The following is a 115343-nucleotide window of genomic DNA, read 5'->3' on the forward strand; positions in this document are numbered from 1 at the left end:
GGTCGTCCTCGCTTGCGGCGGGCTCGACCGGGCCTGCGCCGGACAGTTCGATACGCTCCTCGGCATCCGGACCAACCCGTCGGCCAGCGACGCCACGGCGCCGCTGACCACGCCGCTCGAGTACCGCAGCCAGAACGGCGAGTTGAACGTCACCCTGGAAGCGCGCGAGACGCCGGTCAGACTCGGCAAGGACCTGATCCACGGGGCCACCTACAACGGCGTCTATGGCGGACCGGTGCTGCGGCTGAACCCGGGCGACGTGCTGCACCTGCGGCTGATCAACCACCTGCCGCAGGCCACCAACATGCATTTCCATGGCCTGGCCGTCTCGCCGCAAGGTCATGGCGACAACGCCATGCACATGGTGGGGCCCGGCGAGACCTGGGACTACGTCATCCCGATCCCGAAAGACCACCCGCCGGGGGTCTACTGGTTCCACACCCATGCCCACAGCTTCGCCGAGCGTCAGCTGATGGGCGGGCTGAGCGGCACGCTGGTGATCGAGGGCTTCCAGGACGAGGTGCCGGCGACCAAGCCGCTGAAGGAGCGGCTGTTCGCCCTCAAGGAGTTCTCGCCCAACCCCAAGGGCGACCTCAATCGGGTCCCCAAGCCCTTCAACCGCGACATCAAGACCATCAACGGCCAGCTGATGCCGCGGGTCGACATCCAGCCCGGCGAGACCCAGCTCTGGCGGTTCAGCGACCAGACTGCGAACACCTACTTCCGCCTGCGGCTGGAGGGACACGACTTCACCGTCGTCGGCCGCGACTCGCAACCCGTCGTGCAGCCCGAGCGCGTCCAGGAGCTGATGATCGGTCCCAGCCAGCGCGCCGACGTGCTGGTCACGGCGGGCCCGGCCGGGCCTTACAAGCTGATTTCGGAGACGACCTCGACGGGTCCGGTGGGCGACATCTTCCCGGCCCAGAACATGGCCCTGATGGTCTCCGCCCGCGATCCGGCGCGGCCGCCGCCGGCGCCGCTGGGTCCGATCGAGGTTTCACAGACCGCGACGAAGCCCATTCCCGGCGACCGGATCGACGCGCAGCGCACGATCATCTTTTCCGAAGACCCGGTGACCGGCCTGTTCTTCATCAACCACGCGACCTTCGATCACACGCGGGTGGACCTCAAGGTGCCCCTGGGCTCGATCGAGGAATGGACGGTCCGCAACGCCTCCGAGGAGCTGCACACCTTCCACATCCACCAGGTCAAGTTCCAGGTGATCAGCCTCAACGGCAAGCCGGTTCCGTTCGACGGACTGGTCGACACCGTGAACGTGCCGATCCACGGCGAGCTGAAGATCCGGCTGGCCTTCACCGATCCGAAGATCGTCGGCCGCTTCATGTATCACTGCCACATCCTCGAGCATGAGGACAAAGGCATGATGGCGCAGATCGAGGTCTACGATCCGAAGGTCGGGCCGATGCCGGACGGGGACATGGACATGAGCATGCCCGGGATGGACCACCGGGGCGCCGGCGCGGATCGCGCCTCACCGGTGGCAGCTGCCGACATGCCGGCCTCGGCGACCGACAGGGAGAACGCCCATGCCTCGCAGCACTGAGCGGCGACCGCATTTGCGCGGGCTCCTGGCCGCGGTGGCGCTGGCCTTCCTGGCGGCGGCTCCGGCCGCCATGGCGCAGTCGGCGGCCATCATCCAGCAGGCCCGCGCCACCGGGCAGACCGCGTCCGGACCGCCAGGCGCCGACGAGGGGATGGGCGCCTGGCCCAAGATCCAGTTCGAGACCATCGCCACGCTCGAATATGGGTCGGTCCAGCCCGACAGCGGTCCCAACCGCGGCCCGGACGCCCGGCTATGGTTCGACTCCACCTTCCTGGCCCAGATCAGCGACGAGCTTTCCGTCGACGGCCTCTTTCAGTTCAAGCCCCGCCAGCCGCTTTCCGCCAGCGACCCGAACGGCAACCTGTTCATCAACCAGGCTCCGGCCCGCCGCGAGGGCGGCAAGATGAAGGAGCTCTACGTCCGCTACGGCGACTACCGGGTCGGCAAGTTCGTGCAGGACTTCGGACGCGCCTACGCCCTGCTGCCGGGCTTCCAGGCGCAGGACCTGGTCGCCGAGTCCGAGCAGGGATACGAGCCCACGGAGATGATCGGCGTCGAGCGGATCCACGTCTTCAAAGACGAGGACGGCGGTTGGCGGCAGCTTTCGGTCTCGGCCTTCATGGTCGACCGGACCTTCCTGCACGAGAGCTTCCCGTACAACGAGGGCATCATCCACTACAAAGACGGCGGGGTCGGCAACACGCGCTGGCCCGAGAACGTGATGGTGACCTGGGACGTCCTGAACAAGCCCGTCGGGCACTGGGCGCACATGAACTACCAGGCCAGCGTCATCCGATGGGGCAAGACCTACGGCGGACAGCGGGGCGAGGTCTGGACCACGCTGGGCGCGGACCTCAGCATGCCGGTCCACGGCTCGGTCGACGACACCTTGCGCGGGCGCTACAGCCAGGTTCGCCTGTATGTCGAGGCGGCCCGCCGCGACAACTTCGAGGGGATGCCCGGCCGGGCGCGGGACTTCCTCAGCGCCTCGGCGCAATACATGGACGGACCCTGGATCCTCGACCTGACGACCACTCAGCGCTGGACCACCGACCGCATCGATCCCCTGCAGAAGGACGAGCTGTACGCGGCCAGTATCGGCTACACCCTGCCCTCGCGAACCGTCGTCAGTCTTAGCGCGGCCCAGGAGACGGTGGCCGGCCGCTCGGGCGCCTACCTGGGCCTGGTGCTGACCCAGACGCTCACCACCTGCAGCACGTGTTTGGCCCGGGCGTCCTACTATTGATCACAGGGCGACGCCGGCGTTTCGTTGTCGTTATCGCCGCGGTGCGGCGTCGGAAGACCGGAGAGGCAGGCGCCGCCAGCGCTCGCCTCACAGGAAATTAAGGTCGCATCACGCTCGCCGACAACTCGATCGTAGAGCGTGGCGCCGTTGGCGGCCTCGATCTGGCGCCGAGGAGAGGACATGGCCGAGAGCCGTCACGCAATACAGCCGTCGCACCTGCTGCACCCCCGCCTGGTCGCGCCCGGCGCCGCCCTCCTGATCGCGGCCTTCGCCACCGACGTCATCTACTGGCGGACGCTGCTCTTCCAGTGGAACAACTTCTCCATCTGGCTGCTCGCGACAGGCCTGGTCCTGGCGGCCCTCGCCGGCCTGGCCCTCCTGCTGGACGTCGCGCGGCGACGCATCGACGCGATGGCCTGGGGCCGCTTCGCCGGCTTCACCGTCGTGGCCCTGCTTTCGCTGCTGAACGCCTTCGTCCACAGCCGCGACGCCTACACGGCCGTGGTGCCGGAAGGGCTCGAGCTTTCGGCGCTGGTCACCGTGATCCTCCTCGTCCTCGGCTGGCGCGGCTGGAGCCTCGGCTCCGTCCGCCACGCCCATCCCTCCCAGCCTGGGGAAGCCGCCTGATGAGCTCGATCTCCCTTCGCGCGGGCTGCGCGCTCGCAGCACTCCTGACGTTGCAGGCCTGCGGCCAGAAAATCGCGGACCCGAGCACGCAATATGGCGCGCATCCTCAACTGCCCGCGCCGCACCAATACCTCATGCCGCCGATGCGGGTCCCGCCGGGGTCGGGTTGGAGCAAGGGCCAGACGCCGGTCGTGCCGGCCGGGTTGCAGATCAGGGCGTTCGCGACCGGCTTCAAGCATCCGCGGTCCGTCTACAGCCTGCCGAACGGCGACGTCCTGGTCGTCGAGTCCAACGGCCCGAAATCGCCGATCTACCGGCCGAAGGACTATGTGGAGGGCAAGGTGAAGGCCCTGGCGGGCTCCGCGGCCCCCGCCGGCAACCGCATCATCCTCCTGCGGGACACCAACGGCGATGGGGTCGCGGACCTGCGCACCGTCTTCATCGACCACCTGAACTCGCCGTTCGGCCTCGTGCTGGTGGGCAGCGACCTCTACGTCGCCGCCACCGACGCGATCCTGAAATTCCCCTACGCGCCAGGCGAGACGCACATCACTGCGCCGGGGGTGAAGATCACCGACCTTCCGGCCGGGCCGATCAACCACCACTGGACCAAGAGCCTGACGGCCAGCCCGGACGGATCGAAGCTCTATGTGGGCGTCGGCTCCAACAGCAACATCACCGAGAACGGGCTGGCCGTGGAACTGGGCCGCGCCGCGATCTGGGAGGTCGACCGCGCCACGGGGCTGAAGCGCATCTTCGCCTCGGGCACACGCAATCCCACCGGCGTGGCCTTCGAGCCGCAGACCGGCAAGCTCTGGGCGATCGTCAACGAGCGCGACGAGATCGGCCCGAACCTCGTCCCGGATTATCTGACGTCGGTAAAGGAGAACGGCTTCTACGGCTGGCCCTACAGCTATTTCGGCCCGCACGTGGACGTACGCGTGCAGCCGGGGCGGCCGGACCTGGTCGCCAAAGCCATCGCGCCGGACTACGCGTTGAGCTCCCACGTCGCCCCGCTCGGCATGGTCTTCACCGCGGCCTCCAGCCTGCCGGCCTATCGCAGCGGCGTCTTCGTGGGCGAGCATGGCAGCTGGGACCGCAGCCCCCTGAACGGCTACAAGGTGGTCTATGTGCCGTTCCGCGACGGCCGCCCGAGCGGGCCGCCGCAGGACGTGGTGACGGGCTTCCTCAGCGCCGACGGCGCACACTCCAGGGGCCGGCCGGTGGGCGTCACGCTGGACCACACCGGGGCGCTGCTGATCGCCGACGATGTCGGCAACGTGGTGTGGCGCGTCAGCCCGGCGGGGGCCTGACCCAGCCGGGGTCTCGTGCGCGCCTCATTCCCACTTGATCGGCCCGCCTCCAGGCCGAACTGAGCCTGGAGACGGGCGGCTTCAACAACTATCGGCAGATCTGGACCTGGCGATATTGGACGTCGCCGTAGCCATCCTCATAGGCCTGGTTTTGCCAGCCGCACCGCTGTTGTGAGTAGGCAGGCGCGTAGGCGTAGGGTTGCGAGTAGCCGTACGACTGGCTGTAGCCCTGCGACTGTGACCCGGAGAGCGCCGAGCCTAGCAGCAGGCCGGCGAGGCCCGCCACCACGACGGCGCCGCTGTCGTCACGGTAGGTGTCGCGGCCGTAGCCGCTGCGGCCGCGATCGTAGCCACGGCCATAGTCAGTGCGGCCCTGGCCGCGATCATAGCTGCGCTCTTGCGAATCGCGGCCATTCCAACCGCCTGCCCGGCCATGGCCGTACGATTGCGCGGAAGCGACGACGGGGCTGACGACGACCGCGAGGCTCGCAACGGCCAGCAAAATCTTCTTCACAACCATTCTCCTTCACGGGCGCCAGCAATGTCCGGCGGACAGGCTGGAGGGCCGATTGCGAGGGCCAGGGGACCTGGCCGCTCGTCATGCAGGAGGTTGCGCTATCGCCGATGAACGGGGTCGGGGCGGCGCGTTGGCGGCCATTCATTAGCGCAAGACCGGGGCGACAAACGCCGTCCGAGGGCTCCGCGCGGCGAGCGATTTCAACGAACAAGGTTCGAACGGCCGACGCAAAAAAAATGCGCGCAAAGGGAACGGTCTCCGGAAACCTCTGATTTGGCGGCGTCGGACGGGGAATGGTCCATGGCCGCACGAGCTCAGGTGAACGCGCCAGCCCTTATGCAGGCGGCGAGCGGATTCAGGCGCAGCCTGCATAGCGCCGCTCTACGGCTGCCGCGCGACCCCGCCTGCGCGGAACTCATATCTGCGGTGATGCGCGCGGGGCGTCATGCGACCCGGCAGGGTTGGCGTGTTCACGAGCACGGCGCGGTGTTCGAGACCGGCGATGCGGCGCCGGACAGACGAATCCTTCTGGCGGCCGACGGGGCGCAGGACAGCGGTCACGATCTCGAGGAAATGGACGCCCTCACGCTCGACGCCCTGCTGGTCGTGCTCGACCTGCTGGCTCGCTCGCCCGACGGCGCGGTGGTCAACGCGCGCACGGTCCTCGAGGCGAAAAACTACCGGCGCTGCGGCCGCGAGCGCCAGGCCTTCGAACGCAAGATCCTGGAGCACCTGCGCCGGTTGGCGCGCTTGAATCTGGAACTGGCGGGCGGGGTTCAGCCATTCTTCGACTTCGCGCCGCGCAACGTCGCGCGCACCGACTTCATCGTCCGGCCCGGAACCGCCCTGGCGACCGGCCTGGCGCTGGAAACGACGACGGAACTGCCACGCTCGGTGCTGCACATAGACCATCGCCGAAACCGGCGCGCCGAGCCGCTCGCCAAGAAGCTCGCTGTGCTCTTCGCCCTGTCGGGCCCAATCCCCAACGCCTCGATCGCCGCCCTGCTCGTCCGCGTGGGCGAACCGATCGGCGCAGGCGGGGAGCCGCGACAGGGCCGGGTCGTGCTGCGCTTCGACGCCGCCATCGCCCTTCTGGTGACGCTCGGTCAGTTGGAGATCCGCAACGCCCCCGCGATCACGCGACGCAAGGGCTGGATCCAGCGCTGGCTCTCAAGCCAGGTGGCGATAGAGCCCTCGGGCGCGGCCTTCGCGGCAAGCGGCGGCGCGCGCCATCCGACCCTGCTCAACGGCGAGACCCTGCACTCTCCACGTCCGACGATCGCTCCTGAATGGGCGCCGTTCGAGCCGTCCCGCGGACGTGGCCGCCCGCGGTTCACACCGAGCGAACAGCAGCGGCAGCTGGTCGAGACGATGTATGGGCGTGGCCGCACGCGAGAGACTATCGCCGACACCATCGGGGTCAGCTTGCCGACCCTGCGCCGCTACTTCGCCGCCGAGCTCGCCCGATCGCCCTCGGAGCCCTTGCGGTTGAGCTGTGACGAGCACCCGGTCATCAGGCGGCGTGGAAACAGCTTCAGCTCCGATGACTGAGGGGCCCTCCATCGATCATCGCGCCTCGAGATTGAGCCGGGCGGAGACCGCGAAGCCAACGCGGTCCTGCACCACCAAGGGCGGTAAGCAGGCGTAGGCCTTCAGGGTCGGATAGAGCGCGTTCGCCGCCGTATCGATGCCCTCGTCCCAGTAGTCCATGCCCTGGACGAAATGGATGCCGCGATGGCGCAGGGGAAGACATTCCCCCAACAGCGCGCGGGCTCCCTTGGGCGAGATGGAATAGCCGACCATGCCGAAGGCGTTGACCAGCCGCACCAGCCTCGGCTCGCCCGCCGCGGCCTGGAAGGTTTCGTGATCGCTCAGGTCCGAGCCGAAGAACTCGATCGCCGCCTTCGATGTCCCGTAGTCGACCCACAGCCGCAGGCGATCGACGAGGTAGCCCCACAGAACCAGGTCCCAGTCGTCGGGCAGCTCACGCATCAGGGCCGCGGAGCGCTCGTCGAACCCCAGGTCTACAGAGACATCATCCTCGAAGACGGTGAGCGGGCGCTCGGCCTCCACCGCCTTGCGCCAGAGAGCGATGTGGGACAGCGCGCAACCAAGCGTTCCGGCAGAATAGGTGCAGTCGGGCCGGATGAGTCCTGAACTGACCAGCTCGTCGCGATCCAGGAGCGCGCCCTCGACCGCCGGGAACCGCTGGACGCGCGCGAGGTGGTCATTGCGGGCCATGAAGCTGGTCCATCGGTCGCGGCTGCGATCGAGGTTGATGACGTGCATCTCGGGCCCCGGCTTCGCGCCGGCCGTCGGTTTGGCGCACTCGGACAGGCGCGCTTTGTCGCGCCCGGGCGCGGACGCGACCTCATCGCGCTGCGGATCGAACCGGAGCGTCCGGGGATTCAGGCTCGGGAAGATCAGTTCGGCCTGGAACTTCGGGAGCTCGTACTGCGGAAAGCACCGCGAACTGCTGCGGTTGTGCAGGTAGTGGAGCGCCACGCCCGTTCGGTCGTAGACGCCGTCGATGCGAAACCTCTCCCGCGCCTGGCGCGCGAACTGCCCGTCCTCGTCGAAGTCGACATCCGGATAGGGCGCGGCTTCCCAGACCGCCTTGCGGAATGCGTAGGAGAACCCAAAGCCGAGTTCGTTGTCGGCGAAGCCGCCGTTGTTGGTCCCATCCAGGGACACCAGCGTCGCGCCGCCGGCGTCGCATCGGTAGTGCGGGCCCTGCTTCCGCTGAAGGTCCCAATAGCCGAAGAAGTCCGAGCGCTCGTCGTAGAGGAACCAGCCGCGCAGATTGACCAGGTCCGCGCGCTGGTCGTTCAGCGCGGCCAGCATCCGGCTCACATAGGAGGGGGCATAGAAGTCGTCGTCGTCGAACTGGACGATGTATTCGCCGCGCGCGCGGTCGATCAGCCGGTTGCGCTTCTCCCCGACGGTGAGGCGCCCCTCCGTATGCTGATAGCTGACGTTCGGCGCTTCGGCTTGCCGCAAGGCGGGGTGCGGTTCGGAGCTGTCGTCGAGGATCAGCCACTCCACGTCGGAATAGTCCTGGCTCCCGAAATAGCCCATCGCGGCCTGGAGGAACTCCGGCCGGCCGCCGGTCGGGGTGATGATGCTGACCAGGCCGGAAGAGCTCCTGCGGACCGCAGGCGCGGGCAGCGCCGGCGCAAACGCCGGTGAGGCGATCTCCGGCCCCCGCACCGCCAGTTCCAGCCGCGTGGCCGGCCGCTCGGCCAGCCGGGTGACAGAGAAGCGCGCGTTGCTGGCGATCCGATCCCGATCGCCCGGCGGCAGGTCCGGTCTGGCCAGGATGGCCAGGGAGGCGTCGAGCGCCTCCTGGTGGTGTTCCGCCCAATAGGCGTTGACGGAGAACTCGTCGCGCAGCCCGTAGTCGTAGATCCAGGTCTCGACAAAGAGGTCGCCAGGCGAAGCCGACAGCTGCAGACCGGGCTTCCCGATCTCGTAGCCTTCGGCGTTGCGGCCTTCGAGACGGCACAGGCGGCAGGCGCCATGCAGCGCCTCTGCCCGCCACGGGCAGACCTCCGCCGCCCGGCGATAGAGCGCCAGCACCTCATCCTTGTCGGCCCCCAGCTCGTCCTTGAGCTGCGCCGCGCGATAGAGGCTGATGTAGATCTCCTGGTCCCAGAAGCCGAGCTCCGCCCGCTTCAGGTAGTATTCGACGGCCTTCGAGCGTTCGCCAAAGTCCTTATAGCTCTGCGCCAGGTAGAAGGTGTAACGGGCCCGGAGAAAATCGCTCGGCTCGGTCGCGAGCGCGCGCTCCAGCACCGCCGCATCGCGCTGGTAGGTGGTGGGGTCCCGCCGGCGGGCGCCGTCGTGGTTGCGCCGCATCACGACGCCGTCCAGGTGACCGGGCGGGGCCGACCCTTCGCAGGTCAGGAACTCGTGGAGCACGCCTTCGTAGCGCCACGGCAGCCGGTTGGCGACGAGCTGCATCCGCTGGTAGGTGATCCCGCCGTCGGCGATGTCGACCATCAAGGCGTCGGCGTCGAGCTCCGGCAGCTCGAAGCCCGCCTTCAGCTCGAGTGCGTCGTCGGCGTCGATGATCAACGAGTAGGCGGCGTGGGGCCGCGCCAGCGCCAGCGCCTCGGACCGGTTGAACGCAAAGTCCCGCCAGGGCCGCTCATGCAACTCACCGGGCAGCCCCGCCAGGTGAGCGCGGATGATGTCCTGCGTCCCGTCCGTAGAGCCCGTGTCGACGATCACCCAGTAGTCTATGATCGGCCGCACGGAATCGAGACAACGGCGTATGACCGGCGCCTCGTTCTTGACGATCATGCAAAGACAAACGGTCCGTCCTTCGGCGTTCATTGGTCGTCCAGGCTCGTGATCTGTGGGGCGACATCGAGACCCGAATAAACTCGCGGCAAGATGAGTTCATGCGGGCGGCCTACAACTCGTCGAAGCGCGTGACCGATCCGAACCCATCTGCGAAAACAGATGCCGATGCGGAACTTCCTGAACACTGCAAAGCTTTCTGTGTTCTCTCGCGCGCCTCGACGTGATCCCGGCCGCCTGACGCGGCGCGCCATGTTCGCAACACTTGGCGCGAGCCTGGCGGGGTCGTTGATCAGCATGGCGCGGTCACCCACCGCAGGAGGCGAGCGATCGATGTCAAACTTTTCGCCGCCCATCGAGCCTGGCGTGACCTTGCTCTCCGCGCCGATCGAGCTTGCCGGCGACTGGGGCAAGATGGCGCCTGACACTGCAATCACGGTGCTCGACCGGATGCGACGGGCCTGCCTGCAGGACGCGCGGCTCGTCTCGGACCGCCAGCCGACCCGCATCCGCGTCGACGAACACGACTCTGGAGTTCCGGCTGTCTGGCTCCACCCGGACGGGAGCGCGGTGGCCTGGATCATCGTCGACATCGGCGAGCGCGCCTGGGCGCAGCTCGCCTACCAGTTCGGCCACGAGCTCGGCCACGTGACGGCGAACAGCTGGGTTGCGCACGCCAAGCCAAAGGGCCCGAGCCAGTGGCTGGAGGAGGCATTGGTCGAAGCCTTCTCGCTGCGCGGCCTGGCCCGGCTGGCGAAGGACTGGTCGGCGTCGCCGCCCTTCCCCGGCGACCAGGCCTATGGCCAGGCGATCGCCGACTACCAGGCCAACATCGTGTCCGACTACCGGCGGCTGGCGGCCGAGCAGGGCATGACCAAGGGCCGCCCCGCGACCTGGTTCCGCCGCCACAGGGCCGAGATCGAGGCCGGAGGCGGCCTGAACGCCTTCGCGCGCGCGGCCTCGGTGGAGATCCTGGCGGCCTACGAGCGCATCCCCGGGGCCGTCGAGGCGCTGGGCGCCCTGAACCGCTGGCCGGGTCGGACGGAGCTGCCGCTCCCCGAGTACCTGAGGCAGTGGGAGGAAAGCTGCAAGGAGCTGGGCGCCTCGCCCGACCTGCCGGCGTTTCTCCGAACGGGGCTGAAGCCCGGTTGACGCGAGGGCGCGCCTGAGCCGCTGACGACGGCGAGCGAGCGGCCCGGACTTTCCAGCCCGGGCCGCTCCTCTTGGCCCTATTACGTCCCGCCGCCCTGCGGATGGTCAGGGCCGCTCGAACGACTGAGAAGCCCCTGGACCTGCTTCGCGGCGTCGAGGCCGGTGGCGATCCCGCCGCCCGCAGTCTGCTGCTTGAGCAGCTGCTGCGGCGAAGCGGCATTGGTCCCGATCGCACCCGCCCCCACCACGGCCTGTGGCGAGACGATGCCGGTCGTTTTCCCATCGCTGGGGAAGGCGAACAGCGTCTTCAGGGCGCCGACGACCAGGCCTGCTCCTCCCGTTGGCGTTGGCGACTGTGCGTTTCCGCCCGTGGTGAACCCATGGGTGTCCACGCGGCCGACGAGGCTCTGCAGCACCGAAGTGGTCTGGGTCGTGCTGCTCGCCGTCACCGCCGAGTTCTGATTGCCCCGGTTGTTGTCGTCGTCGCCGGGACCCGTCGGACCTCTGGGACCCGTCGGACCTGTCGGCCCGCGCGGTCCAGTGGCTCCTGTCGTGCCGGTCGGGCCCCGAGGTCCAGTCGCGCCGGTTCCGCCCGTGGAGCCCGTCGGACCCGTGCGGCCGGTCGAGCCGGTTCCGCCGGTGGGGCCTGTCGGTCCCGTGTGGCCGGTCGAACCTGTCCCGCCCGTGGAGCCTGTCGGTCCAGTGCGGCCGGTCGAGCCCGTCCCGCCGGTGGGGCCTGTCGGTCCCGTGCGGCCGGTCGAACCCGTCCCGCCCGTGGAGCCCGTCGGACCCGTGCGGCCGGTCGAACCCGTGCCGCCCGTGGAGCCCGTCGGACCCGTGCGGCCGGTCGAGCCGGTTCCGCCGGTGGGGCCTGTCGGTCCCGTGTGGCCGGTCGAACCTGTCCCGCCCGTGGAGCCTGTCGGACCCGTGCGGCCGGTCGAGCCCGTCCCGCCGGTGGGGCCTGTCGGTCCCGTGCGGCCGGTCGAACCCGTCCCGCCCGTGGAGCCTGTCGGACCCGTGCGGCCGGTCGAACCCGTCCCGCCCGTGGAGCCCGTCGGACCCGTGTGGCCGGTCGAACCTGTCCCGCCCGTGGAGCCTGTCGGTCCAGTGCGGCCGGTCGAGCCCGTCCCGCCGGTGGGGCCTGTCGGTCCCGTGTGGCCGGTCGAGCCTGTCCCGCCCGTGGAGCCCGTCGGACCCGTGCCGCCGGTGGAGCCTGTGGGACCCGTCCGGCCGGTCGAACCCGTCCCACCGGTGGAGCCCGTCGGGCCTGTGCCACCGGTCGAACCCGTGCCGCCTGTGGTACCTGTAGGCCCGGTCCCGCCCGTTCCCCCTGTCGAACCAGTGGGGCCCGTTCGGCCGGTCGAGCCGGTTCCGCCCGTCGTCCCGGTTGGGCCGGTGGAGCCGGTGGTTCCGGTCGGACCCGTAGGCCCTGTGCCCCCCGTCGCACCAGTTCCGCCCGTTCCGGTTGGGCCGGTGGAGCCCGTGGAGCCCGTGGAGCCCGTGGAGCCCGTGCCGCCCGTAGGCCCGGTGCCGCCTGTGCCACCGGTCGAACCGGTGGTTCCCGTCGCGCCGGTTCCGCCCGTCGGTCCGGTTGGGCCCGTGGATCCGGTCGAGCCAGTGGATCCGGTCGAGCCTGTCGGCCCTGTGCCCCCGGTGCCGCCGGCGCCCGTTGGGCCCGTGGAACCGGTGGAGCCCGTGCCGCCCGTAGGCCCGGTGCCGCCTGTGCCACCGGTCGAACCGGTGGTTCCCGTCGCGCCGGTTCCGCCCGTCGGTCCGGTTGGGCCCGTGGATCCGGTCGAGCCGGTGGAGCCCGTTGTCCCGGTCGGTCCCGTGCCGCCAGGGTCGCCCGTCGAGCCTGTACCACCGGTCGCGCCCGTCGTGCCCGTGGTCCCGGTCGGTCCTGTGCCGCCCGTTGCGCCCGTTCCGCCAGTCGGTCCCGTGGATCCGGTCGAGCCGGTGGTTCCCGTGGAGCCGGTGGTCCCGGTCGGCCCTGTGGTTCCCGTCGGGCCGGTCGCGCCTGTCGGGCCTGTGCCGCCCGTCGGTCCGGTTTCGCCCGTGGTTCCCGTCGGCCCGGTGGTCCCTGTCGGTCCCGTGCCGCCTGTCTCACCCGTTGGTCCGGTGGTCCCCGTCGGGCCCGTGGTTCCAGTCGGGCCGGTGCCGCCGGTTTCGCCCGTTGGGCCTGTGCCGCCCGTCGCGCCAGTGGGTCCGGTTTCGCCCGTGGTACCGGTTGGCCCGGTGGTCCCTGTCGGTCCCGTGCCGCCGGTTCCGCCCGTTGGGCCAGTGCCGCCCGTCGCGCCGGTGGGTCCGGTTTCGCCCGTGGTGCCGGTTGGCCCGGTGGTCCCTGTCGGTCCCGTGCTGCCGGTTCCGCCCGTTGGGCCCGTCGTCCCCGTTGGTCCGGTGGGACCGGTTTCCCCCGTGGTCCCGGTGGGGCCGGTGGTCCCCGTCGGGCCTGTGCCGCCAGTCTCACCCGTTGGGCCGGTCGTCCCCGTCGGGCCCGTGGTTCCCGTCGGCCCGGTTGTCCCGGTCGGTCCTGTGCCGCCCGTCTCACCCGTCGGGCCGGTGGTTCCTGTCGGCCCCGTCGTCCCGGTCGGTCCCGTGCCGCCGGTTTCGCCCGTCGGTCCCGTGGTCCCGGTCGGCCCGGTGGTCCCGGTCGGGCCGGTGCCGCCAGTTCCGCCCGTTGGGCCCGTGGTCCCGGTTGGTCCGGTGGGACCGGTTTCCCCCGTGGTCCCGGTCGGCCCGGTGGTCCCGGTCGGGCCGGTGCCGCCAGTCTCACCCGTTGGTCCGGTGGTTCCCGTCGGCCCCGTGGTTCCAGTCGGGCCGGTGCCGCCGGTTTCGCCCGTTGGGCCTGTGCCGCCCGTCGCGCCGGTGGGTCCGGTTTCGCCCGTGGTGCCGGTTGGCCCGGTGGTCCCTGTCGGTCCCGTGCCGCCGGTTCCGCCCGTTGGGCCCGTGGTCCCGGTTGGTCCGGTGGGACCGGTTTCCCCCGTCGTCCCGGTCGGGCCGGTGGTCCCGGTCGGGCCTGTGCCGCCAGTCTCACCCGTTGGGCCGGTGGGCCCCGTCGGGCCCGTGGTCCCGGTGGGGCCTGTAGTCCCCGTCGGACCCGTGGTCCCCGTCGGGCCCGTGCCACCCGTCGCCCCCGTCGGCCCTGTGCCACCCGTGGCGCCTGTCGGCCCTGTGCCACCCGTCGCGCCCGTCGGCCCTGTGCCGCCCGTGCCGCCCGTCGGCCCCGTGCCACCGGTCGCACCCGTCGGTCCTGTACCGCCCGTGCCGCCCGTCGGCCCGGTTCCGCCCGTTGGGCCAGTCGGCCCCGTGGTCCCCGTCGGCCCGGTCGATCCCGTCGGGCCGGTCGGTCCTGTGATTCCCGTGCCTCCGGTGCCGCCAGTGCCGCCCGTCCCGCCGGCGCCGGTCGGGCCCGTCGGACCGGTCGGGCCGGTGTTGCCGGCCGCCGCAGCCGCGGTCAGCTGGAAGACGCCGTCGTTGTTATCCGTGTCGGCGCCGCTGACCGTACCCGGACCCGAAGCCGGGACGGTGAAATTCCCCGCCCCAATGACACTCCAGCTAGCGTTGTTGTTGCCACCGTTCTGGACCATCGCGGTGATCGTATAGGTTCCAGCCACAGGAACATTCACGAGCATTGCGACCGAGGTCATCGGCGCCGCGGCGGCTGCCGGGAGTCCGAAGCTATATACAATAACTCCGGACGAATTCGTGATGTAATACTGCACGCCGGTCTGGCTGGTGCCATTTGCGGTAGTATCTAGCGTCCCCGTGAGCGTCACTTCAAGGCTCAGGACACCCGCGTAACTTGCCGTCCCGGCATCCGTCAGCGGCGGCGCCACACGCGCGCCGGCCGACACCGCCAGATCCCACCGCCCGCCCAGAGCCGCCGCGCCCACCGGCGCCGTCGCAGCCGAGACCTCGGCGCCCGCCGCCTCGGCGAGCGCCGCGACAAACGCCGCGCCCCCCTGCCCGGCCGCCGTCTCGCAGCTCCACAGCCGCAGGTCGCCGTCTTCCGCCAGCGCCCGTCCGATCGCCGCCAGGTTCGCCGCATCGCGCGCGAGCGCCGCCGCGGACCAGTCCCCGCCGGCGAAGCTCACCCGCCCAGGCGCGCCGTGCGCGATGACGTGCACCGCGGCCAGGTTGCGGCGGCCGGCCAGCGCCTCCGCCATCTGCGCGGCGGCTGGACGCGTCGCATCCAGCAGCACAGCTGCGACGCCCGGACGGAGCTCGGCGAGGATCGTGCGCAGATCGCTGACTGCGGGATCGATGAAGAGGATTTCGGACGGGCTGGTCATGATGCAGTTCCCCGGAGACCGGTTTGCATGGCGCAAGGCCTGGATGCGGAAAGGCCCGGCCGCGCGGCGACCGGGCGATGACGATTGGTGGAAGCGAGATCCATCGACGCGGCGGACCTCATCTCAGGCTCCGATCGCGCCCTGCGGTCGTGTCGGCGCCTCGACCTTGAAGCCGGCGGAGACGAAGTCGCCGGCCGCGTCGAACACGCCCACGTCGAGGCTGTCGGAAAGGTCCGGCACCTTCACGTTCAGCTGGAAGGCCCGGCTTATCGGCGAGGCGTTCGGCAGGGTGAGGTTGCCGACGATGGCGTTCCTCGCCTTGTCGAAGACGAAGTAGGTGACCGGTGCGGTGGTGGGCCCCTCGGGGATCGGGCCGGAGACGGTCACCTCGAGCGCCAGCAGCCTGGCATATCTCGCGACGCCCGCAGGCGTCAGCGGCGGCTCAATGAATTCGACGTCGACAGCTCTATCCACGAATAGAAAGTCGGACTTACCCATTACACCCTCGAATTCTATGATCACTGCAGCTTCCGTCGCGGCCTCGCTTCAGCCGCCGACACAAGGACAAGTTGATGTGCTTCGCCGGCACGGATGTGCCGCCGCCCGCCCCGCCTAAACGTCGCGAATACCGAAACCGCGTTTATGACCGCCCGCCGGTTGCAGAACACCTGCAACCCAATGCCAGCGTTGTGCCGACGTTATTATTCTGACGGACAAACAATCAAGGCCACTCAACGTGATACCGGCGATCGATTAAATTCAGCTTGGCTTTACAAAAGCTCAGAGTGGTCGAATATAAGATTTGATAATTCAATATGCCGAATGACTGCCAGACAGCGGCGAATTAATTTCTATTGACGCCGCTCTGTTTCTGTCGAGACCTGACGGATCGTGCGCTCCTCACAATGGAGCACCTGTCCGGGCGTCGTTTCGATGAACATGGCCACCGCCGAAGCTTCAGAGCGCAGCACTTTGCTTGAGGCGTTGGCGGTCGTAGGTCGAGAGCAGGGCCTGGACCTCACGGTCGACATCATTCGTCGCCGGTTTTCTTTGAGCGACAAGGAACTCACGACTTCGGAAGCCGTGGGACTTGCAGCTGAGCTTGGACTTCAGGCGCGGCCCCTGCGCGTCGGCTGGCGCGACTTGCCGCGACTGCGGAAGGTTCTCCCCGCGATCCTGACCCTGCGCAGCGGCGCGGCTCTCGTTCTTGAAGCCTTCGTCGAGGACCCGAACGCCGGTCAGGTGGCGGTGATCAAGGATCCCTCCTCCCACGAGGGAACGCGCGCTGTGGTCGACCAGGCGCAGCTCGAGGCGGTCTGGGACGGCGAGCTGATGCTGGTGAAGCGCGCCCACGCTCAGTCGGCGGAGGAGCAGCCGTTCGGCCTGATGTGGCTGCTGGGCCAGGTGCTGCGTGAACGCCGGATCTTCCGCGACATCGGCATCGCCTCGCTGGCGAGCACCGTCTTCGCCATAGCCCCGCCGTTCATCGCCATGATCGTGATCGATCGGGTGCTCGTGAACCAGTCGTCGGCGACCTTGTCGGTGCTGGCGCTGAGCCTGGCCCTGCTCGTCGCGTTCGACGCCGTCCTGACGTTCGCGCGCCGCGTGCTGGTGGAAGCCACCGCCACGCGGATCGACGGCCGGCTGAACCTCTACATCATGGACCGGCTGCTGCGGCTGCCCATGGACTATTTCGAGCGCACGCCGAGCGGCGAAACCATGAGCAAGCTGGCGAAGCTCTGGCAGATCCGCGGCTTTCTCACCGGCCAACTCCTCACCACCGTCCTGGACGTCATCACCCTTGTCGTGCTCGTCCCGGTGCTCATCGCCCTTCAGTGGATGTTGGCGCTGATGGTCTTCGCCTGCGCCGGCGCCATCTTCGTCATCATCTACCTCTTCCTGAAGCCGATCGGCCGTCGCTACGCCCGCGTGATCGAGGCCGAGACCGACAAGAGCGCGCACCTCTATGAGACGGTGCAGGGCATGCGGACCGTGAAGTCCCTGGCGCTGGAGGCCCGGCGGCGCCTGGAGTGGGACCGCAAGGTCGCCACCGCCGTGGGCGCCCGCCACGCGCTGGGCTCGCTGGCCAACCACGCCCAGACCTACGTCCTGCCGTTCGAGCGGATGATCTACTCCGGCTCGATCATCGTCGGCGCGGCGTTGGCCCTGGCCCACCCGGACTACATGGCGCCCGGCGTCATCCTGGGGTTCGCCATGCTCGCGGGCCGCACCGCGCAGCCGCTCGTGCAGGTCGCCAAGATGATGCAGGAGCTGGAGGAGGTGCGAGGCGCGGTCAGCGAAGTGGGTTCGGTCATGAACCTTCCGCCAGAGCAGGCGCGCGCCGGAACCGGGCTTCGCCTCCCGATCCGAGGGGAGATCTCCTTCCAGAACGTGCATTTCCGCTATGCGCCGGGCGCGCCCCTGGCGCTCGAGGCAGCGTCATTCGAGATCCGCGCCGGCACGATCTTCGGCATCATGGGGCGCAGCGGGTCCGGCAAGACGACGATCACGCGCCTGCTGCAGGGCCTGAATCCGAACTACGAAGGGATCATCAAGGTCGACGGGATGGACCTGCGCGAGATCGAGCTGCACCACCTGCGGAGCCACGTCGGCGTCGTCCAGCAGGAGAACTTCCTGTTCCGCGGCACGATCCGCGAGAACATCGGCATCGCCCGCCCGAATGCGCGCTTCGAGGAGGTCGTGCGCGCCGCGCAGCTCGCCGGCGCCGAAGAGTTCATCGAGCGCCTGCCGCGCGGCTACGACACCTTCCTGGACGAAGGCGCGACCAACCTTTCGGGAGGACAGCGTCAGCGGCTGGCGATCGCCCGCGCGCTCATCATCGACCCGCCGGTGCTGATCCTCGACGAGGCGACCAGCGCGCTCGACGCGGAGAGCGAGGCGATCATCAACGCCAACCTGCTCCGCATCGCCGAGGACCGCACAATCATCTGCGTATCGCATCGCCTGTCGATGCTGGTGCCGGCCGCCGCGATCCTCGTCATGGAGCGGGGCGCCGCTTACGACATCGGCGCCCACGAAGACCTGCTTCAGCGCTGCGATATCTACAAGCAAATGTGGCACCAACAGAACCGCCACGCCCACACCGGCGATCAACATGGTCAAGTTACTTACATCGGCGCACCGCGACCGCGCTGACCTCATCGCAGCGCCGATCAGCGCCTTCGAGTCCGAGACCCAGGCGCTGATCCAGCGGACCACGCCCTACAGCGAGCGCGCGATCCTGCACGTGCTCGCCGGCATCGTGTTGCTCGCCTTGCTGCTGATGGCGGTCATCAAGCTCGATCGGGTGGTGAGCGGCGAAGGCCGCATCCTGCCGTCGCAAGGCTCCTTGTTCATCCAGCCCCTGGACCGGGCGATCGTCACCCAGATCGTCGCGCACGCCGGGGACGTGGTGAAAAAGGGCGAGGTCCTCGCCTCCCTGGACCCCACCTTCGCGCAAGCCGATCTGAGCAACCTGGAGCAGAAGAGGGCGAGCGCCGACGCCCTGGTGAGGCGGCTCACGGCCGAGCAGACCGGACAGCCCTACGTCGCCGATCCCGCCTCCCCGTACAGCGTGCTGCAGGCCTCGATCTGGGCGGAGCGGCAGGCGCAGCACCAGCACACGATGGCGGAGTACGACGCGCGCATCCAGTCGGCGACGGCGGCGATCGACCGCAGCCGCCAGGGCGCGGCCAACTACCGGCGTCGGTCGGACATCGCCCGACAGGTCGAGCAGGCGCAGCTGGAGCTCGAGCGTCGGGGATACGGCAGCAAGCTGCGAACGCTCAGCGCCACCGACGCGCGGGTCGAGATGACCCGGATGACCTCGGAAAACGCCACCACCGCGGCCCAGGCCCAGCACGAGCTTGCGGCCGTACGCGCGCAGCGCGCCGAGTACGTTGGAAAATGGCGCTCGGACGTGGCGACCCAGCTCGTCACGGCGGAGAATGAGCTGGCGGCGACGACGCAGGGCCTGGCCAAGGCCGCCAAGGTCAGCGACCTCTCCACCCTCGTCGCACCCGCTGACGCGGTGGTCCTGAAGGTTGGCAGGGCGTCGATCGGATCGGTGATCGACCCCAGCGCCAACAACGCCGAACCGCTCTTCACCTTGACGCCGCTCAGCGGCCCTCTCGTGGCGGACATCCGCATCCGCGCGAAGGACATCGGCTTCATCCGCCCCGGCGACACCGTCCGCGTGAAGCTCGACGCCTATCGCTTCACGAGCCATGGCGTCGCCAAAGGGGTGATCAAGGGCATCAGCGCCGGTTCGTTCACGACCTCCGACGACGGCCAGGTCGTGCAGCCGTACTACCGGGCCCGCGTGGCGATCACGGACGCCCGCCTGCGCAATGTGCCGGCCAACTTCCGCCTCGTCCCCGGGCTCACCATCACCGGCGAGGTCCTGGTCGGCCGGCGGACGATCCTCGCCTACCTGTTCGACGGCGCCCTGCGGACCGGGGCGGAAGCGATGCGCGAGCCATAACGGCGGATGTGATGTTCTTCTCCGGTCTCCTGGATCGCGTTCGCCGTCGCCCGCCCATGACGCCGCACGAGCAGGCAGTGGCGGCAGACCGGCAGGGACGGCATGTGCAAGCCGCCGCAACCTGGCGTCGCCTCGCCGAGGCCGGCGACGCCGAGGCGGCGTACGCGCTTGCGCAACGCCACGAGCTTGGCCAAGGCGTGGTCCAGAACCATGTCGAGGCGGTCCGGCTCTACCGCCAGGCGGCGTGCGCAGGCGTCAATGCCGCCCAGGCGAAGCTCGGAGAGATCTACTTCTACGGCCGCGCCGCGCCGGCCACCGTCGAGTTGGCCGCGGCGCCGGGAGCCCTGAGGGACCTGTTTCCGTCCGGCGTGACCGTGCCGCGCGACTACGCCGAGGCCGCGCACTGGAGCCGGCTGGCGGCCGAAGGCGGCGACACGGCGGCTCAGGTGCGACTGGCTTTCATCTATGCGGCGGGCCTGGGCGTCGTTCAGGATCATGCGCTCGCAGAGCGCTGGTTCGAGGTGGCGGCCACGGCCGGCGATGATGGCGCGGCGTTTGGACTGGCCATGCTCTATGCCGGAGGGCAGCTCGGCGATGTGGATATCGAGCGCGCGCTGCCTTGGATGCAGGCCGCCGCGGCCTCCGGCAATAGCGGCGCTCAACTCTCGCTCGGCGTGCTGCACCTGCGCGGCGAGGGCGTCGGATCCGACGAACAGCGCTCAGCCGAGTGGATCGCGCGCGCCGCCGAAGCCGGCGAACTCGAGGCGATGTACCTTCTGGGACAGTTCCACAGGCTGGGCCTGGGCGTGCCGCCGGCCGCCTCCGAGGCCGAGACCTGGCTCAGACGCGCCGCGGTCCGCGGGCACGTCAAGGCGATGACCGCGCTCGGTGACCTGTTCGCGGCGGGCGCCTCCGCAGATCTCGCCGCCGCCGGGGCCCACTACCGCGAGGCCGCGGAGCTTGGCGACGGGCCGGCTCAGTTCGCGCTCGCCGAGCTTTACCTCCAGGGCCGCGGCGTGCCCTTCGACGTCCACGAGGCGGCCCGCTGGTTTCGTTCGGCCGCCCTGCAGGATGTCGTGCCGGCCTACGAGCGCCTGGGCGCGTTGTACGCCGACGGCCACGGGGTGGAGAAGGACATCGTCGCGGCGCGGGACTGGTTCGAGCGCGGCGCGGCGCGGGGGCATGGCCCTGCCCTTTTCGCCTTGGGCGTGATCGAGGAATATGGTCTTGCGGGGACGCAGGACGCCACGGCGGCGGAGCGCTGGTATCTGCAAGCCGCCGAAGCCGGCGTCGGCGAGGCCTGCCTGAAGCTGGGGCTCATGTACGCCGACGGGACGCTCGGCTTTGACCAGAGAGCCCTGGCCCTGGACTGGTTTCTCAAAGGCGAGCGTCTGGGAAACCTCGACGCCGCCTGCAACCTCGGCCTGCTGCAGGTGAGCGGCGCCTTGGGGCGACGCGACGTCGCCCAGGGCCTCCGGCGGCTGGAGAAGACGGCGGGCGCGGGAAGCCGAGCGGCCGTTTCCGCCCTGGCCCGGATCTTTCGAGACGGGGAATACGTCGAGCCCGACTTTCGCGCGGCCGAGCACTGGCTCCGCAACGCGCGGGAGGCCGACGTCGCTGACGGCGACGAGCAGAGATGAAGGTCAGTGAGAGCCCTCCACGGCTTCCCCGGCACTAGCGGAACTCGGCTCCATGCACGCTTGGCAAGCCCTACGACGCTCTGGGCGCGGCGGAGCCCGACCCGGGCGTAGCGCCATCCGCCGGCAGCTCCGTTCTGAAATTGGAACGCTGCGTCGCGGCGCTGCTGGATACTCCGTCGCTTTCGACCGCTGCATATGTGGCGCGTCACAAGCAACGGAGACCTCCAATGACTGTCAGCGCTCGCCACGACCCGCTCCTCAATCCCGAAAACCACGCCCTTCTGCTGATCGACCATCAGTATCTGCAGATGCTCACGACCCGTTCCCATGAAGTGGGCGACATCATCAACAATGTCGCAGCCGTCGCCGAGGGCGCGAAGATCTTCAACGTGTCCACGTTGGTGACCACCGCCTTCGCCGAAAAGCAGAATGTCGTCTCGGCGCTGGCCGACGCCACCTCCGATCAGGTTCCGATCGACCGCACCACGCTCAACTCGTGGGAAGACCCGCGGATCACCGATTGGGTAAAGGCCAAGGGCAAGCGCAAGCTGGTGATGGCCGGCCAGTGGACCGAGGTCTGCCTGGCCATGCCTGTGCTCTCGGCGCTGGCCGACGGCTATGAGGTCTACATCATCACGGACGCGTCGGGCGGCGCCACGAAAGAGGCGCACGACATGGCCGTCCAGCGGATGGTCCAGGCCGGCGCCGTGCCGATGACCACCTGGGCCTATGTGAGCGAGCTCCAGCGCGACTGGGCGCGCGAGACCGCCGGCGCGGTGTCCAACCTGTTCGCCGCGCGCGGCGGCGGCTTCGGCCAGGGCCTGCGCTGGCAGTGGCAGCTGCTCGCGCTCAAGGAAGGCTCACGCTGACCCACGTACCGGGGATCGCGGCCAGGTGTCCGCGATCCCTCGCCGCTCCACGAGCCCTCACCGCAAGGACGACCCCATGACCACCCAGCGAACCATCAAGCGCCTGCACCCCGCGCTGCGCGACGACATCGCCGACCTGCAGACCCGTCGGCCTCTGCCGAGTCGGGCCCTGCCGAACCTCGGCGCCTTCCTGTTCCTCAATCACCATGGGCCGCAGGTCTATCCGCCGCACAATGGCGGCCTGCCCTTTGGTCCCCATCCCCATCGCGGCTTCGAGACCGTGACCTTCATCCTTGAAGGCGAGCTCACCCATCGCGACACGGCGGGCCATGAGAGCGTCATCCTCGAGGGCGGCGTCCAGTGGATGACGGCCGGCAGCGGCCTCGTCCATTCCGAGATCTCCTCGTCGGAGTTCAAGCGCCAGGGCGGACCGCTGGAGCTTCTCCAGCTCTGGGTGAACCTGCCCGCACGTCTCAAGATGACGACGCCTCGCTATATCGGCGTGCAGCGCGCCGGCATCCCGTCTTTGCCCGGCGCCAACGACAAGGCGCAGGTGAACCTGATCGCCGGCCGTCACCACGACGCCGAAGGCCCGATCCCTTCGCTGACCGGGGTGTTCATGACCACGGTCACGGCGCAGGCCGGCGGCAAGGTCCGCTTCGACGGCCTCGGCGGTCGCGATGTCTTCCTCTATGTCGCCCGCGGCGCGATCGACGTGGCCGGCCGCCGGGCCGCCGCCTTCGATCTGGTGGAACTCGACGAGGGCGACGCCGTGGACATCGAGGCGACGGCCGATACGGTCCTGGTGTTCGGCCATGCCGAGCCCATCAACGAGCCGATCGTCAGCGGCGGCCCGTTCGTGATGAACACCGCAGAGGAGATCCAACAGGCCTTCTCCGATTTTCGCGCTGGCCGCCTGGGCGCCATAGTCTAACGGATCGTGGTGACGAACCGGGGGAGTGTCGGGATGGGCGACAGCGAGGCGGACGATCTCATCCTTTTCGCCAGGATCGCCCAGCATGGCGGCTTCTCCGCCGCCGGTCGCGCCCTCGACATTCCCAAGTCGCGGCTGAGCCGGCGCCTTTCAGGGCTCGAAGAGCGGCTCGGCGCTCGCCTCATCCAGCGCAACTCGCGCGGCTTCTCGCTTACCGCGATCGGCGAGCAGGTTCGCGAGAAGGCCGAAGCGATCCTGGCCGAAATCGAGGCGACCCGGGCCATGGTCGAGGGTCATCGCGCACAGCCGCAAGGAACGCTCCGCGTCAGTTGCCCCGTCACCATCTCGCAATACTGGTTCAGTCCGCAGCTTCCCGCCTTCCTCGCCCGCTATCCACAGGTCCAGGTGGTGCTGGAGACGACCAACCGCCGCGTGGACCTGATCGCCGAGCGGATCGACGTCGCGCTTCGCGTGCGTCACGCCCAGATCGAAGAACCGGACTGCGTCATACGCAAGCTGTTGGACGCCCCGGACATCCTGGTCGCCGCGCCGCAACGGCTCGAACGCCTGGCCGGCCTCGGCCCGGACAATCTCCACCTGCTGGCCGACGGACAGACGCTGGCGACCGCCAGCGACGAGCCTCACCTCTGGCGGCTGGTCGATGCGTCCGGGAACGTTCATCATCTCAGCCACCGACCGCGGCTGATCACCAACGACATGGGGGCCGTGCGGCGCGCAGCGTTGGACGGAGCAGGTGTCGCGCTGATTCCGCTGATGGCCTGCGCCGACGATCTGGCCGCCGGCCGCCTGGTCCGATTGCTGCCGGACTGGAGCGCCGGCGCCGGCGTGCTCCAGGTGGCCTATGCGTCCCGTCGCGGGGTGGCCCCGCCCGTCCGGGCGCTCATCGACTTCCTCGTCGATGCCGCAGCCGCTCGCCCCGAGACACCGGCGTCCGGCTAGGTTGGGTACATGCCGTGCGATGACCTCGTGAAGACGAGGTCACGCAGCCCGACTCATTCCCACTCGATGGTGCCGGGGGGCTTGGAGGTCACGTCGTAGACGACGCGGTTGATCCCCTTCACCTCGTTGATGATGCGGGTGGCTGCGCGGCCTAGCACTTCCCAGGGGAACTCGAAGAAGTCGGCGGTCATGCCGTCGGTGGAGGTCACGGCGCGCAGCGCGCAGACCTCATCGTAGGTGCGGGCGTCGCCCATGACGCCGACGGTGCGCACCGGCAACAGGACGGCGAAGGCCTGCCAGATAGAGTCGTAGAGGCCGGCCTTGCGGATCTCGTCGAGGTAGATGGCGTCGGCCTTCTGCAGCACCGCGACCCGCTCGGGCGTCACCTCGCCGGGGATGCGGATGGCCAGGCCGGGACCGGGGAACGGATGGCGGCCCACGAAGGCCGGCGGCAGGCCGAGCTCGACGCCGAGCGCGCGGACCTCGTCCTTGAACAGTTCGCGCAGCGGCTCGACGAGCTTGAGCTTCATGTAGTCCGGCAGGCCGCCGACGTTGTGGTGGCTCTTGATCACCGCCGAGGGGCCGCCGCGCGCCGAGACGCTCTCGATGACGTCCGGATAGAGGGTGCCCTGGGCCAGGAAGGTCGCGCCTTCGACCTTGGCCGCTTCGCGGTCGAAGATCTCCACGAACACCCGGCCGATGGTCTTGCGCTTGGTTTCCGGGTCCGAAACGCCGGACAGCTGGCCGAGGAATTCATCAGCCGCATCAACGTGCACCAGCGGGATGTTGTAATGGTCCCGGAACATGGTGACGACCTGCTCGGCCTCGTTGTGCCGCAGCAGGCCGGTGTCGACGAAGACGCAGGTCAGCTGGTCGCCGATCGCCTCGTGCAGCAGCACCGCCGCCACCGAGGAGTCGACGCCGCCGGAGAGGCCACAGATCACCCGCCCGTCGCCGACCTGGTCGCGGATCTTCTGCACCATCTCGTCGCGGAACGCGGACATGGTCCAGTCGCCCTTCAGCCCGGCGATCTTGTGGGTGAAGTTGCGCAGCATCAGGGCGCCGCGCGGGGTATGCGCCACCTCCGGGTGGAACTGGATGCCGTAGAAGCGGCGGCCCTCGTCGGCGATCACCGCGAACGGCGAGCCCTCGGAGGCGGCCACCACCTCGAAGCCCAGCGGGATGGCGGTGATCTTGTCGCCGTGGCTCATCCAGACGGTTTCGCGCTCGCCGATGTCGCCCAGACCCTGCAGCAGCGGCGACAGCCGCTCGATGAGGATCTCGGCGCGGCCGAACTCGCGCTCCTGGCCGCCTTCGACCGCCCCGCCCAGCTGGGCGCACAGGGTCATCTCGCCGTAGCAGATGCCCAGCACCGGCACGCCGAGCTCGAACACCCGCTGCGGAGCCGACGGGCTCTGCGCCTCGTGCACGCTGGCCGGGCCGCCGGAGAGGATCACCGCCTTCGGGGCGAAGGCGTCCAGCATCCCCTCGACCTTGTCGTAGGGGTGGATCTCGCAATAGACGCCGCTTTCGCGCAGGCGCCGAGCGATCAGCTGGGTCACCTGGCTGCCGAAGTCGACGATCAGGACGCGCTCGTGATCGGTGGGGGCGTGTGCGGTCTCGGTCATGGGGCTCTAGCTGGATTTGGGGTCTTTGCGGCGCTCCAGCACCGCGACGAAGAAGCCGTCGGTCGCCGAGGTCCTGGGCGACAGCCGCAGGTAGCCCTCGGCGGTCAGCCGCCCGGTCAGCGCCGGATCGGCGGTGGCGGGCCGGACCTCGAAGCCGTCGGTGCGGGCGAGGAAGGCGGTGACCCGGTCCTCGTTCTCCTCCGGCAACACCGAGCAGGTGACGTAGACGATCCGGCCGCCCGGCTTGACGAAGGTCGCGCCGGCGTCGAGCACCGCGTCCTGGTCGGCCTGGCGCTTCTCCAGCGTCTCCGGGGTCAGCCGCCACTTGGTGTCGGGATGGCGGCGCCATGAGCCGGTGCCGGTGCAGGGCGCATCGAGGAAGACCACGTCCATGCGGCCTTCCAGGCCCTTCAGCGGGTCCGGGTTGATCGGGGAGCGGATCTGCAGGTTGCGCACCCCGGCGCGTTCGCCGCGGCGGATGGTGTCGGCGAGCCGGCGGGCATCGGAATCGTAGGCGTAGATCTGGCCGGTGTTGCCCATGTCGCTGGCCAGCGCGAGTGTCTTGCCGCCGCCGCCGGCGCAGAGGTCGAGCACCTGCTTGCCCTTCACCTCGCCGGCCGCCGATGCGGCGATCTGCGAGCCCAGGTCTTGGACCTCGAACCAGCCCTTGGAGAACTGCGGGATGGCCTCCACCGCCCCGCTGCGGGCCGTGGGATCGAGCGCCGGCATGCGCAGCGCCGTCGCCAGCACCCCGCTGGGCTCGGCGTGCAGCGGCGTCAGCGCCTTCAGCGCCCGCTCCGGATCGGTCTTCAGGCGGTTGACGCGCAGGTCGACCGGCGCGCGTTCCGACAGCGCCTGGCCCTCTGCCGCCCGGTCGTCGCCGAAGGCGCGGACCAGCGAGGCGTCCAGCCAGTCCGGATAGTCGCCGCGCACGGCCGGCGGCGCCTCGGCGAGGTCCCGCGGGGTCGCCAGCGCCGCCCGCTCGGCGTCGGTGAGCGGCCCGGGCCCGTGCGGTTCTTCCGCCGCGGCCTCGGCGATCCGCTCCATCGGCCAGTCCCACAGGAAGCGCAGCGCCGCCAGGGAGGCCGCGCGCGGGCCCTCCTCGCCCATCCGCCAGGCCAGCGACCGCCGCCGGCGCAGGACGTCCAGCGCCAGGCCGGAGACCCAGGCGCGGTCCTTCGCCCCGGCGTAGCGCGCACTCTCGCCCCAGGTCTTCAGCGCCATCCGGACCGGCCGGTGGCGTTCCTCGATATCGGTGAGGACATCGATGGCCGCCGCGAGGCGTCCGGCGTCACGCAAGGGCTTTGCTCACAGGAAGATCGCCACGACCACCATCAGGAGGCCGACGAGGGAGACGAGCCAGACCAGGGTGCGGACGGTCGGCACGCCGGTGGCGTAGAGCGGCACATAGAGCGCGCGGGCCGCCACATAGAGGCCGCAGCCCCACAGGGTCAGCGGCCCCAGCTTCCCGAGCAGGTCGGCGGCGACCACCGCCGCCGCGAACAAGGGAAAGGTCTCCATGAAGTTGCGGAACGCCCGGTCGAGCCGCGCCGCCGTACCGCTGATCGGCATCGGCTCGTCCCGCGGGCCCCGCGCCCAGGCGAGGTTCTGCTGGCGCCGCGCGGCCACCGCCGCCCAGGCCAGCTGCACGATCCCGATGAGGATCGCGAACCCCAGCAACTGCAGTTCGGGCGCGGTGCGGACCATCCTAGGTCGGGCTCGGATAGTTCGGCGCCTCGCGGGTGATCATCACGTCGTGGACGTGGCTTTCGCGCAGGCCTGCGCCGGTGATGCGGATGAACCGCGCCCGGGTGCGGAACTGCTCCAGGTCGGCGGCGCCCACATAGCCCATGGCGGCGCGCAGACCTCCGACCATCTGGTGCAGGATCGGAGCGATCGGGCCCTTGTAGGGCACCTGGCCCTCGATGCCTTCCGGCACCAGCTTCAGGGCGTCGGAGACGTCCTTCTGGAAGTAGCGGTCCGCCGAGCCGCGGGACATGGCGCCCAGCGAGCCCATGCCGCGGTAGGTCTTGTAGGAGCGGCCCTGGTAGAGGAACACCTCGCCCGGCCCCTCGTCGACGCCGGCGAACACCGAGCCCATCATCGCCACCGAGGCGCCCATGGCGAGCGCCTTGGCGAGGTCGCCGGAGTACTTGATCCCGCCGTCGGCGATCACCGGCACGTCCGACCCCAGGGCAGCGCGCACCGCGTCGGCGATGGCGGTCAGCTGCGGCACCCCGACGCCCGCGACGATCCGCGTGGTGCAGATCGAGCCGGGGCCGATGCCGACCTTCACCGCATCCGCGCCAGCCTCGATCAGCGCGCGTGCGCCGTCATAGGTGGCGACGTTGCCGGCGACGATCTGCACGCGGTTGGTCTCGCGCTTGATCCGGCCGACCGCCTTGGCGACGTCGGCGTTGTGGCCGTGGGCAGTGTCGATCACCACCACATCGACGCCGGCGTCCACCAGCGCCATGGAGCGCTCGTAGCCCGCGTCGCCGACCGTGGAGGCCGCGCCGACCAACAGGCGGCCCTGCGCGTCCTTGGCGGCGTTCGGGTGCGCCTCGGACTTCTCCATGTCCTTGACGGTGATCAGGCCGACCGCGTGATAGTCGTCGTCGACGACGATCAGGCGCTCGATCTTGTGGCGGCGGAGCAGCTCGCGGGCCTCGGCCTGGCCGACGCCCTCCTTCACCGTGACCAGGTTCTCGCGGGTCATCAGCGCCTTGGCCGGTACGTCGACGTTGCCCTCGAAGCGCATGTCGCGGTTCGTCAGGATGCCGCAGAGCTTGCCCTTCTCGTCGACCACCGGGAAACCGGAGATCTTGCGGCGCGCCTTGATCTCCCGGACCTCGCTCAGCGGGGTGTCCGGGTGGATGGTCAGCGGATTGATGACCATGCCGCTTTCGTAGCGCTTCACCTCGCGGACCTGGTCGGCCTGCTCCTCGACGGTGAGGTTGCGGTGCAGGATGCCGAGCCCGCCGTTCTGGGCCATGGCGATGGCCAGCCGGCTTTCGGTCACCGTGTCCATGGCGGCGGACACCAGCGGGATGTTCAGATTGATCTCTCGCGTGAACCGGGTGGAGACATCCACCTGGGTCGGCATCACATCGGATGGACCGGGTTCGAGCAAAACATCGTCGAAGGTGAGCCCTTCGCGAATCTCCATGAGACTCTCCGTTTTGCGGCGCGGATATACGTGTAACCCCGCCGCTGGGGCAAGTGTGGGATCGAGGGTTGTCATGCGGTGGCGTCCTCCTGCGCCGTTTCGCCGCCCCTGGCCAGCCCCAGGGTCATCGCAAACATGAAAAGGCAGACCGCCGAGGAGCCGATCAGGGCCAGTCGGGCCGACTGGTCGAGGGCCAAGCCGAACACCGCCGGCCCCGCCACCTGGGCGTAGCGGGCGGGCGTGCTGAGCAGGGCCGAGCGGTAGCCGTAGTTCTCCGCCCCGAACAGGGTCAGCGGCAGCACCCCCTTGGCGACGGTCAGCATGCCGTTGCCGCCGCCCTGCCCCAGCGCCAGCGCCGGGGCGGCCACCGGGCCGAAACTCAGCAGCGCCGCGGCCCCGATCGGATGCAGCAGGGTCGCAAGACGGGTGGTCACCACCGGCGGCAGGCGGCGCAGCACGGTGAACTCCAGGAGCCGCATGGTCACCGCGGCCACGCCGACGAGCGACGCCGCGCCGACCGCGGCGGCCGGAGAGAGCCCGAGCGCCTGTAGCACCCTGGGCAGGTGGGCGCTCATGCAGGTGGAGATGAACCAAGCGCCGGCGAACAGGGCGGCGAGCTGCACCATGCGACGATCCCAGGCGACCGGTGTGCGGGTGGTCCGCCCGGCGTGCGTCCGCCGACCCATGCGAGGCACGATCCACGCCGCCAGCGGCAGGCAGACGCACAGGTGGATCGCGGCCCAGGCCAGACAGGCCCCCCGCCAGCCGAGGGCTTGCGAGAACATCAGGCTGAGCGGCCATCCGAGGCTGGAGCCCAGCCCGCCCAGCAGAGCGACCCCGGTGATCGGCCGGCGCGCGGCCTCTCCATGGAGGCCGACCAGGATCGCGAACGGCGTCTCGTAGAGGCCGAGCGACATCGCCACGCCCAGCACGGTCATGCCGGCGACCAGACCGGCGAGCCCGTGCGCCATGGCCAGGACGGCCAGGCCGGCGGCGAACGCCACGCTCGAGGCCAGCAGCACCACCTTGCCGCCGCGCGCGTCGATCCAGCGGCCGGCGGCCGGGGCGCACAGGGCGGAGGTCAGCAGGGAAACGGAGAGCAGGCTGGAGACCAGCGCAGGCCGCAGCGACAGATCCCGGGCGATCGGATCGCCGAGGACGCCCAGCAGGTAGAAGCTGGAGGCGAAGGCGATCGTCTGGCCAACGCCCAGCGCCAGCACCAGGGCGCTCTGCGGGGCGGTGGCGACGGGATGGCCTTCCATCGCGGGCTTCTGCGCCGATTGCGGCTCGACCGAAATCGACATATGCGTCAGCCTATGTTCGAAAATCTCACAGCAGGTCCCCTGCCCTCGCTCAATGCGCTGCGGGCTTTCGAGGCCATGGCGCGAACCGGGCGGGCGACCCTGGCGGCGCAGGAGCTCTACGTCACGCATAGCGCGGTCAGCCGCCAGGTGAAGGCGCTGGAGCAGACACTGGGCGTGCGGCTGTTCACAGGACCCAAGCACCGGTTGGAGCTGACCGCGGCCGGCCAGGCCCTGCTGCCGGCGCTCACCGGCGCCTTCGACGAGATCGCCGCGGCGGTGCGGCGGGTGCGCAGCGACGGCGAGGACCTGCACCTGGCGGTCAACGCCAGCCTGTCGGTGAAGTGGCTGATCCCGCGCCTGCCCGCGTTCGCCGGCGCCCATCCCGAGGTGCGCCTGCATCTGGCCGAGCTGGCGCCCCAGGCCACGGCGCACCGCGGCGCCCAGGCGGTGGTGCGGATCGTCCCGGCCGGGCGGCTGGCGGAGCCGCTGGTCACCGGCTTCATGCCCAACCACATCGGCCCGGTGCTCGCGCCGCACCTGGCCGAGCGCCACGCCGCCGATCCCCTGCTCGCCCCCCGGCTGGCGGCGCAGTCGCACCCGCAGGGCTGGGCGATCTGGGCGGCGGTGGCCGGGGTGGAGCTGCCGCCGGCGCCCGAGCGGCCGTTCGCCCACCTGCACTTCGCCATGGATGCGGCGCTGGCGGGCCTGGGCGTGGCGGTGATGCCCTGGCCGCTGGTGGCCGACTACATCGCCGCCGGGCGACTGGCGGCGCCGTTCGGCTTCCGCAAGGCGGAGAGCGCCTTCGCCATCCTGGCCGCCCCCGGCGCCGAGACCCGCGCCCTGACCCGCTTCCGCAACTGGCTGGTGGCGGAAGGCGCCAAGACGCCGGCGCCGCCCGGGCCTGGCTGACGAAGCCGCTCAATCGACAAAAAGCTCGTCATCACCCGGCTGGTCCGGGTGATCCATCCCAAAGCCCGACTTCATCAGTTGAGGCATGCGCCTTGGGCTGGGTGGCCCGGGCAAGCCGGGCCATGACGAAGGATCAGCTCCGCCCCTTGAAGCCGATCGCCACGATGTAGGTCTCCGAGGAGTCGGCGCGGCTGGCCTTCGGCTTGACGTTCTTCACGTCGGCGAAATGGCGCTTGAGCTGGGCGATGATGCTGGCGGTCTCGCCACCCTGGAAGGCCTTGGCCACGAAGGCGCCGCCGGGCTTCAGGACCTGCACCGCGAAATCCACCGCCGCCTCGATCAGGCCGACGATCCGCAGGTGGTCGGTCTGGCGGTGGCCGACGGTGTTGGGCGCCATGTCCGACATCACCAGGTCCGGCGCCCCGCCCAGCAGCTCGATCAGCTGCGGTCCGCAGACCGGGTCGGTGAAGTCCATCTGCAGGATGTGGGCGGGCGGCAGCGGATCGACCGGCAGCAGGTCGACGCCGGCGATGTTGGTCACTCCGCGCTCCAGCGCCACCTGCGTCCAGCCGCCGGGCGCCAGGCCGAGGTCCACCACCCGCGCGCCCGGCCGCAGCAGGTGGAAGCGGTCGTCGATCTCCGTCAGCTTGTAGGCTGCGCGGCTGCGGTAGCCATGGGCGCGGGCCTGGGCGGCGAAGGGGTCGTTGATCTGCCGCTCCAGCCACGCCTGCTGGGAGGGCGTGCGCTTCCAGGCGGTCTTCAGCCGCGCCGGCTTGGGCCGACCGGCCTCGGTGCCGCCGGTGGGCGGCTTGACCATGCGTTTGCGGGGCGGTTCGTCAGTCATGCGGCGGCCATGGATCGGGGTCCGCGACGGCGCTTGCGGCGGCGGCGTCCGCTGCGCTCGGCCATCAGGGAGATGAGGATGCCTTCGCGCAGGCCGCGGTCGGCGACGCGCACGCGGCTGCAGGGCCAGAGCTCCTGCACGGCCTGCAGGATCGCCGCGCCAGCCAACACCAGGTCGGCGCGGTCGGGGCCGATGCACGGCTGGTCGGCCCGCTGCCTGGGATTGAGCGCCAGAAGGTGTCCGGATGCGGCGTCGCACTGGTCGCGGGTCATCCAGATGCCGTCGACGCGGCTGCGGTCGTAGCGCGGCAGCTTCAGGTGCAGGCCCGCCAGGCTGGTGATCGCCCCGGAGGTGCCGATCAGGTGGGCGCGGTCGGCGTCGAACACGTCACGCAGCGGGTCGGCGCGTTTGAACGCGGCGATCTCGGCCTTCACCGTCTCGACCATGGTCCTGAACCAGCCGTCCGTCGCCGTCTCGCCCTCCGGAAAGCGCTCGGCCAGGGTCACCACGCCGATCGGGACGGACAGCCAGGCCCGCAGCGGCGGCGTGCCGGTGGGCGGGGCGTCCTTCAACTCCACCCAGGAGAGCTCGGTGGAGCCGCCGCCGACGTCGACCACCAGGGCCGCGTCATAAGTCCGGTCCAGCAGGTTCAGGCAGCCCGCCACCGACAGCCGCGCCTCTTCCTGGGGGCTGATGATCTGGAGGCGCAGGCCGGTCTCGTCCGCGACCCGGTCGATGAAGGTCTGGCCGTTCTCCGCCATCCGGCAGGCCTGGGTCGCGATGGCGCGCAGCCGCACCACCCGCCGGCGGCGGACCTTCTCGGCGCTGACCTTGAGCGCAGCCATGGCGCGCTCCATGGCGGGCTCGGAAAGCCGGCCGCTCTGGCCTAGCCCCTCGCCCAGCCGCACGATGCGGGAATAGGCCTCGACGACGCGGAATCCGCCGCCCTGCGGGGTGGCGATCAGCAGGCGGCAATTGTTGGTGCCCAGGTCGAGCGCCGCATAGCACGCGGGCTCGTCGGAAGATCTATCCCGGCCACGCGTATCGGCGCCGGGCGCGCTCGGCGCCTCAGTCATGGACCGCCATCCGTCCTTCGCAGGCGGGCCCCCAGGCGCGCCTCACTTCGCAAGGACTGTAGCAAGCCCCGATGGGCGCAGGAAGCGCGGCCTTGTACGGAAGAATCTGGGCATTACGTTCACCCCCCGGTCAGGAAAAGGGCGATAGATTCGCTGCCATGGACACGCGACTCGCCAAATTCGCCATCGGCCAGGTCGTCAGACACCGCGTCTATCCCTTCCGCGGCGTGATCTTCGACGTGGACCCCACCTTCTCGAACACCGAGGAATACTGGCTGTCGATCCCGGAACACATCCGGCCGCGCAAGGACCAGCCGTTCTACCACCTGCTGGCCGAGAACGACGAAAGCTCCTACGTGGCCTACGTCTCCGAGCAGAACCTGCTGGCCGACGACACCGGCCAGCCGGTCGGCCATCCGCAGGCCCAGCTGCTGTTCGAGTCCTTCCGCGAGGGCCAGTACACGCTTCGGCCCCGGATCAGCCACTAGGCGCAATGTTTTTCCGGGCGACGGCCCGGAAGCCGACAACTCCGAACGGAACTTCCGCGTCTACGGGGCCATTCTCGCGAGATGAGCGCGGATGGCTTGACGAGCGGCCCGCCACCGGGCGCGCGGGCCGACTGGACGATCGACCAGGGCTGGGAGAACTATTCCCAGGCCGAGCACGACGTCTGGATCACCCTCTACGAGCGCCAGGCGAAGCTGCTGCCCGGCCGCGCCTGCGACCCGTTCCTCGGGGGGCTCGAGGCGCTCGACCTGCACCGCACCGGCATCCCGGACTTCGCCCGCATCAACGAGGAGCTGATGCGGCTGACCGGCTGGACGGTGGTCGCCGTCCCCGGCCTGGTGCCGGACGAGGTGTTCTTCGACCACCTGGCCAACCGCCGCTTCCCGGCCGGCCAGTTCATCCGCAAGGCCGACCAGCTCGACTACCTGCAGGAGCCGGACATCTTCCACGACGTCTTCGGCCACGTGCCGATGCTCACCGACCCGGTGTTCGCCGACTACATGCAGGCCTATGGCGAGGGCGGGCGGCGCGCAATGGGCCTGGGCCGGCTGCACAACCTGGCGCGGCTCTACTGGTACACGGTGGAGTTCGGCCTGCTGCAGACGCCGCAGGGCCTGAGGATCTACGGCGCCGGCATCGTCTCCAGCCGCGCCGAGTCGATCTTCGCCCTCGACGACCCCTCGCCCAATCGCCTGGCATTCGACCTGGAGCGGGTGATGCGCACGCCCTACCGGATCGATGACTTCCAGCAGGTCTATTTCGTGATCCCATCGCTGCGGGCGTTGCTGGACGCGACGCTGCAGGACTTCAGCCCGATCTACGAGCGCCTGTCGCGGGCGCAGGACATCCCGATCGCCGCGGTCGAACCCGCCGACCAGGTGTTCACCCGCGGCACCCAGGCTTACGCGATTTCGCGCGCCGCAGCGGCTCAGTAGTCCCGCCGCCAACGCACCGCCAGGCGCGCGCCGCTCTGCCCGGCCAGCCGCGACAGGATTGACAGGTTGCGCCGGACCCGCCACTCGACCTGAGCCATGGGCCCTTCCCGCCCGCCGCCGGTGAGTTCCAGATAGACGTTGTCAGTCAAGTACTTGCCGCCCGACACCGTCACGCCCGAGGCGTCGCCGCCGCCCAGCGCCAGGCGATCGAGGCCGGCGAAGGTCCGCAGGTTGCCGATGATGTCGAGGCCGCCGCCGCGCGCCAGGGCCGAGAGCCCCGAGGCCAACTGCGCCGCCTCCAGCGGCGACAGCTGCGAGGCGGAGCGCCCGAACAGCACCTGCGCCAGCACCTCGTCGTTGGGCAGGCTGGGCGTCGAGGTCAGCGTGATCTCCGGCTTGGCCGCCGTGCCGCGGATCCGCACGCCGGCGGTCAATGTCGGGTCGTCGCGGGTGGCGGTGAGGTCCAGCCGGATGTCCTGGGCGTGGGTCGACAGGTAGACCACGCTGGTGGTGTCGAACGTGAACCGCTTGCCGGCGAAGTCGTAGTCGCCACGCACCACCCGCGCTGTCCCGGACAGCGCCGGGTTGGCGGTCGTGCCGCCCACGTGGGCGTCCAGCGACAGCTCCACGTCGAGCCCTCGCCCGCGCAGGAACACCCCTCGCGGCGCCTTCAGCGTCACGTCCAGCGCCCAGCCGTCGCCCCGGCGCGTCGGCGGCAGCAGCGAGACGGCCAGATCCGGCGGGCGGTTTTTCTCGACCACGTCCATCTCCACCACACCGGACGGCGTCGGCAGGTTGGGCGCGATGTCGGCCCGCTCGATGGTCAGGGCGCCCGACAGCCGGACCTTGCCGTCGGCGGCCCGCGCGATGGTCGCCTGCCCGCTGGCCGAGGCGGTGGCCTGCTCATTGTCGATCAGCCGAAAGCCCTTCAGGTCGAGCCGGAAGCTGGAGACGCCTTCGCGCAACAGGCTGATGCGGCCGGCGCCCGCGACCGATCCGCCATGGCCATCGACGCCGCTCGCCTGGGTGACGTTCACCGCGTTCTGCGCAAAGCCGGCCTGCAGCGCGACGTTGCGCAGCGACAGGCCCGTCGCCCCGTCGTCGAAGCGGCCGTCCGCCACCGCGATCTGGCCGGTGGCGCTGGGGTCCGCCAGCGTCCCGCCGAGCGTCCCCTGGGTGCTGACCCGTCCCGAAAGGCTGCGTTCGCCGCCGATCAGCAGGTCCCAAAGCGGCCGCACCTCGCCCTCGGCGGAGAACCGGCCCTGCATCGGCCGTTGGCGGGCGATCGCCACGCGGAACGGCGAGGCCGAGGCCTCGGTCGGCAGCACCAGGTTGACGTTGGCGCGCAGGCCCTGGCTGTTGCCGGCGCTGGCGTCGAGGGTCAGCGCGGTGTCCGCCAGCCGGCCGTGGACCACGCCGTCGATGCCCGAGGCCGCCGGCGCGCCGCGGCCGCGCGCGCCCGCCAGCCTGGCTTCCATCGTGCCGTCGAGACGGCCGTTTTGCCCTTGCAGGGACAGCGTCGCGTCCATCTGGCCGTCGAGGTCCTCGTCCACCATCCGCAGGCCGAATCCGGCGACCTGCGCCTGCACCGTGGCGGCCGCATCGGTGAGCCGCCCGTCGACGCTGATCCGGCCGCCGTCGGAAGCGGCGAGGCGCAGCCGCGCGCTGCGCTCCGGGCCGCCGAAGCGGAAGCTGGCCGTCTCGGTGGTGTGCACATCCCGACCGCCCAGTTGGCCGCGGCCGTCGAAGGTGGCGGCGTAGCCCGGCTGGGCCTCGGCGAGCACGCCGCGGCCATCGAGGCTCCACTTGCCCGCGCCCGAGACCCCCTGCGCCTGGACGACGTAGGGCAGTCTCGCCAGCGGTCCGTCGGCGGTGACGCGGGCGGACGCGAGGGTCACCGTCGAGCCCGGCAGCCGCGCGTTCTCGCCGGCCAGGCTGAGCGTGGCGCGCGGCCCGCCCGGCGCGTCGACGATCCGCGCGGTTCCGGCGACGCGGCCGGCGTCCAGGAAGGCGCCGCGGGTCAAGGCGAGCGTCAGGTCCGCCGCCGAGGGCGTGCGCCGGCGCAGGGACAGCGCGCCCGCGGCCTTCAGCCCGCCGGCGTCGACGGAAAGCTCCGTGAGATCGACGCCGCCCTGCGGGAAGCGGAAGGCGGAACGGCCGCGCGCCGGGCCATAGGCGCTGTCGGCGGTGACCGCGATCAGGCCGCTGGAGCCGTCAGGGAGCCGCAGGAAGCTCAGGGTGACGTGGGCGTTCTTCAGCGGCAGGCGCGGCAGGTCGACGGCGTCCAGGTCGGCCAGCAGGTCGGCCCGCGGCGCGCCGAGTGTGCCCGTGATGGCTCCGGAGCCCTTGGCGTGGCCGGCGATCTCCACCGGCCCGGCGCGGAACGGCCCGGTGGCGCTCCAGTCGAGCTTGAACGTCAGCCCGCCGTTCGGCGCCAGCACGCCGGCGGTGGAGGCCTTCAACGCAGCGCCGAAGAGCACGGCGCTCGCCACCGACACACGGCGGTCCTGCAGATTGGCCTGCATCTTCAGCTGCGGCCGCGCGCCGAGCAGCCGGTCGAGCTCGGCGTAGCCGGTGGCGAATTTCTGGCCTTGGGCGTTGACGCTGAAGGTCCAGGGCTTGCCGGCGCTCGCCTGCCCCGCCGACCAGGCGCCGCTTGCCGACCCCGCCGCACCGGCCCGCGCCGCGGCGAGGTTCGACAGGTCCGCCCGTCCCTTGAAGGTCAGGCCGCCGAGCAGGCCGCGGCCGCCGGTCGCCTGCAGCTTCAGCCCCTTGCCGACCACGTCGAGCTTGTTCAGAGCCAGCCGCCCGTCGGCCAGCCGCGCGGCGTCGAAGCTGGCCCGCGGCGCCCCGCCCAGCACCGCGGCGATCCAGCCCGCGCCCCGGCCGCCGCTGGCGGCCAGCCGTCCCCTGAGCGTGGTGACGCCGGAATGCTGGGTCAGCTCCAGCGGCCCGGCGACCTGCGCCAGTCCGTAGCCGCCCATGGCCAGCTGCGTGACGTTGGCCGAACCGGCGAACCGCCAGCCCGCGGCCTCCCCGCCCGTCAGCACGCCCGCCACCCGCGCCGGCCCCATCGACGGCCCGCCGGTGATCCGCGACAGGGCGTTGCTGGCGGCGGCGATCGTCGCTCCCTGCGGCCCCAGCCGGCGCTCGCCGAGATCGCCCAGGCCCTGCGCCCTGACGCTGAGGTTCTCCGCGCGCGCCTGGACGTCCAGGGCATAGAGGTTCGACGCCGACTTCCGCCCGGTGATCGAGAAATCCGCCTGCGGACCGAACCGACGGGCGTAGGGCGCGGTCAGGGTCGAGGCGGTCAGCAGCACGCGGCCGCTGGCCTGCCCGCCGGCGCGGGTCCAGGCGCCCGAAGCCTTCAGCGGCTCGGTGGTTCCTGACGCAGCGAGCGCAGTGAAATGGCCGGTCGACAGGAACCCGCCCGCCGCCACCTTGAGCACGAACGGCTGCTTCGACGACAGGCCGAGCGCGCCGGCCAGCGCCCCGCCCTGCGCCTCCACCCCGTCGGCCAGAACCACCAGCGGACGGGTCTTGGCGACGTCGAAGTCGACGTTCAGGTGGTCGCCGGGATGCAGCACGCTCGACGCTCGCACCTTTCCGCGCTGGCCGCCGCGCCGCTGGACGTCGAGGGTCAGGTCGACGTCGTAGACGCCGCGCTCGAAGCTGAACGCCGGCAGCATCTCGAGGCGGCCCCGGGCGCGGTCGATCTCGAAGGACACCGGCAGGCCGGTATCCTTGGTCTTCGCCGTCAGCGTCGGCCGGCGCAGCACGTGGACGGCGCGGACGTCGATCTCGTCGGCGTGGAACTTGCGCCGGAACAGGTCGATCAGCCGCCAGGTCATGTGCAGGTCGTCGGCCTGCAGCCAGACGCCCTTCTCGTCTCGGACGGTCAGCTTGCGGATGGTGAAGTCATGCCAGACGTCGCCGGCCAGGCCCTCGATCTTCAGCCGCCCGAAGCGGCCGATCTTCAGCCCGTCGGTGCGCGCCTCGATGAGCACGCGCGCCTGGGGCAGCAGCACGCCGTAGCGGGTGACCGCCAGCAGGCCGGCCAGCAGCACCAGCAGCGCCAGGCAGACCGCGACGATGGTCTTCGGGATCGCCGAGCCCTTCAGCGCCGCGGGCGGCGCGGGCGTGTCGTCGGGGGCGGTCAAAAGCTCTGCCCGATGCTGACGTAGATCTGGATCGGCGGGTCGCCCTGCTGCGGGTTGAGCGGCGTGGCCACGTCGACCCGGATCGGACCGAAGCCCAGATTATAGCGCACGCCGACGCCGGCCCCGACGCTGAGATTGCCCGGTCCCGGGAACTTGTCGGTGCCCACCGAACCGGCGTCGACAAAGGCCACCACGCCCCACTTGCGGGTGAGCTCGTGACGGATCTCGGCCGACATCTCCAGCAGGGAGACGCCGCCCTGCGGGGTGTTGTCGGCCAGCCGCGGCCCCACCGCCTGGTAGGAGTAGCCGCGCACCGAACCCCCGCCGCCGGCGTAGAAGCGCCGCGACGCCGGGACGTCCGCCGTGGTGGCGTCGACGATGCTGCCCACGTGGACGCGGGCCGCCAGCACCGTCCGCGCCTGGGCGCCGATCGGCAGGTAGTAAGAGCCCTGCGCCTGCATTTTCACGTAGGGCAGCACCCCCTGCCCGAGCAGCACCGTGGGCTCGGCGCGGGCGCTGACCCGCCAGCCGCGCTTGGGGTTCAGGGGATCGTCGGAGCGGTCGAGCGCCAGGTCGGCCAGCGTGCCGAGGGCGAAGATGTCGCGACCCAGGGGCGTCAGCGAGCCGATGCGGATCTCGTCGGTGCGGCTGAAGTCGGCGGAGGCGCCGAAGGTCAGGTAGGAGGTCTTGCCGAACCGCCGCTGGAGGTCTGCGCGCACCCCGACGCCGGTCTCGTCATAGGCGTCGGTGCTGGTCTTGTAGACCGCCGCGGTGCTGGTGAGCGTCTGCGCGGGCTTGCGCCAGTGCGGCAGGGTGAGCGTGACCCCCACCCGGCTGTCGACGTTGGAGAGGCGGCCGAGCAGCGCCAGGGTGTCGGCGCGGCCCAGCAGGTTGTAGCGGGTCCAGCGCGCGTCGAGGCCGAGGCCCTCGGTGGTCCCGTAGCTGGCGCCCAGTTCAACGGTCCGGCGCTTGCGTTCGGAAAGGCTGACCACCACCGGTCGCAGCCCGTCCGGCGTGGTCTTGTCGGCCGGCGCGAGCGCCACCGTGACGGAGTCGTAGACGCCCGCGTCCAGCAGCCGGCGCTCGAGCTCGGCCACCGCCTCGGGGTCGTAGGGCTGGCCGATCTTCCAGGGCGCCAGGCCCTGCAGCCAATGGGCGTCGGTCCTTCCCTTGGTGACCAGCTCCAGCCCGTCGAGGCGGACGAGCCGGCCCGCCGCCAGACGGTAGGTCGGGCGCACGGTGCGGTCGGCATGGTCGACGACCACCTCGCGCGGACTGGCGCTGGCGTCGGCGTAGCCGTGCTTCTGCACCGCCGCGACGGCGCGGCCCTCGGCGCTGACCACCTCCGCCGCGCGGCCGGGCCGGCCCGCCAGCGGACCGAGCGCCGAACCCGCCGCCTGCGCGGCGGCCGGGTCCGGGGCCGAACCGTCCCAGGTGATGGCGGGCGCGGCGATGACGAAGCGGGGACCGGGGGTGATCCGCACCACGGGGCGCGGCGCATCCCCCTCGCCGACGTCCGGCTCCACCACATAGGCGTAGTAGCCTTCCGAACGGAGCACGGCGATCGCCGCCTCTGCGGCGGCGGTGGCGCGGCGGCGGGCTTCGAAGCGGTTCTGGATGGGACGGTCGGTCTCGCCGACGGCGCCGATGATCGCAGTGTGCAGATCCGGATCGAGGGCGCCTTCGACGACGGCGCGCGGCTGCGCGGCGGACGCCGGCGCTGCGACAGCCTGGACGCCCAGGGCCGCTGTGGCGGCGACGGCGTAGACCAGTCGACCCAAGCGCAAGAATCCTCAGCGGCCCCGGGTTTCGGGTGTAGCGGCGCCCGCCAGTGCTGTCACGCACCCGCTCCGGGCGAGTCGGTCATTGAGTTTGCATCGGTTCTTTCGTGCGGCGATTTGCGCCGGCGCCTCAGAACACATCAGGCCTTAAGAAGCATTCGACAAGTAAACAAGCTTGGCAACAGCGGGACACGCCCCATACATTCGGTCGAGAATGTGGCATTGCCAGCGCATTTCGACGATCTGGCCATCAAAAATCGCTATCCACTTAAAAGTGCAAGCTTAGCAATAATCTATAGTTGCTGGCCTGAAACGGCTCATCTAAGGCGCTGACACAGGGGGAGCGCCGTGCGGCCTCAGGGCCGCCCGTCTGACTTCAATCACAACGTGTCAAAACCGACGGGGGTTTCACCGTGTCCTATCAAAATTACGCGGGCGCTTGGCTGACGCAGTCGGACGCCAACTACGACTGGCTGCCCAATCCCTGGACCCCCGTGGCGCTCACGCCCGGCGTCGACACCGTGAAGATCTGGCAGTCCTACGTGCTGCCTGACAGCGCTAACAATCTGATCGTCTTCGGCGACGGCAACTACGCCGCCGGCAACAACCAGGACAACGTCCTCAAGGCGGTGGCGAACAACAACCTCATCTATGGCGGCCGCGGCGCCGACGTCTTCGTGGGCGACGGCAGCACCACCTACATCGTCGCCCAGGGCGAGGGCGACAAGGTCATCCAGAACTTCAGCGAGGGCGGCGACAAGCTGCGGCTGATCGGCGGAAACCTCACCACCTTCGACGCGGTGAAGTCGGCCATGGTGCAGCAGGGCTCCGACGTCGTGCTGAACGACGGCGGGACGATGATCGCCTTCCGCAACGCCAGCATCGGGCAATTCCAGGCCAAGGACTTCCAGTTGCCGCTGAACATGGCCGCGTTCGGGGCGCCGACGTTCAGCGAGGACTTCAACAGCTCGGGCACGATCGGCGCGAACTGGGCCACCAACTACGGCTATGCCGGCACGGGGCTGAACAGCTTCACCCTGCCCAACAACGGCGAGCAGCAGATCTACGCCAGCCCGAGCTTCCAGGGGACGTCGAACGCGCCCCTCGGGCTCAATCCCTTCTCGTTCAACAACGGCGTCCTGACCATCTCGGCGACACCGGTGTCCTCGGCCCAGTCGGCGCAGATGTGGGGCTACAACTACGCCTCGGGCATGCTGGAATCCAACTACGCCCAGACCTACGGCTACTTCGAGATGCGCGCCGAGCTGCCGCACGGCCAGGGCCTGTGGCCGGCCTTCTGGCTGCTGGGCGGGGACAACAAGGAGATCGACGTCCTCGAAGGCCTGGGGAGCGACACCCGGACCGCCAACAACGCGATCCACAGCAACGCCGTGCCGGCGCTCGGCAACCACAGCTACAATCCCTATCCCGACGGCTTCCACACCTACGGCGTGCTGTGGACCGCCCAGACGATCACCTACTACGTCGACCAGACCCCGGTCTGGCAGGTGGCCACGCCCGCCGACATGAACTCGCCGATGCATATGATCGTGAACCTGGCGGTGGGCGGCAACTGGCCGGGCTCCCCCGACGGCTCCACGCCGTGGCCCGCCAACATGCAGATCGACTACATCCGCGCCTACGGCCTGCCCGATCCCAACGCCGCCGCGCCGCCGGTGACCCCGCCCGTGACGGCCCCGGTCACCCCGCCGCCGGTGACGTCGGGCGGCGACCAGGTGCTGACCTCGGCCTACGCCGGCGCCACCCTGACCGGCGGCGCGGGCGCCGACACCCTGAACGCCAGCCAGGGTTCGGACCGCCTGACCGGCGGCGCCGGCGCGGACACCTTCGTCTTCAAGGCCATGCCCTGGAACGCCGGCCACATCACCGACTTCCAGGTCGGCGTCGACAAGCTCGACCTGACCGCGCTCTACGCCAACGGCTACCGCGGCGCCGATCCGGTGGCGGACGGCTACGTCAGCTTCGTCGCCGACGGCGCCGGCGGGACCAAGGTGCTGGTGGACACCGACGGCTGGGCGGGCGGCAACACCATCAAGTTCGTGGTGGCCACCCTCGACGGCGTCGCGCCTTCGGGCCTGAACGCCGCCAACGTGCTCGGCGGCGCGACCAGCTCCAGCGGCGGAACGACGCCGCCGGTCACCACCGGCGGCGGCCAGGTGCTGACCTCGGCCTACGCCGGCGCCACCCTGACCGGCGGAGCCGGCGCCGACACCCTGAACGCCAGCCAGGGCTCCGACCGCCTGACGGGCGGCGCGGGCGCCGACACCTTCGCCTTCAAGGCCATGCCGTGGAGCGCCGGCCACATCACCGACTTCCAGGTCGGGGTCGACAGGCTGGACCTCTCCAGCCTCTACGCCAACGGCTACAGCGGCGCGAACCCCGTGGCCGACGGCTACGTCAGCTTCGTCGCCGACGGCGCGGGCGGGACCAAGGTCCTGCTGGACACCGACGGCTGGGGCGGCGCCAACGCCATCAAGTTCCAGGTCGTCACCCTCGACGGCGTGTCGCCCGACGGCCTGACCGCCGCCAACGTGTTCGGCGGCTCCGGCGCGGCCGCCCCGACCACGCCTCCCGCCAGCGCGGCCGGCCAGCTGCTGACCTCGCCCTATCCGGGGGCCCCCCTGACCGGCGGCGCGGGAGCGGACACGCTGAACGCCAGCCAGGGCTCCGACCGCCTCACCGGCGGGGCGGGCGCGGACTCTTTCGCCTTCGCCAAGGCCCCGTGGAGCGCCGGCCACATCACCGACTTCACCCCCGGCGTCGACGTCATCGACCTGCGCGGCCTGTTCACCGCCGCCGGCTACCACGGCGGCGACCCGATCGCGGACGGCTACCTGTCCTTCCAGTCGGACGGCGCGGGCGGGACCAAGGTGATGTTCGACCAGGACGGCTGGGGCGGGGGCACGCCGTGGCCGATCACCGTCACCACCCTGGACGGCGTCGCGCCAGGCAGCCTGCACAGCGCGGACTGGCTGTTCCACTAGAGGGCAAGGGGACTGCCCAATTGCTGGGCAGTCCCCGCCTTCAGCCCGCCGAACGTGCTTTTTCACCGACCCGCTTCCGGCGCAGCCCGTACCGTCCTAAGCAAGGAACGTGGATGAGGGACGGACAAGCGTGGCGCAGGCCCGGGCGGCGGCGAACCCAGTGATCGATCCCGGCGCACAGGCTACAGCCTATGACGAGATGCGCACCGCCGACGGCGGGGTGCGGCCGCACTACGCCGCCCTCGAGGCGCGGCTCGACACCCTCAGTTCCGACGACCTCGCCGAGCGCCAGCGCACCCTGGAGCGGTTCTTCCTGCTGCAGGGCATCACCTTCACGGTCTACGGCGCGGAGAGCTCCACCGAGCGGATCATCCCCACCGACCTGCTGCCCCGGATCATCCCCGGCGACGAGTGGTCGACCATCGAGACCGGCCTGATCCAGCGGCTGCGGGCGCTGAACATGTTCCTGGCCGACATCTATTCCGGCCAGCAGATCCTGATGGACGGCGTCGTCCCGCGCGACCTGGTGCTCAGCGCGCCGTCCTACCGCCGGGAGATGCAGAACCTCTACGTGCCGCACCAGGCCTACGCCAACGTCTGCGGCTCGGACCTCATCCGCCAGCCCGACGGGGCCTTCGCGGTGCTGGAGGACAACCTGCGGGTCCCGTCCGGCGTCTCCTACATGCTGGCCAACCGCGAGGCCTCCAAGCGGGTCTTCCCCGGCACCTTCCGCGGCGCCTCGGTGCGGCCGGTCGACCGCTATCCGGACCTGCTCTTGTCGACGCTGAAGAGCATGGCGGCGGAGTGGCGGCCCAATCCGCAGGTCGTGGTGCTGACGCCCGGCGTCTACAACTCCGCCTACTTCGAGCACGCCTACCTGGCGCGGCTGATGGGCGTGCCGCTGGTCGAGGGCCGCGACCTCGTGGTGCACGACAACATGGTCTACATGCGCACCACCACGGGCCTGCGCCGGATCGACGTCATCTACCGGCGAGTGGACGACGACTTCATCGACCCCCTCACCTTCCGCCGGGACTCGGGCCTCGGCGCCGCCGGCCTGTTCAACGCCTACCGGGCCGGCAACGTGGTGATCTGCAACGCGCCGGGCACCGGGGTCGCCGACGACAAGGCCGTCTACGCCTACGTCCCGGCAATGATCCGCTACTACCTGGGCGAGGACGCCATCCTGCCCAACATCGAGACCTTCCTGTGCCGCGAGCCGGCGCAGCTCGGCCATGTGCTGGCAAACCTCGACAAGCTGGTGGTCAAGGCGGTGGGCGCCTCCGGCGGCTACGGCATGCTGGTGGGGCCGCACGCCACCCGCGCCGAACAGCAGACCTTCGCTGAGGCGTTGAAAGCGGATCCGGACAACTACATCGCCCAGCCGACCATCCAGCTGTCCACCGCGCCATGCCTGATCGATTCGACCATCGAGCCGCGGCACGTCGACCTGCGCCCCTTCATCCTGTGCGGCGACAAGATCGAGGTGACGCCCGGCGCCCTCACCCGCGTGGCGCTGCGCAAGGGCTCCCTGGTGGTCAACTCCAGCCAGGGCGGCGGCTCGAAGGACACCTGGGTGCTCACCGACACCAAGGAGCTCCGGCCATGATGCTCGGAGTTCTGGGCGGAGGACGGCTCGCATGATGCTCGCCAGGGTCGCCGACAGCCTCTACTGGATCGGCCGCTATGTGGAGCGGGCCGAGCACATGTGCCGGCTCTCCGACGTCATGCTCAACGCCACCCTCGACCGCACCGAGGCCGCCACCCAGGTGGCGCGGATCGCCCTGGCGGCGGTGGGCGATTCCGACGCCGAGGCGCAGAACCCCTACGAGGCGGCGCTGGCCCTGGTGCTCGACCGCGAGGACGAGGGCTCCATCGCCACCTCGCTGGCGCGCGCGCGGGAGAACGCCCGCCAGGTGCGCGACCAGATCACCACCGAAACCTGGGAGCGGCTCAACCTCATCTACCTGCGGATGAACGATCCCAACGCCGAGCGGACCTTCCGCGAGGGGTCCCAGGCCTTCCTGCACGACACCATCGCCGACCTGCACCTGTTCAAGGGCGCGGCGGACGCCACCATGAGCCACGGCGAAGGCTGGCGGTTCCTGCTGCTGGGCGTCTACCTGGAGCGGGCCCAGCTGATCGGCGGCCTCCTGGAGGTCTGCTTCGGCGAGGGCCGCAAACGCCCGATCACCGACCACTTCGCGCTGACCAGCCTGCTGCGGATGAGCTGCGCGCTGGAGCCCTACCTGCGCAAGTACACCGCCGACATGCAGCCGCGCTTCATCCTGGAGTTCCTGCTGCTCGACGAGGATTTCCCGCGCTCGCTGCGCTACTGCACCGCCCAGATCGAGGAGCACCTGGCGAGCCTCAGCCGCCACTTCGAGACGATGGAGGCCACGGGCCCAGACCGCCTGGCCGGCCGGCTGAGGGCGCGGCTGAAGTACGCCGACATGAATGAGGTGCAGGCCCAGGGCGCCAGCGCCTTCATCGCCTCGATCCTGGACGAGGGCGCCAACATCCACCGCGCCGTCTACGAGAACTTCGTGGCCTATCCCCTCGAACAGCGCCTGCCGGCGTAAGGACCCGCCCGTGTTGCTCGAAGTCCGCCACGTGACCCGCTACCTCTACGACGAGCCGGTGCGCGAAAGCATCATGGAGGTGTGGATGCAGCCCCAGAAGGGCGCGCTGCAGCGGCTGGTGAGCTTCGACCTGGAGATCGATCCGGCGGCCCAGCTGTTCTCCTATCCGGACCCGTTCGGCAACGCGGTCTACCACTTCGACGTCCCCCAGCCGCACGACCAGCTGACCATCACCGCCCGTTCGGCGGTCGAGACCCAGCCGGCGACGGCCCTGCCCGAGGCGCTGGACCTCGGCGAATGGGACCGCCTGCGCTCCGACTTCGTCCTCGGCGAGAACTTCGAATTCCTGCGTCCCCACGGCTTCGCCCGCGAGACCGAGGCGCTGCGGGCCTTCATGGCGGAGAAGGGCCTCGACAAGCTGCGCGCCCGCGACCCGCTGAGCGCCGTGCGCGCCCTGTCGGCGATCGTCTACGACTCCTTCGCCTACGAGGCCGGCGTCACCCGCGCCGACAGCCCGATCGACGACTCCCTGCAGGCTCGCCGCGGCGTCTGCCAGGACTTCGCCCACGTGATGCTGGCGATCTGCCGCGCCTGGGGCGTGCCGGCCCGCTACGTGTCCGGCTACCTGTTCACCGACCGCAAGGCGGGCGACCGTTCCGATCCGGACGCCACCCACGCCTGGGTCGAGGTCTTCCTGCCCAGCCTGCGCTGGATCGGCTTCGACCCCACCAACAACATCGTCGCCGGCGAGCGCCACATCGCCTGCGCGGTCGGCCGCGACTACTCCGACGTGCCGCCGTCGCGCGGCGTCTACAAGGGCGACGCCGAGAGCCAGCTGGCGGTTGGCGTCTCGGTGCGACGCGCGCGCGCGGCGCTCAGCGACCCGGAGTTCCTGCGCACCTCGCAGCCCACCCGTTCGCGCAACGGCCAGCGACGCGCCGCCGGCAACGCCTACGAGCAGCAGCAGCGCCAGCAGCAGCAACAACAGCAGTAGGCGTCACGTCCGGATCTGCGCCACCGCCTCCAGGCGCGGGTCGCCGGCGATGTCGGCCGGCGCCATGAACCCCAGCCCGTCCCAGGGAAACTCCAGCCCCACGGTCTCGAAACATCGGGCGACATACTCGGAGCAGATGAACTCGTTCTTCGGCCCGAGGCTGGGATGCAGGCGGACGTCGAAGCGGCTCAGGACGATCCGCAGGGCGATCTTCAGCACCTCGGCCTGGGAGAACCGGTCGCCCAGCCGGCCGAACGCGAACTCCGCCATCTTCTTCAACGGCTTGGCGCGGGATTTTGCGGCCATTCCCGCATGCCGCGCCAACAGGATCCGGCCCGGATATGGCTCGGTCCCGTTGCTGGTGCGGGCCACGAAGCTCGACAGCGGCACGGCGCGGACCCCGAGCTTCTCCACGCATTCCAGCACGATGACCCGGCCGATCTCCTCCAGCTGGAAGGCGATCGCCACATGGCTCCACGGGCTGCGCGTGGACCAGCGGATCAACCGCGAGAAGCTGTCGTCGGCGGAGCACAGCAGGATGTCGCCGTCGCGCACTTGCCGCCGCACCTCGGCGTAGGGCCGGGGCGGAAGCTGCGACAGGACGTCGGGATCGATGGCCATGGCGGCATCAACGCACGGCCAAGCTGAAAGGCTCAAAAGCGGACGGTCGCTGCGGCGGGAAAGCGCTCTTGCGACGACGCTTTGACCCACCGTCCGGAACGGGGCCGACATGGCGCGCCGATGGGCCGTCGTAGCCCGCCGCAGCCCGCAGAACTTAAGCGCCGGCGCAGGGCGACGGAAGGGCGGCCAGGGACCACATTGGCGATTTGCAATGCGGCGTACACCCCACGGTCAAGTCGGGTCGCTATAGGGCGGTGGCGCGTGCGCGTTTCGCCGCCGGGGGCTTGCATGAGACATATTTTCGGTCCCCTGGCCTTGCTGGCCCTCGCCTCCGCCACTCCGATCCGCGCCCAGACGAGCCCGCCGACGACGTCGGCCTCGACGGCGCACGCGGTCGATGAGGTGGTGGTCACCGCAACGCGGCCGCCCGCCCAGACCCTGCTCGACCGCAAGGTGTACACGGTCACGAACGACGTCATGGCCGCCTCCAGCTCGGCGGCGGAGATCCTCAACAACGTCCCGTCGGTGGCGGTCGACGTGGATGGCGGCATCACCCTTCGCGGCGACGGCAACGTCACGGTTCTGGTCGACGGCAAGCCGTCCGCCCAGTTCTCCGGCGCGGCCCGCGGACTGAGCCTGCTGCAGTTCCCGGCCAGCGAGATCGACCGGGTCGAGGTGCTGGCCAATCCGCCGGCCCAGTTCAAGGCCGAGGGCTCCGGCGGCGTCATCAACATCATCACCAAGAAGACCCGCAAGGCGGGCTTCTCCGGCTCCACGCAACTGACCGTGGGCGACAAGCGCCGCTACGTGTTCGGGGTCGACGGCAGCTACAACACCGACAGGCTCAAGCTCTCCGGCGGGATCGGATTGCGCCAGGACGCCAAGGAGCGCCTGACGACCTCGAACCGCACGGTGCTGGATCCGACCTCGAACGACCTGGTCCAGAGCCAGCAGAACATCGACGAGCATTTCCGCCGCCTGATCCCCTCGGTCAGGGGCAGCGTCGACTACGACCTGAACGACCGCCAATCGGTCGGCGCCTCGTTCAGCCACCGTGAGCTGACCGGGGCGCGGTTCTTCGATCAGCACGACCTCAGCGGCCCGGCGATGGGGCCGGCGACGAGCCTCTCCGACCGGCACAGCGACGGCCACGAGTGGAGCGTCGACGAGAGCGAGGCTCTGCATTTCGACCAGAAGCTCTGGCGTCCGAACGAGACGCTCAGCATCGCCCTGCAACGCAGCGTCAACCGCGAGCGCGAGCGCTACGCCTATCAGAACACCTTCGCCATGCCCGCGGCGGCCCCGACCTTCGACGACCTGCACCTCAGCCACGACATCGTGAAGACCGAGTTCAGCGCCGACTACGACCTGCCGCTGGCGCACGAGCGGGAGGTGAAATTCGGCTACGACTTCGAGGGCGACCAGAACGCCTTCGACAACACCGGCGACAACATCGATCCGGCGAGCGGCCTGCCGGTGGCCAATCCGCTCCTCACCAACCATTTCCGGTACCGGCAGCAGGTGAACGCGGCCTATGGCGAGTACCAGACCCCGCTGGGCGCCTGGCGCCTGCAGGCCGGCCTGCGGCTGGAAGCGACCCACGTCTCCACCCTGCAGATCACCGGCGACGTCCCCGGCGGCCGCAGCGACGTCGCCGCCTATCCGAGCCTGCACCTGGATCGCGACGTCGGCGACGCCGGCAAGCTCTCGGCCAGCGTCACCCGGCGGACCACCCGCCCGGACCCGGAAGCCCTCAACCCCTTCGTCGACTACCAGGACACCCACAACCTGCGGGCCGGCAATCCGGACCTGCGCCCGCAGGACACCTGGTCGTACCAGCTCGGCTACAGCGGCACGGTGATCTCGCAGACCTACAGCGCCACCGCCTACTACCGCACCGACCGCAACAGCGTCACCGACGTCACCACGCCGATCAGCGCCGACGTGGTCCTGGTGACCAAGGCCAACCTGCCCCTGACCCGGTCCAGCGGCGTGGAATTCAGCGCCAACGGCAGGATCAATCCGAAACTGTCCTACGGCGTCAGCGGCGACGTCTTCTACAGCCAGATCGACGCCGTCTCGCTCGGCGCGGCCGGACTGAAGTCGACGACGGGCGTGAACCTCAAGGCCAGCCTCGACTACCGCCCGACCAGCGCGGACACCGCCCAGATCTCGGTCTCGCGGTCGGACAAGCGGCTCACGCCCCAGGGCTACGTCACCGCCCTCAACCTGGTGAACATCGGCTACCGCCGGCAGATCCGGCCCGACCTGGCCGTCACGCTGACCGTGAGCGACCTCTTCGACGGCCAGCGGTACCGCCGGCTCGTCACCACGCCGCAGCTCCGCGACGACTACCTGCGCCACCAGATCGGCCGCATCGCCTACGTCGGCTTCGTCTACACCTTCGGCGCGCCGAAGAAGGCCAAGGCCGGGTTCGAATACGACCAGTAGATCTGGAGGCCAGATCGGCGTCGCCGCTGGTACGGGCTCCATGGGCGAACAGGTCAAATTGATTGGCGCTTGGTGAAATTCCTCCGTTGAATGCGTGATCATTCCAGGAGCGTGTCCCGTGGAACTCCACGTCGAGCATGTCATTCACGCCGCGCCTGCCGAGGTCGCCCGGATAATGTTCGATCCTGAGCTTGAGGCCCAATGGGTCGGGAAAGCCGGGAACGCGGAGAAGCTGACCGACGGCCCGATCTCCGTCGGCTCTCGCGTCCGTCACCCGGCCGGCCTGCTGGGCATGCGGGCCCCGTTTGTGACGGAGGTCACGGAGCTGGAACCCGATCGCCGCCTTGTGATGGAGATCGTGGAGGGATCCGAGAGCGGCGTCGTCGTGTACCAGGTCGCTCCGACCGCAGGCGGTTCCGTTGTGACCGTCCACGTGCGGAACAAGCCGAAGCTCCCGATTCCCCAGGCGCCCTGGGCTCGCAGACACCACGTCGAAGAGAACCTGCACCGCCTGGCCACCCTTGTGGCGCGGCTGCACTAACGCGGCGAGACGGAGCCTCGGGGGGGCAGTCGATCTTGCGCCCCCTGACCGCGATCCTGCGCGACCAGCCTCGGTCTGAATCGGGCTGCACGACAAATTCGGCGAGCCGGTCTGCGGCGCGACGCTGTCAAGGTCTGACGTTTTGCCTCTGAGCGCACATCTGCAGCCTGTTCGTCCCCCGACGGACGCTCCCCAAACTTGCCTGGACCTTTCTGATGCACGCCCACGCCTATGCCGCGCAAAGCGGCGCCACGCCGCTCGCCCCCTTCAGCTTCGAACGCCGCGACCCCGGCCCCAACGACGTCGCGATCGACATCCTGTTCTGCGGCGTCTGCCACTCCGACCTGCACACCGCCCGCGGCGAATGGCAGGGGGTCATGTTTCCCTCCGTGCCGGGCCACGAGATCATCGGCCGGGTCTCCGCCGTCGGCGCCCAGGTTTCGAAGTTCAAGGAAGGCGACCTCGTCGGGGTCGGCTGCATGGTCGACAGCTGCCAGCACTGCGACCCCTGCAAGCGGGGGCTCGAGCAGTACTGCGAAGTCGGGATGACCGGCACCTACAACGGCCCCGAGCAAGGGACCGGCGCCAACACCTACGGCGGCTACTCCGACAAGATCACCGTGCGGCAGGAGTTCGTCCTGCGCCTCCCCGACGGCCTGGACCCGGCCGCCGCCGCGCCGCTGCTCTGCGCCGGCATCACCACCTATTCGCCGCTCAGGCACTGGAACGCCGGGCCCGGCAAGAAGGTCGGGGTCGTCGGCCTGGGCGGCCTCGGCCACATGGCCGTCAAGCTGGCCCACGCCATGGGCGCGGAGGTGACGCTCTTCACAACCTCGCCGGGCAAGGAAGATGACGCCCGCCGACTGGGCGCCAGCCACGTGGTGCTGTCGCGGGACCCCGAGGCGATGGCCGCCCAGGCCCGCACCTTCGATCTGATCATCAACACCGTCGCCGTTCCCATGGACCTCGACCCTTACATCGCCGCCCTGGCGCTGGACGGGACCATGGTGCTGGTGGGCGCGCCGCCTGAAGCGCACAAGAGCCCGTCGGTCTTCCCGCTCCTGATGGCGCGGCGCTCCATCGCCGGCTCCGGCATCGGCGGCATCCCGGAAACCCAGGAGATGCTGGACTTCTGCGCCGCCCACGGCGTCGTCTCCGACATCGAGATCATCCCGATGCAGGACATCGAGGCCGCCTACGCCCGCATGCTGAAGAGCGATGTGAAGTACCGCTTCGTCATCGACATGCAGTCCCTGAAGGACGAGGCGGCCAGGGCCGCCTGACGCCGGCCACCCCGGCTCCGGCGCGGCCCAACCCGCCCGCCGGAGTCCGGGGACCTCTCGTCGCCGGAACTAGCCCATCGCTCGCATCTCACCGACCTAAAGCGGCCGGTGAACATCGTTCCGCGACCACGGAACTTTAACTTGCTGATATCATTATCAAATCTGGTAGGCCGGGTGAGGTTCGAACTCACGACCATTCGATTAAAAGTCGAATGCTCTACCACTGAGCTACCGGCCCACGACGCACAGGGTCCTTCGGACGCCCCGGCGAAGCGGCGCGGACCTTAGGCGCCAGCCCCTGTCCGCGCAAGGGCGGCGCGGCCTTAAACAGCGGCGAACGGTCGGCTAGAATTGGCCGCGATGCGCCGAATCTCCCTCGCCTGCCTTCTCGCCGCCGCGCTCGCGGGCGCCGGCTGCGCCGCCACGCCGCCGCCTAACGGCTCCCAGCGCGTGCAGACCACCTCGGCCGCCAACCGCGAGGACATCAAGGGCGCGGTGTCGGCGCCGCTGCGCGATCTCAACGTCCGGCGCACCTGGATCCCGGAGGTGCTGCTGCAGGCCATGGCCGACCCCTACGGGCGACCGTCGAAGAAGCTCAAATGCACGGAGCTCGCCGCCCTGCTCAAGCCGCTGAACGACGCCCTGGGCGCCGATCTCGACGAGCCATCGGTGGACGAGGACGACCTGTTGCAGAAGGGCCGGACGACCGCGCTGGGCGCGGTGGCCGGCGTCGCCTCCGACGCCATCCCGTTCCGCGGCTGGGTGCGTAAGCTGTCGGGCGCGGAGCGGCACGATCGCCTGGTGCAGGCGGCGATCACCGCCGGCGGCGTGCGCCGCGCCTACCTCAAGGGCCTCGGCGAGGCGCATGGCTGCAGCCCGCCGGCGACGCCCTCGCACGTGCTGGCCGGCGCCCCGGTCGTCACCCAGGACATGAAGCCCCGCTATCCGATCCGTTGACGCGCCTTGAACTCGCGGCGGAAGGCGTCCAGCCGGCCTTCGGCGATGGCGGCGCGCAGCTGGACCATCAGGGTCTGGAAGAAGCCGATGTTGTGCCAGGAGAGCAGCACCTGGCCGAGGATCTCCTCGGACTTCACCAGGTGGTGCAGGTAGGCCTTGGAGTAGTCGCGGCTGGCCGGCACGTCGCTCGTGGGATCGAGGGGCTCGTCGTCGTCGGCGAACCGGGCGTTCTTCAGGTTCACCGAGCCCTCCCAAGTCCAGGCCTGGCCGTGGCGCCCGGACCGCGTCGGCAGCACGCAGTCGAACATGTCCACGCCGCGCGCCACCGCCTCGACCAGGTCGATGGGCTTGCCGACGCCCATCAGGTAGCGCGGCCGGTCGGCCGGCAGCATGGCCGGTGCGTACTCCAGCACCTCGACCATGCCCTCATGCCCCTCACCCACCGCCAGCCCGCCGATGGCGTAGCCGTCGAAGCCGATCTCGATCAGCCGGTCGGCGGATTCGCGCCGCAGAGCCTCGAAGGTGGAGCCTTGCTGGATGCCGAACAGCGCTTGCGTATCGCGTTCGCCGAACGCGTTCTTACAGCGTTGCGCCCACCGCGCCGACAGCCGCATGGCCTCGGCCGCCCGCGCCTCCTCGGCCGGCCAGGCGACGCATTCGTCGAGCTGCATGACGATGTCGGAGCCCAGCAGGTCGGCCTGGATCTCGATCGACCGCTCGGGGCTGAGCACGTGCCTGGAGCCGTCCAGGTGGCTCTGGAAGGTGACGGCGTCCTCCTTCACCTTGGAGATCTTCGACAGCGACATCACCTGGAAGCCGCCGGAATCGGTGAGGATCGGCTTCTCCCAGCGCATGAACCGGTGCAGCCCGCCCAGCCGCGCCACCCGCTCGGCGGTCGGCCGCAGCATCAGGTGGTAGGTGTTGCCCAGGATGATGTCGGCGCCGCTCTGCGCGACCTGGTCCACGGTCAGCGCCTTGACGGTGGCGGCGGTGCCCACGGGCATGAAGGCCGGCGTGCGGATGTCGCCACGGGAGGTCGAGAGCACGCCGGTGCGGGCCTCGCCGTCGGTGGCGGCGATGGTGAACGGGAACCCGGCCATCAGGCGGCCCTCCAGAGCAGGCTGCCGTCACCGTAGGAATAGAACCGGTAGCCGGTGGCGATGGCGTGGGCGTAGGCCGCGCGCATGGTCTCCAGCCCAGCGAAGGCCGAGACCAGCATGAACAGCGTCGACTTCGGCAGGTGGAAGTTGGTGACCAGTCCGTCGGCGGCGCGGAAGCGGTAACCGGGGGTGATGAAGATGGCGGTCTCGTCCATGAACGGGCGGACCACGCCGTCCTCGCCGGTGGCCGACTCCAGCAGCCGCAGCGAGGTGGTGCCGACGCAGACGATCCGCCCGCCGGCCCGGCGCACGGCGTTCAGCCGCTCGGCGGTGGCGGCGTCGACCTCGCCCCACTCGGCGTGCATCCGGTGCTCGGCCAGGTTCTCGGTCTTCACCGGCAGGAAGGTGCCGGCCCCCACGTGCAGGGTGACGAAGGCGGTCTCCACGCCAGCCTCGGCGAGGCGGGCGAACAGCTCAGGCGTGAAGTGCAGGCCGGCGGTGGGCGCGGCGACCGAGCCGTCCTCCTCGGCATAGACGGTCTGGTAGTCGGTGCGGTCCTGGGCGTCCTCGCCCCGCTTGGCGGCGATATAGGGCGGCAACGGCATGGCGCCGCGCTCGGCGATGGCCGCGTCGAGGTCCGGCCCCGAGAGGTCGAAGGCCAGCGTCACCTCGCCGCCCTCGCCCTTCGCCTTCACCGTGGCGTCCAGCGCGCCCAGCAGGCAGGCGCGGTCGTCGGTCTCGCCGAACGACACCCGGTCGCCCACCGCCAGCCGTTTGCCCGGCCGCATGAACGCCGTCCAGGCGTGGGGCGACAGGCGCTTATGCAGGGTGGCCTCGACCCGCATGCTGGTCGCCTCGCGCCTGCGCACGCCCTTCAGCCGCGCGGGAATCACCCGGGTGTCGTTGAGCACCAGGATGTCGCCGGCCCGCAGCAGGCCCGGCAGGTCGCGCACCTGCAGGTCACGGAGCGCCTGCCCCGGCTCGACCACCAGCAGGCGCGCGGAATCCCGCGGGCTCGCGGGCCGCAGGGCGATGCGGTCCTCAGGAAGATCGAAGTCGAAATCGGCAAGCTGCATGAAGGGCGGGTCAAGGCCATGCGAGGGCCTGCACGTCAAGCGCGCGACCGTGATAGAGCCCTTTCGATGCGCTTCCTGCGAGTCGTGTTCACGGCGATCCTGGCCACGTTCCTGCTCGGGTTGGGCGCCGTCTGCGCGGCCGCGGCGGTGGCGGCGCAATGGGGCCGGACCAGCCTCGCCTTCGACGTCCTCACCCATTTCGCGCCGTTCTGGCTGGCCGGGGCCCTGGTGGCGACGCTCGCCGGCCTGGCGCTGCGCGGACCGGTCCGCGTGGCGATCGTCGGCCTGGGGCTGGTCGGGACGTTCGCCGCCGGCGCCCTGATCGCACCGGAACTGGTCCGCCACACCGGGCCTCACGCCGCGCCCGGGGCTCCGGGCCAGCTGAAGATCGTCCAGTTCAACGCCTGGCATAACAACGCCGACCTCGAGCGCACCATCGACTGGCTGGCCCGCGAGGCGCCCGACATCGTGGTGATCGAGGAGACGACCCCGGCGATCCGGGCGCTGATCGCCGCGAAGACCAACTGGTACGTCACCTGCCCGAAGTGCGAGGTGATGATCCTGTCGCGCCGGCCGCCGGTGGCCGACGGCGTGGCCTTCCTGGGCCACCGGTCCGGACCGCTGTCGCGCGCCACTTTCCGCGACGCCCGGGGCGAGTTCACCGTCCTGGGCGTCCACAACGCCTGGCCGACCGATCCCGACCAGCCGATGCAGGAACGCAGGCTGGCCGCAGCCGTGGCGAGGTTTCCGCGCGAGCGGACCATCGTCACCGGCGATTTCAACTCGACGCCCTGGTCGTTCTCCCGCCGGCGCTGGGACCGCGCGCTGGGCTTGGTCCGCCGGGAGCGGGCGCTCTTCTCCTGGCCGGCGGTGCAGTACAAGCGGCTGCGGTGGACCGGCTTTCCCTACCTGGCGATCGACCACGTCTACGCCGGGTCCGGCTGGGCGACCGTGAGCGTCAGGCGCGGCCCGAAGCTGGGCTCGGACCACTATCCGGTGGTCGTCATCCTGGCGCCTGTCGCGCCGCGCTGAGCGCCGCCTCGAGTTTCTCCCGCTGGACGGTGTGGTCGGCGTCGAGCGCCTCGGCCTTGCGCTCGAGCGTCGCGCGCTCCGCCTCCAGCTTCGCGCGGGCCTGCGAATGCGCGGCGTCGAGGGCGGCGAGCTTGGTTTCCAGGTCCGCCACCTTCCTGAGCGCAGCCTTCGACGGCCCGGCCGGCCTGGCGGCCTTCGGCGGCTTCAGCTTGGCAAGATCGGCGCGCGTGCCGGCCGGCCGGCGCAGCACCTCGCCGGGCTCGGCGGTGGCCGCCTTCACCAGCGCCGGATCGTCGGTCTCGTGCGCCAGGCCTTCCTTGAAGATGTCCTGGCGCACGCCCCAGGCCGCCAGGGCCTTGGCCCTGGAGCTGGTCGCGATGACGTAGTCGGTGAGCCCGTCCGAGGTGACGAAGACCTTCAGGCGCGGCGCCATGGCCGTCAGGCGTCCGCGGCGACCTTCATGGAGACGATCTTGCCGGGCGCGCGCGGCGGCTCGCCCTTGGGCAGGGCGTCGACGTTGTCCATGCCCTCGACCACCTCGCCCCAGACCGTGTACTGGCCGTCGAGGAAGGTGGCGTCGTCGAAGCAGATGAAGAACTGACTGTTGGCCGAATTCGGGTTCTGGGTGCGGGCCATGGAGCAGACGCCGCGCACGTGCGGCTCGCGGCTGAACTCGGCCTTGAGGTTCGGCTTTTCCGAGCCGCCCGAGCCGGTGCCGCTGGGATCGCCGCCCTGGGCCATGAAGCCCGGGATCACGCGGTGGAAGACGACGCCGTCGTAGAAGCCTTCCCGCGCCAGCTCCTTGATGCGCTCCACGTGGCCGGGCGCCAGGTCGGGCCGCAGCTTGATGGTCACCGGACCGCTCTCGAGCGTCATGATCAGAGTGTTCTCGGCATCGTCGGCCATCACTTCACCTCAGCAGGAATTGTCACGTCACAGGCCGAGAAGTCGGCCCCTTTTTGCGCCCGGGCCCGCTCGATGGCGGACTTGAACCAGGCGCTCTTGGTATCGACCACCCGGACCTTCGGCCGGTCCGCGGGAGGCAAATCGGCGAGCAGGCGCACGCGTTCCATCCGGTCCTGCGGATCAGCCACCGGCTCGCCCACCTTGATGGCCACGACCACGTCCTGGCCGGCGATCACCCGGCCCCAGGCCGTGTAGTTCTTTTCCAGGGACGGATAGGGCGCGCGCATCAGGAAGAACTGGCTGTTGCCGGAGTTCGGATCCTGGCCCCGCGCCATGCCGGCGACGCCCTGGCAGAACAGCCCCCAGGCGGCGACCTTCTGGTCCCGGGTCAGCGGCGCGAGCGCCATCGACTGGCTCATCACCGGCAGGGTCTTCACGAAGCCGATTTCCGCCACCGTCTGGTCCGCCGCCGTGGCGAACGGCAGGTCGGTCCCACGGCGGAAGACGAACTCGCCGGGCACGTTGGGCTTGGTCGAGCCGCCCTGCCCGTTGTTCTGCGGGTCGCCGGTCTGGTCCATGAAGTTCTCGACCACCCGGAAGAACCGCTGGCCGTCGAAGAAATTCTCGTGCGCCAGCTCGCGCATGCGCGCCACGGTCTGCGGCGCCGCCTCGGGGACCATCTCGACCAGCACACGGCCCTTGTTGGTGTCGATCACCAGGACGTCGCTCGGATCGGGCGTGCGCCAGTCGGCAGCGGAAGGTTGGCCGGGCGCCGCGGCGGCGGCCGGCGCGGCGGCGGGCGGAGCCTTGGGCTTGGGCTTGGGAGCGGCGACAGCGGTCGCGGCGACGGCCGCCAGGGCGGCGACGAGCATGGCAGTGCGATTCATGGGGTCACTCGTAATAGGCCGCGGCCTCGCGGACCAGCCCATCCGCACCGGCCGTGTGGCTCAAGCGCGGCCGACCTTCTGCAGCAGCCGTTCCTTGACGTGCGGGCTGACGAATTTCGCCACGTCCCCGCCCAGTTCCGCGATCTCCTTCACCAACTTCGAGGCGATCGCCTGGTGGCGCGGGTCGGCCATCAGGAAGACCGTCTCGATCTCGCGGTCGAGCTGCTGGTTCATGGCGGTCATCTGGAATTCGAATTCGAAGTCGGCCACGGCGCGCAGGCCGCGGACGATCACCGAGGCGCCGACCTCGCGGGCGAAGGCCATGGTCAGGCCCTCGAACGGCTGGACGACGATCTCCGCGCGGTTGCGCAGCGGCGCGGCCGCCTCCTCAACGATCTCCACCCGCTCTTCCAGGCTGAACATCGGGCTCTTGCCGGTGTTGATGGCCACGCCCAGGACCAGCTTGTCCACCAGCTTCACGGCCCGCCCGATGATGTCGGTGTGCCCGTTGTGGATTGGGTCGAACGTGCCCGGATAGAGCCCGACGCGCATCATGCGGCTTGATCCCCCAACTTACCCACCTCGGCTTTCGCTGCGGATCGGCGTTATGGCAAGCCCAATCTTGTCAGGCTCAGGTCTCGGGCGTCTCGCCGCCGGCGACGACGCCGCCCGGCTCCTCGCCGTTCTCCTCGTCCTCGCCGCTGTCCGCCAGCCGTTCGACCGACACCACATGCTCGTCCGCGCCCTTGCGGAAGATGGTCACGCCCTGGGTGTTGCGGCCGGCCAGGCGGACCTGCGCCACCGGGGTGCGGATCAGCTGGCCCTGGTCGGTGACCAGCAGGATCTGGTCGGGATCCTCCACCGGGAAGGAGGCGGCCAGGCGGCCGCCGCGCTTGGTGAGGTCCTGGGCCAGCAGGCCCTGGCCGCCGCGGCCGGTGCGCCGGAACTCGTAGGCCGAGGTCCGCTTGCCGAAGCCTTCGGTGGACACGGTGAGGATGATCTCCTCGGCGGCGCCCAGGTCGGCGATCCGCTCGGGGCTGAGGCTGACCATGTCGTCGCCCTCGGCCTCGTCGTCCTCGACCACGGGCGTCTCGTCGCCCTCTTCGCCTTCGCCGGTCGCCGCGCGCATGGCCTTGGCGTGCTTCAGGTAGGCGGCGCGCTCAGCCGGCGTGGCCGGCACGGCCCGCAGGATGGCCATGGAGATGACGCGGTCGCCCTCGGCCAGGCGGATGCCGCGCACGCCGGTGGAGTCGCGGCCGGCGAACACCCGCACCTCCTCCGTCGCGAAACGGATGCAGCGGCCGAGCGCGGTGGTCAGCAGGATGTCGTTGGCCTGGGCGTTGCAGACGCCGACGCCGACGATGGCGTCGCCCTCGTCGAGCTTCATGGCGATCTTGCCGTTGCGGCGGATGTCCACGAAGTCCGAGAGCTTGTTGCGCCGCACCCCGCCGGAGCGGGTGGCGAACATCACGTCGTACTGGTCCCAGCTGGCCTCGTCCTCGGGCAGGGCCAGGATCGAAGTGATGCTTTCGCCCGGCTCGATCGGCAGCAGGTTGACGAACGCTTTGCCGCGCGAGGTCGGCGTGCCGATCGGCAGGCGCCAGACCTTCAGCTTGTAGGCCTTGCCGCCGGAGGAGAAGAACAGCATCGGGGTGTGGGTGTTGGCGGAGAAGACCCGGGTGACCGCGTCCTCTTCCTTGGTCGCCATGCCGGAGCGGCCCTTCCCGCCCCGGTGCTGGGTCCGGTAGATGCTGAGCGGGGTGCGCTTCACATAGCCGCCGTGGGTGACGGTGATCACCATCTCCTCGCGGGCGATCAGGTCCTCGTCCTCGACGTCGGCGTCGCCGTCGACGATGTCCGTGCGCCGCGGCACGGCGAAGGCCTCGCGGACCTCCACCAGCTCCTGGCGGGCGATGGCCATGATCTTCTCGCGCGAGGACAGCACGTCCAGGTGGCCGGCGATGGTCCCGGCCAGCTCGCGCGCTTCGCCGAAGATCTCGTCGCGGCCGAGGCCGGTCAGGCGCGACAGGGTCAGCGCCAGGATGGCGCGGGCCTGCTCGTCGGTGAGCCGGATCTTGTCGCCGTCGATGACCAGCGAGCGCGGGTCGGCGATCAGCTCGACCAGCGGCAGCATGTCGCCCGCCGGCCAGTCGCGAGCCACCAGGCGCTCGCGCGCCTCGCCCGGGTCCTTGGAGGAGCGGATGATCTGGATGAAATCGTCGATGTTGGCGACGGCGATGGCGAGACCGACTAAGACGTGGCCGCGGTCACGGGCCTTTCCCAGCTCGAACTTGATCCGCCGGACCACCACCTCTTCGCGGAACTCCACGAAGGCGGTGATCATCTCGCGCAGCCCCATCTGCTGGGGCCTGCCACGGTTCAGGGCCAGCATGTTGACCCCGAACGAGGACTGCAGCGGCGTGTAGCGGTAGAGCTGGTTGAGGATCACCTCGGCCGAGGCGTCGCGCTTCATCTCGACGACGATCCGCATGCCGTCGCGGTCGCTCTCGTCGCGCAGGTCGGCGATGCCCTCGATGCGCTTCTCGCGCACCAGTTCGGCGATCCGTTCCACCAGCGAAGCCTTGTTCAGCTGGTAGGGGATCGCCGTGATGATGATCGCCTCGCGCTCCTTGCGGACCTCTTCGATGCTGGCCTTGCCGCGCATGATCACCGAGCCGCGGCCGGTCATCAGCGCCTGGCGGGCGCCGGTCCGTCCGATGATCTCGCCGCCGGTGGGGAAGTCGGGCCCGGGCACGATGTCGAGCAGGTCTTCGAGCCCGATCTCCGGGTTGTCGATGTAGGCCAGGCAGGCGTCGACCACTTCGCCGAGGTTGTGCGGCGGAATGTTGGTGGCCATGCCGACGGCGATGCCGCCGGCCCCGTTCACCAGCAGGTTGGGGATGCGCGCGGGCAGCACCACCGGCTCCTGCTCGGTGCCGTCGTAGTTGTCCTTGAAGTCGACGGTGTCCTTGTCGAGGTCGGCCAGCAGCGCCATGGCCGCCTTGGTCATGCGCGATTCCGTGTAGCGCATGGCCGCCGGGGGATCGTTGTCCACCGAGCCGAAGTTCCCCTGGCCGTCGATCAGCAGCAGGCCCATTGAGAAGGGCTGCGCCATGCGCACCATGGTGTCGTAGATCGCCGAGTCGCCGTGCGGGTGGTACTTACCCATCACGTCGCCGACCACGCGGGCGGACTTGACGTAGGAGCGGTCGGGCGTGTGGCCCTGCTCGTTCATCGAGAACAGGATGCGCCGGTGCACCGGCTTCAGCCCGTCGCGGACGTCAGGCAAGGCGCGGCTGACGATCACGCTCATGGCGTAGTCGAGATACGAGCGCTTCAGCTCGTCTTCGATCGCGATAGGGGCGACGCCCCCGCGCCGGTCGTCCGGAGGGGTAGTGTTCTCGTCGGTCAAGGGAGGGATTTTGCCGTTAGAATCGGACTGCTTATGTGGGGATTGTTGTTAGCATTCTGTAGGCCTTTGCGCCAACTCCCGCGCGTGCGCCCGCGCGAGGCGCGTCGCCGCAGATGACCGGACGCCCGCCGGAGCCTAGAACAGCCGGCCGAGAGGACCCTCCCATGCCGCTGACGCCCGGCGAGCCCGCGCCCTGGTTCCACGCCGCCACGCCGTCCAACCCGGAGTTCGCCTTCGACACGGTCGCGGGCCGCTTCATCCTGCTGGCCTTCCTGCCGCGGGACGTGGAGGGCCGCACCACGGCCCTGAAGGCGCTGGCCGCCCATCAGGCGCTGTTCGACGACGCCAAGCTGTCGGCGTTCGCCGTCGCCCGCGACGCCCAGACCGCCGAGACGGCGAAGGACATGCGCGGCCTGCGTTGGGTGCTGGACCTCGACGGCCAGGTGAGCCGCCAGTTCGGGCTGGACGGGGAGGCTGACGCCTTCGCCTGGATGCTGCTCGACCCGGCGCTGCGGGTGATGGGCTCGGCCCCGCTGGCCGAGACCGCCAGCGTATTCCGCGTGCTCGCCGCCCTGCCCGCGCCCGGCGATCACGCCGGGGTTCCGCTGCACGCCCCGGTGCTGATCGCGCCGCGGATCTTCGAGCCCGAGCTCTGCCAGGCGCTGATCGCCCTGCACGCGGCGGGCGAGGCGCCGTTCACCGGCGTCATGCGCGACGCCGGCGACCGCACGGTGGCGGTGATGGACGAGCTGAAGAAGCGCCGTGACGTGCTGGTGACCGAGCCCGGTCTGCAGGCGCAGGTCCGCGAGCGGCTGGAGCGGCGGCTGTTCCCGCAGATCCAGAAGGCCCTCGGCTTCGAGGCGACCCACATCGAGCGCTACGTGGTGAGTTGCTACGACGCCGCGGAAGGCGGCGTCTTCCACGCCCACCGGGACAACACCACCCAGGGCACGGCGCACCGCAAGTTCGCCTGCTCGATCAACCTGAACGACGATTTCCAGGGCGGCGACCTGCGGTTCCCGGAGTTCGGCCCGGCCGCCTACCGCCCGCCGGTCGGCGGCGCGGTGGTCTTCTCCTGCGCCCTGCTGCACGAGGCGCTGAGGGTGACGGCAGGGCGGCGCTACGCCTTCCTGCCCTTCTTCTATGACGCCGCCGGGGACGCGGTGCTGGAGGCCTATCGGCGACGGGTGGGCGAAACCGCGGCCTGATCGGTCGCGGCGATGTTGGCGGTCATCGACCGTTCAGGCCCGGTCAGGCAAGCTTGCGACGACTCCGACCCCATATGGGATGCCATGAAGCCCCTGATCCCCTTCCTGCTGGCCGCCGCGATCGCCGCCCCGGCCGCCGCCCAGCCCTCGGCCATCCAGCCCGGCTATTGGGAGACCACCAACCGGGTGACCTCGCCGTTCCCGACGCGCAAGGTCGAGCGCCGGTGCATCAAGCCCTCGGACGTCGCCAAGTTCATGGAGGGGCCGAGCAACCACATCTACACCTGCACCTATCCGACCCGGCAGATCGCCGACGGCAAGATCCGGCTGGCGGGCAGTTGCAAGACGCGGGAAGGCAAGCCCGTGCCGATCTCCGGCCAGGGTGTCTTCACCAGCGACAGCTTCCACCTCGACGCCCGGGTCGAAACCCAGGTCGGCGGCGTGACGATCCCGGTGCGCGCCAGCACCGACGCCAAGCGCCTCGCCGACGCCTGCCCGGCGGAGGCCGCCGGCTAGCCGTTAGCCGCTAGAAAGGGATCTCGTCGTCCAGGTCGGCGGAGAAGTCCTCGCGCGCGCCGGAGCTCTGGGTCTTCGGACCGGCCGACGAGGAGAAGCCGCCGGAATAGCCGCCGCCCTCGCCCTGTTCGGCGTCGCCGCCGCGGCCGTCCAGCATGGTCAGCTCGCCGCGGAACTTCTGCAGCACGATCTCGGTGGAATACTTTTCCTGGCCCGACTGGTCGGTCCACTTGCGGGTCTGGATCGCCCCCTCGAGGTAGATCTTCGAGCCCTTGCGCAGGTATTGCTCGGCCACCTTCACGAGGTTCTCGTTGAAGATCACCACCCGGTGCCACTCGGTGCGCTCCTTGCGCTCGCCCGAGGACCGGTCCCGCCAGGTCTCCGACGTGGCGACGCGCAGGTTCGCCACCCGATCGCCCGAACCGAGGCTGCGGATCTCGGGATCGGCCCCGAGGTTGCCCACCAGAATCACCTTGTTGACGCTGCCCGCCATGTCGATTGTCCTAAGCTTCCGTGGAATGCGGGCCGTCAGCCCTGATCTAGGCTTAGCGCGCCGTTAACACCTCGGCAACCCCGTGTTCTGTTTTTGTTCCAGACGCTCCACAGCGCATTTTGGCCGCAGCGCATTTGGCCGCTACTGCGGCATCGCGCCCGGGATCGCCAGCCGGCCGTCGCCGGTGCGCACCAGCGCGACGTAGCGCGGGCCTTCCAGCGAGGTGGAGGTCATCACCCCCTCCTTCTCCAGGAACAGGAAGTTGGCCTGGTAGGCCCCGTAGATGTTCTGGGCGTTGCCGCCCATGCGCAGGAACTTGACCCGCATGGCCTCCAGGTTGGCCGCGCAGGTCTCGAGGTTCGGGGCGACGACCAGCTTGTTGTACTTCAGCGAGCCGTCCTTCTGCGGGACCACATGGTAGCAGACCCGCACGTCGCCGGGCGGCTCGGTGCGCTTCTGGCAGGCCGAGAGCGCCGCGGCGGCGGCAAGGGTGGCGATGAGGGCGGTTCGGTTCATGGGGCCAGCCTATCGAAGGGTCAGTCGGGCGCGAGGGCGTCAGCCCACCGGGGGAACGCTGCAGCCGCCGCCCTGCTCCACCAGGGTGCGGAAGCTGCGGTTGTCGCCCGAGATCTCCACCCGCCCGGGCACCAGGCGCAGGGTCTGCTGCAACCAGCGGCCGTAGGTGGCGCCGCCCTGCCGCTCGCAGCGGCCGGCGAACAGCGTCTGGACGCAGGCGTTGAGGGTGAGATCGGTCGGCAGCTTGCGCCACTGGCTCTCGCTGTAGCGCCAGCAGCTTCCGGTCGGCGCGCTGACCGCCTGCGGGGCGGCGGCGGCGGTCGGCGCGGTCGGCGGCGCGGCGACCGGGGTGGCGGGTTCGGCGGGGGGCGGCAGCGGGGTCAGCACGGTGCCGGCCTGTTCGGCCGCGGCCAGGGCGCCGGAAGGATCGACGCCGACGTCCAGGGCGTCGGTGGCCACCCCGTTGTGCTGGGCGCACTGCGCCAGGGTGAGCTCGCCCACGAACTGGCCGGCCACGAAGCAGCGCAGCGGCTTCGTGGGGTCCATGTGGCCTTCGTTCGGGGCGGCGTTGGAGTCGATCACGAGTCCGCCGCGGGAGGCCGGCGGCGGCGGCGCGCGCTCGCCGCGATGCCCGGACGTCATCGCCCAGCCGATGAGGACTCCGGCGATCAGCGCAAGCGCGCCGCCGGCGATCACGAGCTGCGTTCGGCGGTCGGTGAAGTCCATGGCCTTCGCTAGACTGCGCCGGGCCGGCTTTCAAGCCGCGCGGGCGGAGGTCAGCCGCCGCCCAGGAGGGTGCTGGCGATGCTGCCGCCGGTCGCCGCGCCGCTGGTTGTGCTGCCGCCGCTGCCGCCCGTGAGGCGATCCAGCGCCGCCTGATAGTTGGCGATCTGAGTGGTCAGATAGGCCGGCACCGCCCCGCTCTTGCTGGCGGCCGCGGCGGCCGCCTGCGCCGCCAGCTGGGACTTCGGCGTCGCGGCGGTGACCAGGTCCTTGTAGGCGTTGCGGATGACGCCTTGCGCGGTGGCGATCTCGGCCAGCGCGTGGCGCACCTGCTCGTCGCTCGACAGGTTGAGGTCGGAGGCCATCTGCAGGCCGTAGATCTGGCCCTTGCCGTCGGCCGGCGCCGTCACCCCGCCGACCGTCGTGGTCGTGCGGACGACCCCGTCCGGAATGCCCAGCAGCTTCAGCGCGTCCTTGTCGGTCTTGCCGGAGCCGATCTGGAGCACGGCGCTGGCGACCGCCGGCTGGATATTCAGCTGCTTGACGCCGCTGACCGTGGTGATGGTCACCTTGGCCTGGAAGCCCGAGGCGCGCTGGATCTTCTGGGCCAGGGTGTCGAGGGTATCGGCCTGGTCGATCGTCACCGTGCCGACGGCCGCGCCGACGCCGATGGTGAACTGGTCGCCGGCCCGCAGCGAACTGACGGCGGTGATCTGCTGGGTGGTGTCCGGGGCCAGGGCGCCGTTCGGCAATCCCAGCCGATCGAGCACGCTGGCGCCCTTGGGGTCCACGGCGATGGCCGAAACCGCCGCCTGCCCGTCCTTGCCGGTGAACCGCCGCGACCAGCCGATGGCGCCGGTGTTCACGTCGAGATTGGCGATGAAGCCGTCCTTCGCGCCGACCGGATCCTGCCCCGGCAGGTCGGTCCCGGCGGAGCCTCCGATCCACACCTGGCCGTTGGCGACCGCGAGCGAGGTGGCGCGGTCGTCGCCGCTGCCGCCGTAGTAGGCGATCTTGTCCCCGGCGGCCGGCGTCAGGGTTGACGACACCCGCATGGCGAAGGCGTCCGTGCCGCCGGAATAGGCCCGGGTCACCGAGCCGCCGGACAGCGAGGCGTTCGCCGTCGTGCCGGCCAGCACCACCTGCCCGCCGTCCAGCGCCAGGCCGGCGATGTCGCCGCCCTGCAGATCGCCGACGTCGCGGGTCGACGCCAGGCTCGGGGTCCCGCTCGACAGGTCGAAGCGCCTCAGCACGGCATGGCCGTCCTCGACGCTGGCGGTGACCAGCGCGTTGCCGTCCACCACCAGCCCCGCGGGCTTGTCGGCGCCCGCCGAGCCGAAACCCTGGGTGAACAGGGTCTGGACCTTGCCGGACGCGTCGGCCTTGAAGCCCTCCACATAGGCGTCCCAGTTGCCCTGAGCGTCGCCGCCGCCGGGCATCGCCGATTTCGATCGCCCGGCGACATAGACGCTGCCGTCGGCGCCGAACGCCACCTGGCTCGCCTCGTCGTCCTGGCGCGCGCCCCGGCGCTGGGTCCAGAGTTCCTGGCCCGAAGCGTCGTAGAGCGTGACGAAACTGTCGGGGGCGCCGGCGTAGGCGCCCGTCGTGCCGGAGTTCAGCGCCCCGTCGGTGGAGCCGGCAAGGGCGCCGCTGACCGAACCGGCGACCGCCACCTTCCCGTCGGCGGAGACCGCCAGGCCGAGGCCGGTGGCGCTGGCGGCGGCCCCGAGGGTGCGGGTGTAGAGCAGCTTGCCCGCGGAATCGTACTTCAGCAGCGCGACGTCCTGCGTGCCCTGGATCGCCTGGCCGGACGTCGTCGCGGTGACGTCGGCCAGCATGTAGACCGCGCCGTCGGGACCGACGGTCTGGGCATGGACGGTCTTGATCTCCGGCCCAAGGGTCTGCGCCGACACCCGTCCATCCACCCAGTTGGCGCCGCCCTCGGGCTGCGGCGGCGTGGCGACGGCCGTGGTGTCGGTCTGGAACTTCAGCAGCTGCTGCTGGATGACCCCGTCGTTGGTGGCGGGGTTATGGTCGGGATCCGGGTCGCCGGCCTTCTGCGCCACATAGAGCGCGCCGGCCGTCGCCGGGGCGGAGAAGCTGACCGCCTCGCTGGTGCCGACCTTGACCTGCATGGCCCACTGGTCGGGGCCCGGCGGCAAGGTGACGGTCTTCGTTCCCGCGGTCACGGTGCGCGCCTGGCCCGGAATCCGCTGAGAGGCGAACCGCGTCTCGACGCCCGCGTCCTGGAGCTGCTGGTTGATGAAGTTGATGACGTTGCCGATCGTCCGGGGCTGCGAGCCCATGGCCGTCAGGTCGATCGGCACGTCGTACGTCTGGTTCACCCGCTTGACGGAGATGTTGAACTGGACGTCCCCCTCGAACGCCGGGACCGGGTCCGAGGTGGAGCTGGTGAGCGGCGTCGTGGCGTAGGTGACGGTGGTGTTGGTCGGCACGCCCAGGGTGGTCTTCACCGTCGACGCGGTCGCGCCCTGGGTGAGGCGCAGCTTGTCGAACTGGGCGGATTTCATATAGGCCTCGATCTCGCTGAGGCCCTTGGTGAACACCGAGCTGATCTGGGTCTTGCTGCTGTTGGTCAGGCCCTTCGCCGTCATCTGGTTGGCGACGCCGCTCAGCGTGTCGAGGCTCTGGTAGAGGGCGAAGAGCTTCTTGTAGTCGGCGCTGGCGCCGGGCAGGTCCAGCTTGGCGGCGTTCTCGTCGACCAGCTTGGTCCCGGACATCGCGCTCTTCACGGCCGCGCTGACCTGGGCCGGGGTTGCCGGCGAGCTCCAGGGCGCCGTGGGGGCGACCTTGGCGGTGGGGGCGCCGGTTCCCGACGCCGTGGCCGACGGGATCCCCGCCTTGGCCTGATAGTAGCTCAGCAGAAGCGTCGGATCGAAGCTGATGGTCATGGCTGCACACCCACGAGCCTGCGCCCGCCCCGCTCATATGCCCCGGTCAGGGCTGACAGCCGGTTAAGGCTGGGCTGAAAAGCCGGGCGCGCCATCCGCGGGCGCGGCCGGGCTGCGCCCAGCGCCGCCGATCACTTGAACAGCGACAGGATGATCTGCGGCGACTGGTTGGCGATCGACAGCGCCTGAGCGCCGAGTTGTTGCTGGACCTGCAGGGCCTGCAGCCGGGCGCTCTCCTTCGCCAGGTCGGCGTCCACGAGGTTGCCGACGCCGGTGGTCAGGGTGTCGGACAGCTTCGAGACGAAGTCGGCGTGCGCGGTGATCTGCTTGGCCTGCGAGCCGAGGCTGCCGAGCGACTGGTTGACGTTGGTGATCGACAGGTTGAGGTCGGCCAGCACCTGGGTGGAAAGCGTCACCGTGGCCAGCGACGACGTCGAGGGGATGGTGATGATCCCGCCGCCCAGCGACATGTCCTGGGTCGAGAGCGTGATGTACGAGTTGGCGTCCGCGTTGGCGAGGAACTGGATATTCGACGGGATCGAGCCGTTCAGCAGGTTCGCGCCGTCGAACGCGGAATTCCCGGTGATCTGGCCGATCTGGCGAAGGATCGACTTGAACTCGGAGTCCAGCGCGGTGCGGGAGTTGGCGTCGATGGACGTGTCCATCGCCGCGACCACCTTCTCCTTGAGCTGCACGAGCAGGTCGGAGACCGACTGGCCCGCGGTCATCGAGACCTCGGCGATCGAGCTGGCCCGGTCGAGGCTCATCTTGACCGCGCCCAGGGCGCCGATGTCGGCCCGTTGGTTCTGGGCGATCGACCAGACCGCGGCGTTGTCCTTGGCGTTGGCGATCTTGAGGCCGGTGTTGATCCGGTTCTGAACGTCGCTGAGGTCCTGCTGAGTCTGGTTCAGGTTCTGCAGCGCAACCAGCGCAGACTTGTTGGTGTGGACGCTGATCGACATCACGGATTCTCCTCGGTCGTCCCCCGCGCCGGCTACCCGAGTCGCAAAGGTGTTCGAGGGCAGGCTATTGAGAACATGGTGTCCAGAAGGTTAACGCGACCACGCCGAGCGCCGCCGCCGGCGAACCGGGGCGGTTAGCGAACTCGGGTCCCGCCACTCGAAAGCGGGCAGATCAGGCTTTGGTGCGGATCACCTCGCCGGCGACGTATTCGGCCTCATCCCGCAGCTTCAGGATCACTTCCCTGGGCAGCTGGCGTATGACCTCACCCGTCCGGCGGTTGACAGTCTTGTAGACGTAGGTGCCGCTCGCTTGATCCTCTTCAATGATCAGTCGCAGGTCGACCGGATCCTCGTTCGGAGCGTCTCGCTTCGGGGCCTGATCCTTGCCGGATCTTCCGGAGGAGGATTGCTGGCCGAACGTGGGATCTGGCGTGGCTGCGAAACTCGCAACCTTGCTTTGCATGTCTCCGTCGCTGGCGCTTAGGACGACAGCGCTCCGCTTTGAGCGCGAACGGCGGAGAGGTCACCCTCCCCGCCGCCACGAGCGGACGCGGGGCTTTCACCCCGCGCCCAGTGAGCCTTAACGGAAGAGGCTGAGCAGGACCGACGAAGACTGGTTCGCGATCGAGAGCGCCTGAATGCCCAGCTGCTGCTTGGTCTGCAGCGACTGGAGGGTGGCGCTTTCCTTCGCGAGGTTCGCGTCGACCAGGTTGCCCACACCAGCGTCCAGGGTGTCCTGGAGCTTGCCGACGAAGGTCAGGTGCGATCCCAGCGACTTCGAACCCGTGCCGAGCTTGGACAGGGCGCTGGAGACGTTGGTGATCGCCGTGTTGACGGTGGCGATCATCGTCTGGGCCAGCGACTGGGTGCCGATCGAGTCGGTCGCCGAGATGCCGCTCAGCGCGCCCGAGCCAAGGTCCATCGACTGGGCCGCCACGGTGATCACCGAGGTGCCGTCAGCGTTGGCCAGGGCCTGGATGGTGCTGGGCGACGTGCCCTTGACCATGTTCGCGCCGTTGAAGTCGGCGTTGTTCACGGCCTTCGAGATCTGGTCGCGAAGCGACTTGAAGTCGTCGTTCAGCGCGATGCGGCTGTTCGAGTCGAGCGTGGTGTCGGACGCCGCCAGGGCCTTTTCCTTCATCTGAAGGAGAAGGTCGGAGACGGTTTCGCCGGCGGAGATCGCAACGTCCACGGTCGATTGGCCGCGTTGCAGCGAGTCCTTCACGTCGTTGAGCGACTGGGAGGTGGCCCGTTGGTTCTGGGCGATGGCCCAGATGGCGCCGTTGTCCTTCGCCGACGCCACCTTCATGCCCGTATTGATACGGTTCTGGGTGGTCATCAGTTGGGACTGGGTGGCGGTGAGGTTTTGCAGCGCCGCCATCGCGCCGACATTGGTATTCACGCTATTGGGCATACGAACTTTCCTTTTTTCAAGGTCGCCGGCCGCATTTTGACAGCCGGGGGCATTTTGCCCGGCAACATCCGCAGCAAGTCGCAGGCCACGGCGGCGCCAGGGCGAGAAGGCCCCAAGCCGCTGAATTCACAATGTTATAGGGTTGTTAGCGATGCCTCTGCCCGGCAGTTATTGCCGATCGGCAGGCCGTGGGCGGCAAAAATTGCCGCGTCGGACGGCAGCTTTTGCCGATCCGCGCGCTAAAGGAGGCCGGGCGGCCCCGAAGGGCCGCCCGGCGTCGCGACTACCGGAATAGCGACATCAGGACAGACGACGACTGGTTGGCGATCGAGAGCGCCTGGATCCCCAGTTGCTGCTTCGTCTGCAGCGCCTGGAGCTTTGCGCTTTCCTTCGCCAGGTCGGCGTCGACGAGATTGCCTACGCCCGCATCCACGGAATCCTGCAGCTTCCCGATAAACGTCAGGTGGGAAGCCAGGGACTTCGAGCCTGTGCCCAACTTGGACAAGGCGCTCGAGACGTTGATGATCGCCGTATTGACCTGGGCGATCATGTTCTGGGCGAGAGTCTGCGTACTGATCGAGTCCGTCGCTGCGATGCCGCTCAGGGCGCCGGTGCCGAGGTCGAGGCTCTGCGCCTGGACCGTGATCACCGCCGTCCCGTCCCCGTTTGCCAGCGCCTGGATGGTGGTGGGGGCAGTGCCCTTGACCATGTTGGCGCCGTTGAAGTCGGCGTTGTTCACCGCCTTCGAGATCTGATCGCGCAATGACACGAAGTCGTCGTTGAGCGCGACGCGGCTGTTCACATCGAGGGTCGTATCGGATGCCGCCAGGGCCTTTTCCTTCATCTGAAGGAGAAGATCCGAGACCGTCTCGCCCGCAGAGATCGCCACGTCGACGGTCGACTGACCGCGCTGCAGCGACTCCTTCACCGAGTTGAGCGCCTGGGAGGTCGCACGCTGGTTCTGGGCGATAGCCCAGATCGCGCCGTTGTCCTTCGCGCTCGACACCTTGAGCCCCGTGTTGATGCGTGTCTGAGTGGTTGCCAGCTCCGCTTGCGTCGAGTTGAGGTTTTGGAGCGCCACCATGGCGCCCACGTTGGTATTCACCGAATTGAACGGCATTTGGTCATCCTTCCATTCTGGGAGGTAGGTCGCGGCGTTTTGCCAGCGGGCGATTTTTCGCCCCGCCCAAGCATCGCAAGCGCGAGGCCAACATGGTAAATGCCAGCTTCAGCATAAGAGGCTGGTTTCATTGATGGTTTTTTGCCGGTGGGCGGCGGCGGCCGAGGGCGATCCTGCCGCCCGGCAGCGCTTGCCGGGCGCTATCTTCCGGACACGCAAAAGGCCGCAGCGGGGGCCGCGGCCTGGCAGGGCGTCGGAGTTGGGTCAGGACCGGCGGGGCGCCGGATTTGGTGCGTCAGGGTCCCCGGGGGCGCAAGAGTTGGGGGGCGCAAGAGTTGGGGGGCGCCAGAGTTGGGGGGCGCCAGAATGGGTGGGGCGCAGAGTTGGTGAGGCCTCAGGCCGCGGCGGCCGATCCGCCGCCGATCAGGCCCTGCATGATCGTCCGGTTGACGTCGATCAGCGGCTGGATCTCCTCCTCGCGGCGGATCACGGCGCTGGTGTGCTTGGCCACCCAGATGCTGAGCGAGATGATCGAGGCCCGCAGCGGCGGCGGCAGGCCGTTCTCGGAATCCGAGCAGTCGGTGCCCAGCACCGACCACATGCGGCGGTTCCAATCGAGCGCGTCGATGCGCCCACGGATATCCGTGGGATCGCACTTGGCCGCTTCCATCAACGCCAGCGTCACCTGCGCGAACAGGCGATACTCCGTCTCCCGGGGGTTCTCAGCCCGGGTCGCGGCTTGCTGATAAGCCTGAAGGGACATTGCCCAACCTCTCGTCTTCGTACTCGATAAGCTTCCGGCACAGCATCAGCGCCTTGTAGTACTCGCGCGACATGCAGTGCTTGGAGATGGTCACGCAGTCGGCAAGGATCACCGGATTGCGGATCGCTCCCATGAATTCGCTGAGGCGGCGGACGAACTCGTCATAGTAACGGTCCGCCCCGACCTCATCGAGGTACATCATCATGACCGGGAAATAGACGCGGCGGGCCGGCGTGTTCGCCTCTTCCTGCTGCATGATGTCCTTCTCGCGAAGGACAGAGGCCTTGTTCTGCAACACCAGAACGCCCCGACGGTCGCCATTCTGGACGACCGCGCCATTGAGAACGAACTTCTCTCCCGGCTTCAGCGACAATTTTAGCGGCAAGTCCCGCCTCCCGATCTCAGCGCCCACGAACCATCATTCCGATTCGACAGACCCATTGTCGCTTTCCGATGGGCCGAGCGCACCTCACGCTTAACGGGCGCCGGTTAACGGGCTCTTGCTAAGCTTGCGCCGCCCTCGGTTTAAGCAAGGGTTAAGCATAATCGGGCGACCAAGGGGTCACATCCCATTGGAGTCGCCTCATGCCGCGTAAGGGCCCGCCGAGCGCCACCTCTAGCCAGGCGCTCGAGACTGCCGCCCTGCCCACCCCCGCGCGCCTGGCGGCCGACACCATGGGCCGCGCCGGCTCCAACGACGCGCTGGCCCGGCTGAACCAGGCCATGGGCGAGCTGAAGGCGCTCGCCGTCGCCCCGATGCTGCAGCGGGCGGTGAACGCGATCCGCGCCGACGAGCCCGGCACCGCCACCGAGTGGGCGATCAAGGCGCTCGAGCAGGACGAGCACAACGGCTTCGGCTGGTACCTGCTGGCCATCGCCCGCGAGCGGGCCGGAGACTTCGCCTCCTCGGTGGCGGCCTATGAATCGGCGCTCAAGCTGCTGCCGGACCACGCCGAGGTGGCCAACGACCTCGGGCGCCTGGCCTTCCGCATGGGGATGCGCGAACAGGCGGAGAAGCTGTTCCGCCACTTCCTGATCCGTCATCCCGATCACCCGGAAGGCGCCAACAACCTCGCCTGCGCGATCCGCGACCAGTCGCGGCTCGAAGAGGCGGTGGAGATCCTCAAGCCCGCCCTGCTGAAGAACCCCGAAGTCGGCATGCTCTGGAACACCATGGGCACCGTGGTGGCCGAACAGGGCGACTTCCCCACCGCGCGGATCTTCTTCGAGGAATGCCTGCGGCTGGAGCCCGGCCTGGCCAAGGCCCGCTACAACCTCGGCAACGCGCTGCTGAACCTCGGCGACCCCGAAGGCGCGCTGGAGGCCTCGAACACCGCGATCGCCGCGGTCACGGCCGAGGACGAGCGGCAGATGATGCGGCTCGCCCGTTCCACCATCCTCATCGCGCTGGGGCGGCTGGGCGACGGCTGGGAGGAGTACGAGGCGCGCTTCCACCCGCAGTTCGCCGAGATCACCCACTTCCTGATCGACCGGCCGCGCTGGACGCCGGGCGCCGACCTGACGGGCAAGTCCCTGCTGGTGGTCGGCGAGCAGGGCCTGGGCGACGAGGTGCTGTTCGCCAACACCCTGCGCGACGTGCTCGACCGGCTGGGCCCCGACGGCCGCCTGACCCTGGCGGTGGAGCCGCGGCTGGTCACCCTCTTCCAGCGCGCTTTCCCGCAGGTGGACGTCGGCGCCCACGCCACCTATCGGCTGGGGACCCGGCCCGCCCGCGCCGCGCCGTTCGTCGAGGACATGGCGGCGATCGACCTGTGGGCGCCGATCGCCTCCCTGCTGCGGGATTTCCGCCGCACCGTCGACGATTTCCCGGTCCGCGAGCCTCTGCTGACCGCCGATCCCGATCGCGTCGCCTACTGGCGCGCGCAGGTCGCGGCCCTGCCCGGCCGCAAGGTCGGCCTGCTCTGGAAGAGCGGCATCAGCAAGGACGCCCGGCACCGCTACTTCGCCAAGTTCGCCGACTGGGCGCCGGTGCTCGCCCAGGCCGGCGTCACCTTCGTCAACCTGCAGTACGGCGACTGCGCCGAGGAGCTGGCCTTCGCCCAGCGCGAGCTGGGGGTCGAGATCTGGCAACCGCCGGGCATCGACCTGAAGCAGGACCTCGACGACGTGACCGCGCTCTGCTGCGCCATGGACCTTGTGGTCGGCTTCTCCAACGCCAGCTTCAACCTCGCCGCGGCCTGCGGCGCGCCGGCCTGGCTGATCACCGTGCCGGGCTCCTGGCCCCGGCTGGGGACCCGCGACCGTTATCCCTGGTATCCGCAGGTGAAGGTGTTCGCACCCGAGGCCTATGGCGACTGGGGACCGGTGATGTCCGAGGTCGCCGACGCACTCGCCGGCTTCGCGGGCGCCGCGGAACACTGAAACCCCTCGGGGATTTGTTCTTCCGTGAGCGCGCCGATCCGGCGCGATGCGAGGAGCCCCCCATGCCCGGCAACTTCGAGAGCGACGACGCCGATTTCGATTCGCAGGATCAGGCCGAGACCTTCGACGAAAGCATGACGGTCGGCGGGGAAGGCGATTCCCCCCTGGCGGACGACTCACCGCTCTCGATCGGCGAGGACATGCGCACCTTCGAGGAGATGCCCGACGTCTATGACGCCACCCGCGCGGAGGGTGATCGTGACGACGAGGAAGCCGTGGCGCTGGACGCCGACGAATTCGACGAGGACGCCATCGACGACGACGACCTGGAGGAGGACGACGAGCTCGACTACCGCGCGGTGACCGAGCAGGACGAGGACGACCTCGACGGCCAGGGCGGCGAGACCGGGTCCGGCCGCTTCAACGAGGACGCCCTCTCGGCCCGCGACATCGACGGGCTCGACGAGGTGGAGGACGCCGACAGCGTGTCCGGCGGCGAGGACGACGTCACCAACTTCCAGGCCCGCAACGTCGGCGACGAGGATCTCAAGCGGATGGGCTATTCCGAGGACCGTGACGGCGAGACCCGCGCCAAGCCGGACGAAGACTAGCGCAACGCCGGCCGCCCGCCTGCGGCGTTCAACGCGCTTGCATGCCGCGCCGCGGCCATTAGTTTGCTCCCAGTTGAAACGATTGTTCGAATGCGGGCCGAGGTCCGCCGGGGAGCCGGAATGAGCCAGCGTTTTGAAGGCACCGACAAGTACGTCGCCACCGAGGACCTGAAGGTCGCGGTGAACGCGGCCATCGCGCTGGAGCGTCCGCTGCTGATCAAGGGCGAGCCCGGAACCGGTAAGACGGTGCTGGCCTACGAGATCGCCGAGGCGCTGGGCGCGCCGCTGATCACCTGGCACATCAAGTCGACCACCAAGGCCATCCAGGGCCTCTACGAGTACGACGCGGTGACCCGCCTGCGCGACAGCCAGCTCGGCGAAGAGCGGGTGAAGGACGTCAAGAACTACATCAAGAAGGGCAAGCTCTGGGAGGCGTTCGAAAGCGAACAGCGCCCGGTGCTGCTGATCGACGAGATCGACAAGGCCGACATCGAGTTCCCGAACGACCTCCTGCAGGAGCTCGATCGGATGGAGTTCTACGTCTACGAGACCAACGAGACGATCAAGGCGGCCGTGCGCCCGATCGTGCTGATCACCTCGAACAACGAGAAGGAGCTGCCGGACGCCTTCCTGCGCCGCTGCTTCTTCCACTACATCCGCTTCCCGGAAGCCGAGACGATGAACGAGATCGTCGAGGTCCACTATCCGGGCATCAAGCAGAAGCTGGTCGCCGAGGCGCTGCGGATCTTCTACGACATGCGCAAGGTGCCGGGCCTGAAGAAGAAGCCCTCCACCTCCGAGCTGCTCGACTGGCTGAAGCTGCTGATGGTCGAGGACATCGACGCCGACTCGCTGCGCGAGAAGGACCCGACCAAGCTGATCCCGCCCCTGCACGGCGCCCTGCTCAAGAACGAGCAGGACGTGCATCTGTTCGAGCGCCTGGCCTTCCTGGCCCGCCGCGAAGGCGCGGGCTCGCGTCCCGGTCAGTGAGGGCGACGGCGTAACCGCGCGTTACGTCGAATTCACTCGATTTTCGAAGGGGTTCCGGCCACCGTTGCAACGAACGGACGGAGCCCCTTTTTCATGAAGTCCCTGCTTTTCAGCGCCGCCTGCGGTCTGTCGCTCGTCGGCGCTGCCGCCTGCGCGCCGCACACGCCGGCCGCCCGCGCCGCGCTCGACTGCCCGGCCACCCAGGGCAAGCTCACCCGCACCGGCATGGGGGCCGATGGAAAGACCTGCGCCTATGTGAGCAGCACCGGCGACGAGGTCTCGCTGCGGCTGATCCCGGTCAGCAACGGCGTGCAGGCCGCGCTTGCCCCGATCGAGCAGGAACTGCAGGCCGAGGTCGGACCGCCCACAACCGCGGACACGGCCTCCGACGACCAGCCTGCCTCGCCCAAGTCGCCGAAGCCGCCCCGCGTCGCCGGCGCCGGGACGGCCGCCGGGCCGGAGCGCACCGCCCGGGAAATCGCCGCCGATGCAGCCAAGGCAGACGCCGAGGCCGACGCTGACGCCGACGGCGGCGCGACCGCCTCAGGCGCCCACCGCCATCACGGCGAAAGCACCCACATCGACCTCCCCGGAGTCCACGTCGACGCCGACGGCGACCGGGAGACCGCCGAGGTCCAGGTCGGCATGATCCATGTGAACGCCGGCGAAAACGGCGCGGTGATCCGGATGTCGCGCGACGTCCGGCTGCGCGGCGAAGCCTTCTCGCCGGAGAAGCGCGGCTTCAGGGCCAGCTACATCCTGGCCCGCGACAACCTGAAGGACGGCTATCGGGCGGTCGGCTACGAGGCCGCCGGCCCGCGCACCGGGCCGATCACCGTCGCGGTGGTGAAGTCGCGCACCGGCGAGCACCACCACCTCTTCAACTCGGTCAAGAAGCTGGTGCGCCGCAACGGCGGCGTCTGAGGCTCAGCCGGTCGGCTGCACCTCGACCACCTTGTAGGTCAGCGGCCGGCCGTCCTCGTCGGTGACGGTGACGTATTCGCCGACCGCGAACCGGTGCGCGCCCAGCCGGTGGACCGGCTCGTCGTCGGCGGCGTCGTCCTCGTCGTAGTCGAAGAACCAGCGCTGGCCGCGACGGCTCAGGCGCCCGTCGATCGGATCCTCGTCGGGCGCGAACCGGCGCACCGTGCAATTGTCCTTGGCCTTGGAGAAGGCCGCCTCGTCCAGATGGCCGTCGTCGGTCAACGGCGCGGTGAGTGCGTAGCCGCGGTGATCGTCGCCGCCGGCGAACTCCGTGCCAGGGTTGCGGGCCAGCCGCATGACGATGCGCGACAGGGACATGTGTTCACCTCTTCACTCGAGAGAGTCGGACGCCCGGGTCCGGCTCGTGGTTCCTTGGATTTTGGACCTGCGCCGGAGTTCCGCGTTCACTTCGGCTGGAAAGCGTCAGTGAGACAAGAACAACGACGGCTGCTCAGAATTCAACAGCGTCCGCGTGGTTCCGCCGAAGATGAATTCCTGCAGCCGCGGATGGCCGAAAGCGCCGGCCACCAGGACGTCGGCCGAGGCCCGGTGAGCGGCCGCGAGCAGCGCCGGGGCGGCGTCGCCGCTGTCCGGCAGGATCTCGATCTCGCTCTTCATGCCGCGGGCGGCGTAGTAGGCCTGCAGGCGGACGGGATCGAAGGTCCTGGAGCTGGCCCTGGGCGCCGCCAGGATCACCACCCGGCGCGCCTTCTCCAGCAGCGGCAGGGCCAGCCGCGCCGCGCGCGAGGCCTCCTTGCCGCCGTCCCAGGCGACGACCGCAGTTCCCCCCACCTTCAGTCCCGCGCGGGCGATCAGCACCGGCCGCTGCTCGTCGGCGAGCATCTGCTGGAAGGCCTCCGCCAGCGGCCCGCGGCCGCGGGCCGGATCGTTGTTGAACACCACCACGTCCGACAGCCGGCTCTCGGCCGACAGCCCCGCCCAGACCGGGGTCTGCAGGGCGATGAACCGCTTCTTCCCGTAGGCGCAGGCCTCCATCGCCGTCCGCGCGCTGGCCTCGCCGGCGGCGGCGGCCTCCTTCAGCGATTCCAGGGCCGTCGTCTGCACGCCGCCCAGGAAGCCCTCGCCCATCCAGGGCATGACGTCGGCGACGTCGGCCGGCGTATAGACCCCGGCCACCTCCGCCCCGAACGGCTCCGCCAGCATGACGGCGGCCGCGACGGCCGCCTGGTCTCCCTGCCCTCCGGACAGGGGCGCCATGATCCGCGCCCAACTCATGCTCAAGCCCTTTCGTTCTTGTGAAGCCTTGGACCCAAGCGCCTATGCCTGCATTGATCTTTCACAGGTCCTGGGCCAGTTCACGACCTTGACTGTGAAAGGAATGCGCGGGTGAGGAAAGGGCTGCGTGGAGCGAAGGCCGAACCGCGCGCCTGGCAGCGCATGCTGTCCGGCCGCCGGCTCGACCTGCTGGACCCCTCGCCGATGGACATCGAGATCGAGGACATCGCCCATGGCCTGGCCCGGGTGGCGCGCTGGAACGGCCAGACGGTGGGCGAGCACGCCTTCTCGGTCGCCCAGCATTCCATCGTCGTCGAGGAGATCGTCGCCCACATCCAGCCGGATGTCGCGCCGCGCTGGCGACTGGCGGCCCTGCTGCACGACGCCTCCGAATACGTCATCGGCGACATGATCTCGCCGTTCAAGGCGGCCCTGGGCGTCGACTACCGCACCTTCGAGGACCGGCTGGAGACGGCGATCCATATCCGCTTCGGCCTGCCGGCCAAGACGCCGGCGGCGATCAAGACGCTGATCAAGCAGGCCGACCGCGCCTGCGCCTTCTTCGAGGCCACCCAGCTGGCGGGCTTCGGCCACGCCGAGGCGCTGGAGATCTTCGACCCGCCGCCGGTCGGCTACAGCCTGCACATCGAGCCCTGGGCGCCGGGCCTCGCCCAGGCCCGTTACGTCCAGCGCTTCCACACCCTCTCCGAGGCCGCCGGCTACGCGCCCGGCCCGTCCGCCTTCGATACGGAGTAGGCATGGCCGCGCCCGTCGTCATCGGCCTGTCCGCAGTGGTGATGGCCATCCGCGACGGCGAGGCCGTGGTGCTGGCCGTGCGCCCGCGCGACGCCGAGCTGCAGGGCCTGCCGTTCGGCCCCTTCAGCCCCGAGGGCCACCGCACCTTCGAGCTGGCGCTGCGGGCCTTCGTCACCGAGCAGACCCGGTTCGACCTCGGCTACGTCGAGCAGCTCTACACCTTCGGCGACAAGGGCCGCGACGCCCCGCTGGCCGACATGGGGGCCGGCGCCGCCCGGGTGATCTCGGTCGGCTACCTGGCGCTGGCGCCGGCGGCGCTCGACAGCCACAGCGCCGATTCCGACTGGCAGCCCTGGTCGCGGTTCTTCCCCTACGAGGACTGGCGCGAGGGCCGGCCGGCGGCGCTGGGGGTCATCGAGCCCGCCCTCAGGTCCTGGGCGGAGGCCGGTGCCGGCGGCGGGTCCCAGCGGCTGGCCCGCGTGCGGCTGTTGTTCGCCCTCGACGAGGCGCCGTGGAACGAGGAGCGCGTGCTGGAGCGCTACGAACTGCTCTACGAGGCGGGCCTGGCGCAGGAGGCGGCGCGCGACCGCGGCGAGTCCCCGGCCGCCCTCGCCCCTGCCCTCGCCGCCGCGCTGGGCGAGCCGATGCTGTCGGACCACCGCCGGATTCTGGCCACCGCCCTCTCCCGCCTGCGGGGCAAGTTGAAGTACCGGCCGGTGGCGTTCGAGCTGATGCCCGAGGCCTTCACCCTCTCGGCGCTGCAACGGGCGGTGGAGGCGATCGCCGGCGTGCCGCTGCACAAACAGAACTTCCGCCGGGCGCTGGAGCGGGCCGACCTGGTGGAGGGCCTGGGCCGGCTGGAGACCGAGACCGGCGGCCGCCCCGCCGAGCTGTTCCGCTTCAGGCGCGAGATCCTTGCCGCGCGCCCGGTGTCGGGTCTGTCGCTGCCGCTGCTTCGGGAGTGATCAACTTCGCTCCTCCCCCGCCTGCGGGGGAGGTGGATCGGCGCGACGCGCCGAGACGGAGGGGGCGTCAGGGCGTCGCGCCTAGGCGCGCCCCCTCCACTGCTTCGCGGTCCCCCTCCCCCGTTTCACTGCGTTGCTCGGGGGAGGAGCAAACGGCCGCCCAGCGCGCCTTGATCATGGCGCTGGTCTCGCGGCTGCCGTCGGGGCTCCAGCCGGGCGGCCCGAACAGGTAGCCGGGCGCGTGCCGGGGCGAGCGGGCGATGTCCTGGGCCATGCCGATCCACTCGTGGAAGGCCACGCGGACGATGTTGAAGGTCCCGAGGTTCTTGACGATCCCGTAGCGGCACGGCTCGGCGTCCAGCTCGGGCTGGAAGGTGCCGAACAGCCGGTCCCAGACGATCAGGATGCCGGCGTAGTTGCGGTCCAGGTAGCGGGGGTTGCGGGCGTGGTGGACGCGGTGGTGCGAGGGCGTGTTGAACACCGCCTCGAACCAGGCCGGCAGCCGGCGGATCGCCTCGGTGTGGATCCAGTACTGGTAGACGAGGCTGATCCCCTTCTCGATCGCCACCATGGCCGGCGGAAACCCCAGCAAAGACAGCGGCAGCCATAGCAGCCAGGTCCCGGCGATCCCGCCGGTCCAGGTCTGCCGCAGCGCCGTCGACAGGTTGTAGTGCTGGGAAGAGTGGTGGTTCACGTGCGCCGCCCACCAGATGCGCCGCTCGTGGCTCAGGCGGTGGAACCAGTAGTAGGTGGCGTCCTCCAGCAGGAACACCGCCAGCCACGCCCAGGCCGCCGTCATCGGGATGTCGAACAGCCGGTGCTGGTAGACCCACAGCGCCGCGGCGAAGCTCGCGCCGCCGGTCAGCACGCCGGCGATCGTCGAGCCCAGCCCCATGCCCAGCGACACCGCCGTGTCCTTCGCCTCGTAGCGGGCGTCGGCCTTGCCGAGGCGGGCGAGCACGATCTCCAGGATGACGGTGAGGATGAAGAACGGGGTCGCCAGCGTGACCGGGTCGAACGCCGCCTTCATGCGGCGAGGTCCTTGGTCAGCTCCGGCGGCGGCCAGCCGGGCAGCGAGATGATCGCCTTGGGCGCGGAAACGTCCGCCAGGTCGATGACGATGCGGCCGTTCCTGAAGCTGGCGGCCAGCGCCTGGCCCCAGGGGATCTGGCGGGCCACGAAGCCGTCGCCCAGCTGACAGAGCACCAGCGCCGCAGCGCCCGACTTGGCGACCGCGCCCTTCCCGTCCACGGCGATCCAGAGACCGTCGAGGGTGCGGCCGGGGAATTCCTCGGCCAGCAGCGCCCGGGCGCGGGCGTCGTCCAGCGGCCTCGCCGGCCGCGCGATCTGCGCCCACGCCGCCAGGCCCACGAGCACGGCGATCGCGGCTCCCGACGCGGCCACCTGGATGAAGAATGCAGCGGCCAAGGTCGCCTCCCTTGCCGGAGGGTGGCCGCGAACCTCCGCTGCGGTCAAGAAAAAGCCCTCCCGGAACCGGGAGGGCTTTCCGCTCGCAACGGCGTCAGCGCGACGCCGTCGGCAAGCTGTCGCTAGAAGCGGCGGGTGTAGGCCACGGCCCACACATCGGCGTGGCCATTGTTGCTGCCGGTGAACTCCTCGCGGGTGTAGTCGGCGCGAACCCCGTTCACAGGGTCGATGTGGTACTGCGCGCCCACGCCGTAGTTCCAGGAATCGCCGGAGGCCGTATCCGAAACCGTGATCGGCGTGGTCCCCGTCGTGGACGCGCTGACCTTGGCCTTGGTGTGGCCGTAGCCGACACGGCCGATCAGGTCGATGTTCGGGGTGACCGGCAGGAAGCCGACGCCGTAGATGGCTTCCTCGTGTTGCAGCTTGACCTTGGTGTCCACGGTGGTCCCGGACACGACGGTGCTCGACTTGTCGGAGGTCACGCCGGCCGCCAGTTCGCCTTCCACGCCGAACCAGTTGTTCACGCGGTAGCCGAGCCGGCCCTGGATGGCCCCGAGGTCTACGCCGCTCGAGTGGGCGTCGGCGTATCCCAGGGTGCCGTAGGCGCCGGGAGCGGCGACGGTCTGGGCTTGGGCGAAGGCGGGGACAAGGGCGGAAAGAGCGGCGACCGAGGCCGCAGCGATGAGAGACTTCATTTTCGTTGTACTCCACTCGAACTGAACAGCTGCCCCCAGCCGTGGTCTGGTTCGGCGTCAAACGCGGCGAGATCGAGTCAGTTCGGTTACCGTCCGACGGCGGAGCGTCAGGTGTGGCCCTGCGGCCACAATGTCCGCCGCCGCCCCGGCCGGCCGTGCTATCAAGGCCGCCCCTTTTGGAGCGCCGGGATACCGGCGCTTTCGGAGCCCCCGCCCTTGCATCACGCCGTGATCGCCGCCACCGGCCTCTACACGCCGCCCGAGACCCTCTCGAACGCCGAGCTGGTGGAAACCTTCAACGCCTATGTGGCGCGCTTCAACGCCGCCAACGCCGAGGCCATCGCGGCCGGCGAGGCCGAGGCGCTGACGCCCTCCTCCGTGGAGTTCATCGAGAAGGCCTCCGGCATCAAGTCGCGCCACGTGATCGACAAGGCCGGCCTGATCGACCCCGAGCTGATGCGCCCGAACATCCCGGAGCGCTCCAACGAACAGCTCTCGGTGCTGGCCGAGATCGCCGTCGAGGCGGCGATGGACGCCCTGGTCCGGTGGGACAAGCCGGCCAGCGAGATCGACGCGGTGATCTGCGCGGCCTCCAACATGCAGCGCGCCTATCCGGCGATGGCCATCGAGGTCCAGCAGGCGCTCGGCATCGAGGGCTTCGCCTTCGACATGAACGTCGCCTGTTCCTCGGCCACCTTCGGGATCAAGACCGCGGCGGACTACATCGCCTCGGGTTCCGCCAAGGCGGTGCTGATGGTCAATCCGGAGATCACCTCCGGCCACCTGAACTTCCGCGACCGCGACAGCCACTTCATCTTCGGCGACGTCGCCACCGCGGTGATCGTCGAGCGCGCCGACCAGGCCACCGGCGGCTGGAACATCCTCGGCACGCGGCTGAAGACGGTGTTCTCCAACAACATCCGCAACAACTTCGGCTTCCTGAACCGCGCCGCGCCGGACGGGATCGACCAGGCGGACAAGCTGTTCGTGCAGGAGGGCCGCAAGGTGTTCCGCGAAGTGGTGCCAATGGTCTCGGAGATGATCGTCGAGCATGCCCGCGACCTCGGCCTCGACCCGACCACCCTCAAGCGCATGTGGCTGCACCAGGCCAACATCAACATGAACGAGCTGATCGGCCGCCGCGTGCTGGGCCGCGAACCCACCCCCGAGGAGAACGTGATCATCCTCGACGAGTACGCCAACACCTCCTCGGCCGGCTCGATCATCGCCTTCCACAAGGCCAACGCCGACTTCGCGCCCGGCGAGACCGGCCTGATCTGCTCGTTCGGCGCCGGCTATTCCGCCGGCACGGTGTTCGTCAGGAAGCGCTGAGGCGCGGGCGCAGGCCACGAGCTTTCGTCATGGCCCGGCTTGTCCGGGCCCACCCAGCCCGCCGCGCTCGCCTCAGCTACGGACGATCGGCATCGAGATGGGTCGCCCGGACAAGCCGGGCGATGACGATGCAGCCCGAGGTCAGCGGTCCTTCTCCCGCTCGCCGATGGCGGCTTGCGCCGCGGCCAGGCGGGCGATCGGCACGCGGTAGGCCGAGCAGCTGACGTAGTCCAGGCCGACGCTCTCGCAGAACTGGATCGAGGCCGGGTCGCCGCCGTGCTCGCCGCAGATGCCCAGTTTGACGTTGGGACGCACGGCGCGGCCGCGCTCGGCGGCCAGGCGGATGAGGTCGCCGACGCCCTCCTGGTCCAGGCTGACGAACGGGTCGCGCTCGAAGATGCCCTTCTCGATGTAGGCGTTCAGGAACCGGCCGGAGTCGTCGCGGCTGATGCCGAAGGTGGTCTGGGTCAGGTCGTTGGTGCCGAAGGAGAAGAACTCGGCGTTCTCCGCCAGGTCGCCGGCGCGGACGCAGGCGCGCGGCAGCTCGACCATGGTGCCGACCTGGTACTGGATCTCGGCCTTGCGCTCGGCGATGACTTCTTTCGCCGTCCGGTCCGTGAGTTGGCGCAGGAACTTCATCTCCTCGCCCTTGGCCACCAGCGGGTGCATGATCTCCGGGATCGGGGCGGGACGGCCGGCTGCGGCCACCTCGCAGGCGGCCTCGATGATCGCCCGCACCTGCATCTCGTAGATCTCCGGATAGGAGACGCCGAGACGGCAGCCGCGGTGGCCCAGCATCGGGTTCACCTCGTGCAGCTCCTGGGCCCGGCGCAGCAGCTTGGCGGCGTCGAGGCCGGTGGCCTCGGCCACCGCGCGCACGTCCTCTTCGCTGTGCGGCAGGAACTCGTGCAGCGGTGGGTCGAGCAGGCGGATGGTGACCGGCAGGCCTTCCATGATGTGGAACAGCTCGACGAAGTCCTGGCGCTGCATCGGCAGGATCTTGGCCAGCGCCTGGCGGCGGCCGGCCTCGTCGTCGGCCAGGATCATCTCGCGCACGGCGGCGATCCGGTCGGGGTCGAAGAACATGTGCTCGGTGCGGCAAAGGCCGATGCCCTCGGCCCCGAACTGCCGCGCCACCTTGGCGTCGAGCGCGGTCTCGGCGTTGGCGCGGACCTTCAGCCGGCGCACGCCGTCGGCCCAGGCCATCAGGGTGGCGAAGTCGCCGGACAGCTCCGGCTCGACCATCTTCACCGCGCCGGACAGCACCTCGCCGGTCGAGCCGTCGATGGTGACGATCTCATAGGCCTTGATGGTGCGGCCGCGGGCGTGGAACTCGCCGGCCTTCATGTCGATGTGGATCTCGCCGGCGCCGGAGACGCAGGGGCGGCCCATGCCGCGGGCGACCACGGCGGCGTGGCTGGTCATGCCGCCGCGGGCGGTGACGATGCCGCGCGCCGCGTCCATGCCGCGGATGTCTTCGGGGCTTGTCTCCTCGCGGACCAGGATCACCGCCTCGCCGGCGCCGCCGAGCTTCTCGGCCTCCTCGGCGGTGAACACCACCTTGCCGGTCGCCGCGCCGGGCGAGGCCGGCAGGCCCGAGGTGATCACCTCGCGCGGGCTCGCCGGATCGATGGTCGGGTGCAGCAGCTGGTCGAGGGAGCTCGGCTCCACCCGCATCACCGCCTCTTCCCGGGTGATCAGGCCCTCGCTGGCGAGGTCCACCGCGACCTTCAGCGCTGCCTTTGCGGTGCGCTTCCCGTTGCGGGTCTGCAGCATGTAGAGCCGGCCTTTTTCGACCGTGAACTCGATGTCCTGCATGTCGCGATAGTGCTTCTCGAGCTTCTCGACGACGGCCTTGAACTGGACGAAGACGTCCGGCAGCGCCTCTTCCATCGAGGGCTGCTTCTCGCCCATCTCCTCGCGGGCGATGCGGGTCAGGGCCTGCGGGGTGCGGATGCCGGCGACCACGTCCTCGCCCTGGGCGTTGATCAGGAATTCGCCGTAGAGGCGGTTTTCGCCGGTCGACGGGTTGCGGGTGAAGGCCACGCCGGTCGCCGAGGTCTCGCCCATGTTGCCGAACACCATCGACTGCACGTTCACCGCCGTGCCCCAGCTTTCCGGGATGTCGTGCATGCGGCGGTAGAACTTCGCCCGGTCGTTCATCCAGCTGGCGAACACCGCGCCGACCGCGCCCCACAGCTGGGCGTTGACCTCCTGCGGGAACGGCTTGCCGAGCTCGCGCTGCACGGCGGCCTTGTAGTCGGCCACCACCGCCTCCCAGTCGTCGGCGCTGAGCGCGGTGTCGATGGTGACGTCCAGCCGGTCCTTATGCTCGTCGAGGATCTCCTCGAACATGTGGTGGTCGAGGTTGAGCACCACGTTGGAATACATCTGGATGAAGCGGCGGTAGCTGTCGAAGGCGAAGCGCCGGTCGCCGGAGAGCTTGGCCAGGCCGTCCACGGTCTCGTCGTTGAGGCCGAGGTTGAGGACGGTGTCCATCATGCCCGGCATCGAGGCCCGCGCGCCGGAGCGCACCGAGACCAGCAGCGGGTTGGCGGGATCGCCGAAGGTCTTGCCGGTCAGCTCCTCGACCCGCTTCAGGCCGACGGCGACCTGCTCCTTGAGGTCGGCCGGGTACTGCCGGTCGTTGGCGTAGTAGTGGACGCAGGCCTCGGTGGTGATGGTGAAGCCGGGGGGCACCGGCAGGCCGAGCGAGGACATCTCCGCCAGGTTGGCGCCCTTGCCGCCCAGCAGGTTCTTCATCGAAGCGTCGCCGTCCGCGCCCCCGCCGCCGAAGGCATAGACCCAACGCGTCTTCACCATCGTGTCGGCAACCATGAGATCCTCTTTTAGCCTGTCACTTGTGAGAAGTCCGCGACACGCCCCATGGCGTCACGAACCTTCACCAGAAGTCGCAAACGGTTTTCCCGTTCCGCCGGGACATCCGAGTTCACTAACACCTTGTCGAAAAAGGCGTCCACCGGGGCCCGGAGGTTGGCGAGCTCTAGCATCGCGGCGGCGAAATCCTCTTTGGAGAGCGCCTTGCCGACTTCCAGTTCCACGTGGCCGATCCAGTTGGCCAGCTCCGCCTCTTCCGGCGGCGCGCCGGCCATCTCGGCCGGATCGCCTTCGGGCAGCGGGCCCTTCTTCTCCTCGGCCTTGAGGATGTTCACCGCCCGCTTGTAGCCGGCCAGCAGGTTCGCGCCGTCGTCGGTGGCGAGGAACTGCGACAGCGCTTCGACGCGGCTGACGATCCGCACCAGGTCGTCGTCGCCCAGGGCGAACACCGCGTCCACCAGGTCGTGCCGCTCGCCCTGCTCGCGCAGCAGCACCTTCAGCCGGTCAGCGAAGAAGGCCAGCAGGTCGTCCGAGGCGAAACGCTTCAGCGGCAGCCGCGTCCTCGACTGCAGGATGATGCGGATCACGCCCAGCGCCGCGCGGCGCAGCGCATAGGGATCGCGCGAGCCGGTCGGCTTCTCGTCGATGGCGAAGAAGCTGACCAGGGTGTCGAGCTTGTCGGCCAGGGCGACAGTGGCGGCCACCGACTGCACCGGCACCGCGTCGTTGGGGCCTTGCGGGCGATAGTGGTGGCGGATGGCGTCGACCACTTCCGGGTCGAGCTCTTCCTTCTCGGCGTAGTAGCCGCCCATCACGCCCTGCAATTCGGGGAACTCCCCGACCATGCCGGTGACCAGGTCGGCCTTGCACAGCCGCGCGGCCTCGATGGCCTTGGCGCGGGTGATGCCGTCGTCGCGGACATAAGGGGCGAGCTCGGCCGCCAGGGCCGCGATCCGCTCCACCCGCTCGTACATGGTGCCGAGCCTGGCGTGGAAGGTGACGCCCTTCAGCGTCTCCAGCCGGTCGGCCAGCCGGATCTTGCGGTCCTCGTCCCAGAAGAAGCGGGCGTCGCTGAGCCGCGCCGACAGCACCTTGGCGTTGCCCGCGGCGATCGCCTTGCCTCCGTCCGCCGCCTCGATGTTCGCCACGGTGACGAAGTGCGGGACCAGGAAGCCGGTCTGGGGGTCGCGCACGGCGAAATACTTCTGGTGCGTGCGCATCGAGGTGCGGATCACCTCCGGCGGCAGGTCCAGGAAGTCGGGGTCCATGTCGCCGAGGATCGGCGTCGGCCACTCGGCCAGGCCGGAGACCTCGGCCAGCAGGCCCTCGTCCTCCACCAGCTCGACGTTGCGCGCGAAGGTCAGGGTGCGCGCGGCGTCCATGATCCGCTCCTTGCGCTCCTCGGGATCGAGGACCACGAAGTGGCGGGCCAGGCCGTCGGCGTATTCGTCGAAGTCGCGGGCGCGGAACGGCTGGGCGTCGCCCATGAACCGGTGGCCCTCGCCGACGTCGCCGCTATCGATCCCGTCGATGGAGAACGGCACGACCTCGCGGTCGAAGACGCAGAGGATGCGCTTCAACGGCCGCACCCACCGCAGCGTGCCGCGCCCCCAGGTCATCGACTTCGGCCACGGGAAGCCGCGGACGATGGCGTCGACCATCTCCGCCACGATCTCGGGAGTCGGCCGGCCGGGCTTGTGGATATGGGCGAACCAGACGCCGTCGCGCTCGGTGAGCTGCTCGCGGGTCAGGCCGGTGGAGCGCAGGAAGCCGTCGATCGCCTGGTCCGGCGCGCCGACGCGCGGTCCCTTGCGCTCCTCGTGGCGATCGCTCTGCGCCGCCGGCAGTCCCTCGGCCACCAGGGTCAGGCGCCGCGGACCGGCGAAGGTCTTCAGCGCCTCCGGCAGCAGGCCCTCGGCCGCCAGCCGCTCGCGCGCCATGCGCTCGAGGTCCCGCGCCGCCTGCGCCTGCATGCGCGCGGGGATCTCTTCGGAGAACAGTTCAAGCAGAAGCTGAGGCATGGCTACTCTCCCTTCCCCCTCGATGGGGGAAGGGTCGGGGATGGGGGTGTGGCCGCGGCCACGGGATGAAGGGCTCCGGTCGGCGTCGGCGCCAACCGCGATCCGCAGCTCAGCTCAGCAACCGCACCCCCACCCAACCCTCCCCCATCGAGGGGGAGGGCGAGATGACGTTCGATCTCCCGCACCACGGCGAAGATGTCCTGCGTGACCTGGGCGTTGGTGAACCGCACGACCTTGTAGCCCTGGCTCTGCAGCCATTCGGTGCGCGCCACGTCACGCGCGGCTACCTCGGCGATCCGCTCGTGAACACCGCCGTCCACCTCGATCACCAGCTTGGCGCTGTGGATCGCGAAGTCAGCCACGTAGGGGCCGAGCGGCGCCTGGCGCCGGACGTTGGCGTCGAGTTTGCGCAGCTCGCGCCAGAGCCGCTGTTCCGGCACTCCGCCGGTGCGGCGAAAGCGCCGCGCCCGAGCGATCTGGCTCGGTGTATGCCCCGCGTGCTCGAACATCAGGCGTTCCCGCCCTCGTTCTCCACCCAGGCCTCGGCGCACATCTTGGTCAGGTCGCGGATGCGGCCGATGTAGCTCTGGCGCTCGGCGACGGCGATGGCGCCGCGGGCGTCCATCAGGTTGAACAGGTGGCTGGCCTTCAGCACGTGGTCGTAGGCCGGCAGCACGGTGCGCTGGCCCTGCGGTCCGCGACCGTCCAGCAGGCGCGGAACCTGCCGCTCCATGTCCTCGAACTGCCGCTTCAGGGTGTCGACGTCATAGAGGTGGAAGTTGGCCTCCGACTGCTGGCGCTCGTTCTCCAGGAAGACCTCGCCATAGGTCATCGGCGCCGGTCCGTCCGGATCATTGAACGCCAGCTGGGTGAAGTGGTCGACGCCCTGCAGGTACATGGCCAGCCGCTCCAGGCCATAGGTCAGCTCCCCGGCCACCGGCCAGACGTCCAGGCCGCCCACCTGCTGGAAGTAGGTGTACTGGGTGACCTCCATGCCGTCGCACCAGACCTCCCAGCCGAGGCCCCAGGCGCCCACGGTGGGGTTCTCCCAGTCGTCCTCGACGAATCGGATGTCGTGCAGGCGGGTGTCGAGACCGATGGCCTCCAGGCTCCCCAGGTAGAGGTCCTGCAGGTTGTCCGGGTTCGGCTTCAGGATCACCTGGTACTGGTAGTAGTGCTGCAGCCGGTTGGGGTTCTCGCCGTAGCGGCCGTCGGCCGGGCGGCGCGAGGGCTGCACATAGGCCGCCCGCCAGGGCTTGGGCCCCAGCGCGCGCAGCACCGTCGCCGGGTGGAGCGTCCCCGCTCCCACCTCGACGTCGTGCGGCTGCAGGATCACGCAACCCTGCTGGCTCCAATAGTCATGCAGTTTCAGGATCAGGCCCTGAAACGAAAGCGGCTTGTCTGGCATCGAAAAGGGGGCCGTTCGCAGGCGCAAAAAAAGTCGGCGGACCATAGGGCCCGCCGACCTTCGCTTCAAGCCACGCAAGGCGGCCGAAATCAGCCTTGGCTAGTTGCCCTTGGCGGGGGTGCGTTTGCCGGCGTTCGACATGGGCTTGCCGTACTTGGCGCGGTTCTCCGGCGTGTCCGGCACCGGCCCGTTGGTCAGGGTGGTGGTCGTCACGCTGGCGCCCTGGGCGTAGTTGGTGGCCGAGGTGGCCATGGCGCCGGTCGCGGTCGTGTCGGTGGTGGTGCTGGTCGAGGCGCCCGTGGTGTCCGTCGAGACGGAGCCGCTCACCTGGCCGCTGGGCGTGGTGGCGGAGCTGCTGCTGCTGGCCGCGGGCATGGTCGGGTCGGTCGTCGCCCCGGTGGACGACGAGACGCCGGAGCCGGCCTGGGCATAGGCCGCGCCGGTCATCAGCGCAGACGCCGCAACGGCGCCGAGCAGGTAATGCAGTCTCATCTCAGGACTCCTTGTTTGCTGAACGATGGATTCGAGGGCCCCCAAACGCTGGCTCTACTTCCCCCTCGGCTTCGGCGACTCGGGCGCGGTCGCCGCCGGGGTCGTTGAGGTGGTGGTGGTTGTGGTGGTCGAGGCCGGCGCGACCGCACCGGTGGCCGCCGCCGCCATGGGGGCCGCGGGGACGCCCGGCGTCAGCACCCGGTCGACCACGTGCAGCACGCCGTTGGAGGCCATGACGTCAGACTGGACGATGTCGGCGTTGTCGGCCTTCAGCATCGGGCCGCTGCCGTCCAGCTGCACCTGGTCGCCGGCCACCGAGGGGACCGGGCCCTTGGCGCCCTTGATCTTGGTGGAGTCGACGCGGGCGTTGATGATGTGATGGGTCAGGAGCTTCTGCAGCGCCGGCTTGTCGGCCATCAGCCTGTCGAGCTGGCCCGGCGGCAGGGCCGCGAAGGCCGCGTCGGTGGGCGCGAACACCGTCAGGTTCTGGTTGGTCTTCAGGACGGCGGTGAGGTTGGTGGCGTCCGCGGCCTTCAGGAAGGTGGTGAACTGACCCGACGCCTTGGCGGTCTCGATCAGGTCCCCGTGCGGCACGACCTGGGCGGCGGTCGGCCGCGACGGTGTCGCGGACGCCGCAGCGCCGGGGTTGGACGCGGCGCCCTGCTGCACCGCCCAGGCCGTACCCTGGGTGTTGCTGGCGGCGGGGGTGTCGGTGGTCGCCTTGCCGGTGGCCTGGGCGGCGGCCGATTGGGTCTGCGCCTGGGCGGCGGCGGGCTTGGCGCCTTGCGCCTGGGCGGCGGCGAGCTGCGGCGCCGCCAGCCCGATCGCCAGGGCGGCCGCAGTGGTCAGCAGGCGGTGGGTTAGCATCAGATCCTCGAGGTCTTGCTGCGCTTGGCCAATCGAACGCGCTCACGCCGTCATGAGTTTCGCGGTGACTACGCGCGGCGAAGCTTCGAGGTTGCCGATCACACGGCTTCGTGAACGGCCGGAGGGCGTGCCAACCCACCCTCGGCGGCCCGCGAATGAGCGCCTCAGGCCCTTGTCGAAGCCGGTTCCGCCCAATTTGCGGGCGCCGCGCTCCGCAGTCGCTCAGGAAACAGGCGCGCGCGAGCTTCTTATGGCGAAGCTCGGGGCGATCCGCGCTGAGGTGGCCCGCCCCCGATAGCGTCAGTCGACCGCTGTGCAGGGGATGTCCGCGGCGGGCTTAACGGCAACACGAGGGGCGGACCTCGCCAGGGGTCGCGCGGGAGCGAGCGATGAAACTGATCATGGCGATCGTCAAACCCTTCAAGCTGGACGACGTGCGCGAAGCGCTCGTCTCCGCCGGCGTCGAGGGACTGACGGTCTCGGAAGTCAAAGGTTACGGCCGGCAGAAGGGCCAGACCGAGATTTACCGGGGCGCGGAGTACCAGGTGAACTTCCTGCCCAAGGTGCAGCTGGAAGTCGTCGTCGAGGACTCCGCCGTCGGCAAGGCCGTCGAGGCCATCAAGGCCGCCGCCGCCACCGGCAAGATCGGCGACGGCAAGATCTTCGTCCTCAACGTCGAGGACGCCGTGCGCATCCGGACCGGCGAGACCGGCGCCGCGGCGCTCTAGCGGACAAGAAAAGGGGATATCGACCAATGAAGCTCATCGGATTCAAAAGGCTGGCCGGGCTGATGCTCGCCGTAGGGATGATCGGCGCGCCGATGACCCCGGCGCTCGCCCAGACCGCCGCGCCGGCCGCCGCCGCGCCCGAAGCCGCCGCGCCTGCGGCGGCCGCACCGGCCGACGCCACCGCAGCCCCCGCCGCCGCAGCCGCAGCGGCCCCCGCCGCCGCTCCGGCCGCCGCCCCCGCCCCGCCCAAGCTGGACAGCGGCGACACCTCCTGGATGCTCACCTCCACCGCCCTGGTGCTGCTGATGACCATCCCGGGCCTGGCGCTGTTCTACGGCGGCATGGTGCGGCGCAAGAACGTCATCGCCACCGTGGCCCAGTCGTTCGTCATCACCTGCCTGGTCACCGTCCTGTGGATGGTGGTCGGCTACACGGTCGCCTTCACGACCAACCCCGACGCGGGGATGAACAAGTACATCGGCGGCTTCGCCGAGGCGCTGATGAAGGGGGTCAAGGTCGACCAGGCCAATCCGCTGGCCGCGACCATCCCGGAATCGGTCTTCATGATGTTCCAGATGACCTTCGCGATCATCACGCCGGCCCTGATCGCCGGCGCCTTCGCCGAGCGCATGAAGTTCTCCGCCCTCCTGCTGTTCATCACCCTGTGGTCGCTGGTGGTCTACGCCCCGCTCGCCCACATGGTCTGGGGCGGCGGCTTCCTGGGCGGCATGGGCGTGCTCGACTTCGCCGGCGGCACCGTGGTCCACATCAACGCCGGCATCGCGGGCCTGATGTGCGCCCTGGTCATGGGCAAGCGTAAGGGCCTCGGCGTCGACAACATGGCCCCGCACAACCTGGTGCTGACCATGATCGGCGCCTCCCTGCTGTGGGTCGGCTGGTTCGGCTTCAACGCCGGCTCGGCGGTCACGTCCGGGGCGCTCGCCGGCGCGGCCATGCTGAACACCCAGGTCGCCACCGCGGCGGCCGGCCTGACCTGGATGGTCGTCGAGTGGCTGGAACGCAAGAAGCCCGGCATGTTGGGCCTCGCGTCCGGCGCCGTGGCCGGCCTGGTCGCCATCACCCCGGCGGCCGGCTTCGTGAACGCCCAGGGCGCGCTCGTGGTCGGCGTCCTCGGCGCGGCTGCCGCCTACGTCGGCGCGGTGTGGATCAAGCGTCTGCTGAAGTACGACGACAGCCTCGACGCCTTCGGCGTGCACGGCGTCGCCGGCATCACCGGGGCCCTGCTGACCGGCCTGCTGGCCGATCCGAGCATCAACCCGCTCGGCAAGGACGCCAGCCTGATGAAGCAGGTGGTGGGCGTCGGCGCGACCATCGTCTGGTCGGGCGTGCTCACCGTCATCATCCTCTACATCTGCAAGTTCACCACCGGCCTGAGGGTTTCCGAGGAGGGCGAGGTGGAAGGTCTGGACCTGGCCCTGCACGGGGAAGCGCTGCACGAGTAGCAGCGGTCCAGCCGAAGCGTCGGAACGGGGGTCCTTCGGGGCCCCCGTTTTCGTTTGCGGAGGCAGACACAAAGATCGTCATTACCCGGCTCGTCCGGGTGACCCATCCCAAAGGTCGTCCTTCACCAGCTGCGGCCTACGCCTCGGGCTGGGTGGTTCGGACGAGCCGGGCCATGACAAAAGGGTGAGGACCTACTGCGGATCCGGCCAGGGCCCGCCCAGCCCGCAGCGGCGCACCCACCAGCGGGGCTCCATCGCCTCCAGCCGTTCGGCCAGGCCTTCGGCCTCGATGTCGCCGGCGCAGAGGGCGAAGCAGGTGCCGCCCGATCCGGACACCCGCGCCAGCAGGGTCTCGCCCTCCCCGGCGAGCGTCGCCAGCACCGCGCCCACCTCCGGCGCAACCGCCACGGCCGCGGCTTCCAGGTCGTTGCGCTGGCCCGCGAGCCAGGCGGCGAGCTCCACGGCGTCCTCGAAGGCGGCCGGGGCCGGCGGGGGCTCGGTGGCGCCGAACCGGCCCTGCGCGTCGAAGCGGCGATAGACCTCGGCCGTGGAGACCGGGACCCCGGGGTTCACCAGCACCGCATCCACCGCCGGAAACGCCGGCGCCGGCGACAGCCGCTCGCCGCGTCCCTGCGCCAGCACCGGCCGACCCCAGAGGCAGGCCGGGCCGTCCGCGCCCAGCCCCGCCGCGATCGCCTCGAGTTCAGCGTCGTCGACCGGGATCTGAAGAACCTCGCGCAGCAGGCGCAGGGCCGCGCCGGCGTCGCTCGAGCCGCCGCCGAGACCTGCGGCGACCGGCAGCACCTTCTCCAGGGCCAGACCCACCGGCGCGACGGGTCCCCTCGCCTGCGCCAGCAGCGCGCGGGCCGCCCGCATCACCAGGTTGTCGCCCTCGCCCGCCAAGGCGGCGGCGAACGGGCCGTGCAGGTGCAGGCCGAGGGCCTCGGCCTCCTGCGCGACCAGCCGGTCGCCGAGGTCGGCGAAGGCCATCAGGCTGCAGAGCGGATGGTAGCCGTCCGCGCCCGGCGCGCCGACGTGCAGGAACAGGTTGACCTTGGCCGGCGCCAGCGCCGTAGGCGCCATCGGAGTTACTGGCCGGCGAGCTTCGGGGCGACGCCGTCCGGTCCGAGGCCGGAGGCCAGCTTGGTCTCGGCGTTGGCCTTGATCTTGTCGTCCGGCTTCAGCGTCAGCACACGGCGCCACTGGAACAGCGCCTCGTCCTTGCGGCCCACCTTCCAGTAGGCGTCGCCGAGGTGGTTGTTGATCTCCGGATCGCCGGCGTCGAGCTCGACCGCCTGCTCCAGCTTGTCCACGGCCTTCTTGTAGTCGCCCTGGCGGTAGTAGGCCCAGCCCAGGGAATCGACCATGGCCCCGGACCGCGGATTGGCGGCCACCGCCTTCTCGACCATGCCCATGGCGTCCTTCAGGTGGACGCCGCGGTCGATCCAGGAATAACCGAGGTAGTTGAGCAGCTCCGGCTCGTCCGGCTTCGCCTTCAGCGCCGCCTGCAGGTCGGCCTCGGCCTCGGGCCAGCGGTTCAGCCGCTCATAGGCCACGCCGCGCGCGTAGTAGAGGCGCCAGTCGGGGGTCTTGGCCTGGTTGATCAGGCCGGTGAGCAGGTCGGCGGATTCCGCGAACTGGTCGTTCGACCGCAGCAGGTCGGCCAGGGTCAGCCGGGCGTCGGCGTCGCCGGAGGCGGCGGCGGCGCGGGCCAGCTTCAGGGCGGTCTGGTGATCGTCGGCCTGCTGATAGGTCCAGGCGAGCTTGGCCTGGCCGGCGCCGTATTCCGCCGAGGTGGGCTTCGGGTGATTGTAGGCCGCGCGCGCCGCGTCGGTGTCGCCGGCCGCCTGCATGATGTCGCCGACCATCAGCCAGGCGTCGTCGCGCTGCGGGTCGAGCCGCAGGATCAGCCGCAGGTAGCCGAGCGCGATCTGCGTCTGCTTGCCTGCGATCATGGTGGCGGTGGGGGCCAGCAGGGCCTGGGCCGCCCCCTCGCGGATGCTCGGCGCGGCGGGCGCCGACTTGCCGGTCGCTGCCCGCAGCTTCGCCGCGTTGAGCGCCACGCTCGACCGGTCCTGGCCGAGCGCCGTCTCGTAGAGGGCGACGGCGTCCAGCTTGCGCCCGCGGCGCTCGAGGAAGCCGCCATAGGCCAGCACGGCCATCTCGCTGGCCCGGCTACCCGCCGTCACCGCCTTGAAGTCCGTCTCCGCCTCGTCGTAGCGCTTGGCGCGCTCGAACAGCAGCGCCTGGCCGAGTTGGCCGAAGTAGTCGACCAGCGGGTCGCCCTTGACCTGCGGCTGGACCAGCGAGGCCTCGACGTCGCCGGCCTGGGCGGCGGCCCAGGGCGCCAGCAGGGCGGCGGCCGACTTGTGCGGGAAGGCGTTGGCCTCGGGCGCCAGCAGGGCCTGCGCCGGCTTGCCCTTGCCGTCGGCCAGCGCCGCGACGCCGACCACCAGCTTGCCCATCCGCTTGGCGGCCTCGGGGGCGTCAGGGCCGGTCGGGGCGATGGCCGCGGCCTTGTCGATGTCGCCGGACAGCAGCGCCGCGGTGAAGGCCTTTTCGGAGACCAGCGGATCGACGTCCGGCTGCAGCCGCGCCTGCTCGAAGTACTGCGCCGCCTCGCGGCTCTTGCCGTCGTTCAGCGCCGCCTCGCCGGCCAGGAACATGCCGTACGGCGTCGCCCCGATCGGCGGGCTGTCGGCGGCGGCGCTCTGCACATCGTGGCCCGCGCTGGCGCAGGCCGAGAGGAGCACGAGCGGGGCGGCGAAGATCAGGAGCTGGCGGCGCATGGCTGGACCTTCTGCGGTTCCGTCGGCCGCGGCAAGCGCTGCCTGTCCTCACATATTGGGATAGTTCGGCCCGTCGCCACCCTGCGGGGTCGTCCAGACGATATTCTGCGACGGATCCTTGATGTCGCAGGTCTTGCAGTGGACGCAGTTCTGGAAATTGATCTGGAACTTCGGGTTCTCGCCGTTCGCGTCGTAGAGCACCTCGTAGACCCCGGCCGGGCAGTAGAGCCGCGCCGGCTCGCCGAACCTGGGCAGGTTCACTTCGATCGGGACCGATGGATCCTTCAGTTTCAGGTGCGAGGGCTGGTTCTCGTCGTGGTTGGTGTTCGACAGGAAGACCGAGGTCAGCTTGTCGAAGCTGAGCACGCCGTCGGGCTTGGGATAGACGATCGGCTTGTAGTCCTTCGCCAGGCCCGTGGATTCCGCGTCCGACTTGGTGTGGTGCATCGTCCCGAAGAACGAGAACCCGCCGAGCAGGTTGGTCGTCCACATGTCGAACATGCTCAGCGCGCCGCCCAGCGCGGTGCCGAATTTGCTGAGGATCGGCTTGGCGTTGCGGACGGTGTGCAGCTCCTTGCGCACCCAGGACTTCTGGTAGGCGGCCTCGTATTCCACCAGCTCGTCGCCGGAGCGACCGGCCTGCAGGGCGGCGAACGCCGCCTCGGCGGCCATCATCCCGCTCTTCATGGCGTTGTGGCTGCCCTTGATGCGCGGGACGTTCACGAAGCCGGCCGAGTCCCCCAGCAGCACGCCGCCCGGGAAGTAGAGCGTCGGCACCGATTGCAGGCCGCCCTCGCTGATCGCGCGGGCCCCATAGGCGATGCGCCGGCCGCCCTCCAGGTGCTTGCGCACCTCCGGATGCAGCTTGAAGCGCTGGAACTCGTCGAACGGCGACAGCCAGGGGTTCTTGTAGTTCAGGTGCACCACGAAGCCGATGGCCACGTAGTTGTCGCCGAAATGGTAGAGGAAGGAGCCGCCGCCGGTCTTGTCGTCCAGCGGCCAGCCGGTGGTGTGCTGCACCAGGCCCGGGACGAAGCGTTCGTCGGGGACCTGCCAGATCTCCTTCAGGCCGATGCCGTACTTTTCCGGGTCGCTGCCTTCGCACAGACCGAACCGGGCCTTCAGCTGCTTGGCCAGCGAGCCGCGGACGCCCTCGCCGATGAACACGTACTTGCCGTGCAACTCGACGCCCGGCTGGTAGTCGGGGCCCTTCTGGCCGTTCTTGTCGATGCCGAAGACGCCGGCCACGACGCCCTTCAGGCGCCCGGCGTCGTCGAACACCGCCTCGGAGGCGGCCATGCCCGGGTAGATCTCGACGCCCAGCGCCTCGGCCTGCTGGCCGAGCCAGCGGCAGACGTTGGCCAGCGAGGCGATGTAGTTGCCGTCGTTGTGCATGAACTTCGGCATGGCGAACATCGGCAGCGACAGGCTGCCTTGCGGTCCAAGCAGCAGGAACTTGTCCTGGGTGACCGGCGTCTCCAGCGGCGCGCCCATCGCCTTCCAGTCGGGGAACAGCTCGTTGAGGCCTATCGGGTCGATCACCGCCCCGGACAGGATGTGCGCGCCGACTTCGGAGCCCTTCTCCAGCACGGCGACCGAGATCTCGGTCCCGGCGGTCTGGGCCAGTTGCTTCAGACGGATCGCCGCCGCCAGGCCCGAGGGTCCGGCGCCGACGATGACGACGTCGTACTCCATGGACTCCCGGCCAGGGTCTTCAGTGCCGACGCCTTCGCTCATGCCCCAGATGCTCCCTCGCGTGGCGCCCGGCTTTCGCCTATTCGCCACATGCCGTTGATCGACTGCGGGACTTATCGGAAGGTCACGTGGCGGCGGTCAAGCACGAACCCCGTTCGAGTTCAGGAATCCAGGACCTTATGACGCCCGCGCGCACGCTCTCGGCCGATCCCGCCATGGAGAGCCTGCTGGCCTTCTGGGCCGAGGCGGGGGTCGACGCCATGCTGCTGGACCAGCCGGTGGACCGCATCGCGCTTGGCCGGATCGCGCCGCCGCAGCCGCCGGCCGCCCGCACGCCGCTGAAGGCCGCCCCTGCGCTTCGTCCCGGCCAGCCGGACATTTCCGCCGCCGTCGCGCAGGCCCAGGCGCTCGCGGCCCAGGCGCCGGACCTGGAGGCGCTGGCCGCCGCCATCGCCGCCTTCGAGGGCTGTCCCTTGCGATTCGAGGGCGCCACCCGCGCGGTGTTCTCGCGCGGCCCCTCGGACGCGCCGCTGATGGTGATCGGCGAGGGCCCGGGCGCCGAGGAGGACCTGCAGGGCGCGCCGTTCGTCGGCCGCGCCGGCCAGCTGCTGGACAAGATGCTCAAGGCCGCCGGGCTCGCCGACCGCGCCTTCATCACCAACACCGTCTTCTGGCGTCCGCCCGGCAACCGCACGCCGACGCCGTCCGAGCAGATGATCTGCGCCCCCTTCGTGGAGCGGGCCATCGCGCTGGTGCAGCCGAAGCTGCTGCTGCTGGTCGGCGGCGCCTCGGCCAAGGCGATGCTCCGCAAGGACGAGGGGATCCTGGCCCTGCGCGGACGCTGGTTCGAGTGGCGCTCGGCCGACGGAAACCAGGAGCTTCCGGCCATGCCGACCCTGCATCCGGCCTTCCTGCTGCGCCAGCCTGCGGCGAAGAAGCGCGCCTGGAGTGACCTGCTGACCCTGACGGAAAGGCTTGATCGTCCGGAGCGGCCCGCATAGCCTCCCCGCTTCGTATCGGGAAAGGGCCGGGCTTACCCGCTTAATTTGGGTCGCGCGGAAGACGGCATGACGCTGACGAAGCGCCTGCAGGTTGGGGCCTCGGTCCTGGTCTGCGCAGCCGCCATGGCATTCGGCGCCGCCGCACAGGCCGCGCCGCAAGCCCTCTCGACGACCGACGCCCAGCACTACGCCGCCGCCTTCGACGCTTGCGACCGCGGCGACTTCATCGACGCCGAGATGCAGACGGTGGAGATCAAGGACAAGTCGCTGCTCGGCTACGTGACCTTCCAGCAGCTGATGCACCCGACCGCCCACAAGGCGAGTTTCGACGAGCTGTCCGGCTGGCTGGCCAAGTTCCGCGACCTGCCGTTGGCCGACCGGATCTTCCAGCTCGCCTCCAAGCGCAAGCCGGCCGACGCCGGGGCCCTGCCGACGCCGACCATCGCCGTGGCCGAGCTGGCGCCGGGGCCCGCGGCCGGCGGCTCGCCCGAGCGCGCGCGCCAGGCGCGGGAAGCCTTCTACGCCGGCGACGCCAAGCGGGCGCTGGAGCTGGCCCCCGCCGCGGGCGATCGTTGGATCGCCGGCCTCGCCGCCTACCGGCTGAAGGCCTACGACCAGGCGCAGAATTGGTTCGGCCAGCTGGCGCGGGACGGCTCGCAGGACGCCTGGCTGCGTTCGGCCGCCGCCTACTGGGGCTCGCGCGCCGCCACGGCGCTGGGCGACAACGTCACCGCGTCCGGCCAGCTGCGGCTCGCCGCCCAGAACGCCGACACCTTCTACGGCATGATCGCCGAGCGGCAGCTGCGCCTGCAGGCGCCGCGCGAGGCCGAAGCCCGGCCGCTGCTGATCCGCGCCGCCTACGTCCAGCCCTCAGCCGACGTGGCCCGCCTGATCGAGGACGATCCGCGCGCCCACCGCGCCGCCGCCCTGGTCCAGATCGGCCGCGCGCAAGAGGCCGGCGAAGAGCTGCGGGCGGGGCTGAGCCTGGCCAGGACACCCGCCGACCGCAGCCGCTGGACCGCGCTCGCCGCCCAGCTCGGCGGCGCCGGCGGCGGCTCGATCCGCCGCACCGCCTCGCCCGACGACTATCCGCTGCCGTCGCTGGAGCCCAAGTCCGGCTTCACCATCGACAAGGCGCTGGTCTACGCCATCGTCCGCCAGGAGAGCCGCTTCAACCCGATGGCGGTCTCGCCGGTCGGCGCGGTCGGCCTGATGCAGCTGATGCCCGAGGCCGCCGCCCGCGCCGCCGGCGACGACAAGCTGAAGGCCGACATGAGCCCGCTGTTCGATCCCGCCTTCAATCTGCGGGTCGGCCAGGACTACGTCACCTGGCTGATGGAGCGCGGCGTCGGCTACGATCTGCTGCGCACGGTGGCGGCCTACAACGGCGGTCCGAACACCATCCTGAAGACCGCCCAGATGCTGGGCGGCGACGCCGACTCCCTGTTGCTGATCGAGAGCCTGCCCTCGCAGGAGACCCGCAACTACGTCGAGAAGGTCATGGCCGGCTACTGGACCTACAAGAAGATGTTCGGCGAGGAGACGCCGACCCTCGACGCCGTGGCCGGCGGCCGCTTCGTCGACGCGCGGCTCGACCTAACCCAGCCGACGGGCGCCGGAACCCAGCTTTCCGCGCAGCCCCTTCAGGTCGGGATGCAGTAGGCCGGCCGCCGCCGCCCTGCCGACCAGCACGCCATAGGGCCGCCGGAACGGCCCGCCCTCCCCGACCAGCAGCGCTGCGCGCCCGCCGGCCCTCAGGTGGTCGCCGAGCCGCTCCAGCCAGCCGTCCTTCATCCGCAATTCCGGCGGCACGACCAGCAGCCAGTCCGAGCGGGCCCGGGCCGCGGCCTGCGACAGATCGGCGGCCGCGGTGGCCCCCATGTCTTCGCAGAGCGCCGCCGCCAGGGAGCTGGGCGGGTCGTCGACGATCAGCACCTCGCGGAACAGGCCGTCGATGGCCCCGGGCGTCAGCGCCGCCAGCAGGCCCGGTAGGCGGGCCGAATCTCCAGGAACCACGATCACCGAAAGCATGCCGTGAGAAGCGCCGCCGCGGCGGCCGCGTCAACTCGGTTCTTGTTATGTTCTACAACGCGAGGCTCTTACAAGCAGCCGGGTTCAGTGTAAGCTTGACCCTCACGAGGGGGGACTTCATGGCTTATATGATCGGTATGGCGGTAGGTGGCGTCGTGGGAATGCTCCTACTCAGCCGCCTGACGTTGTGGATGTTCAAAAGGCTTGGTGACAATGAGCGCCGAATTCTTGTCGCCCATGCCGTCGCTTACGTTCTGGCCGTAGGACTTGGTGGTCTAGGCTATGCCGACGGCGGCCCGCCGAGGTTTCTCTACGCCGCGAGCGTCTATGGGCTACCGACACTTCTTTGGCTCGCGATGGACTTGCTCGGCTTGAAGGGCCGCCGCTTCAAGGGCCAAGTTTCAAACTGACCCACTGCCTGAAACTCTACCCCCCGCTAGGCGCATGGCATCAGTCGTCAGACAGCAAGATGTCGAGGAACGTCTGCCGCCGGTTCAGGAAGTTGCGCGTCACCTGGAAATGGTCGGTGTCTTCATAGTCGACCCTTTCGAGCCCCGTCGGGGTGGTCTGATATATCCACGCGTCCGGGTAGCCGAGGATGATCGGCGAATGGGTGGCGATGATGAATTGCGACCTCAAGCCGATGAGTTCGTGCATCCGCACGAGGAAACTGAGCTGTCGGTTGGGCGACAGCGCCGCCTCCGGTTCATCCAGGATGTAGAGGCCGGCGCCTCGAAAGCGATTATCGAGAAGCGCAAAGAAGGACTCTCCATGCGACTGCTCGTGCAGTGAAACGCCGCCGTAGGAGTCGGTTGCGCCCAGTTCGTCGATCTGAGTGCCAACGTTGAAATGGCTTTCGGCGCGCAGGAAGTAGCCGTCCTGGGCTCGCCTCGCAGACCGCACGGGCCTGACGAACTGGTGCAGCTGCGAGTGGGATTCCCGCGTGCCAAAGTTGAAGTTCTTGCTCCCGCCCTCCGCGTTGAAGCCCCACGCGACCGCCAGCGCCTCGATCAGGGTGGACTTGCCCGAGCCGTTCTCGCCGACCAGGAAGGTCACCTTCGGATGGAACCTCATCTCGTCCAGGTCGCGGACGACCGGCAGGTTGAAGGGGTAGGCGTCCCCGTTCCAACCCTCGCGCCGCTCGAAGCGGGCGGCGATCCAGTAGTGCTCAGCATCGACGGCGCGCATTGATCCGACCCCTGCCAAGCTAAGCGCTACAGTTTCCGGCCCGGGCGCACAAGGATTATGTTCTTGTTTCGTTCCACTCACTCCGGCGCGTGGGACCTGTTCCACGCCAGGAACGGATCAGGCGCGGACATCAACTCGCAGCCTGCAAGCTAACCTCAGGTCCATCCGCCTCAGGCAGGTTCGCCGGCCGTCGCAGCGGTGGGGCGGCTCAGTCCCTCGGCCGCCGCTTCCAGTGCGTCGATGTCAAACTTCACCATCTGGAGCATCGCGGCTGCCACCCGCTTGGCCTTTGCCGGGTCAGGGTCCCGCATCAGTTCGCCAAGCCGCCTGGGCGTGATCTGCCAGCACAGGCCCCAGCGATCCCTCAGCCAGCCGCATTGCTCCTCCGACCCGCCCGCCTTCAACGCCTCCCACAGCCGGTCGATTTCCGCCTGGTCGTCGCACTCCACCACGACCGAGAAGCTATGGTTGAACGCGTCGAGCGGTCCCGCCTCGATCGCCATGTAGCGCTGGTCGCCGATTGTGAACGCCGCAATCTTGACGCTGCCGGCCGGGCCACTCGGGTTGTCGACCGGAACGGCCGAGGTCCATTCCATCGATGAGCCGGGGATCAGCGAGGTGTAGAAGGCGACGGCCGCCTCCATGTCCTTCTCGAACCAGAGATGCTGGGTGACCTTCATCGGGATGCCTCCAGAGGTGGGCGCTCCCTAAGAACGCACGACAGCGGCCCCATCCGACACCGCGCAACGGGTTTTCGTCACGCCGGGGCGCGCGGATTCCAGATGTAGGTTCTTGTTTTGTTCTGGCGTCGGCCTATGATCGCGGGATGTCCCCGTCACCTGTCATCGTGGGCGCCGCGCGCGGGCGTGGGGCCAGGTCAAACCACTCCGGCCGCTACGAGGCCCAGGGCCGCGAGGCGTTCGACGACGGCTGGACGCCGGACGAGCCGGACCCGAAATCGTTCTCGACCACGGTCTCGCCCGAGAAGGCCAAGGTGATCATCACCCGCAACGACAGCCCGGACGTCGGCTTCTCGGCCTCGATCAATCCGTACCGGGGCTGCGAGCACGGCTGCATCTACTGCTACGCGCGGCCGGCCCACGCCTACATGGGGCTCTCGCCGGGCCTCGACTTCGAATCCAAGCTGTTCTTCAAGCCCGAGGCCGCCGCCCTGCTGGAGCGGGAACTGTCCAGGCCGCGCTATGTCCCCGAGGTGATCCACATCGGCGGCAACACCGATCCCTACCAGCCCCAGGAGCGGTCGCTGCGGATCACCCGCTCGGTGATCGAGGTGCTGTCGCGCTTCGAGCACCCGTTCTCGATCATCAGCAAGTCCGCGCTGATCCTGCGCGACCTCGACCTGCTCGCCCCGATGGCGGAGAAGAACCTGGTGCGAGTGGCGATCTCGATCACCTCGCTGGACCGCAAGCTGTCGCGCTCGATGGAGCCGCGGGCCGCCACGCCGGAGAAGCGGCTGGAGGCGGTGCGCCGGCTGTCCGAGGCGGGCGTGCCGGTGATCGTGATGTTCGCCCCCGCCATCCCCGGCCTCAACGACCACGAGATGGAAGGCGTGCTGGAGCGCTCGGCCCAGGCCGGGGCGCGCGGCGCGGGCTATGTGGCGCTGCGCCTGCCGCTGGAGATCAAGGACCTGTTCCGCGAGTGGCTGGAGAGCGACCACCCGGACCGCGCCAGCCGGGTCATGTCGCTGGTCCGCCAGATGCGCGGCGGCAAGGACTACGACGCCCAGTGGGGCAAGCGGATGAAGGGCGAAGGCCCGATCGCCGACCTGATGTCCCAGCGCTTCGCCGCCGCCAAGCGCCGCTACGGCCTCGACTTCCGCTTCGACGGCCTGGACCTGACCCGGTTCCGGCCCCCGCCCAAGGCCGGCGACCAGATCGACCTGTTCGGGCTCTGAGCGTTACGCAGGCCTCTGCGGGAAACGGACCGTGACCTCCAAGCCGGCGAGATGGGCGCTACGGTCCAGGCGGATCTGGGCCTCGTGCTGGACCGCCACCTGTTTGACGATCGCCAGGCCGAGGCCGCTGCCCGGGGTGTCATGGCCTAGGCACCGGTAAAAGCGGTCGAAGACCCGGTCATGGTCCTGCGGCGGAATCCCCGGGCCGCTGTCGGCGACCACGAGGCTGACCCCGCCCAGCCCGCCTTCCACCGCCACGTCCACGCGGCCGCCTCGGGGCGTGTAGCGGATGGCGTTGTCGATCAGGTTCCGGACCAGCAACCGCAGCTGGTAACCGGAACCGGTCACCGTCGCCGGATCCGTGCGCCCCATCCCGAGGTCGATGTCTTTGGAGACCGAGAAGGGCAGCAGATCCATGATCACGTCGCGGGCCAGGTGGTCCAGGCGCAGGACCTCCGCCGCCGCGGGCGGGGCGGCCGATTCCAGTTGCGAGGTGAGCAGGAGCTGCTCCGCCAGATGGCTCGTGCGCTTGATCCCCGCCTTCAGCGCCTCCAGGGCGGCGCGCTGCTGCGCCGGGCCCAGGCTCTGCTCAACCACCTGGGTCTGCACCTGCAGGGTCGCCAGCGGCGTGCGCAGCTCATGGGACGCGTCGGCGATGAACTTGCGCTGGCGGTCCGAGGCCTCGCGCAGGCGGTGGAAGAGCGTATCCAGCGCTTCGGTAAGCGGCACGATCTCGGCCGGCTGATCCCCGCGGGACACCGGCGCGAGCGTCTCCGCGCTGCGGCCGTGAAGCTCCCCGGACAGCTGGTTCAACGACCTTAGCGCGCGGTCGATGCAAAGCGGGATGCACAGGCCGATGACTGGGATGAACAGGAGCAGCGGAACCATCGTGTGCAGGGCCCGGCCCCGTGCGATGGCGGCGCGGGCCTGCAGGGATTGGGCGACCTGGATGGTGTGTCCCTGGGCGCGGCGGACATAGACCTTCCACCTCTGCCCGCCCCAGCTCTCGATACTGAACCCCGGGACCGAGAACCGCGGCAACCGGAGGTCATCGTGCGAGCGGTAGATTTCGGCCCCGCCGTCCCAGATCTGCAGGAGAAAATCGTCCGGGCCGTGGTGCAGCTTGACGTTGATCGCCCTGACGTCCGCCTGCTTGAGGTTCGGCGGTATGGCGCGGGCGATCTGCTCCAGCCGCCCGTTCTGGTCGTGCTCCAGCATGATCCGCTCGACCACATAGGTCGTGGCGATGAACAGGGCGCTCAGCGCGAAGAGCGCCGACACCAGCCAAAGCAGCAGGGTCCGCTTAATCGACGAGCGTCGAGTATTCATCGGCCAGCACGTACCCTATGCCGCGGATGTTCCGCACGATGCCCGGCGAGAACTTCTTCCGCAGCGCGTGGACGTGCACTTCGATCGTATTGCTCTCGATGTCAGCGCCCCAGCCGTAGATCTTGTCGATCAACTGGTTGCGCGACAGCACCGCGCCCGGCCGCTCGATGAGCGCGGCGAGCAGCGCCAGCTCGCGGGTGCGCAGGCTGACGGTCTTGCCGTGGTAGGACACGGTCATCGTCGCTGGGTCGAATGCGATGGCGCCGTGGCGCAGCACCGAACTGGTCCGGCCGTCGCGCCGTCGGCGCACCGCCCGGATGCGGGCCGCGAGCTCGTCCAGGTCGAAGGGCTTGTTGAGATAATCGTCCGCGCCCGCGTCCAGCCCGGCGATGCGGTCGGGCACGGCGTCGCGCGCCGACAGGATGATCACCGGGGTATCGTCTCGCCGGCCCCTCAGGTTCCTCAGCACCTCGAGGCCGGACTTTCGCGGCAGGCCGAGGTCCAGCAGCACCGTCGAGAAGGATTCGGCTTCTAGGGCCTCGTCCGCGGCGTCTCCGTCCTGCACCCAGTCGACCGTGAAGCCATAGGGCTGGAATCCCATGCGGATGCTGGCGCCCAGCATGGGATCGTCCTCGATCAGAAGTAGCCGCATCGACAATGACTTTGTCAGGGGAGCGCAGCACTCCGGCCGCCAACCGATTTTAGACGGCGCAAATGACACTGATGTGAAGGTTCGTATTCTTTGTGAAATTTTGGCGATGCTATGGCTGGATAATTTTCAGATAATTTTTCGCAATCAACTTCTGCGCCGATCTGTGGATGAGAAGTATTCTGCAAGATTTTATGGCAGACGGCGACGGAGATATCTTTTGCAATCGTTAGAAATGACGCGGCTCCAGCGCTTGCCGCGAAAGAAACTCGCAGTCCTCATGGCGGGACTGTTGAGCTCGACCGCCACCGCGGCCCTGGCCGCGGGCGTCGCGACCGACGCTGCGGGCGCCAATGAGGTCAGCGCCGTGACGGTGAACGCCGCCCGGCTGGATCCCGAGGTCACTTCCCGCACCCGCCAGGAGACCGCGCCCAACGTCATCGAGACGGTCACGCAGGAGGAGGTCCGCAAGCTGCCGGACATCAACGCCGGCGAGGCCATCGCCCGCCTGCCCGGCGCGGCGCTGTCCGTCGACACCGGCCAGGGCCGCTGGGTGAACATCCGCGGCCTCGACGCGGACCTGACCAGCACGACCTACGGCGGCGTCCACCTGCCCCCGACCAACCCCGTCAGCCCGCAGAACGGCGGCCGGGCCTTCGCCTTCGACACCTTTCCGACCGGCATGATCGGCTCGTTGACGATCACCAAGACCAACAAGCCCGAACAGGACGCCGAAGCGCTCGGCGGCACCGTGGAGATCACGCCCAAGGCCATCCCCGACGGCCGCGACCACTTCCTGGAGCTGCGCGCCGGGACGGGCGAGCAGTATTCGCGCAAGACCGGCGTCGTTGACCTGTCCGCGAGCGGCGGCTTCCGCTTCGGCGGCGCAGGCGAGGACAAGCCCTTCTCGTTCGTCGGCTCCCTGTCCTACTACAAGGACGCGCTGGGCACGGACGACCGCCGCGCCGCCTTCATCGACAAGTCGACCTCGCCGAACCTGGCCTGGTCGAACATGACCCAGGCCTACTACCAGTTCCACCGGACGACCAAGGGCGTCGGCGGCGAACTCGCCTACCAGCCCGACGCCAACAATCGGTTCTATGCCCGCTATCTCTATTCGGGATACGTCGAGGACGTCGAACGCGACCGCTGGGTGGTCAAGACCGCCGGCGCCTCGGTGCAGAACCCCGACGGCAGCATCACCTCGGGCGTCAAGCAGTTCGACAAGTCGCTCCGCTACATGCAGGAGCAGGTCAGCCTGAACATCGCCGAGATCGGCGGCGAAAACCAGATCGGCGCGGCCAAGGTCGACTACCACGTCGCCTTCGCCGAAGGCCGCGACTACCGGCCCTACGACAACATCGCCACCTACACCGCCAAGCCGGGCGCCGCGTCCATCAACTACAACCAGGCTGATTACCGGTACCCAAGCTACACCATCATCGGCGCGAACCAGCTGGATCCGAGCACCTACGGCCTGGCCAGCGTCACCGACAACACCCAGCTCTACCGGACCCGGGAATGGACGGCCGCGGTCAACGCCAGCCTGCCGACCCATTTCACCGGCGCCTCGGACGAGGAGCTGAAGGTGGGGGCCTCGGCGCGGCTGCGCACGAACACCCACCAGTTCAATCCCTACACCTCGACCGCCGTGCCCGCCGTGAGCCTGAGCGGCGTCGTCTACGGATCGCCGATCTACTACTACCAGGACCACTACGCGAACGGGCAGAACATCAGCGTCGACGGCTCGCGCAACCTGTTCCAGGGCGGCGCAGGCGCCGGCTTCGCCACCAACCCGGCGGCCAACGCCTTCGCCGGCGGCGCGGTCCAGCAGGACAACAGGGAGGACGTCTACGCGGCCTACGCCCAGGAGCAGATGACATTCGGCAAGCTGGGCATCCTGGCCGGGCTGCGCGTCGAGACCACCCATGCCAGCTACAGCGGCAACACCAGCGTGCCGACCGGCACGACGGGCGCCGGCGGCGAGCGTGGCGGGCAGACGCCGACCTTCAACGGCTCGACCCTGCTGCCGGTCTCCTCCAAGGCCGACTACACCAACCTCTTCCCGTCGGTGCAGGCGCGTTATGAGCTCCGGCCGGACCTGATTCTGCGGGCCTCCTACTCGAGCACCATCGCGCGGCCCGGGTTCAACCAGATCGACCCCGCCGCCACCATCGACGTGGCGAACAACGTGGTGGCGATGGGCAACCCGAACCTGAAGCCCATCACCTCGAACAACCTCGACCTGTCGGTCGAGGGCTACCTGCCGCACGGCGGGATCGCCTCGTTCAACGTCTTCGACAAGGAGCTGTCGAACTACATCTTCGGGCGCACGGTGTTCGGCGGGATCACCGACCCGGTCGTGCTCGGGGCGCTGGGCAACCAGTCCACGGCCACCCAGGTGGTGACCTACGGCAACATCGCCAGCGCCAGGGCGGTCGGCTTCGAGTTGAACTACGACCAGAAGTTCAGCTTCCTGCCGGGCGTGCTGAGCGGCCTCGGGACGAGCCTCAATTACACCTACGTGGACTCGTCCGGTCAGATCCGGCCGGGCGAGAACGGCCCGCTGCCCTCCACCTCGCGCAACAACGCCAACGCCGCGCTCTATTGGGAGGACGACCGCCTGAGCGTGCGCGGGGCGGTGTCCTACGTCGGCCGCAGCCTGCTGTTCGTCGGCGCCAGCCGGGCGGTTGATCAGTTCACCGAAGCCCGCCTGGCCGCGGACCTCAGCGCCAGCTACGCGCTGAGCCCGACGTTCTCGGTCTATGTCGCCGGCCGCAACCTGCTGAACACCGCCCACACCATCACCGAAGGCTCGAAGAACCGCGTCATCCAGCGCGAGATGTTCGGGCCCGCCGTGCTGGTAGGCTTCACCGCGGCCCTCTAGCCCCGCCCCCAGGACCTCACATGAACGCTCACAAGTTGCTGGCCATTCCGATGGCCCTGGCGATCGGCGCGCTCGGCGCTGCGGCTTGGGCCGCACCGCCGCCGGGCGCCCCGGCCGCGCCCCGATCGGTGACCGCCGTCGCCGGCTACAAGCTCTCGGTCTTCGCCGGCGCGCCCGCCAACGCCGCGAAGTCGACCAAGCCGGACTCCATCCTCCAACTCGGCGACAGCGTCTTCGTCGGCTACGCCGACGCCCTCGACGGAGACGGCGCCATCCCCGGCAGCCATCCCCCCGTCCAGGGCCGGACCGAGGTCATCCAGTACGACCTGCACGGCCGCATGGGGAAGGTGTTCAGCGTCGCGGGACACAACGACGGCCTGATGGCGTACGACGCCCACACCCTGTGGGCGATGTCCAACGAGGACGATCACCCGGTTCTCACCGTCATCGACCTGCAGAGCGGGTCGCAGGCGGAGTACCAGCCGACCACGCCGCTGCCGCATGGCGGCGTCGACGACATGGTGATCATCAAGGGCGTGGTCTACGCCACCGCCTCCCATCACTCCGTGGCCCCGAACGGGATCGTGACCGGCGCGCCGGCGGTGATCGCGATCGGGCTGAACAGCGCCAGCCACACCTTCGACTGGAAGCCGGTGCTGGCGTCGAACGCCCAGGTGACACACGCGGTGACCGGCGCGGCGATGACCTTGAACCTCACCCAGCCGGATTCGGAGGCCGTTGCCCCGAACGGCGACCTCATCGTCGACGGCGTCGCGGACTCGCAGCTCGTCATTGTCCATGAGCCCGGAACGGCGGCCCAAAGCGCGAGGATGTTGCCGGTCAGGCTCTACAGGAACCTCTGGCCGCTGGACGACACCCGGTTCGCGCCGGCGGCGAAGAACGCCTTCCTGCTGTTCGCCGACACCGCCACCAACACCCTCTACCGCCTGGACGGCGACTTCGTCCCCGGCGCTGCGTACAGCTCAGGACGGGGCTCGGTGTTGAAACTCGACATGAGCTCGGGCGAGCTCACCCCGGTGGTCATCGGCCTGGGGCAACCGAACGGGATGTGGTTCGTGACGCCCTAGCTGGGGGCGCCCGTCGACGGTGGTCACGCCGCCTTCGCCAGCTGGTCGCGGGCTGCGGCGACGATCTCGAAGGAGCGGACGCGCGCGGCGTGGTCGTAGATCTGGGCGGTGACGATGATCTCGTCGGGCTGGTGGCGGCGCACAAAGTCGTCGAGGCCGCGCCGCACCGTCTCCGGCGCGCCGACCACGGCGCTGGCCAGCGCGCCCTGCATGCCGGGGCTCATCCCGGCGGCGGCGAAGCGGGCATCGATGTCGTCGACCGGCGGCGGCAAGGGGCTGGGGTGGCCGGTCCGCAGGTTGAGGAAGGCCTGCTGCAGGGAGGTGAACAGTCGCTTGGCCTCCGCGTCGGTCTCCGCCGCCACCACGTTCAGCCCCAGCATCACGCAGGGCTTGTCGAGTTGCTCGGAGGGCTCGAACCGCGCCCGGTAGAGGGCGATAGCCTCCTCCATCTGCGCCGGCGCGAAGTGGGAGGCGAAGGCGTACGGCAGGCCCAGCGCCGCGGCGAGCTGCGCGCCGTAGGTGCTGGAGCCGAGGATCCAGACCGGCACCTTCAGGCCGGCGCCGGGATAGGCCCGCACCGCCTGGCCGGGCTGCGGCTCCTGGAAGTAGGCCATCAGCTCGAGCACGTCCTGCGGGAAGCGGTCGACGTCGCCGACGAGCGTGCGGCGCAGCGCCCGGGCGGTGATCTGGTCCGTGCCCGGCGCGCGGCCGAGGCCAAGGTCGATGCGGCCGGGATAGAGGGCCTCCAGGGTGCCGAACTGCTCGGCGATCACCAGCGGCGCGTGGTTGGGCAGCATCACCCCGCCGGCCCCGACCCGGATGGTCGAGGTGCCCTCCGCCACATAGCCGATGACCACGGAGGTCGCCGCGCTGGCGATGCCGGGCATGTTGTGGTGCTCGGCAAGCCAGTAGCGATGGAAGCCCAGCCGCTCGGCGTGCTGGGCGAGGTCGCGGCTGTTGCGCAAGGATTGGGTCGCGTTCGAGCCTTGCAGGATCGGCGACAGGTCGAGGACTGAGAGAGGAACCATCGCCACCATATGGGGGCCGATCAGCGCGAGAACACACCCACCAATTCTATATGCGGGGACCAAAGGAACTGGTCGACAGGCAGCACCCGCTCCAGGCGGAAGCCGGCGTCGACCAGGGTGCGGGCGTCGCGGGCGAAGGTCGCGGGGTTGCAGGAGACGCCGATCACCCGCGCCACGGCGGACCGCGCCAGCTCCGCCGTCTGCTCGGCCGCCCCGGCGCGCGGCGGGTCGAAGACCGCGACGTCGGTCTTCTTCAGCTCCTCGGCCAGCATCGGCCGGCGGACCAGGTCGCGGGCCTCGGCGGTGACGCCTTTCAGCCCCGGCGCGCTGGCCATCGCGCCGCTGATCGCCTGCACGGCCGCCGGCGCGAAGTCCGCCGCATGCACCTGGGCGATCTCCGCCAGCCGAAAGGTGAAGGTGCCGACGCCGCAATAGAGGTCGGCGATCCGGTTGGCGCCGGCCGCCGCTTGCGCGACGAAGGCGGTCATGGCGGCCTCGGCGCCGGCGGTCGCCTGCAGGAAGGCGCCGGCCGGCAGGGCCACGGTCGCGGCGCCGAACGTCACCTGCGGCAGGCGGGCGAGATAGGCGATCTCGCCGTCCAGGGTGACGCGGGCGAAGTCCGCCTCGGCGGCCCGTTCGGCCAGCTGCATCCGCGCGTCCGCCGACAGCCCGCCGCTCTTGCGTTCCACCCCGGAGATGTCGACGTCGAGCCCGGTGGCGGTGAGCGTCACGTGCAGGGTCGGCGCGGACTTCGGGTGTTCGAACAGCGGCGCGGCCAGCCGCTTCAGCGCCGGGATCGCGGCCTGGATCGCCGGATCTGAGATCGGGCAGACGGCGATGTCCACCAAGTCCCAGGACTTGCGGGTCTTGTAGCCCAGCCGTGCGGCCTGGCGGGTCCCACGGCGGGCGTGCAGGGCCACGCGCCGCCGCGTCGCCGGCGCGGCGGCGAAGGCCGGGAGCATCTCGGCCTCCAGGCTCTGGCGCGCCAGGGTGCCGCGCAGCCGCTCCACCTTCCAGGCCAGGTAGGGCGCGTGCGCCCAGTGCTGCAGGGCGCAGCCGCCGCAGATCCCGAAGTGCGGGCACGGCGGCTCCACGCGATCCGGGCTGGGTTCGAGCACCTCGATCAGCTCGCGCCGCTCGCCGGAGCCCGCCACCCGCACCCGCTCGCCCGGCAGGGTGAAGGGCGCGAAGACCGGCCCCGGCGCCATGCCGTCGCCCTCCCCGCCCATCGCCTCGATCGCCACCTCGACCGGCGGACGGGCGGCGGCATTGGGACGCGGGGCGGGTCTGGGTCGTCGCATGCTAGGGCTCACGGAAATGGCGGTTCGCGCAGGCGTATACGCCACATGAACGAAGATGAACGCGGCGATTAACGGCCGTTCAGCTTGGGCCGGCCATAGTCAGGCTTAGGCCGAAGCGCCATCGAGATACGTCAGAGGGAACAGCGATGTCCAAGTCTTCCATCTTCGCCAAGGTCGCCTTCGCGGCCATCGCGGGCGCGATGGCGCTCGGCGGTTCGGCCGCGTCGGCCCAGCCTTACGGCGGCCCCGCGCCGGCCTACGGCGGCGGCTACGATCCCTGCCAGCGCGAGGCCAGCGGCCGCGGCATCGTCGGCGCCCTGGTGGGCGGCGGGCTCGGCGCGACGGTCGGCTCGCAGATGGCGGCCAGCGGCCACCGCACCGACGGCTCGCTGCTGGGCGGCGTCCTCGGCGCCCTGGCCGGGGCCAAGGTCGGCAACAGCAGCGCCGCGTGCAACAGCGCGCCGCCGCCGCCCCTCCCGCCGCCGCCGCCTCGGGCCGACTACGGCGCGCCCTATGCCCAGGGCTATGACATGCCGCCCCCGCCCCCCTACCGCTACGGCAGCCGGGTCGAGGAGGTCTATGTCTACGGCCACCGTGGCGAGCGCCTCCGCATCGTCGACCGTCCGCCGGGAGCCGACGGCTGCACCCTGGCCGAGAGCCCGATCTACATGCCCGACGGCCGCGTCCAGAAGCGCTTTGTCCGCGTCTGCCAGGACAGCTCGGGCCGCTATCAGGTCGTCGACTGACGCACCCACGATCTTCCGTTGAACTTGGCCGCCTGCTTCACCGCAGGCGGCCTTTTCTTTGGCCGGCTTAGCCGGGCCGCCGCGCCCAGAGCAGGAACTCGCGATTGCCGTCGCCGCCGACGATGGGGCTGTCGGCGGTCGCCTGCACCGCCCAGCCCGCGCCCTCCAGGAAGCCCTTCACGCCCTCCAGCGCGTCAAGCCGCGCCGCCTCGTCCTTCACCAGGCCGCCCTTGCCCACCCGGTCGGGTCCGACCTCGAACTGCGGCTTCACCAGCGCCACCAGATCGGCGCCCGGCGCGGCGAGCGCCAGGGCGGCCGGCAGCGCTTTCGCCAGGCCGATGAAGCTGACGTCGGTGACGATCAGGCCCGGCGGTTCCGGGACCAGCGCCGCGGTGAGCTGGCGGGCGTCGGTGGCCTCCAGGCTCGCCACCCGCGGGTCGGCGGCGAGGCTCGGGTGCAGCTGTCCGCGGCCGACGTCGACCGCGTAGACCCGCAGCGCGCCCTTCGCCAGGCAGACCTCGGTGAAGCCGCCGGTGGAGGCCCCGACGTCCAGCACGACCCGGCCTTTGACCGCCACGGGCCAGAGCTCCAGGGCGTGGGCCAGCTTCAGCGCCCCGCGTCCGACCCAGGGATGCGCCGGCGTGGCGACCACGACGGCCGCCTCGTCGAGCGGATCCGAAGCCTTCAGCACCGGCCGGCCGTCGGCGGTGACGCCGCCCGCCTCGATGGCGGCGCGGGCCTTCGCGCGGCTCCCGAAGAAGCCGCACTCGACCAGCAGCACGTCGGCCCGCCTGCGGCTCACGCCGGCGACGTCAGGCGCTGGCCGGCGCGTCCTCGAACAGCTTCTTCAGCTCGTTCTTGAGGATCTTGCCATTGGCGTTGCGCGGCAGGGTCTCGTGCCAGAAGCGGATCTGCACCGGCACCTTGAAGGCCGCCAGCCGCTCGGCCACATGGGCGCGAAGCTCGGCCTCGGTGGCCTCCGCGCCGGGCTTCAGCGTCACCACCGCCGCGGGCTCCTCGCCCAGCGTCCGGTGCGGGATGCCGACCACGGCGGCGTCCATCACCGCCGGGTGGTCGTAGAGGACGTTCTCCACCTCCACGCAGTAGATGTTCTCCCCGCCGCGGATCAGCATGTCCTTGGCCCGGTCGATGATGAAGCAGAAGCCCTCCTCGTCGAGCTTGGCGAGGTCGCCGGTGCGCACCCAGCCGTCGACGAAGGTCTGGGCGGTCGCCTCGGGCTTGTTCCAGTAGAGCTTGCAGTTCATCGGCCCCTTGGACCACAGCTCGCCCACTTCGCCGGCCGGCAGCACCGTCACGCCGTCGGCGGCGTCGCGGATCTGCAGCTCGGCCACCGCCGCGGCCGGGCCGCAGCTGTCGGGGCGGTTGATGTAGTCCTCGGCGCTGTTGGAGGTCACCGTGGCGCAGGTCTCGGTCATGCCCCAGCCCTGGCCGGGCTGCGACTTGGGGAAGGTCTCGCGGATGCGCCGCACCAATTCCGGCGCCGAGGGCGCGCCGCCGTAGGCCACCGCCTCCAGCGAGGAGAGGTCGTAGTTGGCGCGGGCCGGGTGCTCGATCAGCTGCCAGGCGATGGTCGGCACGCCGCCGGCCGACTGGATCTTCTCGCGCTCGATCAGCTCGAAGGCGCGGACCACGTCCCACCGGTACATCATCACCAGCTTGGCGCCGGAGAACAGCGACGGGTTCAGCACCGCGAAACAGCCGGTGACGTGGAAGAACGGCACCGAGATCAGCGACGAGCGTTGCGGCGCACTGGGGTCGGGGGCCGGAGGCGCCTCGCCGCGGCGCAGGAAGCCGCGGGCGCCGGCGGCGGCGGCGGTCATGATGTTGGAGTTCACCGCCCTCTGGGTGGCGAGCGCGCCCTTGGGCTTACCCGTGGTCCCCGAGGTGTAGAAGATGGTGGCGTCGTCTTCCGGACCGACCTCGGCCGGCGGCAGCGGCTGGTCGGGCAGCCGGCCCCAGTCGTTGGCGCTGCCCAGCACGCTCTCCAGCTTGGCCACCCACGGATGGGCGATCTCCTCGGCCTCGCGGCTGACGTAGACCCGCACCAGGCCCGGGCAGTTCGAGAGGTGCTGGCTGAGCCGCTGGTAGCGCTCGGCGTCGACGATGGCGACCTTGGCGCCGGAATCGGTGAGGCCGTATTCCAGCTCCGGCCCGGTCCACCAGGCGTTCAGCGGGGTGATCACCGCGCCCAGCGAGGCGGCGGCGTAGAAGGCCACCACCCATTCGGGCAGGTTGCGCATGATCACCGCGACCCGGTCGCCCTTGCCCACCCCCTGCGCGGCGAGCTCGCGGGCGAAGGCCGAGACGGCGCGGTAGAAGGCCTCGAAGGTGACCCGTTCGTCCTCGTAGACCAGGAACACCCGCTCGCCATGGGCGCGGGAGGCCTCGACCACCGAGCGCAGCGACGGCGGCAGGTTCTTCCAGACCTTCAGCGGCACGCCGCCGATGACCTTCTCCTCGGTCTCCAGCGGACTGCCCGGCTGCGTCATCAACGCATGCGCCTGGGCGATGGACATGGCGGGCCAGCCGGGAGGCAGCGCGGCCTCGGTCATGGACGTTCTCCTCAAAAACGTACGCCGCTCTGCGTCGGCTACTTCATAAGTGAACAAGCATAACCCAGCGCCGGAGGCAAACGGCCGTTTGAAGGCGAATGTGGCGCCGCCGTCACCCCGCCGCGCCGTAGACGCTCATCACGTCGCGCCGGAACGCCGCCTGGCTGGACGGCCGGCTGTAGAACATGTGGCCGCCCGGATAGATACTGAGCCGCACCCGGTTGGGATCGCCGCTGAT

At 69.8% G+C, this 115343-nt stretch carries 97 protein-coding genes, 1 tRNA gene and 1 pseudogene (2 of these 99 only partly in view); 42 read left to right on the top strand and 57 right to left on the bottom strand.

Features of this window, described 5'->3' with window-relative positions:
• The 4 genes from DJ021_RS16550 to DJ021_RS16565 all read left to right on the top strand — a co-directional run.
• Positions 1-1564, top strand: the 3' portion of a protein-coding gene (locus DJ021_RS16550) for a multicopper oxidase family protein (RefSeq protein WP_111458587.1). The gene continues 32 nt to the left of window position 1, outside the view; only the last 1564 of its 1596 coding nucleotides appear in the window; its start codon lies beyond the left edge, outside the window; the stop codon is at positions 1562-1564.
• Complete coding sequence (locus DJ021_RS16555) at positions 1548-2810, top strand: hypothetical protein (protein WP_133255044.1); 1263 nt, start codon at positions 1548-1550, stop codon at positions 2808-2810. The genes DJ021_RS16550 and DJ021_RS16555 overlap by 17 nt, the downstream gene beginning before the upstream one ends.
• A gap of 180 nt (positions 2811-2990) precedes the next feature.
• Entirely contained in the window at positions 2991-3437 is a 447-nt protein-coding gene (locus DJ021_RS16560; RefSeq protein ID WP_111458589.1) for a DUF2231 domain-containing protein, read from the top strand.
• Positions 3437-4750 carry a PQQ-dependent sugar dehydrogenase gene (locus DJ021_RS16565; RefSeq protein WP_111458590.1) on the top strand — a complete coding sequence of 438 codons (1314 nt, stop codon included), beginning with the start codon at positions 3437-3439 and terminating at the stop codon, positions 4748-4750. Before DJ021_RS16560 ends, DJ021_RS16565 begins: the two co-directional genes overlap by 1 nt.
• A gap of 88 nt (positions 4751-4838) precedes the next feature.
• Here the strand turns inward: DJ021_RS16565 and DJ021_RS16570 are convergent, their stop codons facing one another.
• Positions 4839-5264 carry a hypothetical protein gene (locus DJ021_RS16570; RefSeq protein ID WP_133255045.1) on the bottom strand — a complete coding sequence of 142 codons (426 nt, stop codon included), beginning with the start codon at positions 5262-5264 and terminating at the stop codon, positions 4839-4841.
• Positions 5265-5567: 303 nt separating this feature from the next.
• Here DJ021_RS16570 and DJ021_RS16575 point away from each other — a divergent pair, with 303 nt between their 5' ends.
• The gene (locus DJ021_RS16575) at positions 5568-6818 is read left to right on the top strand and encodes a helix-turn-helix domain-containing protein (protein WP_133255046.1); all 1251 of its coding nucleotides are present in this window, start codon (positions 5568-5570) and stop codon (positions 6816-6818) included.
• 15 nt (positions 6819-6833) lie between these two features.
• On the opposite strand, the gene DJ021_RS16580 is transcribed toward DJ021_RS16575, so the two are convergent.
• A complete protein-coding gene (locus DJ021_RS16580) occupies positions 6834-9605 on the bottom strand; it encodes a glycosyltransferase (protein WP_111458593.1) in 2772 nt (923 codons plus the stop codon).
• A gap of 300 nt (positions 9606-9905) precedes the next feature.
• Here DJ021_RS16580 and DJ021_RS16585 point away from each other — a divergent pair, with 300 nt between their 5' ends.
• The gene (locus DJ021_RS16585) at positions 9906-10724 is read left to right on the top strand and encodes a hypothetical protein (RefSeq protein WP_111458594.1); all 819 of its coding nucleotides are present in this window, start codon (positions 9906-9908) and stop codon (positions 10722-10724) included.
• An 80-nt stretch (positions 10725-10804) separates the two neighbouring features.
• Here DJ021_RS16585 and DJ021_RS19005 read toward each other — a convergent pair whose 3' ends face one another.
• The 3 genes and pseudogenes from DJ021_RS19005 to DJ021_RS16610 form a co-directional block, all read right to left on the bottom strand.
• Positions 10805-11140: a hypothetical protein gene (locus tag DJ021_RS19005; RefSeq protein ID WP_207801902.1), complete on the bottom strand. Its 336-nt coding sequence runs from the start codon at positions 11138-11140 to the stop codon at positions 10805-10807.
• A 3381-nt stretch (positions 11141-14521) separates the two neighbouring features.
• Positions 14522-15016, bottom strand: a pseudogene (locus DJ021_RS19330) (DUF4347 domain-containing protein); the annotation flags it as partial.
• Positions 15017-15139: 123 nt separating this feature from the next.
• Positions 15140-15514, bottom strand: coding sequence for a hypothetical protein (locus DJ021_RS16610; protein ID WP_133255047.1), 375 nt, complete (start codon positions 15512-15514; stop codon positions 15140-15142).
• A 441-nt stretch (positions 15515-15955) separates the two neighbouring features.
• Here DJ021_RS16610 and DJ021_RS16615 point away from each other — a divergent pair, with 441 nt between their 5' ends.
• From DJ021_RS16615 to DJ021_RS16640, 6 genes are all read left to right on the top strand, one after another.
• Positions 15956-18172, top strand: a complete 2217-nt coding sequence (locus DJ021_RS16615) for a peptidase domain-containing ABC transporter (protein ID WP_207801867.1) — start codon at positions 15956-15958, stop codon at positions 18170-18172.
• Positions 18132-19499: an HlyD family type I secretion periplasmic adaptor subunit gene (locus DJ021_RS16620; protein WP_111458597.1), complete on the top strand. Its 1368-nt coding sequence runs from the start codon at positions 18132-18134 to the stop codon at positions 19497-19499. The genes DJ021_RS16615 and DJ021_RS16620 overlap by 41 nt, the downstream gene beginning before the upstream one ends.
• Positions 19500-19510: 11 nt before the next feature.
• On the top strand, positions 19511-21139 hold the full coding sequence (locus tag DJ021_RS16625) for a tetratricopeptide repeat protein (RefSeq protein ID WP_111458598.1): 1629 nt from the start codon (positions 19511-19513) through the stop codon (positions 21137-21139).
• Positions 21140-21366: 227 nt separating this feature from the next.
• Complete coding sequence (locus DJ021_RS16630; protein ID WP_111458599.1) at positions 21367-22008, top strand: isochorismatase family protein; 642 nt, start codon at positions 21367-21369, stop codon at positions 22006-22008.
• A gap of 76 nt (positions 22009-22084) precedes the next feature.
• Positions 22085-22942 carry a pirin family protein gene (locus tag DJ021_RS16635; RefSeq protein ID WP_111458600.1) on the top strand — a complete coding sequence of 286 codons (858 nt, stop codon included), beginning with the start codon at positions 22085-22087 and terminating at the stop codon, positions 22940-22942.
• A gap of 33 nt (positions 22943-22975) precedes the next feature.
• On the top strand, positions 22976-23902 hold the full coding sequence (locus DJ021_RS16640) for a LysR substrate-binding domain-containing protein (RefSeq protein WP_111458601.1): 927 nt from the start codon (positions 22976-22978) through the stop codon (positions 23900-23902).
• A gap of 53 nt (positions 23903-23955) precedes the next feature.
• On the opposite strand, the gene guaA is transcribed toward DJ021_RS16640, so the two are convergent.
• From guaA to DJ021_RS16665, 5 genes are all read right to left on the bottom strand, one after another.
• Positions 23956-25530 carry a glutamine-hydrolyzing GMP synthase gene (gene guaA, locus DJ021_RS16645; RefSeq protein WP_111458602.1) on the bottom strand — a complete coding sequence of 525 codons (1575 nt, stop codon included), beginning with the start codon at positions 25528-25530 and terminating at the stop codon, positions 23956-23958.
• 6 nt (positions 25531-25536) lie between these two features.
• A complete protein-coding gene (locus DJ021_RS16650) occupies positions 25537-26829 on the bottom strand; it encodes an RsmB/NOP family class I SAM-dependent RNA methyltransferase (RefSeq protein WP_111458603.1) in 1293 nt (430 codons plus the stop codon).
• Positions 26830-26838: 9 nt separating this feature from the next.
• Entirely contained in the window at positions 26839-27237 is a 399-nt protein-coding gene (locus DJ021_RS16655; protein ID WP_111458604.1) for an MAPEG family protein, read from the bottom strand.
• A 1-nt stretch (position 27238) separates the two neighbouring features.
• Positions 27239-28699, bottom strand: a complete 1461-nt coding sequence (guaB, locus tag DJ021_RS16660) for an IMP dehydrogenase (RefSeq protein WP_111458605.1) — start codon at positions 28697-28699, stop codon at positions 27239-27241.
• A 71-nt stretch (positions 28700-28770) separates the two neighbouring features.
• The gene (locus DJ021_RS16665) at positions 28771-30003 is read right to left on the bottom strand and encodes an MFS transporter (RefSeq protein WP_111458606.1); all 1233 of its coding nucleotides are present in this window, start codon (positions 30001-30003) and stop codon (positions 28771-28773) included.
• 12 nt (positions 30004-30015) lie between these two features.
• Between DJ021_RS16665 and DJ021_RS16670 the strand changes: the two genes are divergently transcribed.
• The gene (locus DJ021_RS16670; protein ID WP_111458607.1) at positions 30016-30912 is read left to right on the top strand and encodes a LysR family transcriptional regulator; all 897 of its coding nucleotides are present in this window, start codon (positions 30016-30018) and stop codon (positions 30910-30912) included.
• Between the two features lie 133 nt (positions 30913-31045).
• Here the strand turns inward: DJ021_RS16670 and DJ021_RS16675 are convergent, their stop codons facing one another.
• Both DJ021_RS16675 and DJ021_RS16680 read right to left on the bottom strand, forming a co-directional pair.
• The gene (locus tag DJ021_RS16675) at positions 31046-31756 is read right to left on the bottom strand and encodes an RlmE family RNA methyltransferase (RefSeq protein WP_111458608.1); all 711 of its coding nucleotides are present in this window, start codon (positions 31754-31756) and stop codon (positions 31046-31048) included.
• Positions 31753-32832, bottom strand: coding sequence for a Ppx/GppA phosphatase family protein (locus DJ021_RS16680; protein WP_111458609.1), 1080 nt, complete (start codon positions 32830-32832; stop codon positions 31753-31755). The genes DJ021_RS16675 and DJ021_RS16680 overlap by 4 nt, the downstream gene beginning before the upstream one ends.
• Before the next feature lie 158 nt (positions 32833-32990).
• Here DJ021_RS16680 and hspQ point away from each other — a divergent pair, with 158 nt between their 5' ends.
• Positions 32991-33320 carry a heat shock protein HspQ gene (gene hspQ, locus DJ021_RS16685; protein WP_111458610.1) on the top strand — a complete coding sequence of 110 codons (330 nt, stop codon included), beginning with the start codon at positions 32991-32993 and terminating at the stop codon, positions 33318-33320.
• Between the two features lie 81 nt (positions 33321-33401).
• On the top strand, positions 33402-34274 hold the full coding sequence (phhA, locus tag DJ021_RS16690) for a phenylalanine 4-monooxygenase (protein ID WP_111458611.1): 873 nt from the start codon (positions 33402-33404) through the stop codon (positions 34272-34274).
• Here the strand turns inward: phhA and DJ021_RS16695 are convergent.
• Together DJ021_RS16695 and DJ021_RS16700 are read right to left on the bottom strand one after the other, a co-directional pair.
• A complete protein-coding gene (locus tag DJ021_RS16695; protein WP_111458612.1) occupies positions 34268-38434 on the bottom strand; it encodes a translocation/assembly module TamB domain-containing protein in 4167 nt (1388 codons plus the stop codon). The two genes, phhA and DJ021_RS16695, sit on opposite strands and share 7 nt — an antisense overlap.
• Positions 38431-40215, bottom strand: coding sequence for an autotransporter assembly complex protein TamA (locus tag DJ021_RS16700; protein WP_111458613.1), 1785 nt, complete (start codon positions 40213-40215; stop codon positions 38431-38433). The genes DJ021_RS16695 and DJ021_RS16700 overlap by 4 nt, the downstream gene beginning before the upstream one ends.
• 413 nt (positions 40216-40628) lie before the next feature.
• Here DJ021_RS16700 and DJ021_RS16705 point away from each other — a divergent pair, with 413 nt between their 5' ends.
• The 4 genes from DJ021_RS16705 to DJ021_RS16720 all read left to right on the top strand — a co-directional run bounded on the left by DJ021_RS16705 (position 40629) and on the right by DJ021_RS16720 (position 46796).
• A complete protein-coding gene (locus tag DJ021_RS16705) occupies positions 40629-43220 on the top strand; it encodes a family 16 glycosylhydrolase (RefSeq protein WP_111458614.1) in 2592 nt (863 codons plus the stop codon).
• Between the two features lie 199 nt (positions 43221-43419).
• Complete coding sequence (locus tag DJ021_RS16710; RefSeq protein WP_111458615.1) at positions 43420-44829, top strand: circularly permuted type 2 ATP-grasp protein; 1410 nt, start codon at positions 43420-43422, stop codon at positions 44827-44829.
• 31 nt (positions 44830-44860) lie between these two features.
• Positions 44861-45802, top strand: coding sequence for an alpha-E domain-containing protein (locus tag DJ021_RS16715; RefSeq protein WP_111458616.1), 942 nt, complete (start codon positions 44861-44863; stop codon positions 45800-45802).
• 10 nt (positions 45803-45812) lie between these two features.
• Positions 45813-46796 (top strand): transglutaminase family protein, encoded by a 984-nt coding sequence (locus tag DJ021_RS16720; protein ID WP_111458617.1) that lies wholly within the window; start codon positions 45813-45815, stop codon positions 46794-46796.
• 3 nt (positions 46797-46799) lie between these two features.
• On the opposite strand, the gene DJ021_RS16725 is transcribed toward DJ021_RS16720, so the two are convergent.
• Positions 46800-47417 carry a YiiX/YebB-like N1pC/P60 family cysteine hydrolase gene (locus tag DJ021_RS16725; protein ID WP_165837248.1) on the bottom strand — a complete coding sequence of 206 codons (618 nt, stop codon included), beginning with the start codon at positions 47415-47417 and terminating at the stop codon, positions 46800-46802.
• Positions 47418-47705: 288 nt separating this feature from the next.
• Between DJ021_RS16725 and DJ021_RS16730 the strand changes: the two genes are divergently transcribed.
• The 3 genes from DJ021_RS16730 (at position 47706) to DJ021_RS16740 (ending at position 51692) form a co-directional block, all read left to right on the top strand.
• Entirely contained in the window at positions 47706-49868 is a 2163-nt protein-coding gene (locus tag DJ021_RS16730) for a TonB-dependent receptor (RefSeq protein WP_165837249.1), read from the top strand.
• 118 nt (positions 49869-49986) lie between these two features.
• Positions 49987-50409, top strand: a complete 423-nt coding sequence (locus DJ021_RS16735) for an SRPBCC family protein (protein ID WP_165837250.1) — start codon at positions 49987-49989, stop codon at positions 50407-50409.
• Positions 50410-50624: 215 nt separating this feature from the next.
• Positions 50625-51692: an NAD(P)-dependent alcohol dehydrogenase gene (locus DJ021_RS16740; RefSeq protein WP_111458621.1), complete on the top strand. Its 1068-nt coding sequence runs from the start codon at positions 50625-50627 to the stop codon at positions 51690-51692.
• A 163-nt stretch (positions 51693-51855) separates the two neighbouring features.
• Here DJ021_RS16740 and DJ021_RS16745 read toward each other — a convergent pair.
• A tRNA-Lys gene (locus tag DJ021_RS16745) sits at positions 51856-51930 on the bottom strand.
• 122 nt (positions 51931-52052) lie between these two features.
• Here DJ021_RS16745 and DJ021_RS16750 point away from each other — a divergent pair.
• Complete coding sequence (locus DJ021_RS16750) at positions 52053-52649, top strand: hypothetical protein (RefSeq protein WP_111458622.1); 597 nt, start codon at positions 52053-52055, stop codon at positions 52647-52649.
• On the opposite strand, the gene tgt is transcribed toward DJ021_RS16750, so the two are convergent.
• On the bottom strand, positions 52634-53749 hold the full coding sequence (gene tgt, locus DJ021_RS16755) for a tRNA guanosine(34) transglycosylase Tgt (RefSeq protein WP_111458623.1): 1116 nt from the start codon (positions 53747-53749) through the stop codon (positions 52634-52636). The genes DJ021_RS16750 and tgt overlap by 16 nt on opposite strands.
• The gene (queA, locus tag DJ021_RS16760) at positions 53749-54825 is read right to left on the bottom strand and encodes a tRNA preQ1(34) S-adenosylmethionine ribosyltransferase-isomerase QueA (protein ID WP_111458624.1); all 1077 of its coding nucleotides are present in this window, start codon (positions 54823-54825) and stop codon (positions 53749-53751) included. The genes tgt and queA overlap by 1 nt, the downstream gene beginning before the upstream one ends.
• Before the next feature lie 66 nt (positions 54826-54891).
• On the opposite strand from queA, the gene DJ021_RS16765 reads away from it, so the two are divergent.
• Complete coding sequence (locus tag DJ021_RS16765; RefSeq protein WP_111458625.1) at positions 54892-55857, top strand: endonuclease/exonuclease/phosphatase family protein; 966 nt, start codon at positions 54892-54894, stop codon at positions 55855-55857.
• Here the strand turns inward: DJ021_RS16765 and DJ021_RS16770 are convergent.
• The 5 genes from DJ021_RS16770 to gyrA form a co-directional block, all read right to left on the bottom strand.
• The gene (locus DJ021_RS16770) at positions 55829-56290 is read right to left on the bottom strand and encodes a hypothetical protein (RefSeq protein ID WP_111458626.1); all 462 of its coding nucleotides are present in this window, start codon (positions 56288-56290) and stop codon (positions 55829-55831) included. The genes DJ021_RS16765 and DJ021_RS16770 overlap by 29 nt on opposite strands.
• A gap of 5 nt (positions 56291-56295) precedes the next feature.
• Positions 56296-56763, bottom strand: coding sequence for a peptidylprolyl isomerase (locus DJ021_RS16775; RefSeq protein ID WP_111458627.1), 468 nt, complete (start codon positions 56761-56763; stop codon positions 56296-56298).
• Positions 56763-57650 carry a peptidylprolyl isomerase gene (locus DJ021_RS16780; protein ID WP_111458628.1) on the bottom strand — a complete coding sequence of 296 codons (888 nt, stop codon included), beginning with the start codon at positions 57648-57650 and terminating at the stop codon, positions 56763-56765. The genes DJ021_RS16775 and DJ021_RS16780 overlap by 1 nt, the downstream gene beginning before the upstream one ends.
• 60 nt (positions 57651-57710) lie before the next feature.
• Positions 57711-58202: a pantetheine-phosphate adenylyltransferase gene (coaD, locus tag DJ021_RS16785; RefSeq protein ID WP_111459153.1), complete on the bottom strand. Its 492-nt coding sequence runs from the start codon at positions 58200-58202 to the stop codon at positions 57711-57713.
• A gap of 79 nt (positions 58203-58281) precedes the next feature.
• Positions 58282-61062: a DNA gyrase subunit A gene (gene gyrA / locus DJ021_RS16790; RefSeq protein ID WP_111458629.1), complete on the bottom strand. Its 2781-nt coding sequence runs from the start codon at positions 61060-61062 to the stop codon at positions 58282-58284.
• A 164-nt stretch (positions 61063-61226) separates the two neighbouring features.
• Between gyrA and DJ021_RS16795 the strand changes: the two genes are divergently transcribed.
• Both DJ021_RS16795 and DJ021_RS16800 read left to right on the top strand, forming a co-directional pair.
• A complete protein-coding gene (locus DJ021_RS16795) occupies positions 61227-62270 on the top strand; it encodes a 2OG-Fe(II) oxygenase (protein ID WP_111458630.1) in 1044 nt (347 codons plus the stop codon).
• A gap of 84 nt (positions 62271-62354) precedes the next feature.
• Positions 62355-62786, top strand: coding sequence for a DUF3617 domain-containing protein (locus DJ021_RS16800; RefSeq protein ID WP_165837251.1), 432 nt, complete (start codon positions 62355-62357; stop codon positions 62784-62786).
• A gap of 10 nt (positions 62787-62796) precedes the next feature.
• On the opposite strand, the gene ssb is transcribed toward DJ021_RS16800, so the two are convergent.
• From ssb to flbT, 10 genes are all read right to left on the bottom strand, one after another.
• Positions 62797-63279: a single-stranded DNA-binding protein gene (gene ssb, locus DJ021_RS16805; RefSeq protein WP_111458632.1), complete on the bottom strand. Its 483-nt coding sequence runs from the start codon at positions 63277-63279 to the stop codon at positions 62797-62799.
• Positions 63280-63420: 141 nt separating this feature from the next.
• Complete coding sequence (locus tag DJ021_RS16810; protein WP_111458633.1) at positions 63421-63795, bottom strand: hypothetical protein; 375 nt, start codon at positions 63793-63795, stop codon at positions 63421-63423.
• Between the two features lie 39 nt (positions 63796-63834).
• Entirely contained in the window at positions 63835-64521 is a 687-nt protein-coding gene (locus DJ021_RS16815; RefSeq protein WP_111458634.1) for a hypothetical protein, read from the bottom strand.
• 50 nt (positions 64522-64571) lie between these two features.
• On the bottom strand, positions 64572-67430 hold the full coding sequence (locus DJ021_RS16820) for a PQQ-binding-like beta-propeller repeat protein (protein ID WP_111458635.1): 2859 nt from the start codon (positions 67428-67430) through the stop codon (positions 64572-64574).
• A gap of 131 nt (positions 67431-67561) precedes the next feature.
• Complete coding sequence (locus DJ021_RS16825) at positions 67562-68392, bottom strand: flagellin (protein ID WP_111458636.1); 831 nt, start codon at positions 68390-68392, stop codon at positions 67562-67564.
• Positions 68393-68564: 172 nt separating this feature from the next.
• Positions 68565-68855: a flagellar protein FlaG gene (locus tag DJ021_RS16830; protein ID WP_111458637.1), complete on the bottom strand. Its 291-nt coding sequence runs from the start codon at positions 68853-68855 to the stop codon at positions 68565-68567.
• Positions 68856-68972: 117 nt separating this feature from the next.
• Complete coding sequence (locus DJ021_RS16835; protein ID WP_111458638.1) at positions 68973-69806, bottom strand: flagellin; 834 nt, start codon at positions 69804-69806, stop codon at positions 68973-68975.
• Between the two features lie 283 nt (positions 69807-70089).
• The gene (locus DJ021_RS16840; protein ID WP_111458639.1) at positions 70090-70926 is read right to left on the bottom strand and encodes a flagellin; all 837 of its coding nucleotides are present in this window, start codon (positions 70924-70926) and stop codon (positions 70090-70092) included.
• Between the two features lie 394 nt (positions 70927-71320).
• Complete coding sequence (gene flaF, locus DJ021_RS16845; protein WP_111458640.1) at positions 71321-71689, bottom strand: flagellar biosynthesis regulator FlaF; 369 nt, start codon at positions 71687-71689, stop codon at positions 71321-71323.
• The gene (flbT, locus tag DJ021_RS16850; RefSeq protein ID WP_111459154.1) at positions 71649-72074 is read right to left on the bottom strand and encodes a flagellar biosynthesis repressor FlbT; all 426 of its coding nucleotides are present in this window, start codon (positions 72072-72074) and stop codon (positions 71649-71651) included. The genes flaF and flbT overlap by 41 nt, the downstream gene beginning before the upstream one ends.
• Positions 72075-72274: 200 nt before the next feature.
• On the opposite strand from flbT, the gene DJ021_RS16855 reads away from it, so the two are divergent.
• The 4 genes from DJ021_RS16855 (at position 72275) to DJ021_RS16870 (ending at position 76596) form a co-directional block, all read left to right on the top strand.
• Complete coding sequence (locus tag DJ021_RS16855; protein WP_111458641.1) at positions 72275-74071, top strand: tetratricopeptide repeat protein; 1797 nt, start codon at positions 72275-72277, stop codon at positions 74069-74071.
• Between the two features lie 62 nt (positions 74072-74133).
• Positions 74134-74682 (top strand): hypothetical protein, encoded by a 549-nt coding sequence (locus DJ021_RS18760; RefSeq protein ID WP_133255049.1) that lies wholly within the window; start codon positions 74134-74136, stop codon positions 74680-74682.
• Positions 74683-74802: 120 nt separating this feature from the next.
• Complete coding sequence (locus tag DJ021_RS16865) at positions 74803-75672, top strand: AAA family ATPase (RefSeq protein WP_111458643.1); 870 nt, start codon at positions 74803-74805, stop codon at positions 75670-75672.
• A gap of 93 nt (positions 75673-75765) precedes the next feature.
• A complete protein-coding gene (locus DJ021_RS16870; RefSeq protein WP_111458644.1) occupies positions 75766-76596 on the top strand; it encodes a hypothetical protein in 831 nt (276 codons plus the stop codon).
• 3 nt (positions 76597-76599) lie between these two features.
• Here DJ021_RS16870 and DJ021_RS16875 read toward each other — a convergent pair whose 3' ends face one another.
• Both DJ021_RS16875 and DJ021_RS16880 read right to left on the bottom strand, forming a co-directional pair.
• A complete protein-coding gene (locus tag DJ021_RS16875) occupies positions 76600-76974 on the bottom strand; it encodes a hypothetical protein (protein WP_111458645.1) in 375 nt (124 codons plus the stop codon).
• Positions 76975-77079: 105 nt separating this feature from the next.
• A complete protein-coding gene (locus DJ021_RS16880; protein ID WP_111458646.1) occupies positions 77080-77892 on the bottom strand; it encodes a universal stress protein in 813 nt (270 codons plus the stop codon).
• A 162-nt stretch (positions 77893-78054) separates the two neighbouring features.
• Here DJ021_RS16880 and DJ021_RS16885 point away from each other — a divergent pair, with 162 nt between their 5' ends.
• Both DJ021_RS16885 and DJ021_RS16890 read left to right on the top strand, forming a co-directional pair.
• Complete coding sequence (locus DJ021_RS16885; RefSeq protein ID WP_111458647.1) at positions 78055-78648, top strand: YfbR-like 5'-deoxynucleotidase; 594 nt, start codon at positions 78055-78057, stop codon at positions 78646-78648.
• Positions 78649-78650: 2 nt separating this feature from the next.
• Entirely contained in the window at positions 78651-79613 is a 963-nt protein-coding gene (locus tag DJ021_RS16890; protein ID WP_111458648.1) for an NUDIX hydrolase, read from the top strand.
• Between the two features lie 67 nt (positions 79614-79680).
• Here DJ021_RS16890 and DJ021_RS16895 read toward each other — a convergent pair whose 3' ends face one another.
• From DJ021_RS16895 to DJ021_RS16905, 3 genes are all read right to left on the bottom strand, one after another.
• Positions 79681-80643: a sterol desaturase family protein gene (locus DJ021_RS16895; RefSeq protein WP_111458649.1), complete on the bottom strand. Its 963-nt coding sequence runs from the start codon at positions 80641-80643 to the stop codon at positions 79681-79683.
• Positions 80640-81041, bottom strand: coding sequence for a hypothetical protein (locus DJ021_RS16900; RefSeq protein ID WP_111458650.1), 402 nt, complete (start codon positions 81039-81041; stop codon positions 80640-80642). The genes DJ021_RS16895 and DJ021_RS16900 overlap by 4 nt, the downstream gene beginning before the upstream one ends.
• A gap of 122 nt (positions 81042-81163) precedes the next feature.
• Positions 81164-81736: a porin family protein gene (locus DJ021_RS16905; RefSeq protein WP_111458651.1), complete on the bottom strand. Its 573-nt coding sequence runs from the start codon at positions 81734-81736 to the stop codon at positions 81164-81166.
• A gap of 216 nt (positions 81737-81952) precedes the next feature.
• Here DJ021_RS16905 and DJ021_RS16910 point away from each other — a divergent pair, with 216 nt between their 5' ends.
• Positions 81953-83068, top strand: a complete 1116-nt coding sequence (locus DJ021_RS16910) for a beta-ketoacyl-ACP synthase III (protein WP_111458652.1) — start codon at positions 81953-81955, stop codon at positions 83066-83068.
• A 141-nt stretch (positions 83069-83209) separates the two neighbouring features.
• On the opposite strand, the gene ppdK is transcribed toward DJ021_RS16910, so the two are convergent.
• From ppdK to DJ021_RS16940, 6 genes are all read right to left on the bottom strand, one after another.
• Complete coding sequence (ppdK, locus tag DJ021_RS16915) at positions 83210-85906, bottom strand: pyruvate, phosphate dikinase (RefSeq protein ID WP_111458653.1); 2697 nt, start codon at positions 85904-85906, stop codon at positions 83210-83212.
• 11 nt (positions 85907-85917) lie between these two features.
• Positions 85918-87927, bottom strand: coding sequence for a glycine--tRNA ligase subunit beta (gene glyS / locus DJ021_RS16920; protein WP_111458654.1), 2010 nt, complete (start codon positions 87925-87927; stop codon positions 85918-85920).
• 2 nt (positions 87928-87929) lie between these two features.
• Positions 87930-88436, bottom strand: coding sequence for an endonuclease domain-containing protein (locus DJ021_RS16925; RefSeq protein WP_111458655.1), 507 nt, complete (start codon positions 88434-88436; stop codon positions 87930-87932).
• Positions 88436-89335, bottom strand: coding sequence for a glycine--tRNA ligase subunit alpha (locus DJ021_RS16930; RefSeq protein WP_111458656.1), 900 nt, complete (start codon positions 89333-89335; stop codon positions 88436-88438). Before DJ021_RS16930 ends, DJ021_RS16925 begins: the two co-directional genes overlap by 1 nt.
• 99 nt (positions 89336-89434) lie before the next feature.
• Entirely contained in the window at positions 89435-89827 is a 393-nt protein-coding gene (locus tag DJ021_RS18765) for a hypothetical protein (RefSeq protein ID WP_133255050.1), read from the bottom strand.
• 54 nt (positions 89828-89881) lie between these two features.
• Positions 89882-90694 (bottom strand): fasciclin domain-containing protein, encoded by an 813-nt coding sequence (locus tag DJ021_RS16940; protein ID WP_111458658.1) that lies wholly within the window; start codon positions 90692-90694, stop codon positions 89882-89884.
• 389 nt (positions 90695-91083) lie between these two features.
• On the opposite strand from DJ021_RS16940, the gene DJ021_RS16945 reads away from it, so the two are divergent.
• Positions 91084-91422 (top strand): P-II family nitrogen regulator, encoded by a 339-nt coding sequence (locus DJ021_RS16945; RefSeq protein ID WP_111458659.1) that lies wholly within the window; start codon positions 91084-91086, stop codon positions 91420-91422.
• A 26-nt stretch (positions 91423-91448) separates the two neighbouring features.
• Entirely contained in the window at positions 91449-92885 is a 1437-nt protein-coding gene (locus tag DJ021_RS16950) for an ammonium transporter (RefSeq protein ID WP_207801868.1), read from the top strand.
• Between the two features lie 192 nt (positions 92886-93077).
• Here the strand turns inward: DJ021_RS16950 and DJ021_RS16955 are convergent, their stop codons facing one another.
• From DJ021_RS16955 to DJ021_RS16965, 3 genes are read right to left on the bottom strand one after another with little or no spacing between them, the layout of a single operon-like run.
• On the bottom strand, positions 93078-93968 hold the full coding sequence (locus DJ021_RS16955) for a 4-(cytidine 5'-diphospho)-2-C-methyl-D-erythritol kinase (protein WP_111458660.1): 891 nt from the start codon (positions 93966-93968) through the stop codon (positions 93078-93080).
• A 5-nt stretch (positions 93969-93973) separates the two neighbouring features.
• Positions 93974-95674, bottom strand: coding sequence for a tetratricopeptide repeat protein (locus tag DJ021_RS16960; protein ID WP_111458661.1), 1701 nt, complete (start codon positions 95672-95674; stop codon positions 93974-93976).
• A gap of 48 nt (positions 95675-95722) precedes the next feature.
• Positions 95723-97411, bottom strand: a complete 1689-nt coding sequence (locus DJ021_RS16965) for an electron transfer flavoprotein-ubiquinone oxidoreductase (protein WP_111458662.1) — start codon at positions 97409-97411, stop codon at positions 95723-95725.
• 137 nt (positions 97412-97548) lie between these two features.
• Between DJ021_RS16965 and DJ021_RS16970 the strand changes: the two genes are divergently transcribed.
• Positions 97549-98370 (top strand): uracil-DNA glycosylase, encoded by an 822-nt coding sequence (locus tag DJ021_RS16970; RefSeq protein WP_111458663.1) that lies wholly within the window; start codon positions 97549-97551, stop codon positions 98368-98370.
• Between the two features lie 66 nt (positions 98371-98436).
• On the top strand, positions 98437-100032 hold the full coding sequence (locus DJ021_RS16975) for a lytic transglycosylase domain-containing protein (protein ID WP_111458664.1): 1596 nt from the start codon (positions 98437-98439) through the stop codon (positions 100030-100032).
• Here DJ021_RS16975 and DJ021_RS16980 read toward each other — a convergent pair.
• A complete protein-coding gene (locus DJ021_RS16980; RefSeq protein ID WP_111458665.1) occupies positions 99967-100401 on the bottom strand; it encodes a cell wall biosynthesis glycosyltransferase in 435 nt (144 codons plus the stop codon). The genes DJ021_RS16975 and DJ021_RS16980 overlap by 66 nt on opposite strands.
• Before the next feature lie 119 nt (positions 100402-100520).
• Here DJ021_RS16980 and DJ021_RS16985 point away from each other — a divergent pair, with 119 nt between their 5' ends.
• Positions 100521-100811, top strand: coding sequence for a hypothetical protein (locus tag DJ021_RS16985; protein ID WP_133255051.1), 291 nt, complete (start codon positions 100521-100523; stop codon positions 100809-100811).
• A gap of 40 nt (positions 100812-100851) precedes the next feature.
• On the opposite strand, the gene DJ021_RS16990 is transcribed toward DJ021_RS16985, so the two are convergent.
• Positions 100852-101589 (bottom strand): AAA family ATPase, encoded by a 738-nt coding sequence (locus tag DJ021_RS16990; protein ID WP_111458667.1) that lies wholly within the window; start codon positions 101587-101589, stop codon positions 100852-100854.
• A gap of 170 nt (positions 101590-101759) precedes the next feature.
• Positions 101760-102269: a VOC family protein gene (locus tag DJ021_RS16995; protein WP_111458668.1), complete on the bottom strand. Its 510-nt coding sequence runs from the start codon at positions 102267-102269 to the stop codon at positions 101760-101762.
• Positions 102270-102415: 146 nt separating this feature from the next.
• On the opposite strand from DJ021_RS16995, the gene DJ021_RS17000 reads away from it, so the two are divergent.
• Positions 102416-103504, top strand: coding sequence for a PA0069 family radical SAM protein (locus DJ021_RS17000; protein WP_111458669.1), 1089 nt, complete (start codon positions 102416-102418; stop codon positions 103502-103504).
• Between the two features lie 3 nt (positions 103505-103507).
• On the opposite strand, the gene DJ021_RS17005 is transcribed toward DJ021_RS17000, so the two are convergent.
• Complete coding sequence (locus DJ021_RS17005; RefSeq protein WP_111458670.1) at positions 103508-104833, bottom strand: ATP-binding protein; 1326 nt, start codon at positions 104831-104833, stop codon at positions 103508-103510.
• A complete protein-coding gene (locus DJ021_RS17010; RefSeq protein ID WP_111458671.1) occupies positions 104808-105485 on the bottom strand; it encodes a response regulator transcription factor in 678 nt (225 codons plus the stop codon). Before DJ021_RS17010 ends, DJ021_RS17005 begins: the two co-directional genes overlap by 26 nt.
• A gap of 289 nt (positions 105486-105774) precedes the next feature.
• Here DJ021_RS17010 and DJ021_RS17015 point away from each other — a divergent pair, with 289 nt between their 5' ends.
• Both DJ021_RS17015 and DJ021_RS17020 read left to right on the top strand, forming a co-directional pair.
• Positions 105775-108369, top strand: a complete 2595-nt coding sequence (locus DJ021_RS17015) for a TonB-dependent receptor (protein WP_207801869.1) — start codon at positions 105775-105777, stop codon at positions 108367-108369.
• Between the two features lie 20 nt (positions 108370-108389).
• Positions 108390-109457, top strand: coding sequence for a hypothetical protein (locus DJ021_RS17020; protein WP_207801870.1), 1068 nt, complete (start codon positions 108390-108392; stop codon positions 109455-109457).
• Between the two features lie 23 nt (positions 109458-109480).
• On the opposite strand, the gene DJ021_RS17025 is transcribed toward DJ021_RS17020, so the two are convergent.
• Positions 109481-110485 carry an LLM class flavin-dependent oxidoreductase gene (locus DJ021_RS17025; protein WP_111459157.1) on the bottom strand — a complete coding sequence of 335 codons (1005 nt, stop codon included), beginning with the start codon at positions 110483-110485 and terminating at the stop codon, positions 109481-109483.
• 20 nt (positions 110486-110505) lie between these two features.
• Positions 110506-111786 (bottom strand): class I SAM-dependent RNA methyltransferase, encoded by a 1281-nt coding sequence (locus tag DJ021_RS17030; protein ID WP_111458673.1) that lies wholly within the window; start codon positions 111784-111786, stop codon positions 110506-110508.
• A gap of 146 nt (positions 111787-111932) precedes the next feature.
• Here DJ021_RS17030 and DJ021_RS17035 point away from each other — a divergent pair, with 146 nt between their 5' ends.
• The gene (locus DJ021_RS17035; protein ID WP_111458674.1) at positions 111933-112532 is read left to right on the top strand and encodes a glycine zipper 2TM domain-containing protein; all 600 of its coding nucleotides are present in this window, start codon (positions 111933-111935) and stop codon (positions 112530-112532) included.
• A 67-nt stretch (positions 112533-112599) separates the two neighbouring features.
• Here DJ021_RS17035 and DJ021_RS17040 read toward each other — a convergent pair whose 3' ends face one another.
• The 3 genes from DJ021_RS17040 to DJ021_RS17050 all read right to left on the bottom strand — a co-directional run.
• Positions 112600-113334, bottom strand: a complete 735-nt coding sequence (locus DJ021_RS17040) for a TlyA family RNA methyltransferase (protein WP_111458675.1) — start codon at positions 113332-113334, stop codon at positions 112600-112602.
• A 10-nt stretch (positions 113335-113344) separates the two neighbouring features.
• The gene (locus DJ021_RS17045; RefSeq protein WP_111458676.1) at positions 113345-115105 is read right to left on the bottom strand and encodes a class I adenylate-forming enzyme family protein; all 1761 of its coding nucleotides are present in this window, start codon (positions 115103-115105) and stop codon (positions 113345-113347) included.
• A 112-nt stretch (positions 115106-115217) separates the two neighbouring features.
• On the bottom strand, positions 115218-115343 hold the end of the coding sequence (locus DJ021_RS17050) for a S10 family peptidase (protein ID WP_111458677.1). Its footprint extends 1404 nt past the window's final position; only the last 126 of its 1530 coding nucleotides appear in the window; its start codon lies off the right edge, out of view; the stop codon is at positions 115218-115220.

It is taken from the genome of Phenylobacterium hankyongense, from assembly GCF_003254505.1.
Lineage (GTDB): Bacteria > Pseudomonadota > Alphaproteobacteria > Caulobacterales > Caulobacteraceae > Phenylobacterium > Phenylobacterium hankyongense.

Coding starts and splice junctions, on each gene's coding strand:
- DJ021_RS17020 (WP_207801870.1), top strand. CDS start 108,390: ATGAACGCTCACAAGTTGCTGGCCATTCCGATGGCCCTGGCGATCGGC.
- DJ021_RS16890 (WP_111458648.1), top strand. CDS start 78,651: ATGGCCGCGCCCGTCGTCATCGGCCTGTCCGCAGTGGTGATGGCCATC.
- DJ021_RS16670 (WP_111458607.1), top strand. CDS start 30,016: ATGTTCGAAAATCTCACAGCAGGTCCCCTGCCCTCGCTCAATGCGCTG.
- DJ021_RS17010 (WP_111458671.1), bottom strand. CDS start 105,485: ATGCGGCTACTTCTGATCGAGGACGATCCCATGCTGGGCGCCAGCATC.
- DJ021_RS16885 (WP_111458647.1), top strand. CDS start 78,055: ATGCTGTCCGGCCGCCGGCTCGACCTGCTGGACCCCTCGCCGATGGAC.
- DJ021_RS16775 (WP_111458627.1), bottom strand. CDS start 56,763: ATGGCCGACGATGCCGAGAACACTCTGATCATGACGCTCGAGAGCGGT.
- DJ021_RS16575 (WP_133255046.1), top strand. CDS start 5,568: ATGGCCGCACGAGCTCAGGTGAACGCGCCAGCCCTTATGCAGGCGGCG.
- DJ021_RS17025 (WP_111459157.1), bottom strand. CDS start 110,485: ATGGTTCCTCTCTCAGTCCTCGACCTGTCGCCGATCCTGCAAGGCTCG.
- DJ021_RS16765 (WP_111458625.1), top strand. CDS start 54,892: ATGCGCTTCCTGCGAGTCGTGTTCACGGCGATCCTGGCCACGTTCCTG.
- DJ021_RS16945 (WP_111458659.1), top strand. CDS start 91,084: ATGAAACTGATCATGGCGATCGTCAAACCCTTCAAGCTGGACGACGTG.
- DJ021_RS16925 (WP_111458655.1), bottom strand. CDS start 88,436: ATGTTCGAGCACGCGGGGCATACACCGAGCCAGATCGCTCGGGCGCGG.
- DJ021_RS17035 (WP_111458674.1), top strand. CDS start 111,933: ATGTCCAAGTCTTCCATCTTCGCCAAGGTCGCCTTCGCGGCCATCGCG.
- coaD (WP_111459153.1), bottom strand. CDS start 58,202: ATGCGCGTCGGGCTCTATCCGGGCACGTTCGACCCAATCCACAACGGG.
- DJ021_RS17045 (WP_111458676.1), bottom strand. CDS start 115,105: ATGACCGAGGCCGCGCTGCCTCCCGGCTGGCCCGCCATGTCCATCGCC.
- DJ021_RS16680 (WP_111458609.1), bottom strand. CDS start 32,832: ATGACTGAGGCGCCGAGCGCGCCCGGCGCCGATACGCGTGGCCGGGAT.
- DJ021_RS16985 (WP_133255051.1), top strand. CDS start 100,521: ATGGCTTATATGATCGGTATGGCGGTAGGTGGCGTCGTGGGAATGCTC.
- hspQ (WP_111458610.1), top strand. CDS start 32,991: ATGGACACGCGACTCGCCAAATTCGCCATCGGCCAGGTCGTCAGACAC.
- ssb (WP_111458632.1), bottom strand. CDS start 63,279: ATGGCGGGCAGCGTCAACAAGGTGATTCTGGTGGGCAACCTCGGGGCC.
- DJ021_RS16975 (WP_111458664.1), top strand. CDS start 98,437: ATGACGCTGACGAAGCGCCTGCAGGTTGGGGCCTCGGTCCTGGTCTGC.
- DJ021_RS16655 (WP_111458604.1), bottom strand. CDS start 27,237: ATGGTCCGCACCGCGCCCGAACTGCAGTTGCTGGGGTTCGCGATCCTC.
- DJ021_RS16870 (WP_111458644.1), top strand. CDS start 75,766: ATGAAGTCCCTGCTTTTCAGCGCCGCCTGCGGTCTGTCGCTCGTCGGC.
- DJ021_RS16770 (WP_111458626.1), bottom strand. CDS start 56,290: ATGGCGCCGCGCCTGAAGGTCTTCGTCACCTCGGACGGGCTCACCGAC.
- DJ021_RS16970 (WP_111458663.1), top strand. CDS start 97,549: ATGACGCCCGCGCGCACGCTCTCGGCCGATCCCGCCATGGAGAGCCTG.
- flaF (WP_111458640.1), bottom strand. CDS start 71,689: ATGTCCCTTCAGGCTTATCAGCAAGCCGCGACCCGGGCTGAGAACCCC.
- DJ021_RS16730 (WP_165837249.1), top strand. CDS start 47,706: ATGAGACATATTTTCGGTCCCCTGGCCTTGCTGGCCCTCGCCTCCGCC.
- DJ021_RS17000 (WP_111458669.1), top strand. CDS start 102,416: ATGTCCCCGTCACCTGTCATCGTGGGCGCCGCGCGCGGGCGTGGGGCC.
- DJ021_RS16880 (WP_111458646.1), bottom strand. CDS start 77,892: ATGAGTTGGGCGCGGATCATGGCGCCCCTGTCCGGAGGGCAGGGAGAC.
- DJ021_RS16995 (WP_111458668.1), bottom strand. CDS start 102,269: ATGAAGGTCACCCAGCATCTCTGGTTCGAGAAGGACATGGAGGCGGCC.
- DJ021_RS16940 (WP_111458658.1), bottom strand. CDS start 90,694: ATGCTAACCCACCGCCTGCTGACCACTGCGGCCGCCCTGGCGATCGGG.
- DJ021_RS16630 (WP_111458599.1), top strand. CDS start 21,367: ATGACTGTCAGCGCTCGCCACGACCCGCTCCTCAATCCCGAAAACCAC.
- DJ021_RS16905 (WP_111458651.1), bottom strand. CDS start 81,736: ATGAAGTCTCTCATCGCTGCGGCCTCGGTCGCCGCTCTTTCCGCCCTT.
- glyS (WP_111458654.1), bottom strand. CDS start 87,927: ATGCCTCAGCTTCTGCTTGAACTGTTCTCCGAAGAGATCCCCGCGCGC.
- DJ021_RS16715 (WP_111458616.1), top strand. CDS start 44,861: ATGATGCTCGCCAGGGTCGCCGACAGCCTCTACTGGATCGGCCGCTAT.
- phhA (WP_111458611.1), top strand. CDS start 33,402: ATGAGCGCGGATGGCTTGACGAGCGGCCCGCCACCGGGCGCGCGGGCC.
- DJ021_RS16840 (WP_111458639.1), bottom strand. CDS start 70,926: ATGCCGTTCAATTCGGTGAATACCAACGTGGGCGCCATGGTGGCGCTC.
- DJ021_RS16855 (WP_111458641.1), top strand. CDS start 72,275: ATGCCGCGTAAGGGCCCGCCGAGCGCCACCTCTAGCCAGGCGCTCGAG.
- queA (WP_111458624.1), bottom strand. CDS start 54,825: ATGCAGCTTGCCGATTTCGACTTCGATCTTCCTGAGGACCGCATCGCC.
- DJ021_RS16710 (WP_111458615.1), top strand. CDS start 43,420: ATGCGCACCGCCGACGGCGGGGTGCGGCCGCACTACGCCGCCCTCGAG.
- DJ021_RS16635 (WP_111458600.1), top strand. CDS start 22,085: ATGACCACCCAGCGAACCATCAAGCGCCTGCACCCCGCGCTGCGCGAC.
- DJ021_RS16960 (WP_111458661.1), bottom strand. CDS start 95,674: ATGCGCCGCCAGCTCCTGATCTTCGCCGCCCCGCTCGTGCTCCTCTCG.
- DJ021_RS16930 (WP_111458656.1), bottom strand. CDS start 89,335: ATGCCAGACAAGCCGCTTTCGTTTCAGGGCCTGATCCTGAAACTGCAT.
- DJ021_RS16815 (WP_111458634.1), bottom strand. CDS start 64,521: ATGGACTTCACCGACCGCCGAACGCAGCTCGTGATCGCCGGCGGCGCG.
- DJ021_RS16875 (WP_111458645.1), bottom strand. CDS start 76,974: ATGTCCCTGTCGCGCATCGTCATGCGGCTGGCCCGCAACCCTGGCACG.
- DJ021_RS16740 (WP_111458621.1), top strand. CDS start 50,625: ATGCACGCCCACGCCTATGCCGCGCAAAGCGGCGCCACGCCGCTCGCC.
- DJ021_RS16800 (WP_165837251.1), top strand. CDS start 62,355: ATGAAGCCCCTGATCCCCTTCCTGCTGGCCGCCGCGATCGCCGCCCCG.
- DJ021_RS16675 (WP_111458608.1), bottom strand. CDS start 31,756: ATGACTGACGAACCGCCCCGCAAACGCATGGTCAAGCCGCCCACCGGC.
- DJ021_RS16560 (WP_111458589.1), top strand. CDS start 2,991: ATGGCCGAGAGCCGTCACGCAATACAGCCGTCGCACCTGCTGCACCCC.
- DJ021_RS16820 (WP_111458635.1), bottom strand. CDS start 67,430: ATGACCATCAGCTTCGATCCGACGCTTCTGCTGAGCTACTATCAGGCC.
- DJ021_RS16665 (WP_111458606.1), bottom strand. CDS start 30,003: ATGTCGATTTCGGTCGAGCCGCAATCGGCGCAGAAGCCCGCGATGGAA.
- DJ021_RS16620 (WP_111458597.1), top strand. CDS start 18,132: ATGGTCAAGTTACTTACATCGGCGCACCGCGACCGCGCTGACCTCATC.
- DJ021_RS16950 (WP_207801868.1), top strand. CDS start 91,449: ATGAAGCTCATCGGATTCAAAAGGCTGGCCGGGCTGATGCTCGCCGTA.
- DJ021_RS18760 (WP_133255049.1), top strand. CDS start 74,134: ATGCCCGGCAACTTCGAGAGCGACGACGCCGATTTCGATTCGCAGGAT.
- DJ021_RS16580 (WP_111458593.1), bottom strand. CDS start 9,605: ATGAACGCCGAAGGACGGACCGTTTGTCTTTGCATGATCGTCAAGAAC.
- DJ021_RS16565 (WP_111458590.1), top strand. CDS start 3,437: ATGAGCTCGATCTCCCTTCGCGCGGGCTGCGCGCTCGCAGCACTCCTG.
- DJ021_RS16980 (WP_111458665.1), bottom strand. CDS start 100,401: ATGCTTTCGGTGATCGTGGTTCCTGGAGATTCGGCCCGCCTACCGGGC.
- DJ021_RS16830 (WP_111458637.1), bottom strand. CDS start 68,855: ATGCAAAGCAAGGTTGCGAGTTTCGCAGCCACGCCAGATCCCACGTTC.
- DJ021_RS16780 (WP_111458628.1), bottom strand. CDS start 57,650: ATGAATCGCACTGCCATGCTCGTCGCCGCCCTGGCGGCCGTCGCCGCG.
- ppdK (WP_111458653.1), bottom strand. CDS start 85,906: ATGGTTGCCGACACGATGGTGAAGACGCGTTGGGTCTATGCCTTCGGC.
- guaB (WP_111458605.1), bottom strand. CDS start 28,699: ATGGAGATTCGCGAAGGGCTCACCTTCGACGATGTTTTGCTCGAACCC.
- DJ021_RS16895 (WP_111458649.1), bottom strand. CDS start 80,643: ATGAAGGCGGCGTTCGACCCGGTCACGCTGGCGACCCCGTTCTTCATC.
- DJ021_RS16865 (WP_111458643.1), top strand. CDS start 74,803: ATGAGCCAGCGTTTTGAAGGCACCGACAAGTACGTCGCCACCGAGGAC.
- DJ021_RS17005 (WP_111458670.1), bottom strand. CDS start 104,833: ATGAATACTCGACGCTCGTCGATTAAGCGGACCCTGCTGCTTTGGCTG.
- DJ021_RS16955 (WP_111458660.1), bottom strand. CDS start 93,968: ATGGCGCCTACGGCGCTGGCGCCGGCCAAGGTCAACCTGTTCCTGCAC.
- DJ021_RS16965 (WP_111458662.1), bottom strand. CDS start 97,411: ATGAGCGAAGGCGTCGGCACTGAAGACCCTGGCCGGGAGTCCATGGAG.
- DJ021_RS16640 (WP_111458601.1), top strand. CDS start 22,976: ATGGGCGACAGCGAGGCGGACGATCTCATCCTTTTCGCCAGGATCGCC.
- DJ021_RS16795 (WP_111458630.1), top strand. CDS start 61,227: ATGCCGCTGACGCCCGGCGAGCCCGCGCCCTGGTTCCACGCCGCCACG.
- DJ021_RS18765 (WP_133255050.1), bottom strand. CDS start 89,827: ATGAGACTGCATTACCTGCTCGGCGCCGTTGCGGCGTCTGCGCTGATG.
- DJ021_RS16610 (WP_133255047.1), bottom strand. CDS start 15,514: ATGGGTAAGTCCGACTTTCTATTCGTGGATAGAGCTGTCGACGTCGAA.
- guaA (WP_111458602.1), bottom strand. CDS start 25,530: ATGACCGAGACCGCACACGCCCCCACCGATCACGAGCGCGTCCTGATC.
- DJ021_RS16810 (WP_111458633.1), bottom strand. CDS start 63,795: ATGAACCGAACCGCCCTCATCGCCACCCTTGCCGCCGCCGCGGCGCTC.
- DJ021_RS16750 (WP_111458622.1), top strand. CDS start 52,053: ATGCGCCGAATCTCCCTCGCCTGCCTTCTCGCCGCCGCGCTCGCGGGC.
- DJ021_RS16615 (WP_207801867.1), top strand. CDS start 15,956: ATGGCCACCGCCGAAGCTTCAGAGCGCAGCACTTTGCTTGAGGCGTTG.
- DJ021_RS16585 (WP_111458594.1), top strand. CDS start 9,906: ATGTCAAACTTTTCGCCGCCCATCGAGCCTGGCGTGACCTTGCTCTCC.
- DJ021_RS16725 (WP_165837248.1), bottom strand. CDS start 47,417: ATGGCCATCGATCCCGACGTCCTGTCGCAGCTTCCGCCCCGGCCCTAC.
- DJ021_RS16835 (WP_111458638.1), bottom strand. CDS start 69,806: ATGCCCAATAGCGTGAATACCAATGTCGGCGCGATGGCGGCGCTGCAA.
- DJ021_RS17030 (WP_111458673.1), bottom strand. CDS start 111,786: ATGCGACGACCCAGACCCGCCCCGCGTCCCAATGCCGCCGCCCGTCCG.
- DJ021_RS16555 (WP_133255044.1), top strand. CDS start 1,548: ATGCCTCGCAGCACTGAGCGGCGACCGCATTTGCGCGGGCTCCTGGCC.
- DJ021_RS16825 (WP_111458636.1), bottom strand. CDS start 68,392: ATGTCGATCAGCGTCCACACCAACAAGTCTGCGCTGGTTGCGCTGCAG.
- DJ021_RS16625 (WP_111458598.1), top strand. CDS start 19,511: ATGTTCTTCTCCGGTCTCCTGGATCGCGTTCGCCGTCGCCCGCCCATG.
- DJ021_RS16990 (WP_111458667.1), bottom strand. CDS start 101,589: ATGCGCGCCGTCGATGCTGAGCACTACTGGATCGCCGCCCGCTTCGAG.
- tgt (WP_111458623.1), bottom strand. CDS start 53,749: ATGGCCGGGTTCCCGTTCACCATCGCCGCCACCGACGGCGAGGCCCGC.